Below are 105,118 nucleotides of genomic sequence, written 5' to 3'. Positions count from 1 at the left end.
CATAACTATCATTAACGTCGATGGTAACCATTACCCAGGATCACTTCTTCATCGAAATCACATCAGTAACATGGGCCCCACAGACAAACACCACCCCCAAAACCAAGGTGCCCAAAATGAAAAAGCAAATCCTCGCCAGCCTGTTCTTCGCCAGCCTGTCCGCGTCCGCTTTCGCCCTTTCGGTTGCTGAGGGTGGCGCTGATCGCACCAATGTCCATCGCGTCGCTGAAAGCGGTGCCGAGCGTTCGCAATCCCTGCGGGTTGCTGAAAGTGGTTCCGAGCGTTCCGAGTCCCTGCGGGTTGCCGAAGGTGGCTCCGACCGCACCAAGGCCTTCGATGTCGCTGAAAACGGCTCCGAGCGTTCCGAGTCCCTGCGTGTAGCCGAAGGTGGTGCCGACCGCACCAAGGCTTTCGATGTCGCTGAAAACGGTTCCGAGCGTTCCCAGGCCCTGCGTGTAGCCGAAGGTGGTGCCGACCGCACTGGCGCCAACCGCATCAGCTGATCCCCGGAGCAGTTCAGAGGCAGGCAATCACGATGTATGCACATCCTCGAAAGGCAGAAGGCGCCACTTATGGCGCCTTCAGTCTTTTTGGGGCTTGGAAAAACTTCGCAGGATGAAACGAACCCCAGGATGTCGCTCGGCAATGGGTGATGGGTTTTGCAAGCTCAACCCATCCTACGGGTGAGTCTCATCGCCTCCGACGCTTGTCCCCTTTACTTCACCAGGCTAAGTCGCTTGTCGGTGAACACGCAGATCACCCCCGCCTCGTTGTACATCACCTCGTAATTGAAGTCGCAATACGCCGCCGCCACGCTCAGCGGCAGGGACTGGCTGACGGCCTTGCCCGCCTTGAACCAGGACATCTGACCCGGTTTGCACAGCTTGGCCTCGGCATCGGTGCTGTAAGTGCACAGCACAGCCTGGTCGATGGGCTCTTCTTTCATGCAACCAGCCAGTGGCAGGGCCACGAGGCCGACGAGCGCGAGTTTCTTCAATGGGGACATGGAGAGCTCCGTGTTGGGTCGATCCGCCTCATGCGGACCCGGGACCTTTGATCCATGGCCCCGCGCCGGGTTCCGCAGCTGGATCAGGTATAGCCGGTATAGAGCAACATTCCCCAGGACATCAAGAAAGTCGCCGCCAGCCCGACCAGGTAATAGCCGCCCGCAAGCAACAGCTTGATGGACAGCCGACGGGGTGAATCGTGGATCAGCGGAAGGGCGGAAATGGCCGGCACCAGGAACATGCCGAAGGTGCTCAGGCTCGAGTTGAACAGCCAGTGGATCTGGAAGAACTCGTGGAGAAACTGGGCGAGGAAGATGAACAGGACAGGCGACCAGACAGGGGCGACCAACAGCATGGCCTCCGCTGGATCACGGAAGGGATGTTTCTGCTCGCTATGGACGCCCATTTCGCCCCCGGTTCAGGTGGCCCAAGGTTCTTTTGCAACATTTTGTGTGAGGCTAGCCAACCCTGCTACCAGTGCAAGCCCGCGCCGGCCGTAGCCGACATGCTGCTATCCGACGGCCACGGCCGGCACAGGGTCTATAGTCGATGGAAGTCTTTTTCCGTCGAACGCCGCCACCGGAGACCCGCACATGGACACCAGCCATCACTCCCTCACCGCCCTCTTCGATCAACTCGGCCTGCCCTCCGCAAAGCCCGAAATAGACCGCTTCGTCACCGGGCATCGCCTGGCAGTGGGCCAGGCCTTGCCTGACGCGCCATTCTGGAATACAGCCCAGTCGGCATTCCTGCGCGACGCCCTGCGGGACGACTCCGACTGGACCGAGGAAGCCGACGAACTGGCGGTGCTCCTGAGCAAATAGACGAGATGAAAAAAGGCGGCCACCTGGGCCGCCTCTTTTGCGGGTCGGAATCAGAAATCCTGGACCGCGGGGCGCAGTACCACTTCGTTGATGTCCACGTCGGCGGGCTGCTCAATGGCGTAGGCGATGGCCCGGGCCACGGAATCGGCAGGAATCGCCATCTTGTAGAACTCGCCAACGGCCTGGGTGCTTGCCTGGTGGGAGCTGCCGTGCTTCAGCTCTGAATCCACGGCACCGGGGGAGATCAGCGTCGTACGGATCGAACCATCGACTTCATGGCGCAGCCCTTCGCTGATGGCGCGTACCGCGAATTTGGTGGCGCTGTAGACGGTACCGCCCGGGCTGAACACCTTGATGCCGGCCACCGAGGCGACGTTGATGAAGTGTCCGCCGCCCTGCTTGCGGAACAGCGGGAGCGCCGCCGCAATGCCGTGGAGTACGCCCATGACATTGATATCGAACATGCGCGACCACTCGTCTACCTTGACCTCATCCATGGGGGCGATGGCCATCAACCCGGCGTTGTTCACCAGGACGTCGACGCGACCGAAACGCCGTACCGCGCCGTCGACCAGTCCCGCCACCTGCTCGGCGGATGTGACGTCGGTGGCGATTGCCACGGCCTCGCCGCCGTTGCCTTCGATCTCGGCAACCAGGCCTTGCAGGCGTTCGATCCGACGCGCACCGAGCACCACCTTGGCACCCAGGGACGCCAGGTGGCGGGCGGTGGCCTCACCCAGACCGCTGCTGGCGCCAGTGATGACCACGACCTTGGAGGAAATGTTGTTGCTCATTGAGGCACTCCAGAGAAGCCCGGAATCGGGATGAATCCGGTAACTGGGCGCCAGTATCGGAAAGCGTTCACCGCCAGTGAATGGAATAGTCAGGATTTTGAAATTCCACAGAACGGAACACTGATCATGTTCAACCGCATCGAACTGCTGCGCATTCTCTGCGTAGCTGCCGAATCGCCCAGCTTCCGCGAGGCCGCTACCCGTCTGGGTGCTTCGCCGCAGACGGTGACCCGCGCCATCAAGGACCTGGAAGATCAGTTCGGCGAGCCGCTGTTCCACCGCAGTACGCGCCATGTGCAGATCACGGCCTTTGGTGAGCGGTTCGTCAGCCAGGCCCGGGAAGCCCTCGCCGGACTGGACCAGTTGTTCCAGCAACATGCGGGCAAGCGTGAAGAAGAATTGGCCGGGCGCGTGGGCATCGCCGCGCCGCGCACGGTTGGACGGCGCTTCCTGCTCCCCGTGCTGGCGAAGATCGCCCGCGAGCATCCGCGCATCCACTTCGATATGCGCCTGTCCGACCAGCTCACCGATTCGGTCGAGCAGCAGATCGACCTCGGCGTGCGCATCGGCTTCATCCGCGACCGCCGCTACATCGCCCGTGCCGTGGCCCGGATTCCGCTGCTGGTGGTCGGGGCTCCGGAGTTGCTGCAACGCCAGGGCGTCCCCGAGAGCGTGGACGACCTGCACCAGATGCCCACCACCGCGCTGATCGACAACAACACCGGACGCGTCTGGCCGTGGATGTTCGCCGAGGGAAGGCAGATCCAGCCGGCCAGCCCCGCCTTCTGCACGGACGATCCGGAGAACGAGCTGGAAGCCGTGCTGGCCGGGATCGGCTTCGGCCAGTTACCCAGCTACCTGGTCGACACGCACATCCGCGCCGGTCGCTTGAAGGAAGTGCTCCGGGAAGATGCGCCGCCGCCCTGGGAAATGTTCATTTACCGCCCCCAGCAAGGCCCGGTTTCGCCGCGGGTGCGACTGGTCCACGACCTGCTGGTGGAGCACCTTTCCGATCCCACGTTCGTGCCGCAGGGCTGACGAAACAAGGTGAAGTTGAGCCTATGTAGGAGCGAGCTTGCTCGCGAAAGTCCGTGCGCAAACTGTTCGCGAGCAAGAGCCGTAGGATGGGTGGAGCGGAGCGATACGCATCCTACTTCGCTGCGTTGTGGGGGCGAATTCATTCGCAAGCCGGGCCGAAGGACCTGCACACGCCCCTGCCAGGAGCGCTGCGCGCTACTTCGCGAATGAATTCGCCCCCACAGGTAAAGCGGCTCCGGGCCATCGACAGAAATGATATTCACCATCACGTCCATTCAATTCCGCGCTGGACGGCACGGCGGCACTATCTCTCCATCGGCCTTGCGGCCAACCGGAACGAGATCCACATCATGTCCGCCGACCCGCGAATCAGCGACAACCTGTACCAGGTCACCCACGTGACCCTCGATGAACTCAGCCTGCACTTCGAAACTGAAGTGGTAGTAGGCCTAGACGACGGCACTCTGGCCGTGCGCAAGGCCCCCACTCCGGTGGCCGAGCGCAAGGCCCTGCGCGAGCTGATCTGCGCCGCCCAGGCAGCCTGAATCAGGCCTGCTGAACCTGCCGAGGCAGCGGCAGTTTGTAGATCCTCTGCCCCACCGCCGCGTACAGCGCATTGGCAACCGCTGGCGCGATCGGCGGTACGCCCGGCTCACCGACCCCGCTGGGCGCCTGTGCCGACGGCACGATGTGCACCTCCACCACCGGCATCTCGTTGATCCGCAGCACCTGGAAGTCGTGGAAATTGGACTGCTCCACCACGCCATCCTTCAAGGTGATGGCGCCGTGCAGTGCGGCAGCCAGGCCGTAGCCGATACCACCTTCCATCTGCGCCCGGATCACATCCGGATTCACCGCCTCGCCGCAATCCACTGCGCAGACCACTCTATCCACCTTGTAGCTGCCATCGGCCTTCACCGTCACTTCCGCGACCTGGGCGACGAAGGAGCCGAACGACTCGTGCACGGCGATTCCCCGCCCGCGCTTTTCGCCTTCCGCGCCCGGCTTCAGCGGCTGGTCCCATCCCGCCTTCTGCGCCGCCAGCTCCAGCGCGCCGAGATGACGTGGCTTCTTGCCGAGCAGCCCGTGGCGGTACGCATAAGGGTCCTTGCCAGCGGTCGTGGCCGCCTGATCGATCAGGGTTTCCACGGCATAGGCGGTATGGGTGTGCCCCACAGAGCGCCACCACTGCACTGGCACGCCAATGTCATCCGGCGTATGCAGCTCCACCTGGAGGTTGGGTACTTCGTAGGAGAGATTGGCAGCACCCTCGACCGAGGTATGGTCGATGCCCTCCTTCACCATCGCGCCTTCGAAGGCCGTGCCCTTGAGGATGGATTGCCCCACCACCCGCTGGTGCCAGCCCTGCAACTTGCCCTCCTCGTCCAATGCCAGGCGCGCACGGTGCAGGTAGGCCGGGCGGAAGAAGCCCGCATGCATGTCGTCCTCACGGGTCCAGACCAGCTTCACCGGGACGTCCTGGCCCTTGGCCCGAGCGGCCTTGGCAATGGCAACGGCTTCCAGCAGGTAGTCGGACTGCGGATTGGCCCGGCGCCCGAAACTGCCACCGGCGTAGAGCTGGGTGAGGCTGACATTCTCCACCGGGATGCCCAGGTACTTGGCGATGGCCAACTGATCCACCGTCTGGAACTGCTCGCCGTTCCAGACTTCGCACTGGCCAGCGGAAATCTTCACCAGGCAGTTCATCGGCTCCATGGCGGCATGGGCCAGGTAGGGGAACTCGTAGTCGGCCTCGATCAGCTTGGCCGGTTGCGCCAGGGCTGCGGTGATATCCCCCTGCTTGCCGGCAACATGACCTTCCTTGCCAGCCGCCTCACGGTAGCGGGCGAAGATTTCCTCGCTGCCCAGCTTGAATGCCTTGCTTTCATCCCACTCCACGATGAGCGCGTCTCGGCCCTGGCGTGCCGACCAGGTGTTCTTCGCCAGCACCGCCACGCCGGATCGGCCATGGGGCGTGTCCTTGAACTCCACCACTTCCACCACACCGGGTACGGCCTTGGCCTTGCTCGCGTCCAGCGACTTCAGCACCCCGCCAAAGCGCGGCGGATAGGCGACCACCGCAACCAGCATGCCGGGCAACCTGAAGTCCTGGGTGAAGGTGGCGCTGCCATCGGTCTTGTCGGCGCTGTCCTTGCGGGACAGACGCTCCTTGCCGATCAGGGTGAAGTCCTGCGGCGACTTGAGCGTCACCTCCGCCGGCACGCTCTGGCGCGCCGCCGCATCAGCCAGTTCGCCGAAACCAGCCTTCTTGCCGGAACTCGCATGGCTGACCACGCCCTTGCTCACGGTAATTTCCGCCGCCGGGACCTTCCATTGCTCAGCGGCAGCCGATACCAGCATGGCGCGTGCGCTGGCGCCGGCCTTGCGCATCTGTTCATAGGAATTGGCGATGGCCGAACTGCCGCCCGTTCCCTGCATCGGCCCGAAAGCCAGGTTGTTGTAGAGCGCGGCGTTAGCCGGCGCGCCTTCGACCCGCACCTGGCTCCAGTCAGCATCCAGCTCCTCGGCCAGCAAGGTGGCCAGCCCGGTGTAACTCCCCTGCCCCATCTCGACGTGCTTGGCGAGGATGGTCACAGTGCCGTCCCCGGCAATTCGCACGAAGGCATTGGGCATGAAGGGTTCGGCAGTTGCGGCCAGGGCTTCACCGCCTTTCAGCAAGGGCGCGAAGGCGATGCCCAGCGCAAGGCCGCCGCTGCCCTTTAGGAACGTCCGCCGGCTGACATTGAGGATGCCGCTGGCGGCTCGGGTTTCGGTTTCGAACGTGCCCATGTCGACTCTCCTCAGGCCAGGGTGCCGGCCGCTTCATGGATGGCGGCGCGAATGCGCACGTAGGTGGCACAGCGGCAGATGTTGCCGCTCATCGCTGCATCGATATCGGCGTCGCTGGGTTTGGGATTGCTGCGCAGCAGGGCGGTGGCAGACATGATTTGCCCCGACTGGCAGTAGCCGCACTGCACCACATCGAGGTTGCGCCAGGCGGTCTGCACGGCCTTGCCCACCGGGTCTTCGGCCACCGCTTCGACCGTGGTGACTTTCTTGCCCACCACCAGCGAGACCGGGGTGATGCAGGAACGTGTCGCCTGGCCGTCGATGTGCACGGTGCAGGCACCGCACAGGGCCATGCCGCAGCCGTACTTGGTGCCGGTGAGGTTGGCGACATCGCGCAGCGCCCACAACAGCGGCATATCCGCAGGTACGTCGAGCTCAACGTCCTTGCCGTTAAGGTTCAGGGTAATCATCAGGCGTACCACCTCTGGCTGGATGGTTCAGGGAACCGGCCGGCAAGGCCGAACCGGCATTCGGGAACAAGGCAATGATGGTTCAGACGCCCCGATCGGGGCGGATTCACGCCGACTGGCGCAAGCGTGCGATATCGCGCAGCGGCGGCGCACCGAACAGCCGGCTGTACTCACGACTGAACTGCGATGGGCTCTCGTACCCCACCCGGCCGCCAGCGCTGGCGGCGTCCAGGGCTTCCACCAGCATCAGCCGGCGGGCCTCCTGCAAGCGCAGCTGCTTCTGGAACTGCAGCGGGCTCATGGCCGTCATCGCCTTGAAGTGGTGATGCAGGGCCGAGGTACTCATGTTCACTTCATTGGCCAGCCGCTCGATCTGCAACGGCTGGTGGAAATTCTGCCGCAGCCAGTTCACTGCCCGACCAATGCGATGCCCCTGGGTGCCGCTGCTGGCGATCTGACGCAACTGGCCGCCCAGCTCGCCGCGCAACAGGCGGTAGAGGATTTCCCGACGAATTAGCGGCAACAGCACCGGAATGTCTTCAGGGGTGTCCAGCAGGCGCAACAGGCGCAACACCGCATCCTGCAGGGACGCCGTCAGACCGTTGACCGCCAGGCAGCGCGGACATGGGCGCGGCTCTGGGGCAGGAATATCCAGCTCCATCAGCAGCGCACTGATCTCCTTGGGGTCCAGGGAAAGGCGCAGGCTGAGGAAAGGCACTTCCGGGCTGGCTTCCAGCACCTGGCCAATCACCGGGACGTCGACCGATACGATGAGGAACTGCGACGGCCCGTAGAAATAGGTTTCTTCGCCCAGCAGCACCTTCTTGCGCCCTTGGACGACCAGGCCCAGGGCAGGCTCGTAGAGACAGTGCAGTGGTTCGCTGGGGAGGGAGGTGCGATACACCAGCAGGCCGGGAACGTCCGTTTCATAGGCGCCATCCTGGCTGGCGAATCGTTCAATGAACTGCACCAGCTCCTTCTGTTGGCGCGCAGCCGTATTCGATTCCTGCGCGGCAAGGAATGCATGTGCATTCATGGTTTCGACCCTCGAAGAAGATGGGTCAACTCTACCCATGACAGGCATGGGTAGTCTCGCACCTGGAAGCGGTTCAGGAGAATCAGGCAATAATCCAGCAGAAATCGGCTATCGACCCGGCCGCCTCGCGCGGCACACTGCCCAACATTCCACAACAAGACAGATTCGGGGCGGACCCAAGGGCCCGCCCCGCCTTCCTCAGTCGGCAACCTTCATCACCACACGCCCACCTGCCGGGCAGGTTTCCATGTGACGGTTGGCCTCGACGTAGTCCTCGAACGCGAATACGCGATCAATCGGCGGCTTCAGCAGATGATCACGGGTCATCTGATTGATATGGTCCAGCGCCCGCTTGACCGACGCCTCATTGGTCTCGATACCCAGCTCCGGTGAACCGGTGAAGTCGAGCACGCAATGACGATAGAACTGCAGATGCTTCTTGAACGCGGCGCAAGCCGGGAACGCGGTGTCGTTGCCGCCATTGCAGCCATATACGACCAGCTTGCCGCGCTGTGCGGCGACGTCGCCCAGGAGCTTCATCTGCTGGCCGGCGCACTGGTCCAGGACCACTTCGACGCCCTTGCCCTGGGTGAAACGCTCGACCTCAAGGACCAGGTCCTGCTCTTCGGTGACGATGATCTTGTCGGCACCCAGCGCTTTGATGAAGGCGCGGCTTTCCGGATAACTGGTGGACGCGATCACCTTGGCACCCAGGGCCTTGGCCAGTTGCACCGTCTGCGGAGCCAGGCAGTGGCCGGCTTCGGTGACCAGGACATGCTGGCCCGGCTTCAGGCCGCCCAAGTCGACGAGGGCGAAATAGGCCATCAGCAGCGGCGTGTAGTGGATGCTGGCTTCCTCCGGCGTCAACGCGTCGGGATAGGCCACCAGGCCGTTACGCGGCATCAGCACCAGATCGCCCCAAGCCGGATGATGGCTCGGCGTGCTGGCCGGGAAGCTGGCAACCGGCGTACCGGGGGTCAGGTCGTCAACGCCTTCGCCCACGGCTTCCACGATGCCGGCCATCTCCGAACCAAGGCCAGAAGGTAGCTGGGCAGCCTGCTCGGCAGCCAGGTTCTGCCGCCAGAGCACGTCCCTCCAGCCCACACCCAGAGCCTGGGTGCGTACCAGAACTTCGCCCGGACCCGGAACGGGAGTGGGCAGCTCGTCCAGTGTGAGGACCTCAGGGCCCCCGAACTGGTGAAAACGGATCATGCGGGACATCACATACCTCGCCTTTTGACTCTTCATAGCCACGGACTCTATCCGGGCTTTATCCACAAAACCACCCGCGGCCATTGATAGTTGTCATAAACGGCGATGATGTGAGCCTTGACGACCGGTCGTGGGAATTGCACCTTTCACACATTAATTACGGATGATTCCATGAACCGGAACGACCTGCGAAGAGTTGACCTCAACCTTCTTATCGTGTTCGAAACGCTCATGCATGAGCGGAGCGTGACGCGTGCGGCAGAAAAGCTGTTCCTTGGCCAGCCGGCCATCAGTGCAGCGCTGGCCCGCCTGCGGACGCTGTTCGACGACCCGCTGTTCGTCCGCACCGGCCGCAGCATGGAGCCGTCGGCACGGGCCATGGAGATCTTCGCCCTGCTCTCCCCCGCGCTGGACTCGATTTCCACCGCTGTCAGCCGCGCCGCCGACTTCGATCCGGCCACCAGTAATGCGGTATTCCGCATCGGCCTGTCGGACGACGTGGAGTTCGCCCTGCTCCCCGCCCTGCTCCGCCGCCTGCGCGCCGAAGCGCCCGGCGTGGTGCTGGTAGTGCGGCGCACCAACTATCTATTAATGCCCAACCTGCTGGCCTCCGGCGAAATCTCCGTGGGCGTCAGCTACACCGACGAACTGCCGGCCAACGCCAAGCGCAAGACCCTGCGCCGTTCCAAGCCCAAGCTGTTGCGCGCCGACACCGTGCCTGGCGCCCTGAGCGTCGACGACTATTGCGAACGGCCCCACGCCCTGGTGTCCTTCGCCGGCGATCTGGGTGGCTTCGTCGACGAAGAACTGGCCAAGGTCGGCAAAACCCGCAAGGTGGTCCTGGCCGTGCCCCAGTTCAATGGCCTGGGCACCCTGCTCGCCGGTACCGACCTGGTGGCGATGGTCCCGGACTACACCGCCGCGGCCCTGACCGCCGCCGGTGGTCTACGCGCCGAAGACCCGCCCCTGCCGGTCCAGTCCTTCGAGCTGTCCATGGCCTGGCGCGGCGCCCAGGACAACGACCCCGCCGAACGCTGGCTGCGCTCGCGCATCCAGATGTATTGCGGTGATCCGGATAGCCTGGAATAGCCCAACGACACCACGTACCTGCTTTTCCGTGGGGGCGAATTCATTCGCTAAGGGCTGCGCAGCAGCCCCTCTGGTCAGGCAGGGCAGTCCTGCGGACTGCATAGCGAATGAATTCGCCCCCACAATGTTCCCACCTCTACTTTCCCGCTGATCAACAAATCCATAACCCCGCCCTGATCAATCACTTCCAGTGATATTCATCTTCAGGGTGTTTGATTCGTCTGGTCGAAACCCAGCAAGCAGACTCCGCCCATTCATAAAACCAATTGGCGGAGCTGTCCCATGGAAGCAACTCACAAGAATCTCTGGCGTTACCCACTGACCCTCGCGGCAGCGGTAGTGCTGGTCGCCTGTGGCAAGGCACCGGACGCCGCGCTTTCACATGCTGCGCCCAAGGTCAGCGTCGCCGAGGTGATCGAACAGCCGCTCAACGAATGGGACGAGTTCACCGGCCGCCTGGAGGCCCCGGAATCCGTCGAGATCCGTCCGCGCGTTTCCGGCTACATCGACCGCGTGGCCTTCGATGAAGGCAGCCTGGTGAAGAAAGGCGACCTGCTGTTCCAGATCGACCCGCGCCCCTTCGAGGCCGAGGTCAAGCGCCTGGAAGCCCAACTGCAACAGGCCCGCGCCAACCAGAACCGTGCCGCCAACGAAGCCCGTCGCGGCGAGCGTCTGCGCCAGACCAACGCCATCTCCGCCGAACTGGCCGATGCCCGCACCACTGCCGCTGTCGAAGCCCAGGCCGCCGTTGCCGCCACCCAGGCCGAACTCGACAACGCCAAGCTCAACCTCAGCTTCACCCGCGTGACCGCGCCCATCGATGGCCGCGTCAGCCGTGCCGAAATCACCGAAGGCAACCTGGTCAACGCCAGCCAGTCGCTGCTGACTTCGGTGGTGTCCACCGACAAGGTCTACGCCTACTTCGACGCCGACGAGCGCGCCTTCCTCAAGTACGTGGAACTGGCCCGCAAGACCGGTACCGACACCCGTGCCGCCAGCCCCGTCTACATGGGTCTGTCCAGCGAAACCGGCAACCCGCACCTGGGCCAGCTGGACTTCCTCGACAACCAGGTCAACCCGCGCACCGGCACCATCCGTGGCCGCGCCGTGTTCGACAACAAGGACGGCCGCTTCACCCCCGGCCTCTATGCCCGCATCAAGCTGGTCGGCAGCGAGACCTACCCCGCCGCGCTGGTCAAGGACGAAGCCATCGGCACCGACCTGGGCAAGAAGTTCGTCTTGGTACTGGGTGACGATAACAAGGTGAGTTACCGCTCCATCGAACTGGGGCCGAAGCTGGAAGGCCTGCGCATCATCCGCACCGGCCTGGCCAAGGGCGAGAAGATCGTGGTCAACGGCCTGCAACGCGCCATGCCGGGAGCCCCGGTGGAGCCGCAGTCGGTGCCCATGGCCGACGAGGCCACCCTCGACCAGCTGGCACGCCTGCGCCAGTCCGTGGAAGAGCGCAACGCCCCGCGCGTTGCCGAGCAGAACGCCAAACCTTCCGTCGGTCCGCGGGGCTGAGGTAGCACGTCATGAATTTCTCCCAGTTCTTCATCCTGCGGCCGATTTTCGCCGCCGTGCTGTCCCTGCTGATCCTGATCGGCGGCGCCATCTCGTTGTTCCAGCTGCCCATCAGCGAATACCCCGAAGTGGTTCCGCCGACCGTGGTCGTACGCGCCAGCTTCCCCGGCGCCAACCCCAAGGTGATCGGTGAAACCGTCGCCTCGCCGCTGGAACAGGCCATCGTCGGCGTGGAAGGCATGCTCTACATGTCCTCCCAGGCCACGGCGGACGGCAAGCTGACCCTGACCATCACCTTCGCCCTGGGTACCGACCTGGACAACGCGCAGGTGCAGGTGCAGAACCGCGTGACCCGTACCGAGCCCAAGCTGCCGGAGGAAGTCACCCGGATCGGCATCACGGTGGACAAGGCCTCGCCCGACCTGACCATGGTCGTGCACCTGACCTCGCCGGATAACCGCTACGACATGCTCTACCTGTCCAACTACGCCGCGCTCAACGTCAAGGACGAGCTGGCGCGCCTGGACGGCGTGGGCGACGTGCAGCTGTTCGGCATGGGCGATTACTCCCTGCGTGTGTGGCTGGACCCGAACAAGGTGGCCTCGCGCAACCTCACCGCCACCGACGTGGTCAACGCCATCCGCGAGCAGAACCGCCAGGTCGCCGCCGGTGCCCTCGGGGCGCCGCCATCCAATGCCGGCAACAGCTTCCAGCTCTCGATCAATACCCAGGGCCGCCTGGTCACCGAGGAAGAGTTCGAGAACATCATCATCCGTGCCGGTGACGACGGCGAGATCACTCGCCTGAAGGACATCGCCCGTGTCGAGCTGGGTTCCAACCAGTACGCCCTGCGTTCGCTGCTGAACAACCAGCCGGCCGTGGCCATTCCGGTGTTCCAGCGCCCCGGCTCCAACGCCATCGAAATCTCCGATGCCGTCCGGGCGCGCATGGCCGAGCTGAAACAGAGCTTCCCCCAGGGCATGGACTACGAAATCGTCTATGACCCGACCATCTTCGTTCGCGGCTCCATCGAGGCGGTGGTCCACACCCTGCTCGAAGCCATCGTGCTCGTGGTCCTGGTGGTGATCCTGTTCCTGCAGACCTGGCGTGCCTCGATCATCCCGCTGGCCGCCGTGCCCGTGTCGCTGATCGGCACCTTCGCGGTGATGCACCTGTTCGGTTTCTCGCTCAACGCGCTGTCGCTGTTCGGCCTGGTGCTGGCCATCGGCATCGTGGTGGACGACGCCATCGTGGTGGTGGAAAACGTCGAACGGAACATCGGCCTCGGCAAATCGCCCATCGATGCGACCCGCCAGGCCATGAAGGAAGTGACCGGCCCGATCATCGCCACCGCCCTCGTGCTGTGCGCCGTGTTCGTACCCACCGCCTTCATTTCCGGCCTCACCGGGCAGTTCTACCAACAGTTCGCGCTGACCATCGCCATCTCCACGGTGATCTCCGCCTTCAACTCGCTGACCCTGTCTCCGGCCCTGGCCGCCGTGCTGCTGAAAGACCACCACGCACCGAAAGACCGCTTCTCCCGCGTGCTCGACAAACTGTTCGGCGGCTGGCTGTTCGGCCCGTTCAACCGCATGTTCGAGCGTGCCGGTGGTGGCTATGTCCGCACCGTGCGTCGCGTCCTGCGTGGCAGCAGCATCGCCATGCTGGTCTATGGCGGCCTGCTGGTGCTCGGCTACCTGGGCTTCTCCAGCACCCCGACCGGCTTCGTGCCGCAACAGGACAAGCAGTACCTGGTGGCCTTCGCGCAACTGCCGGACGCCGCCACCCTCGACCGCACCGAGGCCGTGATCAAGCGCATGTCCGAGATCGCCTCCAAGCACCCGGGCGTGGAGAACACCGTGGCCTTCCCCGGCCTGTCCATCAACGGTTTCACCAACAGCCCGAACAGCGGCATCGTGTTCACCCCGCTCAAGCCCTTCGATGAGCGCAAGGACCCGTCCATGTCCGCTGGCGCCATCGCGGCCGAGCTGAACAAGCAGTTCGCCGACATCCAGGATGCCTACATCGCCATATTCCCGCCGCCCCCGGTACAGGGTCTCGGCACCATCGGCGGCTTCCGCCTGCAGGTCGAAGACCGTGGCAACCTGGGCTACGAGGAGCTGTACAAGCAGACCCAGAACATCATCGCCAAGGCGCGCCAACTGCCGGAGCTGAACCCCATGTCGGTGTTCACCAGCTACCAGGTCAACGTGCCGCAGGTGGATGCCGCCATTGACCGCGAGAAGGCCAAGACCCACGGCGTGGCCATCAGCGACATCTTCGACACCATGCAGGTGTACCTGGGTTCGCTGTACGCCAACGACTTCAACCGCTTCGGCCGCACCTACCAGGTCAACGTCCAGTCCGACCAGCAATTCCGCCTGGAGCCCGAGCAGATCGGCCAACTGAAGGTGCGCAACAACCGTGGCGAGATGATCCCGCTGTCCACCTTCGTCAAGGTGGAGAACAGCGCAGGTCCCGACCGCGTAATGCACTACAACGGCTTCATCACCGCCGAGATCAACGGCGCTGCCGCCCCCGGCTACAGCTCCGGCCAGGCTGAAGCGGCAATCGGCAAGCTGCTTGACGAAGAGCTGCCCAACGGCATGACCTACGAGTGGACCGACCTGACCTTCCAGCAGATCCTCGCTGGCAATACCGCGGTGTTCATCTTCCCGCTCTGCGTGCTGCTGGCCTTCCTGGTGCTGGCCGCCCAGTACGAGAGCTGGAGCCTGCCGCTGGCGGTGATCCTGATCGTGCCGACGGTGCTGTTCTCCGCCATCACCGGAGTGATCCTGGCCGGTAGCGACAACAACATCTTCACCCAGATCGGCCTGATCGTACTGGTGGGCCTGGCGTGCAAGAACGCCATCCTCATCGTCGAGTTTGCCAAGGAGAAACAGGAAGAAGGCCTGGACCGCGTCGCCGCCGTCCTGGAAGCCTGCCGTCTGCGTCTGCGCCCGATCCTGATGACCTCCATCGCCTTCATCATGGGTGTGGTGCCCCTGGTGCTGTCCTCCGGTGCTGGCGCCGAAATGCGCCATGCCATGGGCGTAGCGGTGTTCAGCGGGATGATCGGCGTGACCTTCTTCGGCCTGCTGCTGACCCCGGTGTTCTATGTCCTGATCCGCGGCTTCGTCGAGAAAGGCGAAGCCCGCAAGGCCGCCCGCGCCGAGAAACTGAAGGAAGCCCACGCATGATGTACAAGGCTTTTGCCCCTGCCCTGCTGGCCCTGGCGCTCTCCGCCTGTGCCGTGGGCCCGGACTACAAGGCCCCGGAAAGCGATCCCGCGCGGCTCGCCTCCTCCGAGGGTGTGAAGGTCGATCGCACCCGCTTCGAGAGCGTCTGGTGGCAGCAATTCGACGACCCGGCGCTGAATCAGCTGGTGCAGCAGTCGCTCCAGGAAAACCGCGAGCTGCGCGTGGCCTTCGCCCGCCTCAAGGCCGCCCGCGCCATCCGCGATGACGTCGGCAACGACCAGTTCCCAGTGGTTACCGCCGGTGCCAGCGCCGAGATCGGCAAGGGCCAGCAACCGGGCGTGACCGAAGAGCGGGTCAACAACGAGCGTTACGACCTGGGTCTGAACATGGCCTGGGAACTGGACCTGTTCGGTCGCATCCAGCGCCAGATCGAAGCCAGCGAAGCGGAAACCGACGCCGCCCAGGCCGACCTGCAACAGCTGCAGGTGAGCCTGATCGCAGAACTGGTGGACGCCTACGGCAACCTGCGCGGCGCCCAACTGCGTGAACGCATCGCCCGCGAGAACCTGGAAAACCAGAAGGAATCCCGTGGCCTGACCGAGCAACTGCGTGATGCTGGCGTCGGCAGCGAACTGGACGTGCTGCGTGCCGATGGTCGCCTAGCGGCCACCGAAGCCAGCGTGCCGCAGCTGCAGGCCGAGGAAGCCCGCGCGCGCAACCGCATCGCCACCCTGCTCGGCCAGCGTCCGGAACAACTGACCGTAGACCTCTCGCCCAAGCCGCTGCCGGTGATCGCCAAGGCGTTGCCCATCGGCGACCCTGCCGAGTTGCTGCGCCGCCGTCCGGACGTGCGCTCGGCGGAACGCCAACTGGCCGCGGCTACCGCTGGCGTGGGCGTGGCCACCGCTGACCTGTTCCCGCGTGTGAGCCTGTCGGGCTTCCTCGGTTTCACCGCCGGACGCGGTTCGCAGATCGGCTCGTCCGCCGCCCGCGCCTGGGCCGTGGCACCAACCATTTCCTGGGCCGCCTTTGACCTCGGCAGCGTTCGGGCTCAGATCCGCGCCTCCGAAGCCGCCGCCGAGGGCGCGCTGGCCAGCTACGAGCAGCAAGTGCTGCTGGCCCTGGAAGAGTCGGAGAACGCCTTCAGCGATTACGGCAAGCGCCAGGAGCGGCTGGTGTCCCTGGTTCGCCAGTCGGAAGCCACCCGCGCCGCCGCTGAACAGGCCGCAACCCGCTATCGCGAAGGCACCGTGGACTTCCTCGTGCTGCTGGACGCCGAACGCGAGCGCCTGGCCGCCGAAGACGCCCAGGCCCTGGCCGAAGTCGAGGTCTATCGCGGCATCGTCGCCATCTACAAGGCCCTTGGCGGCGGCTGGCAACCCCAGGCGTGAACCTTTCCTCCCTTGTCCGGCCTCCCCCGGCCGGCAATTTCACCCCGCGGGTCTGAGCTCCTCGCCGCGGGCTTTTTTTCCTGCTCTGCGTGGCTGCCCACCGGAGCCTACTAATCGTGCCAAGGACGGCGGCAACGAATTCGGAGTCTGGCTCTGGATACTCAACCCCTAGATCTCGACAGGAGACTATCCATGAAAACCCTTATCACCACTGCCACCCTGCTTGCCGTAGCCCTTTCCGCCGGTTCCGCAATGGCCTCTGGCGGCGGCGACCGCGTTATCAAGCGCTACGAGAGCCGCCTGGCCCAGGTGGAGCAGCAGAAAAGCAAAGCCCAGGAAGAAGTCGCGCAGCAGAAGGAACTCGCCGAAAAAGCGAAACGTGGCTAAGCCACAGGGACGGGGCGGGATTACCTGCCCCATCCCACTGCCTCTGGCATCAAGCGTGATGGCTGCCATCGACACGCTTGCCTCTGCGACAATCGCCGGCTAGCGTCATGCCGACCGCCGACGAAGCCCACCCATGCCCACCGACGCCCAGATCCTCGCCGCCATAGACACCGCCTTCGGCGACTGCCGGCGCCCGGAGCACTTCACCAACTTCCAGCACTGCTGCGAATGCGCAGAACACGACGCGCTGCTGTGCAGTCGTGACCGCGAAACACTGCAACACGCGGATGTCGGCAATGCCGGTTGGGACCCCATCTGTTTCTGCTCGCCCGAAGGCATCGCCTACTACTTTCCTGCCCTGGCGCGCTTCGCGTTGGCCGAGCCTGTGCCGGAAATAGACTGGTACGGCTGGCAGATGGTTTTCCATCTCGACTACAGCGGCGCGGAAAACGCTTTCTTCCTGCATTGCTCACCGGTTCAGCACCGGGCCGTGGCCAGCTTGCTCGCGCATCTGCTCGATACCCGTACCACGCTGCTGGAGATGGACGCCGACGCCGCTCTTCGCGCCCACGGCGTCTGGTCGCGCTGAACGTCAGACCACTGGGGTACGACGGTTCTGCGACCTGACTGCCTGTTTGCGCCGCGCCACCAGCGTCTTGGCCGCCGTCATGTGGATGGGCCCACCCTGGTAGGTCGGCAAATCACGGGATACCCAATCGATCCCCCGGTCATGCCAGTGCACCTCACCCGCCTCCAGTTTCATGTCCCGCTGCAATTCCCGGATCACCTGGCGCACACGCGCATCGCTATAGAAGGCCTCGTTGTCGATGGCCTTGCTGAACGACTCGCCGTCTTCTCCGGTCAACGTGAGCAACAGTGAGCCGTCTGGTCGCGGCTTCACGTCGACCTGATGCTGCGGGAAGGCGTCATAGAAGGCAGTGAATGGCAGCTTCATGCGGAACACTCCTGTGGGGCCGTCGTTTTCGGACCCTGTTCCCTGCAGTCGCCATGCCTGTTCGCCGCCTTCGACAATTTCCTTGGGAATCAGGCATATGGAACGAAAGCGAAGCGCTGTTGGCGGGTGACTTGCACGATCCCCTTTCCAAGCTCCGTGCAAGTTGCACGCTCTCAACGCATCCAAACTCGCACGTTCGTCGCTTGACCGGCGCGTCTGATCCTGCGAAAAGGCTGCGCGCAAACGGCCGGACCCGGTCAACGAACCAAGGAGCACATCCCCATGAGTGACGAACTGCAGATAACCGATATCCAGCTGGGCGACGGCAAGGAAGTGGTCAAGGGCGCCCTGATCACCACCCAATACCGTGGCACCCTGGAAGACGGCACAGAGTTCGATTCCTCCTACAGCCGTGGCAAGCCCTTCCAGTGCGTGATTGGTACCGGCCGTGTGATCAAGGGCTGGGACATTGGCCTGATGGGCATGAAAGTCGGCGGCAAACGCCAGCTCTTCGTCCCGGCTCACCTCGCTTATGGCGAGCGCCAGGTTGGCGCGCATATCAAGCCGAACTCCAACCTCTGCTTCGAAATCGAGTTGCTGGAAGTCCTGACCCGCGACGATTGATCAACCAATCCGTGGGGATGGGCTGCCGTACGTAGGTTGCGGCTGAGCGAAGCGAAGCCCAACGAGCGATCCTGATCCGTCTATACCCATGCGGCACCGACGATGGGTATCGCGGGCTCGCGGAACGCCGCCCGACCCATCCTACCTGGCTGATTCAATCGCGCGCCGAGCCCCACCCGTAGGAGCGAGCTTGCTCGCGAATGCTGATCGAAGTCTGGCAAGGCGGCCAGCCACAGGCTTGTGGCCTGGGCCCGCCGCCGGAACCGCAGGTTATGGGAGATGAATCGCCCGGCAATCGTGTCACCGGAGGGCGGCAGGATACCGGGCGAATCTGTCACCAGGCTGTCAGCTGGCCTGGGGCATCTCGCCACGGGCCAGGCGCTTGTTGATGTCGTAGATCACCGCCGGCAGCTCGGCGATGGTGTCGATCAGGTAGTGCGGACGGGAGCCTTCGAACATCTGGCCGATGCGCGCGCGCTCCTGGTCCAGCTTGTCTTTCGGCACGGCCTTGAACTGTTCGTAGGTCAGGCCCAGGGCGTTGCCCGAGCAGGTCAGGGCCACGGTCCACATGCCGGCGCTGCGGCCTTCGAGGATGCCCGGCCAGGTGTCGTCCACCTTCACGCAGGCGGCCACGTCGTCAATGCCGAGGGCGATCACATTGGCCAGGGACTGCGCCGGGTGCGGACGGCCGTTGGGCACTTCGTCGGTGGCCACCACATGGTCCGGCGTGTAGCCATTCTCGCGGGCCAGCTCCACCACCTTGGCCATCACCACTGCCGGGTAGCCGGAGCAGGTCCCGATCTTCAGGCCCTTGTCGCGCAGGGTGGCGATGGCGTCGAGCGCACCGGGGATCAGCGCCGAGTGCAGGCCGATCTTCTCGATCTGCAGCGGCATGAAGCGCTCGTAGATGGCGGTGACGTCATCATCCGTAGGCAGGCGGCCGAAGGCGGCGCGGTAGCGTTCGGCGATGGCCGGGATGTCGCAGAGGGTGCGGATGTGGTCCCACTTGCCCATGCCCATCGGGCCGCGGGCTTCTTCCAGGGAGACGGCGACGCCGAACTCGCCAAAGGCCTCGACGAAGATCTGGGTCGGCGCGAAGGAGCCGAAGTCGACGACGGTACCGGCCCAGTCGAGGATGACGGCTTGCAGTTGGGTGGGTTGCTTATAGTCCATGGTGGATCTCCAGTTTCAGGGATGAGAGGGGCTGCTCCGCGCCGGTGGGCGGGAGTCATGACGTTGCTGATCGGAGCAGGTGGAATCAGGGAGGTGGTGCGTCAGGCTGCGCGTTGGAATCGAACAGCTCGTTGATCATCGGTCGGTTGCGACGGATGCCCAGGCAGCACAGGTAGTAGTCGATGTGGAACGGGTGGTCGACGAAGGTGATGGGCCGCGTCCCGGGTGTCTGCGCGTATTCCACCGCCGACACGAAGCCGATACCGATGCCTTGGGCGATGGCGTGGACGATGGCTTCGCGGCTGTTGAGCTGCATTGCGCAATCGAGTTCCACACCACGCCTGTGGCATTCTTCCTCCACCAGTTGGCGAGTCCGCGAGGCGCGTTCGCGCAGTACCAGTCGCTGGCCGCTGATTTCCTCGACGCGCACCTGCTCCTGGCTGGCCCAGGGGTGATCGTCGCGAACCACGGCGATGATCGGATAACTGCGATAGAGCTGTGTGTTGAGGCGCTGATCGAACTCCGACAGGGCCAGGATGGCGACGTCGATATCGAAGTTGTACAGCCGCTCCAGCGTCTCGCCTTCGGTGTTGAAGGAGGTCTCCAGCTCGATGTCCGGATAGCGCTGCATCAGTTGATAGGTCAGGCTCATGGCGATCGGCGGCGACACCGCACCGAGGCGCAGCATGCCCGCCTTGCGTTGCTTGAAGCTCTGCAGCAGTTGCACCGCTTCGCTCTCCTGGCCGAACAGGCCCTGGGTAATCGCATAAAGCTCGCGGCCCGCCGCACTCAGTTCGATGAAGCGGCCACGGCGATGGAAGAGTTCCACGGAGAATTGCTTCTCCAGCGAGCTGACCTGCTCGCTCACCGTGGGCTGGCCGACGCACAGGTACTCCGCCGCAAGCGTGAAGCTGCCTGTCCGGGCCACGGCGTGAAAGGAACGGAGCCACTTGTGGTACTGGTACATGAAGAGTTCCAGGCGTCGGCCAATGGGTGGAAGTAAGGGTCAGCGCCGCACGAACAGTGCGACCAGGGCACTGCTGAGGCAGGCGGCAGTGACCACGATGAAGATAAGCGAAGTATTCCCGCTGATGTCCAACAGACGCCCGATAAGCGGCTCGGCCAGGCCCGCGAACAGGTAGGACGAGAAGTTCATCACGCCGGTCGCGGTCCCCGCCCGCTTGGCGCCCACCAGGTCCGGGCACAGCGCCCAGAAGCTGGATGCCGGGCCGTAGACGAAGAAACCACAGAGGAACAGCGCCACCAGGCCGATGGTGCTATGGGCCGGCAGGCTCCACATCCACAGGCTGGTGGCGGCGCCCAGCACCATGTACAGCATGATCGCCAGGTAGCGTTTGGAGCCGAACAGCTTGTCCGAGACCCAGCCGTTGCTCAGCGCGCCCACCGCCATACCCACCGGCAGCGCCACGGTGATCCACTTCGGATCGATCCAGCCGTCGCCGCCGCTCTTCCAGTCGGCACCGAGGAAATGCACCGGCACCCAGACGATCAGGCCGTAGCGGGCGGCATTCTGGAAGCCCAGGGAAACGGCGGCGATGATCAGCTTGGCGTTCTTCAGCACCGCCTTGTAACGCTGTGCGGAGGTTTCCACCTCGCCCTGCGCCGCTTCCTGGCCCTTGTCGTCGGCGTTGGCCACACCGGTGTCGGCCAGCGGCTCGAAACCCAGGTCCTGCGGGCGCTCACGGGCGATCAGGAAGAACAGGACGCCGCCGGCCAGCATCAGCAGCACCGGTAGACGGAAGATCCAGCGCCACTCCAGATGCAGCACTTCGATCACGACGATGGACGTGACATAGGACAGGATCGAGGCGCAGCCGGCAGCGAACACATAAAAGCCATAGACCTTGCCGCGCTCCGACACGCCCCACCAGTTCGACAGCAGCCGGCTGCCCGGCGCCCAGCCAAGAGCCTGGAAGTAGCCGTTGATGCCCCAGGGCAGGATCAGACTCATGAACCCGCCAGCGAAACTGGTGACCCAGTTGGCGCCACAGGACAGTACCGCCCCCAGGCTCATGATGCGGCGACCACCGAACTTGTCGGCGAGGTTGCCGTTGATGGCCTGGCCGATGGCGTAGGTCCAGAGCATGGCGGTGGAGACCCAGCCAAGGGTTTCCTTGCTCAGGCCGAACTCGGCCTGCATGCCGGGAATGGCGAAACCGAAGGTCTGCCGGCCGGTGTAGAAGAACAGGTAGCAGAACATCGCCGCCAACAGCATGCGCCACTGGGCTACACGGAACGAAGGCGAATGGGGCATCGTCAAGCCAGACAGGGTATCTGCACGATTCATGGTGTTTTCCTTTTGTACGGTCCTCCGGTCAAGCCGGGGGCGGCACTCTTTTTCGGTGCAACAGGAAAGGTGCGGCCTAAGCCGCGCTCAGGTCGGGGAGACAGGTCCCTAGGCGGCTTGGGAACCGATGAAGTTCTTCCCGCGTGCGCCCTGCATGGCGAACTCGATGATCGCCTCGGCTTCCCTCGCAGTCACGCCGTAATCGCCGAATTCGGTTTTCACATCGAGGCTGTGGAGGAACTCCCGCAGGCGCGCCTGGGCCTTGCGCAGGTCAGGCCCGAAGACCCGTTGCAGGGTGCGGTCGCGGGCTTCGTCACGGCCCCAGGCCAGGCCCAGCACCAGCGGCAGGGTGAAGGAACAGGCGATGCCGTGGGGCAGCCCATAGCGCAGGGTCATCTCGTAGGAAATGGAATGGGCCAGCGCGGTCTTGGTATTGGAGAACGCCATGCCGGCCTTGAGTGCCGCCAGGGCCATGCGCGAACGCAATTCCCGGTTGGCAAGGTCACGGCGCAACTGCGGCAGGCAGTCGAGGATGTCCTCGATGGCGGAGACGGCGAAGGTGTCCGAAAGCGGGTTGGCGTTCACGTTCCAGATCGACTCCAGCGCGTGGGACAGCGCGTCCAGGCCGGTGGACACGGTGACCCCCGCCGGAACCGTCAGCATCAGCTCCGGGTCGACGATGGCGACCTTCGGCCAGGTGCACTCCAAGTGCAGGGAGTACTTCTTCTGGTTGCCCGCATCCCAGATGGTCGCCCAGGGCGTCACTTCACTCCCGGTGCCGGCGGTGGTGGGCGCGGCTATCAGCGACTTGGCGCGGGCCGGCACGAAGGCCTGGCCGGTGGACAGCAGCCCCAGCAGCTCGTCGAAGCTGCCGGACTCGGTGCCGACGATCAGCGCCTTGGCGGTGTCGATGGCACTACCGCCACCGACGGCGATGACCGTCTGGCAGTCAGCCGCTTCACGCCAGAAGCGTTCGTAGGTATGGCGCAGCTGCGCGACGTCCGGGTTGGGCTGGACGTCCTCCACCACGTGCACCAGGCGCTCGCCCAGCAGCAGTTGGAGGCGACCCAGCAAACCCAGGGGGCGTGCCTCGGGGAAGATCACCAGGGCGACCTTCTGGTTCTCGGTGAGGGACGCGAGATCACGGAGGCTGCCGCAGCCGAAACGCGTATCGACCGGATTATGGAAACGGGCAGTCATGGTGGCTCCTTTCTTGTTGTTGTCGGAAGGTGGGTGCATGGTCAGCCCTGCCCGACAACGGCTCAAATCGATTAATTGCAGGCGTGCATCGGCCAGGCCGATAGAGAAGCGCAGGCCTCGGCCGGCCGCGCCGGAGAGGTCCGGGCGGCGGCGAATAAGGTCAGATCAGTGGGAGGCGCCGCGCTGGATGGCGTTGCGCAGGCGGCTGGATGCCGTGTCGGCGAGGATCACCATGAGGGTGATCACGATGATGCAGGTCGCGGTTTCCTGGTACTTGAACAGCTTGAGGCTGCTGACCAGCTCGAAGCCGAGACCGCCGGCCCCGACCATGCCGAGCACCGTGGCCGAACGCAGGTTGACCTCGAAGCGATAGAGCACCACGGCGATCCACGCGGTGATCACCTGAGGCAACACACCGAAGACGATTACCTGCAACGGCCTTGCACCGGTGGCCTGGAGTGCTTCGATGGGGCCCTGGTCGATCTCTTCGATGCTCTCGGCGAAGAACTTGCCGAGCATCCCCAGCCCGTGCAGCGCCAGGGCCAGCACGCCGGGGAACGGCCCCAGGCCCACCGCCGAGACGAACACCAGGGCGAGAATCAGTTCGTTGATGCTGCGGGTCAGGTTGAGGAATTGCCGAGTGACGCCGTAGAGCAGGCGATTTCGCGTGAGGTTGCGCGCGGCCAGGAACGACAGCGGGATGGCCAGCAGCACACCGAGCAGCGTGCCCCAGATGGCGATCTGCACGGTTTCCAGCGCGGGAGCGATCAGCCTCGGGAGGATGCTGAAATCCGGCGGCATGGTACGCCCGAGGAAGTCGCCTATCTGCGGCAGGCCGGCAGCCAGCTCGCCGAGGCTGAGCTGCGCGCCGGTGGCGCTCCAGTGCAGCACCAGGATCACCGCCAGCACCAGGGCGCCGGTGCCGAGCCAGCCACGGCCGCCCTGCGGCAGGTCCACGGTCCAGGTGTAGTTGTTTCGTTGCATGGTCAACCCTCCAACCCGGCGGCATAGCGCAACTGCGCACGCCCGGAACCGTGCAGTTCCTCGGGTTCCGGCGCCTGGCCGGGATAGATGCGTTGCAGGTCGGCTTCGGTCAGGCTCGCGCCGTCGCCATCGAACATCAGCCGGCCATGGGCCAGGCCGACGATGCGGTCGCCGAACTCGCGGGCGTAATCCACCTGGTGCAGATTGCAGACCACGGTGATGCCCAGCTCGCGGCTGGCATCGCGCAGGTATTGCAGCACCAGGCGTGCGGTCTTCGGATCAAGGCTGGCAACCGGCTCGTCGGCGAGGATCACCCTGGGCCGCTGGGCCAATGCACGGGCGATGCCCACTCGCTGCTTCTGCCCGCCGGACAGCGCGTCGGTGCGCTCATGGGCCTTGTGCGCCAGCTCGACCCTTTTGAGGCAGTCCATCGCCAAAGCCAGGTCCTCGCGACGGAACAGTTGCAGCACGGACGCCAGCGTAGGCACCGATCCGAGCCGGCCGGTCAGCACGTTCTTCAGTACCGACAGCCTGGGCACCACGTTGTGGTGCTGGAAGATCATCGCGACCTGGCGGCGCAGGTCGCGGGTATCGCGACAACCGATGGCGTCGATCCCGGCCACTTCCAGGCTGCCGGAGTCCGCCTGCACCAGGCGATTCATACAGCGCAGCAAGGTCGACTTGCCGGCGCCGGACTGGCCCAGGATCACCACGAACTCCCCTGCCGCGATATCCAGGTCGATACCGCGCAGCACGGCATTGCGGCCGTACTGCTTGGTCAGTTGGCGAACCCGGATCATTTCATGCTCCGTAGGTCGAGATCGAGGACCTTGGCGGTTTCGCGGACCACGCCATAGGCCGCGTCGTTGGTGGGCTGGAAGCCGTCGAGCTGACCCTGGTCGCCCCACGGCAGGTCCTTGATCGAGGCCAGCGCAGCAGCCACCTTCTGCTTCAGCGCCGGGTCCATGTCCTTGCGCCAGACCATCGGGGACTCGGGGATCGGGCGGGAGGTCCAGACCACCTGGAAGTCGTCCTGCTTCACCAGGCCTTTGGCAACCGCGCCGGCGAGGATGCGATCGGCCACGGCGGCGGCGTCCACCTTGTTGTTCTCCACTGCGAGGATGCTGGCGTCGTGGGAGCCAGAGAAGATCACCCGCGAGAACAGCTTGTCCGGCTCGTAGCCCGCCTGCTCCAGGCCTGCCTTGGGGAACAGATGGCCCGATGCCGAACTGGGGTCGACGAAGGCGAAGGTGTGGCCCTGGAGGTCGGCAAGGTTGCGGATGCCGCTGTCCTTGCGCGCCAGGATCAGGCTCTTGTAGGCGCTCTGTCCGGTCTTCTTGGTGACCGCAACGGAGAAGGCTTCGACATCCGCCACTGTGGTGGCGAGCACGTAAGAGAACGGGCCGAGGTAGGCCACATCCAGCTTGCCGGCACGCAGGGCTTCGATAATGCCGTTGTAGTCGGTGGCGACGAAGGGTTCCACCGGCATGCCGAGCTGGCTTTCGAGGCGGTCGAGCACCTGTTTGCTGGACTCGATCATGGCCTGGGAGTCTTCCGAGGGGATCAGGCCGATGGTCAGCTTGTCGGCGGCCTGGGCGGAGGTGGCGGCGACCAGCGGGAGCAGGACGATACCGGCGACCCGGAGGAACTTGGCGAGGTTTTTCATGGCATTCCCAGCGGTTGTGGTTGGAATGGGCACAGGCTAGGAAGGTCACGTGACAGTCATACGATCAATTCAATATGGGTTTCGACAGGAAACTATTGAAGGAACCTATGGATGTCGTCCGCCAAATTGCGCGCTTTCCTCGCTGTCGCCAGGCACGGCAGCTTCAGCGCCGGGGCCCGCGCGCTGGGGCTCAGCCAGCCCACTCTGACGACCCAGGTGCAGAGCCTGGAGCGCCAGCACAACGTCGAGCTGTTCCACCGCCGGGGCCGGCGCATCGAGCTATCCGATGTCGGCCAGCAGCTGCTGCCTATCGCCCAGCGCATCGCCGCCCTGGAACTGGAAGCGCACAACCTGCTGCGGGATTCCGGGCGCCTGGACAGTGGCCAGCTCAAGCTGGGCGCGGTCGGCCCTTTCCATGTGATCGAGATGGTCGATCACTACCGCCAGCGCCATCCACGTATCGAAGTGTCGATCCGCGTCGGCAACTCGGCCGAGGTGCTGGCCGACCTGGAACAATACGTCACCGACATCGCCGTGCTCGCCGGCCTGCATGAGGACCCGGGCCTGTGCGCCGTGCGCTACGCTCGCCACGCCATCATCCTGTTCGCCCGGCACGACCATCCCCTCGCCCGCCGCGACAGCATTGCGCTGGCGGAACTCGAGGACCAGCCACTGTTGCAGCGGGAAGCCGGTTCCACCACCCGTGCGGCCCTGGAGCTAGCCCTTGCCCAAGCCGGCGTGACACCGCGCATCGCCATGGAAATCGGCAGCCGCGAGGCCCTGCGCGAAGCGGTGGTCCGCGGCATTGGCCTGGGCGCGGTGTCCGAGGCGGAATTCATTCCCGACCCGCGAATCAAGCCGATCCGTATCGAGGGCGACCCGGTGCACACCGAAACCTACCTTTATTGCCTGGCGGAACGGCGCAACAGCCTGCTGATCTCGTCGTTCTTCGAGGCGGCACAGGTGGGCGATATCCGCTAGCGTGTTGCTGAGCCGATGTCGATCTCGCCCTGCGCCAATCGACCAGTCAGCGAGTCCCTCGCATCCAGGAGTCACCCATGTCCCTGCAACTGTTTGCGCACCCTTTCTCGTCGTATTGCCAGAAGGTCCTGATCGCGCTCTACGAGAACAGCGTCCCGTTCCAGATGCGCCTGCTATCACCCGACGACCCGGCCACCGGCGAGGAGTTCCAGAGGCTCTGGCCCCTGCAGCGGTTTCCTCTGCTGCTGGACGGGGAGCGGGCGGTGATGGAGTCGAGCATCATCATCGAGTATCTGCAGCTTCATCATGCCGGGCCGGTGAAGCTGATCCCCGAGCAGCCAGAAGCGGCGTTGGAAGTGCGGATGCTGGATCGCTTCTTCGACCTGTACGTGATGACGCCCATGCAGAAGCCGGTGCTCGATAGCCTGCGCTCGGAGGGCCAGCGCGATCCCTGCGGCGTGGCGGACGCGAAGGGCCTGCTGGACCGCAGCTACGCCTGGCTCGAAGGGAAGCTCGCGGGGCGAACCTGGGCTGCCGGCGAAACCTTCAGCCTGGCGGACTGTGCGGCGGCGCCCTCGCTGTTCTACGCCGACTGGGTGCACCCGATCGACGCGGCCTTCGGCAATCTGCGCAGCTATCGACAACGGCTCCTGGCGCATCAGTCCATTGCACGGGCCGTGGATGAAGCGCGCCCCTATCGGTCGCTGTTCCCGCTGGGTGCGCCTGACCGCGATTGATCCTCAAGGCTGAGGCGCAGCAATGAATCAAGCGCTTCGCGAGCAGAGCTCGCTCCTACCCGGTTAACGGCCTTTCGCGACCTGGGCGCAGGCGAGTATGGTTGCCCATTCGCTCCGCAATCTCGTACAGGATGTCCCCATGAGTGATCTGTCGGCTTTCCCCATCCACCGTAAATGGCCCGCAACGCGGCCGGACGTTCTTCAGCTCTATTCCCTGCCGACGCCCAATGGCGTCAAGGTTTCCATCATGCTGGAGGAGACCGGCCTGCCCTACGAGCCGCACCTGGTGAGCTTCGAGCGCAACGACCAGATGTCGCCGGAATTCCTCTCCCTCAATCCAAACAACAAGATCCCCGCCATCATCGACCCCAATGGACCGGATGGCCGCCCGCTGCCGCTGTTCGAGTCCGGCGCCATCCTCATCTACCTGGCAGACAAGACCGGCCAGCTGATCCCGCAGGACGCCGCAGGCCGCTACGAATGCATCCAGTGGCTGATGTTCCAGATGGGTGGGATCGGCCCAATGTTCGGCCAGATCGGCTTCTTCAACAAATTCGCCGGCAAGGACTACGAAGACAAGCGTCCGCTCGACCGCTACGTGCAGGAGTCGGCGCGCCTTCTGGCTGTGCTCGACCAGCGCCTGGAAGGCCGGGACTGGATCATGGGCGAGCAATTCAGCATCGCCGACATTGCCACCTTCCCCTGGGTCCGCAACCTGGTCGGCTTCTACGAGGCGGGCGACCTGGTCGGGTTCGAGCGTTTCACCAATGTGAAGCGCGTGCTGGAAGCTTTCCTGGCGCGTCCGGCGGTCGAGCGTGGGTTGGGGATTCCGAAGCGGGATTGAAGGTGGGCGTGGCGCGGACTCTTGCGTCAACCTGATGTAACCCTCTCCCCCGGCCCCCGCTCTGCGCCCCTGCCTGATCGCTTCGCGCTCAGGCGTTCATCGGCACCGGAAGCGGTGCTTCCGAAAGCGTGCCTCTTCACCCCTGAAGTGGAGAGGGGTGACTCGCGCCGGCGAGGGACATGCGATCCTGAAACGCACATAGGGCCTGTGGCCAGGCAGTGAGTAGGGTGGATGTCACTTTTTACATCCACCATCGGCACCGCAGGCGGCACTGGTTTGCGCTCTTCTGTGGGGGCGATTTCAATCGCTCAGCAGACCGCAGGTCTGCCCTACGAACACTCAGTAGCACCTGACCTCCCTCTCCCCCGCCTCACTTCCCCCGCAGTTCCTTCGCCACCCTGAACTGCATCTCGTAAGCCGGCCCCTCCACGCTGTCGGCATCCTCGGCATAGCGGCTGGCGAACCCCTCCACGCCCCACTCCCGATATTGCTGCGCATGCACCAGCTCGTGGGCCCAAAGCGCCACATCCTCCAGCGCACCTTCGCCGTCGCGGAAGAGGATCACGTCCACCAGGGTGACGGCCTTGATATCCGGGTCATGCAGCATCGCGCTGGCCGCGCCCAATTCACTGCTGTCGCCGATCCGGTAACGCGCCACATCCAGCAGCGCGACATCGAAGTAAGGCACCAGCTTTTCCCGGATAGCCGGAGGGATCGGCTCGACCCCGCCGGCCAGGGCATCGGCCCGAGCCTGCACCAGCCATTGCTGCAAGGCACCGGAGGCCACCCGGCTCACCTCGCCGGGTAACGGGCCGAGCACGCCGCGTACATCCGGCAGGCAGACGCAATCCGTCACGCAGACTTCGTACTGCCCCGGCGGACAGGCAGACGCCGTCGCAGCGAGGCCGCAGGCGGCGAGCAATGCGAAGTTCAGGGCGATCCGGGTCATGCGTCCTCCACGACGGGTCCATTCGGCTTTGACCACGGCCAGCGGCCAAGCGCACCGCGTCCGACGACTGACCCTGAACGCCGATCACCGGCGACCGCTCACAACAGTCATGGCCACCCGATTCGGAGGACACCGCCATGCACAGCGATCCCAAGCGTCCGGGCGAAGCGCCCGACCGGACTCCGCCCTCAGACACTCCGCGCAACGTGCCGGACACCGATGTGGAGCCCGTGGAAGACACCGAACAGGAACCCAACCCCGAGGGGTTGCTGAAGGAATGGAACGACCCGGAGGACGACCCGCTGGTGTCCGGTTCCAAGGGGCGCAATCCACTCGGCGAAGGCGGCCCCTGAGTACCGTCTCACCCAATTTCGCGGCCAGTTGAAGAGGGGCTCACCGGCCGACGCGACGGTCTGCTAACGTGATGCAGGCTCATTCGCGGAACGGTATTCATGCTCCCCTTCATTCAAAGCCACCCCCTGGTGTTCGGCGCCCTGCTGATCCTGCTCGATGTCTTGGCCTGGCGCATCATTCCCGCCGAGCAACAGCCCTGGAGGGTGGCCTGCCGGCTGTTGCTGTTCGTGCTGTTCAGCGCGGTGATCATCGACGCCGGCATGAGCCCGCTGCAGCCGCCGCCGTGGTCCGATCCGACCCTCAATCTGGTGGCCACCGCCATGGAAATCGGCTGGTGGCTGTTCGGCGCGCGTACCGCCACCGTGGTACTCGGCCTGCTGATGCCGCGCATCGGCCATGCCGGGCGGCTGCTCCAGGATGTGCTGGGGGCGCTGATCTTCCTGGTGGCGGTGGTGGCCGCCGCGGCCTATGTGATGCAACTGCCGGTGAAAGGCCTGCTGGCCACCTCAGGGGTCATGGCGATCGTCATCGGCCTGGCCTTGCAGAGCACTTTGAGCGATGTGTTTTCCGGCATCGTCCTCAACACCACCAAGCCCTATCAGCTGGATGACTGGATTTCCATCGACGGTACCGAAGGCAAGGTGGTGGAAATCGACTGGCGCGCCACCCACCTGCTGACGAACAAGGGCAGCACCGTGGTGGTTCCCAACTCGGTGGCGGCCAAGACCAAGGTGCACAACTTCAGCCGCCCTTATGAGCTGACCAGCGTGTCCATCACGCTCAAGGTGTCGACCCAGGTGCGTCCGCGCCGCGTGCTGGAGGCCCTTGAAAGGGCGATCCAGAGCGTCAGCGCATTGCTGGTCAACCCCAAGCCGAAGGTCGCCATCAAGGGGTCTGACCTGGAGTCCATGGAGTACGAGATCAGTGGCTTCATCCGCACCGGCGAGAACAAGACCGAAGTGAGCAACCTGATGTACGACCTGGCGCACCGGCACCTGGAAGCGGCCGGCATCTCCTTCACGGGCGAAGACGCACCGCAACCCTCCTCGCGGCCGCGCCTGCTGCTGGAAGAGGTAAAGATCTTCCGCGCGCTCAGCCATGGTGAAAAGGACGAACTCAGCGAGGCCATGGCACCCCTCGCCTTCTCCGCCGGCCAGATGGTAATGGCGGTAGGAGAAGTGGCCGACGGCCTGCTGATCGTGGGCACGGGCGTGGTGTCCGCTGCGGTGCCGGACAGCACCGGGAAGATGGTGGAGGCCGGGCGCATGGGACCGGGGGAAATCATCGGCGAGGAAGGCATCGGCTGCGACGCGCCGTCCCAGGCGCAGTTCACCGCCCTCACCGCCTGCGTGCTCTACCGCATCGACCGGGAGGCAATGAGCAAATTCCTCGAGACACGCGTCGAAGTCCGCGCCGCGCTCATCCATCTGCGCACCTTCCGCGAGCAAGCCAGCCGCAATCTACTGCTGCAGAAACCCCAGGCCGTGAAGAAGACCGGCTTCCTCAGCTGGCTGCAGAAGAAACACTGAGGGTTCCGATCAGCGGACGTCGCAAAATCAATAATGGCATTTTTTTATGCTTTAATTGATTTTGTAGGACAATCCGCAACGTGAGGGCCCCGTCATGAAACTCAGGACACTGGCTTTACTGCTGCTTGTAGCGCTCGTTCAACCCACCTGGAGCCTGGCCGCGCAATCAACGGCGGCCGGCGCCGACACTCCCGCGCTGACCACCCGTATGGCGCTGCGCGACCTGTGGGTGGAGCACATCTTCTGGGTCAGGAACTACGTCGTCGCCAATCAGGACGGTCAGCGCAAGCAGGCCGATGCGGCCGCCACCCAGGTCGTGAACAACGCCAAGGCCATCGCCAACAGCATCGCCCCGCTCTACGGCCAGCCAGCGGCGGACCAGTTGCTGGAACTGCTGGCCGGACACTGGGGCGCCGTGAAGCACTACAGCGATGCCACCGTGGCCAAGGACGATGACGGCAAGAAAGCGGCGGTCAGCGACCTCACCCGCAATGCCAAGGGCATTGCCAAGTTCCTCTCCAGCGCCAACCCAAACCTGCCCGAGGACGCCCTGCTCAACATGCTCAGCGCCCACGGCGGACACCATGTGGCGCAGATCGACCAACTGAGCAAAGGCGACTTCGCAGGCGAGGCCGGGACCTGGGCAGCCATGCGCCAGCACATGCAGGTACTGGCCGATACCCTGGCCGCTGCACTGGTCAAGCAGTTCCCGGACAAGTTCTGACACTGGCCTGCTGAGGTAATCGATGCTTCAAGGATTGGGACGTACTCAACAGGACCTGCTCGGCGCCCTGCTCTATCAATCGGGCGGCATGAGCATCGACGAACTGGCCAATCATCTGGCGGTGACCCGCACGGCGATCCGCCAACACCTGGCCGCGCTGGAGCGCGACGGGTTGGTACTGCGGGGCGAAACGCGACCGACCGGCCGCCGCCCCGAACAGCTCTACCAGCTCAGCCCACGTGGCCGGGAGCTCTTCCCCCGCCAGTACCAGTTACTGGCCAATCTGCTGATCGGCGAAGTGGCCAGCCTCATCGGCCACGACGCCCTCGTCCAGCTCATGCGCGGTCTCGGCCGCCGCCTGGCTGGCGAAATCGCAGCGCAGGTCATAGACGAGACGCGCATCGCCCAGCACATGCACGAAACCGGCTACGAAGCCGAAGTCTTCTTCCGCTCCGGCGGCGAACCCGAGATCGTCGCTCACAATTGCGTGTTCCATCACCTGGCGGCGCTGCACCCGGAAGTCTGCGAGCTGGACCTGGCGCTGATCGGAACCCTCGGCGGCGGCCAGGTCGCACACCTCGAATGCATGGTGCGCCAGGGACAGGTCTGTCGCTTCCGGATCGACCGCGACTGAACCAGCAACTGCCCGGTGGATGGCGGGTATCCGCCATGCGCGCGGGTGGATTGCCGCCATTCCGGGCGGTTTTCCGCCACCGCTAACCGGAGCCCGAAGCCTTGATTGCCGCCCAGTGAATCGTTTCATGGGATTTTGCCGATTACGGCACGGCATTTGCCTACCCACCGCCCTTTTCGAGAAACAGTAAAGGGACGGCCCCATGAAAAAACTCCTCCTAGGCTTCCTGTGCCTCACGGTACTTGGCTGTGCCAAGCAACCGACGGCGGAGAAGTCTGTCGACGTGTTGCTGATCGGCGGCGGCATCATGAGCGCCAGCCTCGGCACCTACCTTCATGAGCTGGAGCCGGGCTGGAGCATCGATATCTACGAACGACTGGACCAGGTCGCCGCGGAAAGCTCCAACCCCTGGAACAACGCCGGCACCGGCCACTCCGCCTTCTGCGAGCTGAACTACACCCCGGAAACCGCGGACGGCGGTATCGATATCAGCAAAGCCGTGGCGATCAATGAATCCTTCGAGATTTCCAAGCAGTTCTGGGCCTACCAGGTCGAGCACAATGTGCTGAGCAATCCGAAGTCCTTCATCAACGGCGTGCCGCACATGAGCTTCGTCTGGGGCGATGACAACATCGAGTTCCTCAGGAAGCGCCACGCCGCCCTGCAGCACAGCTCGCTGTTCCGTGGCATGGAGTACTCCGAGGACCATGGGCAGATCAGCAAGTGGGCGCCGCTGGCGATGGAGGGCCGTCCGGCGGACCAGAAAGTCGCCGCCACCCGCATGGCCATCGGCACCGACGTCAACTTCGGCGAGATCACTCGCCAGTTGATCGCCTCGTTGACCGAAAGCGACAAGGTTTCGCTGAACCTCAAGCACGAAGTCCGCGACATCAAGCGTAACGAAGACGGCACCTGGACCGTGGTCGTCGCCGACCTCGGCAACGACGAGGCTGTCCGCAGCGTCAAGGCGAAGTTCGTCTTCATCGGCGCCGGTGGTGGTGCCCTCAAGCTGCTGCAGAAATCCGGCATTCCAGAGGCTGAGGGCTATGCCGGCTTCCCGGTGGGCGGCCAGTTCCTGGTCACCCGCAACCCCGAGGTGGTGGCGCAGCACCAGGCCAAGCTCTACGGCAAGGCGTCGGTCGGCTCGCCGCCCATGTCGGTGCCGCACCTGGACACCCGCGTGATCGATGGCCAGAAGGTGCTGCTGTTCGGACCCTTCGCCACCTTCTCCACCAAGTTCCTGAAGAACGGTTCGCTGCTGGACATGTTCAGCGCCCTGACCACCGACAATATCGGCCCGATGACCAACGCCGGCCTGGACAACATTCCGCTCAGCACCTACCTGATGGGCCAGCTGATGCTCAGCCAGGCCGACCGCATGCATGAACTGCGCGAGTATTTCCCGCAAGCCAAGGACGAGGACTGGGAACTGCTGACCGCCGGCCAGCGCGTACAGGTGATCAAGAAGGACGCCGAGAAAGGCGGCATCCTGCAGTTCGGCACCGAAGTCGTCAGCTCCGCCGACGGCAGCATCGCCGCGCTGCTGGGCGCGTCGCCGGGTGCTTCCACCGCTGCGCCGATCATGCTCACCGTGCTGGAGAAGACCTTCAAGGACAAGGTCCAGACCCCGGAATGGCAAGCCCGCCTGAAGGAAATCATTCCCTCCTACGGCCGCAAGCTGAACAACGACCTGGAGCTGACCAACCAGGTCCGCGCCTGGAGCAGTGAACGCCTGCAACTGGAGCACGTGCCGGTACTGCCGGAAGTCGCTGTGCAGTAAGGCCGCGCCCATAGCGAATGAATTCGCCCCCACAAGGGAAAAAACCGAGGCACAAGCCCTGTGGGAGCGATTTCAATCGCGATGCAGGTCGAAGACCTGCCCGGTAGCCCCAGGGGGCAGCTTCGCTGCCCTTTCGCGAATGAATTCGCTCCCACAAGGAGAGAAACGCTCTCCGGCAGAAATCCTGTGGGGGCGATTTCAATCGCTAAGCGGACCGCAGGTTCGCCCTGGCCTTGAAGCGGGCAGCTACGCCGCCCATAGCGAATGAATTCGCCCCCACAAGGAAAAAAGCCGAGGCACAAACCTGTGGGAGCGATTTCAATCGCGATGCAGGTCGAAGACCTGCCCGGTAGTCTCAGGGGCAGCTTCGCTGCCCTTTCGCGAATGAATTCGCTCCCACAACAATCCTGGCCCCAACATCCCCTTCACAACCCCGACATTTTCCCCAGATTTTCTTCACGAAGTTTTGATTCCGCCGCTCCTACCCTGCGCTCCGTATCCACGAGGGATACGTTGCCCCGAGCGAGCGGCCCATGTTCAAACGCATTTCCATCCGCCCCGAAGCCCTGGCCTTCCTGGCGAGCCTCCTGCTGCTGTCGGCCTACAACTTCCCGCTCTGGCGGCATGTCTTCGCCATTGTCCCGGCTGATTCCGACGGCCTTGGCATGCGCGTGGCCTTCGGCGTCATGGTGCTGGCCATCTTCAATTTCATCCTCGCCCTGCTCTCCTTCCGCAGGGTCCTCAAGCCGATCCTGATCTTCCTGTTCCTGGCCAGCTCCGGTGTCGCCTATTTCATGAGCCAGTACGGTGTGCTGATCGACGCCAACATGCTGCGCAATGTCGCGGAAACCGACGTCAATGAAGTTCGCGACCTGCTTTCCTTCAAGCTGCTGCTGTTCATCCTCATCCTCGGCGTGCTGCCAAGCTGGCTGCTGTGGAAACTGCCGGTCCGCCACCAGCCGCTGCGCCGCGAACTGCTGGGCAAGCTGGCCCTGGCGGCCGGCTCGCTGACCGTGCTCGGCGTAGTCGCCCTGGCCAACTACCAGGGGCTGGCGTCGCTGCTGCGCAACCATCACGAACTGCGCCTGCTGGTGGTTCCCAGCAATTATCTGAATGCCTCCTTCGGCTACATGCGTGAACAACTGGCGGTGGCCAAGGAGCCGTTGCGCCAGATCGGCACCGACGCACATAAAGCGCCGTCCTGGCAGGCCCACCAGCGCAAGTCGCTCACCGTCCTGGTGGTCGGCGAAAGCGCACGGGCGGAGAACTTCGGCATCCTCGGCTATGCGCGTGACACCACGCCCCTGCTCAGGGCCCAGCAAGGTGTCACCGCCTTCAGCAACGTGCGTTCCTGCGGCACCGAGACCGCCGTTTCCGTGCCCTGCATGTTCTCCAACATGGGCCGCAGCGACTACGACGCCGCCCAGGCCCGCAGCCAGGAAGGCCTGCTGGACGTGCTCAGGCACGCCGGCCTCGACGTGACGTGGCGCGACAACCAGTCGGGTTGCAAGGGCACCTGCGACCGCGTCACCCAGGAAAACCTCAGTCACCTGAAAGACCCCGTGCTGTGCAGTGGCGGCGAGTGCCACGATGAAATCCTGCTGAAAGACCTGCAGACCTACATCAACCAGCTCAAGGACGACTCGGTACTGGTCCTGCACCAGATGGGCAGCCACGGTCCGGACTACGCCAAGCGTTATCCCGAGCGCTTCGAGAAATTCATCCCGGTGTGCAACAGCAACGCCTTGAACGACTGCAGCCAGCAAAGCATCGTCAACGCCTACGACAACACCCTGGTCTACACCGACTACGTGCTGTCGAACCTGATCGACCTGCTGCGCAAGAACCAGGACAAGGTCGACACAGCCATGGTCTACCTTGCCGACCACGGCGAATCGCTCGGCGAGTACAACCTCTTCCTGCATGGCACTCCCTACCTGCTGGCCCCCGACCAGCAGAAGCACGTGGCCATGCTCACCTGGTTCTCTGACAGCTACCGCAGGGATTTCGCCCTGGACACCGGCTGCCTGGACAAGGAGCGCGACAAGCCGCTGAGCCAGGACAACCTCTTCCACTCCATGCTCGGCCTGTTGCAGGTCCAGACCGGGGAATACCACGAAGGCCTGGACCTGTTCGCCGCCTGCCGCACCACCGGCATCGCCGTGGCAAAGGACTAGGCCACGCCATGGGCGGCAAGCAGCCACTTGAGCGGCGGATCATCTTCGCCTTCGTGCTGATGACGCTGATCGTCGGCGGCACCTTTTCCCTGGGGATCGTCGCCATCGTGCACTTCATCGAAGAGCACCTGGTGTCAGAGGAGATGAGCCGGGAACTGGACTACGCGATAGACGAGGAACTCAAGCTGGACCCGGCAGCGCGCATCGATGCCAACACCCGCTTCTTCAGCTCCCACAGCGGACGCGATGCCTTGCCACCGCGCTTCACCGGGCTGCCGGAAGGGTTCTCCGAAGTGCTCGATGGCGACGCAGCCTATTACGTCTTCAAGCGCAGCCATGGCAGCCACGAGGACGTGCTGGTGGAAGAACAGCACGAGTTCGAGGCGCGCGAGCGGGCGCTGTTCGACGTGGTGCTGGCGGGTTTCCTGCTCAGCGTGTTCGGCGCCTGGGGGCTCGGACGCCTACTGGCACGCCGGGTGATGGCGCCCGTGCGACGCCTGGCACAGCAGGTTCGCCATCGCGACCAGTTACTGCCCATGGCTCCCCGACTGTCGCCCGACTACCCGGACGACGAGGTCGGTCGGCTGGCCGCCGCCTTCGACGAAACCCTTGGCCAGCTCCGCCATTCGCTGGAGCGCGAACGCCTGTTCACCAGCGATGTGAGCCATGAACTGCGCACCCCGCTGATGATTATCGCCACTTCCTGCGAGCTGTTGCTGGACGCCCCCGGGCTGACCGCCGGCGAACGGGCGCAGGTGACCCGTATCGCTCGCGCCAGCGCCGATATGCACGACCTGGTGCAGACCTTCCTGCGCCTGGCGCGGGCCGGACAGGAGGAAGTCGGCCTCGCCGAAAAGGTCGACCTGTCCGGACTCGCCGCCGAGCAGTACCGGCAGTGGATGCCCCAGTTCCAAGCCAAAGGCCTGGCCTTCACCCTGATCGACGAGGGCACGGGTGCGGACCGCTACGAGGCGCCGCAACTGCGGACGGTGATGTCCAACCTGCTGCGCAATTCCCTTCACTACACTGAACAAGGTGCGGTGCGGCTGATCCTCGCGGTGGACGGCTTCCGGGTCGAAGACAGCGGCCAGGGCATTCCGGAGGAAGAGCAGGAGCGCATTTTTCAGAGCTTCGTTCGCGGCCAGCAGGCGCGCGGCGAAGGCCTGGGCGTGGGGCTTTCCCTGGTCAGGCGTATCTGCCAGCAGCAGGGTTGGGAAGTCCAGGTGGAGTCCAGTCCGGACTCGGGCAGTTGCTTCTCCGTGCACCTTGGCCCCGCTCGTTGACATTTTTTTCACGGGCTTTTGACCTCGCTACTACAGCCCGTTATCTAAAGTGAACAGCTCTCCAAATGGATGCGGTGCACCGGGATTCGCCATGTGGCGGGTCTGCGTCCCACGTCCTGAGCGAAGGAGCTCCCCGTGTCCGCCAACACCACCTCACTGCCGCGTCGCCGCTCTCCCTTCCCCAAGCGCTCGCGGCCCGGCGGCCAATGGCTGATGTTGCTTCTCGACCAGCGCATCGCGCGCTGGCTGCTTGGGGCCTTCGCCCTGCTCCTGCTGGTGAGTGCGGGGATACCCGCCTGGCGTCACCTGTTCCCGGCCGTGGCCGCACAAGGCTGGCGCTACCAGGTGCACCTCGACGACATCGAACAGGTCAGTGCACTCCTGCCCGATGGTCGCGGCGGACTCTTCCTCAGCCAGGAACTGCAGGACGGCAAAGGACGAATCCTGCATGCCGGGCGAAGCGGACAGAACAGCGAGGTGGAGTCCGGCCTGTCGAAGCCCGATGGCATGACGCTCTACCGCGGGGGCATCGCCTTCAGCCAGGAACAAGGGGAACACCCGGTGCTCTGGGTGAACGACCTGGGTACCCGGCAACTGTTCAGCGCCGACAGCGTCGAGGGGCTGTCCACCGACGGCCATTACCTCTATGCGATCGAAGACCGCCACGGTAACGGCCGATTGCTGCGCTACGACCCGGAAACCGACAGCGTCACCACGCTGCGCAGCGGCCTGGACGAAGCCGAAGCGGTCGCGTTCTGCCCCGATGGCCGCCTGTTCTACAGCGAGAAAACCAGTGGCCAGGTCCGCCAGTTGAAGGAGGACGGACAAGACCCGGTGGCGATCGAGGGCTTGCACGAGCCGGGTTTCCTGCTCTGCAACCGGGATGGCCTGTGGGTCACCGAAGATGCCACGCACATGGCCCGCGTACTACTGCTGGATGCGACAGGAAAGCTCAACGTCGTGCTGTCCCATCTGCGTTCGCCGCAAACCATAGTCGAGACCGCTCCCGGCCGTTATCTGGTCGCCGAACAGGGGCGCAATCGGGTGCTGGAACTGCTGCGGAACCAGACGCCGCAATGATGATGACCGCCGTCTCACGGGCCTCCCGGGGACTCGGCAAAAAGATTTCGAAACGCAGAAATATCTACACACAATTTTCACAATTGTGTCGTTAGGTTAATCCCATGCCCGCGAACAGGGCCGGCTAAGCCGGCACCAGCAAACCAGACGGTCGCCAGACGGGTTCGGAATAACAACTAACAGGCGCGCAATGAAAATCACCATTTTCGGTACGGGCTATGTTGGCCTGACCCAGGCGGCCTGCCTGGCGGAAGTAGGCCACTCGGTATGTTGCGTCGACGTCGACGAGCGCCGCATCGCGGAGCTCGAGCAGGGCCTGTCACCCATCTACGAACCCGGCCTGGAGGCCTTGCTCCAGGGAAATCTCGGCGCCGGTCGCCTGCGTTTCACCACTGACGCCGCCGCAGGCGTCGAGTTTGCCAGGGTCATCTTCATCGCCGTGGGCACCCCGCCCGACGAGGACGGCAGCGCCGACCTCCGTTACGTCTTCGCTGTAGCCGACACCATTGCCGAGCACGCCCGCGAAGACAAAGTGGTGATCAACAAGTCCACTTCCCCGGTAGGCACTGCGCAACGCATCAAGGCGCGCTTGCAGGAAATGCTCGCCCACCGGCACTGCGACCTGCAGATGCAAGTGGTCTCCAATCCCGAGTTCCTCAAGGAAGGCTCTGCCGTGGACGACTGCATGCGCCCGGAGCGGATCATCCTCGGCATCGACGGCGAGCGCGACGTCGAACTCTTCCGCGAGCTCTACAAGCCCTTCAGTCGTAACCACGAAAAGCTCATCGTCATGGACAGCCGCAGCGCCGAGCTGACCAAATACGCGGCCAACAGCATGCTGGCCACCAAGATTTCCTTCATCAACGAAATGGCCAACCTCGCCGAACTCCTGGGCGCGGACATCGAGATGGTGCGCAAGGGCATCGGTTCGGATTCGCGCATCGGCTACGACTTCATCTACGCCGGCTGCGGCTATGGCGGTTCCTGCTTCCCGAAAGACATCCAGGCGCTGCAACGCACCGCCGCCGAGGTGGGCTACCACCCGCAATTGCTGGCAGCAGTGGAATCGGTCAACCACCGACAGAAGCACAAGGTGTTCGAGAACATCCACCGCCACTACAACGGCAACCTCCGTGGCAAGACCTTCGCGCTCTGGGGCCTGTCCTTCAAACCCAACACCGACGATATGCGCGAGGCACCCAGCCGGGTGCTGCTGGAATCGCTCTGGGCGGCAGGCGCGCGCGTCCGGGCCTTCGACCCGGAAGCCATGCAAGAGGCTCGACGCCTCTATGGCGAGCGACACGACCTGCACCTGGCCGACTCCAAGGAAGAGGCCCTGGACGACTCCCATGCCCTGGTGATTCTCACCGAGTGGTTGAACTTCCGAATCGCCGACTTCGGCCTGATCAGTCAACGCCTGTGCGACAAGGTGGTGTTCGATGGCCGCAACATCTTCGAGCCAACCCACCTGGTCCGCGAAGGGCTGGCCTACTACCCGATCGGCCGCGCCGCCGTTGGGCTGGGCCGGCCATGAAGTTCCTGGTCACCGGCGCTGCTGGCTTCATCGGCTTCCACACGAGCCTGCGCCTGTGCCAGGCCGGGCACCAGGTGGTGGGCCTCGACAACCTCAACGACTACTACAGCGTCGACCTCAAGCTCGCCCGCCTGGAGCGTCTGCACGGGACGCCCGGGTTCTCGTTCCGGAAGCTCGACATCGCCGACCGCGAGGCCCTGCGAGAGCTGTTCCACGAGGAGCGTTTCGAGCGCGTCATCCACCTCGCCGCGCAGGCCGGCGTGCGCTATTCGCTGGAAAACCCGAACGCCTACGCCGACTCCAACCTCACCGGCTTCGTCAATGTGCTGGAAGGCTGCCGCCAGAACAGCGTGGGCCATCTGGTCTACGCCTCCAGCAGCTCGGTCTATGGCATGAACACCAAGGTGCCCTTCGCCATCGAGGATGCCGTCGACAACCCGGTCTCGCTCTACGCCGCCACCAAGCGCGCCAATGAGCTGATGGCGCACACCTACGCCCATCTCTACCGGCTACCGGTCACCGGCTTGCGCTTCTTCACCGTGTATGGCCCCTGGGGCCGGCCGGACATGGCGCCCTTCAAGTTCACCAAGGCAATCCTCGAAGGCCAGCCCATCGACATCTACAACGCTGGCGACATGTCGCGGGACTTCACCTACATCGACGACATCGTCGAAGGCATCGTCCGTATCCAGGACTGTCCGCCGCCCTATGCAGACGAATCGGAACAGGTCCGCCAGGGCGCCACCGACAGGCTGTTCAACATCGGCCTGGGCTCGCCCGTGCAACTCCTCGACTTCGTGGGCTGCATCGAGCAGGCCACCGGCGTCGAAGCCATCAAGCACATGAAACCCATGCAGCCAGGCGACGTGCCGAGGACCTGGGCCGACGTCAGCGCGCTGGCCCAGCGAACCGGCTTCCGCCCCACGACCGCGTTGCACGAGGGCGTCGCCCATTTCGTCGATTGGTACCGGACCTTCTACGGAGCCTAATGAATGGGAAACGAATCGCACCCGTTGACGCAGATCCGCCAGGCCGCCCACGACAAGGCTCGGGTCGGCACGCGGCCGAGCGCGCCTGCGTTGACCACGCGGGCCATGCTCAAGGGGCTGGGCCTGATCCTCAGCCTGGCGCTGATCGGCTACCTGTTCGACCGGAGCGACCTGGGCAACGCCATCAACGAAGCCTGGATCGACGCCCACATCCGCGGCCATGGCGTCGAAGGCACCCTGCTGTTCCTGGCGATGGGCGCCGTGTTCACCGCAGTCGGCCTGCCCCGGCAGATCATCGCCTTCCTCGCCGGCTACGCCTTCGGCCTGATTCCCGGCACCCTCCTCGGCACCCTGGCGGCGCTGCTCGGCTGTCTGGTCGCTTTCATCTATGCCCGGCTGTTCGGCAGGAACTTCCTGCGTGAGCGGCTCGGCGAGCGTGCCGCGCGGTTTGATCGTTTCGTCCACGACCACCCCTTCTCGATGACCTTGCTGATCCGCATGTTGCCGGTCGGCAGCAATCTGCTGACCAACCTCGCCGCCGGAATTTCCAGTGCGCGCCTGCTGCCATTCCTTGCCGCCAGCTTCATCGGTTTCCTGCCGCAGACCCTGGTGTTCGCCCTGGTCGGCAGCGGAATCAACGTCGCCCCCACACTCCGCATCGGCTCCGCCGCCCTTCTCTTCCTGGCCTCCGGAATGCTCGGTGCCTGGCTGTACCGACGACATCGTCCTGGCCTGGGCCTCGATGACGGGATCGATGCCGCCCAGGCGGAGGCAGAACGATCATGACGCCGAAACCAACGCCAGGACGCTGCTCGACGCTTCACCGCGCCTCGGGCGGGCAGTGCCCAACCCTCAACCGGATCGAGCGACTCGAATGAATGCTCTCAATGGACTCAGCATGTCGACCAAGCCCTACGTTTCCGTCCTGATCCCGGCCAAGAACGAGGCCGAGAACCTGCCCTCGCTGCTCGAGGAGGTTCGCCAGGCCCTCGCCCACGAAGACTTCGAGGTCATCGTGGTCGATGACGGCAGCACGGATAACACCGTCCCTCACCTGCTCGCGCTCCAGCGCGCCGGCTATGCGGAGCTGCGCATCCTCAGCCACGACCGTTCGCTGGGCCAGAGCACCTCGATCTACCATGCCGCCCAGGCTGCGCGTGGAACCTGGCTGGCGACGCTGGATGGCGACGGGCAGAACGACCCGGCAGACATTCGCGGCATGCTGGCCATCGTCCGTGCCCCGGACGCCCCACTGAACCTCAAGCTGATCGCCGGGCACCGCGTGAACCGCCGCGACACGGCGAGCAAGCGTTGGGCTTCGCGCTTCGCCAATCGCCTGCGCAGTCGTCTGCTCAAGGACAACACCCCGGACACCGGCTGCGGGATCAAGCTGATCGACCGGGAAGCCTTCCTCCGCCTGCCCTACTTCGACCACATGCACCGTTTCATTCCGGCGCTGATCCAGCGCCACCAGGGCGGCATGCTGGTCCACCCGGTCAACCACCGCCCACGCCGTGCCGGGGTCTCCAAGTACGGCAACCTGGACCGCGCCCTGGTGGGCATCCTCGACCTGTTCGGCGTCTGGTGGCTGATCCGCCGCACGCGCTTCAACACCACCGCACGCGAGCTGGAGCGCTGAGCATGGGTCGCACCTCGCCTGCCCTGGACGCAAGCGCCCAGCCCATGCGATTGGTCGGTAGCCAGCGCATTTCGCTGCTGCTCCTGCTGTTGCTCGCTGCGGCTATGATCAGTGCCGGACTGGGCATGCGCCACCCATCCAACGTAGATGAAGAACGCTTCCTCGGTGTGGCGCTGGAGATGATCCAGAGCGGCGACTGGCTGATTCCCCATCGAGCCGCCGAGATCTACCCGGACAAGCCGCCGCTGTTCATGTGGGCCATCGCCGGCCTGAGCAAGCTCGACATCCCTCCCACCATTGCCCTGTTCCTTCCGGCGCTGCTCGCCGGCGTAGTGGCCACCGCCTGCCTGCACGACCTCGGTTCGCGCCTGTGGAATCGGCGCATCGGCCTGATCGCCGGCCTGCTGTTCCTCGCCACCTATCAGACCTACAGCATCCAGCGCGCCGGGCAGATCGACGGCTTCCTCCTGCTCTGGATCGCCATAGGCCTCTACGGCATGGTTCGCCACCTGCTGCTCGGGCCGGCCTGGGGCTGGTTCTACGTGGCCTGTGCGGCCATGGGCTTCGGCATCATCAGCAAGGGCGTAGGCTTCCTGCCGGCGCTGATGCTGATTCCCTACGCCTATGCCGCCCGCCGTGGCTGGAGTGGCGTGGCGCGCATGCCCGGTGCAGGCAGTGCCTGGGCGCTTGGCCTGCTGGTCACGCTCGCGGCCATTTGCACCTGGCTGCTGCCGCTGGTCATCAAGGTGACGCTGTATGGCGACGAGGCCAGCCGCGCCTACCTCAGCGAGATCCTCCTGAAGCAGACGGCCAAGCGCTATGCCGACGCCTGGCACCACCGCGAACCCTTCTGGTTCTTCTTCACCCAGGTAATTCCCAAGAACTGGCTGCCCCTCGTACTGGCCCTGCCCTGGCTGGTGCCGGCCTGGCGCCGCCAGCTGGCCAAACAGGATGGGCGCTATCTGGTTCTGCTGGGCTGGGTCGTCCTGGTGCTGATCTTCTTCAGCCTCAGCAGCGGCAAGCGCAAGCTCTACATCTACCCGGCCGTGCCCGGTTTGGTGTTGGCCATGGCGCCAATGGTGCCCTGGCTACTGCGTCGCTGGTTCGCCCAGCGCCCGCGCGGCAGAAAGATTTTCATCGGCCTGGCCGTCTTCTGGTTCATCGCCTGGTTCGTACGGGGCTACGTCGAGCCGCTCAGGGAAGGTATCAACCCGCGCCAGGCGCTGATGGCCGAAGTGGCCGAGGCCACCGGCGCTGGCGAGCTGATGCTGACCTACTGGCGCGAGGGCCATTGGCTGTACGCACGCCAGCCGCTGGTGCATTTCGGTGTGGGTGCCGCGAACCAGACGGAGAAGGCCGCCGAGTGGTTACGCACCCATCCCGCCGGCCATGCCCTGATCCGCCCGTCCGACCTGTCGCTCTGCTTCAAGCCCGACAAGGCCAGGCGCCTCGGCGACGGGGACGACGAAGACTGGTACCTGGTACAGGCCGACGCCGACAACGGCCAATGCCACGACCCGAGCGCCACCGCACAACCCTACCGCTTCGCCTGGAAGCAACCGCTCGACTGAAGGACCGCGAACGGATTGCGGCCCCTCCCGTGAGTGGCCTGCGGCCGGCGCTCGCCCGTAGTACAGGAAATAGCCATGAACAGTGCAGTTGAACTCGACAAGTACAGGCTCAAGCCAAAGCACCGATTGCGCGCCTTCAGCCTGTGCGGCCTGGGCCTGGCCGTGGTGCTGCTGGCCGCTGTCGCCTCCAGCAAGTTCCTTTGGCACGAGCGCGCCTGGTTCTATGTCAGCAGCCGCCTCGATGCCAGCACATGGGCGGGGCACAGCATCTGGCTGCCCGATTACCGCGTCGACATCGAGGCACGTCCGGTGGCCGGTATCGATGACGACCTGTCGGCCATCGATTTCGCGGCAGACCGCAAGCGTCTGCTGGCGGTGACCAATGCACCGCCCATCAAGCTGGTGGAGATGGATCGCGAGGGCAAGATCGTCGCGCAGTATCCGCTGCAAGGTTTCGAGGACGTGGAAGGCCTCGCCTACATGGGCAACGGTCTGGTGGTGGTCACGGATGAAGTCCAGCAGCAACTGGTGTTCTTCCACCTGCCCGAACGGCCTGACCAGGTCATCGACAAGCGGGACGCCCAGACCCTGGCCCTGCCGCTGTCGTCCAGCGCCCACAACAAGGGCTTCGAGGGCGTGGCGTACGACGCCGCGCATGACCGCATCTTCGTCGCCAAGGAACGCGACCCGCGCCGGCTCTTTGCCGTCTCCGGCGTCAAGGCGAGCCTGGGCGGCAAGCTCCAGCTCAAGGTGGAAGACCTCAGCGACTGGATCGATCGGAGCGTCTTCGCCAAGGACATTTCCGACCTGCACTTCGATACCCGGACAGGGCACCTGCTGGTGCTCAGCCATGAATCGAAGCTGGTCATCGAACTCGGCGAGAACGGCGAGATGGTTAGCTTCCGTACCCTGCTCGGGCACGTCGGCGACCTGAAGGAAAGCGCAGGCCAGGCCGAAGGCCTGACCCTGGATGATGACGGCACACTGTACGTGGTCAGCGAACCGAACCTTTTCTACCGCTTCAGGAAGAACTGACGTCCAGCGTCCCATCCGCCATGACGACCGCCTCCAGCGGCGCCCGGCGATAGAGCACGAGCCGGTAGCAGACCAGGCTGATCATCCAGTCGAACAACAGGGTCCAGACGTTATGGGAGAGGAAATGCGCGCCCTGCATCATCCGTCCGAGGGAGAACAGGCTACCGAGGGCCAGCGCGCCCACCAGCGTGGCCCGCGCCAGCCGTGGACGGCGGTCGCGCAGCACGAAGAACAGGGCGAGCAGGCAGAAACCCGCCGAGGCATGGCCACCCGGCCAGCAGCGCCCAGGCTTGTCGACGTAGGGATGCTGACCGAGCAGTGGCGCGTAGGGTTCGACCCCGCCGAACTCCGTCAGGCTCCAGGGGCATTGCACGGCGGTCACCGCCTTGAGCGGCGTGACGATGGCCGTCGACAGCCCGAGGGCCAGCACCAGGTAGCCCAGCTGACGGCGCCACTGGCGCAGACGGGTGGGCAGCAGACTGACGAGGAACCCGATGACGGCCAGCACGCCGAGAATGATCACGGCCTGCTTGGCGCGGTCGTGCAGCACATCTTCGAGGAAGGCACTGTGCCGGCCGATGAAGCCGGCCTGCGGGTCGTAGAACAAGTGTGCGAGGGCGAAATCGACGCTGGGTACGTCGACCAGCAGCAGAAGTGCCATGGCGGCCAACGGCAGCCCGCTCCAGAGCATGAAGTTGAAGGGACGCGAGTGGGGCATCGGAAGGTCCTTGGACAAGTGGGGACCGCCGCAGTCTGCGCCGACAGGCGTGAGCAACTGGTAATGGGCTTGTGAAAAAAACATCAACGGCGCCACGGCGCAGGATCGAGGGCAACACGTGCGCGTACTGATCATCGAGGACAACCGCGACATCCTCGCCAATGTGCTGGACTACCTCCAGCTCAAGGGCTACGGCGTCGACTGCGCCCAGGACGGACTGTCGGGACTGCACCTGGCCACCACCCAGCACTATGACCTGATCGTGCTGGACATCATGCTGCCAGGCCTCGACGGACTGCAGTTGTGCAACCGCCTGCGCCAGGAGGCCCGGCGCGACACGCCGATCATCATGCTCACCGCCCGCGACACCCTGGAAGATCGCCTGGCCGGGCTCAAGTCAGGCGCCGACGACTACCTGGTCAAGCCCTTCGCCCTCTCCGAGCTGGTGGCCCGCATCGAGGCGGTGGTGCGCCGCAGCCACGGCGGGCGCAAGAGCCGGTTGCAGGTGTCCGACCTCACCTATGACCTCGAGACCCTCCAGGCCACCCGCGCAGGCCAGCGCCTGAAGCTCAACCCCATCGGCCACAAACTGCTCACCACGCTGATGCGCAGGAGCCCGGCCGTAGTGCGCCGAGAAGTGCTGGAGGAAGCCCTCTGGGGCGACGACTGCCCGGACAGCGACAGCCTGCGCAGCCATATCCACCAACTGCGCCAGGTGCTCGACAAACCCTTCGAGCGGCCGCTGCTGCACACCATCCACGGCGTGGGTTATCGGCTGGCCGAGTTGGATGACAGGGATTGATTCCCAGGGGTTCGACGGCCGGACCTGCGGCCCGGTTGGCGAATGAATTCGCCCCTACAGCGAGCGATCGTTCGCGCAGCACCGAATTCGCACCTGACCAACACCGTAGGATGGGTAGAGCTTGCGAAACCCATGCTGTTCGTTCGAGCCGATGGGTATCGCTTGTGGAATTCGCCCCCGCAGCGAACAACCCTGGCACGATCGTTCGCGAGCAAGCTCGCTCCTACAGAATCTCCGATTCCCGCCCTCAACCTTCTTCTCGCCTAACCTGAACCAGGCAGCGCCGACAGGACAGGGACATGCCCGCTTCCACCATCCTTCCCCGCATTCCACGCACAGTCTGGGTATTGGGCTTCGTCAGCCTGTTCATGGACCTGTCCTCCGAACTGGTGCACAGCCTGCTGCCGCTGTTCCTGGTGGGCAGCCTGGGCGCGAGCATGTTGGCAGTGGGGTTGATCGAGGGCGCTGCCGAAGCCACCGCGCTGATCGTCAAGGTCTTCTCCGGGGCCATCAGCGACTTCCTCGGCAAACGCAAGGCGCTGGTGCTGCTCGGCTATGGCCTGGCAGCCTTGACCAAGCCACTGTTTCCATTGGCGGGAAGCACCGACCAGGTGCTCGTCGCACGTTTGCTGGACCGGGTCGGCAAGGGTATTCGTGGCGCGCCGCGGGATGCGTTGATGGCCGACATCGCTCCCGCGCAGATTCGTGGCGCCTGCTTCGGTCTGCGCCAGGCCATGGACACGGTCGGCGCGTTTCTGGGGCCGCTGCTGGCCATCTTGCTGATGATCCTGTTGGCCGGTGATATCGCGCTGGTGCTGTGGTTCGCCGTGCTTCCGGCCATCGTTTCGGTGGCCCTGATCCTGTTCGGCGTAGAGGAACCCGGCATCGTTCAACCATCCCGGCGCCTGCGCGCACCCATCCACTTTCGTGCCTGGCGGAGTTTTTCCCCGGCGTATTGGTGGGTGGTTGGCCTGGGGGCGCTGTTCAGCCTGGCCCGATTCAGCGAGGCGTTCCTGGTGCTGCGGGCGCAGGACGCGGGCTTCTCCACCACCTGGGTGCCGCTGGTCATGGTGGTGATGGCGGGCTTCTATATGCTCTCGGCCTACCCTGCCGGCACGCTGTCCGACCGCATGCCGCCTGTCGGGCTGCTGGCTTTTTCCCTGGCGTTGCTGATCGCCGCCGACCTGCTACTTGCGTGGGCCGACAACCCCACCCTGCTGCTGGCCGGCGTTGCCTTCTGGGGCCTGCACATGGGCTTCAGCCAGGGCATTCTCGCGGCACGGGTCGCCGCGACCACGCCGGCTGACCTCAAGGGCACCGCCTACGGCCTGTTCAACCTGGCCAGCGGCGCCGCCCTGTTGCTGGCCAGCACGCTGGCGGGCTGGCTCTGGCAGAGCCAGGGAGCCGCCAGCACCTTCCTTGCAGGCGCGGCGTTCTGCGTGGCGGCCCTGGTATTGCTGGCGCTGCGTCGCTAATCGAAAGTCGGGCTGCCCCCATCCTTCGTCCGCGCCAACCTTGCCCGGATGGCCCGGGGCGGGTGTCGTACTCCGGGTCGCATGGGACGACAACAAGGAGAAGAAAATGCCCTGGTACCTCGAAGCGCTGATCAGCATCCCCGCCGGCCTGCTGCTCGGCAATTTCACCGAATGGTGGTTCCACCGCGTCGTGCTGCACGGTCTGGGCCGCAAGCGCGGCACCTTCTGGAGCTTCCATTTCCACGAACACCACCGCAACGCCCGCCAGAACGACTTCTACGACCCCTGCTATCGCCGGGCCCCGCTGGGCTGGCATGCCCAGGGCAAGGAAGCCTGGGCGCTGATCGTTGCCAGCCTGCTGGTAGCACCAATGATCGTCTGGGCGCCGTGGCTGTGCCTGACGCTCTGGTACTGCGCCGGCAACTACTACTTCACCCACAAGAAAGCCCACGACCATCCGGACTGGGCCCGCCAGCACCTGCCCTGGCACTACGACCACCACATGGGTCCCAACCCCCAGGCCAACTGGTGCGTGACCAAGCCCTGGTTCGACTGGGTGTTCGGCACGCGGGAGTATTTCGTGGGGAAGCAGCAGGACGCCAGAGTGACCTCCTGATTCCCGCTCCGACACTCCAGATGGCTCAAACCTGTAGGAGCGAGTTTATTCGCGAAAAGTCCTGGACTCCGAGCTGCCGGTACCCCCCTCATCTGAACGCAGCCCGCCCCGGCCCCTCTCCCACAGGTGGGAGAGGGGTGACTCTCCGATCGACTCTGGCGCAGACCTGTGGGGGCGAATTCATTCGCGAAATGTCCCGGGCACCGAGTTGCCGGCTACTTCCCTCATCTGAACGCAGCCCGCCTGTAGAGCCCCGGCCCCTCTTCCGGAGGGAGAGGGGTGACTCACGGACCACCTCTGGCGCAGGCCTGTAGGGGCGAATTCATTCGCCAAGCGGGCCGCAGGTCTGCCCCCGCTTCACTTTGCGCATTCCTGATATCGCCGCTGCTTCCCTCCCCTTAACGTCGCCCCCAACAGGCACGGCCATCCCGTGCCTGCTCACGGCACAACAACAAGAAGGAAGCATCGCCATGCTCAAGAAAGCTGTACTCGGGTGGCCCCAGATCGCGGGGCTCGGCATATCGCTGGTCGTCGCCGGCCAGTTCTCCGGCTGGAACTTCGGCCTCGCCGACAACGGCTGGTCCAACATGCTCCTGGCCTCCCTGCTGATGGCGGCGCTGAGCTGCGGCTTGGCGCTGTGCATCAGCGAGCTGTCCACCGCCATGCCCCATGCCGGCGGCGTGTTCGCCTATGCCCAGAGCGCCTTCGGCCCCTTCGTCGGCTACCTGGTGGGCTCCGCCTGCGCGCTGGCACTCACCATCGGCACCGGCGCCGCGGCCACCTTCGTCGCCTCCTATATGGAATCGGTGTTCGGCTTTGGCGGATGGCCGGTGAAAGTGGGGCTGTTCGCCTTGATCATCGGCATCCACATCCGTGGCGTCGGTGAAGCCCTCGGCGTCACCCTGCTGGCCGGGGCCATCGCCGCCGTGACCCTGCTGGTGTTCGGCGCCGCGATGGTGCCGCAGCTGGATAGCGCCAACCTGCTTGGCACCACGGGAAGCTTTGGCGACTCCCTCAGCCTGCAGGGCGTCTTCGCCTGCGTGCCGTTCGCGATCTGGATGTTCATCTGCATCGAGCAGGTCAGTTCCGCCGCCGAAGAAGCCGCCGATCCGGGCCGCGCCATGTCCCGTGGCATTGCCGCCGCGGTCGGCACCCTGCTGTTGACCGCGCTCACCGTGCTGGTCTGCGCACCGGGTGCCGCCGGGGTTCAGGTGGTCGGTACGGCCGCCGACCCGCTGTACGCCGCGATGACCCACAGCGGCCGCTACGACGCCTCGAGCTGGCTGGCGCAGCTGGTTGGCATTGGCGCCATCTGCGGCCTGCTCGCCACCTTCTTCTCGGTGGTCTATTCCGCCTCCCGCCAGCTTTTCGCCCTGTCCCGCGACGGCTACTTCCCCGCCGCGCTGGCGCGGACCAACCGTCGCGGATCGCCCTATGTGGCGCTCCTGGTGCTGGCCGCCATCGGCCTGCCGCTGACCCTGGTCAGCCCGGAGAAACTGCTGCTGTGCGTGGTACTCCTGCTGTGCACCTGCCATCTGTTCCTGTTCGCCGCCTACATCCGCATGCGCCGCACCCATGCCCACCTGGCGCGTCCGTTCCGCCTCCGGGGCGGTCCGGTGATCGCCGGCCTTGGCATGCTGCTGACGCTGACCGTGATCGCCGCCTGCTTCCAGCTCGAAGTGGAAATGCTCAGCGCCCTCGCCGTGCTCGCCATCGTGCTGGTCATCAACTACCTGGTGCGCGTTGCGCGCGTTACCAAGCCCCTCGCTTCCGAGAATCCCGACAATGTCTGAACTTGATCTTCTGCAACGCCGCTACCGGGCCATGGGCGACCAGTCGCCACTGTTCTACGACCAGCCCCTGAACCTGGTGAAAGGCCAGGGCGTGTGGCTCTACGACGAGAGCGGCAAGCGCTACCTGGATGTCTACAACAACGTGCCCTGCGTGGGTCACTGCCACCCACGGGTGGTGGAAGCCATGGCCAGCCAGGCGAGCACCCTGAACATCCACACCCGCTACCTGAACGAGCGGATCGTCGCCTACGCCGAACGCCTGACCCGCACCTTTGATCCGTCGCTGGATTGCGTGATGTTCACCTGCACCGGCAGCGAGGCGAACGAACTGGCCCTGCGCATGGCCCGTTCGAGCACCGGCGGCAAGGGGGTGATCGTCAGCAGCTACAACTATCACGGCAATACCACCAGCCTGGCCGAAGTGACCACCGCGCTGCCGAGCTCGGAACCCTTCTCGCCATTCGCCCGCGCGGTGCCGATTCCCTGCCTGTACCGGGCGCCGGCCGGCACCACTGCGGCGGACCTGGCCGACCAGTACGTGGCCCGGGTGGCCGAAGCCATCGCCTCGCTCCAGGCCCAGGGCGTGCAACTGGCGGCGATGCTGATCGACACCCTGTTCGCCAACGAGGGCCTGCCGCGCATTCCTGCCGGGTATGTCGAGCGCATCGCGGCGCTGGTCCACGAGGCTGGCGGCCTGTTGATCGTCGATGAAGTGCAGGCCGGCTTCGGTCGCACCGGCGATCACATGTGGGGCCACCAGGCCCACGGCGCGGTACCGGACATCGTCACCATGGGCAAACCCATGGGCAACGGCTTCCCCCTCGCCGGGCTGGTGGCCAGCCGCGAGCGGGTGGAGGCCTTCGGTGGGCGCAACCTCTACTTCAACACTTTCGGCGGCTCGCCGGTGGCCGCCGCCGTGGGCAGCGCGGTCCTCGATGTGATCGAAGACGAACAACTGTTGCGCAACGCCCGCGAAGTCGGCGCGCACCTGGCCAACGGCCTGGAAGGACTGGCAGGGCGGCATTCGATCATCGGTGATGTGCGCGGCAAGGGCCTGTTCTTCGCCGTCGAGTTGGTGCGCGACCGCCAGCAGAAGACCCCGGCGGGTGCCGAGGCGCGCCGCGTGGTCAACCAGATGCGCGAGCGCGGTGTGCTGATCAGCAAGATCGGCCCCGACGACAACCTGCTGAAGATCCGCCCGCCGCTGGTGTTCAACCGCGCCGACGCGGACCTGTTCATCGACACCCTCGACAGCGTCCTTCGCGAACTCTGAGAATCGTGCCATGAGCCAATTCCACACCTTCGACCACGACCAGCAGGTCGCCAGCCTGAAGCGCCTGGCGCTCACTGCCCTGGGCCAATGGGACGGCGACTTCGTCCGCCTGGACCTGATCAAGTACCGCGAAAACGCTGTGTTCTGCGCCACCCGCAGCGACGGGCAGCGCAGCGCTCTGCGCGTCCACCGCGACGGTTACCACTCAGAGGAAGCCTTGCGCTCCGAGCTGCAATGGATGGAAGCCCTGGCCGCCGACGGCATCCATGTACCGCAGATCATCCGCACCCGCGACGGCGAACACCTGGCTCGGGTGCACAGCGACGAGCTGGGCGAATCACGCTACATCGACATGCTCGGCTGGCTGGACGGCTCCAGCATCGGCTCGGCCGAACATGGCCTGGCGGTGCAGAGCGATGTTGCCAGCCTGTTCTTCGACACCGGCGCCGTGGCCGCACGCATCCACCAGAGCTCGGCACGCTGGGAGCAACCCAACGCCTTCAGCCGCCATGCCTGGGATGAAGAAGGCCTGATCGGCCAGCGCCCGTTCTGGGGCCCCTACTGGGAGCTGGACCTGCTGGAACCGGCACAACGCGAGTTGCTGCAGGCCACTCGTCAGGCGGCACGCGCGGACTTGCGGCGCTACGGTCGCAGCCTGGATAACTTCGGCATGATCCACGCCGACCTGGTGCCGGAAAACCTGCTGCTGGATCAGGCCCGGTTGCACCTGATCGATTTCGACGACGCCGGCTTCGGCTGGCATATGTTCGAGCTCGCCACGGCGCTGTACTTCTGCCTGGACGACCCACGCTACACCGAGATCGAAGCGGCACTGCTGAGTGGCTACCACTCGGTCAAACCGCTGACCGCGGCCGACCGCGCCACCCTGCCGCTGTTCCTGGCGCTACGCGGAGTAACCTACCTGGGCTGGATCCATACCCGCCGGGAGAGCCGCACCGCCGAGGAGCTGGCGCCCATGCTGATCGAGCGGGCCTGCCATCTGGCACGGAGTTATCTCGATCAGCGATGATCCACCGAGCCGGCGCCTGGCAGAGATGCACAAGCGCCTGGCGCGCATGGAAATGCCGGTTGCGCGGCACTCAGCCATGATGGCCCCGAGCGTCCGCCAACCGCGCTCGACAGGTGACCCGACATGACAGGCATTGCCCGACACCAGGCATCCGACTCCGACGAGCTCGCCGGCGCGCTGGCCGGCTGGAGCCAGGACTACACCCAACTGGGTCGTGGCCGGCTGCATGCCGAATTGCTGCACGTCCAGCTCGCCGGGGCGTCACTGATCTACGAGCACTCCAACCTGCACCTGCACGAAAACATGACGCCGCCGCAGGGCCAGGTCGTGTTCGGCATTCCGTTGAAGGTTTCCTCCGACTCACTGTTCAACGGCGGCACCCTCGCCGGGGACACCCTGCTGGTACTGGAAGGCGGCGAGGAAATGGAAATCTGCGCCCCCGGCGAGATCGGCATGCTCGGCTTGACGGTGGATCACCGGCTGCTCGCGCAGATCCTCGGAGCCGAGGAGCAGGAACGCCTGGAGCAGGCGCTGAGCCGGCGCCGGCTGGATATCTCGCCGTTGGCCGCGCAGCGTCTGCGCGAGGACCTGTGCGCATCGATCGGCGCCTTCGAACGCGCGGAATATGACCCGCGTTCCGCTGAGCACGGGGTACGCGCCGTGATGTCCAGCCTCGATTGCGTGCTGCAGGGACTGGACGAAGTGCTGCGCGGTCCGAACCAGCGTGGTACTGCCCTGCCCCGCACCCTGGAACAACGCCGCCGCCTGGTGCTGTCGGCGGTGGAGATGATGCAGGCGAACCTCGACCTGCCGCTGTCCATGCTCGAACTCTGCCAGGCCCTGAATACCAGCCACCGGACCTTGCAGTACTGCTTCCGGCAGATCAGCCAGGCCACGCCGCAGCAGTTCTTCCTTTCCCTGCGCCTGGCCGAGGCACGCCGCCGGCTCAAACAGGACCCGCAGCAGAGCATCACCACCCTGGCGCTGGACCTGGGCTTTGCCAGCTCCAGCCATTTCTCCTCGCTCTACAAGCGGCTGTATGGCGAACAGCCGTCCCTGACCGGACGCCGCGGTTAGCGCTTCTTGCGCAGCGGTTCGAGAAGCGGTTTCAGGCCGTTGTGGTCGATCTCCTGCATCAACATCAGCAGCCGGCCGATCTCGCCCTTGGGGAAGCCTTCGCGGGCAAACCAGTTCAGGTAATGACCGGGCAGGTCGGCGAGCAGGCGTCCCTTGTATTTGCCGTAGGGCATTTCGCGGGTGACCAGGAGCAGCAGGTCTTCGGGGTTCATCGAGGGGCCTTGCAGGTGGAAAGAGCGGCGATTGTCGCAGAGCTGCGCCTCAGGCATCCACCGGCACGCCCAGCAGGCCGAACTCTGCCGGCACCTTCACGTAGAACAGGCTCACGCCCTCTTCTTCCAGGCGTTTCAGCAAGGCGTCGCACTCAGCCTCGGTGAGGGCCAGGATGATCAGCATCGGTTGGTCGGCCATCTCGAAGAAATGGTGGGAATGGAATTGCCGGGTGTGCCCGAAGCCCTCGATACCCGAAACCAGGGTGGCACCGCGCAGGCCCATGTCCATGGCCTGGGCAACGATCCAGTCAGCCAGCATCTTGCCCTGATGGCGGCGGTTCTGCTGGGTGTAGAGGGTGAGCTGGTAACCCTTCATACGACCTCCACAATAGAGCCTGCTCACGATCGCGTGTGCTTAGACAATGCCGCCGTTGGCCCGCAGGGTCTGTCCATTGACCCAGGCACCTTCCGGCCCGACCAGAAAGGCCACCAGGTTGGCGATGTCCTCAGGATTGCCCAGACGCTCCAGCGGCGCCTGCTTGGTCAGGCGTTCCACCAGCTCCGGGGGCTTGCCATCGAGGAACAGGTTGGTTGCGGTGGGGCCCGGCGCGACGCAGTTCACCGAGATGTTCCGCCCTCGCAGTTCGCGGGCGAAGATCGCGCTCATGGTCTCCACGGCAGCCTTGGAAGCGGCATAGATGGCGTAGCCCGGCAGGCTCAGCCCAACCACGCTGCTGGACAGGTTGACGATACGACCGCCGTTACGCAGGCGAGTGGCGGCCATCTTCAGGGTGTTGAAGGTGCCTCGGGTGTTGATGGCGAACAGGCGGTCATAGAGGGCTATTTCGGTGTCGGCCAACGGGACCAGCCCCGGCTGGATGACGCCGGCGTTGTTCACCAGGATATCGATGGCGCCGTACTCCATTTCCGTCTGGTCGAACAGCACGGCGACCGCCACCGGGTCACTGACATCAGCCAGCACGGGGTAGGCCTTTCCTCCTGCCCGTCTGATCTCATCCACCACGCGTTCGGCGGATTCCGGCCGCGAGGCGTAATTGACCACCACCTGGATTCCTTCGGCGGCCAGGCGTCGCGCGATGGCGGCGCCGATACCCCGGGACGCCCCGGTGACGATGGCTGTTCTGGCAGTTTCTGACATGCGGCTCTCCCGGACAGGCCCTCGAAGCCACGGCTGCTGCCGCGTGTGGGGCCTTTTCAGTGGTATAGCCGCAGATGGCGCGCCGTGCGGGACCGGTTATCCGGCGCCTGTCCCTTCCGCAAGGACGTTGAAGTCGCAGGAGGAGTTCAAGCTTTCTGTAGGAGCGAGCTTGCTCGCGAAAGATCGTGCGCGGACTGTTCGCGAGCAAGCTCGCTCCTACAAAGTGCCCGGTACCGGCGCTGTGGTCGCCACGGGCCGATAGCTGGCCGGGCTGAACAATCGGGTCAGCCCGAGCATCAGCACTGCGCCGACCACCAGCACCAGCCAGGCGGCGGCGAAGCTGCCGGTGAGTTCCCGCAGAAAACCGCTGAGCCAGGGCGAGACGGCGTTGATCAGGAAGCCTACGCCCTGCACGAAGGCCGCCAGTTGGCCCGCCTCGCGGGGATCGCGGCGGTGGTCAAGGGTGAGGATCAGGCTGAGGGCGAAGCAGGCGCCCAGGCCAAAGCCGATCAGGGCGATCCACAGGGCGAACAGTTCCAACGGTGCCCAGATCAGGCCGCCGAAACCCACCGCCTGGGCGGCCAGGCTGATCGAAAGCAAGGGGCGACGGTCGATGCTGCGCTGCGCCAGGGCGGGCATGCCCAGCGCCGCAATCACCTGGAAGATGGTCATGAAGGCGAGCAGCGAACCGCTGCGGGTCGGGCTCCAGCCGAGCTGCTGATAGTAGGCCGGCAGCCAGGCCACCATGCTCATATAACCGCAGTTGACCAGGCCGAAGTACAGCGCCAGCAGCCAGGCCCGGCGATTACCGGTAAAGCGCGTGGCGCGACCGGCGGCGGCTGGAGCGGAACCCGGCATAGGACGTGCCAGCCATAGCACCAGCGCCAGCAGCGCCGGCACCACCCAGAGGCCAAGGCCCGCTTGCCAGTGCTCGAAATGGTGGGCGAGCAGCGGACTGAACAACGCCGCCAGACCGCCGCCGGCCATCAGGGATGCCGAATAGACGCCCATGGCCAGCGCCACCCGCCCTTCGAAGCGACGCTTGATCACCGCAGGCAGCAATGCCTGGATCAGTGCCACCCCGGCGCCGCCGAGCAAGGCGGTTGCCAGCAGCGGCCCGGCCTGACCGAGGAGCAGCCGCGCGAGGCAGGCGCCGGCGATCAATGCCAACCCCAGGCCAATGCCACGCCGCTCGCCCAGCCCACCCAGCCGGTTGCTCAGCAATGCCACCAGGCCCATGCAGACGACCGGCAACGTGGTCAGCAGCGCGGTGGTCTGGAAACCCATGCCGGTGGCGCTACGGATATCCGCCAGCAGCGGACTGATCGAGGCAAGGATGGGCCGCAGGTTCAGCCCAAGGACGATGAGCAACGCCCAGCCGGCGAGGCTTTCAATACGATCAGCGCACCGCATGCAGGGCCTGCCAGCGGGCGTAGATTTCGCGCATGGCCGCTTGCGGCAGGTGCTGGATGTCCAGCTTCTGGGCCTCCAGCGGCAGGGCCATCTGTTGGTAGACGGCTGCGGTGGACAAGCCAAACGGCTCGCCCACGGCATTGGCCGCAGCGAACACCACGCGGCTCACGCCGCACATATGCATGGCTGCCAGGCACATCGGGCACGGCTGGCCGCTGGCGTAGATCACGCAACCGTCCAGGCGCGGTCCCAAACGCTGGCTGGCGGCACGGATGGCCTGGAGTTCGGCATGGCAGGTCGGGTCCTGGGTCAGGTGGATTTCGTTGACCGCGCGGGCCAGCACCTCACCGTCGCGTACCAGCAAGGCGCCGAACGGACGCCCGCCCTGCTCCACGTTCTGCCGTGCCAGTTCCACGGCCTGTTCCAGGTATTTGTGATCATCAGACATGGGAGAACTCCATCAATCAGCGGGCGCCGGCGGCGCGCAATCTGGCGGCGATGGCCGACTGGCCACGCTGCTCGGCGTGTTGCAAGGGGGTGACGCCGTCCTTGTCGGGCAGGTCGAGGTCGGCATCGGCGGCGATCAGCAGGTCGACGATGCGCTGATGGGCCAGTCCGCCGTCGCCCAGCAGCACGGCTTCCAGCAGGCAGGTCCAGCCCAGCTTGTTGACGTGGTCGAGGTCGACGCCAGCGGTGATCAGGGTGCGCACGGTGTCCACATGACCACGCTCGCAGGCGGGAATCAGCGCGGTGCCGCCGAAGCGATTGGTGCTGCGCAGGTCGGCGCCATGGGCGAGGGTCATCTCGAGGATCTGCTGGTGGCCGCTGGCACCGGCCAGAAGGTAGGCGCTGTCCTGCATGCGATTCTGCAGATTGACGTCAGCACCGGCGTCGATGAGCCGGCGCGCCACTTCGACCTGGTTCCTGGCCGTGGCGAGCAGCAAGGGCGTATTGCCCTCAGCGTCACGCACATCCACCGAGACGCCCTGCTCGAGCAGCTTGTCGACTTTGGCGAGGTCGCCCGTCCCGGCCGCCTGCAGCAGGCTCCGTGCGACGTCATCGGCGTTCACCTGGCCCGCCAGCAGCAAGCCGGTGGCAAGGAGCAGGCAGTGGGTGAGTCGGGCTTTCATGGTTCGCCTCCGCGCTTCGTCGAATGGGCGAAATTATGTCCATCTGGTCAGGTATTCTGAAATTAAATATAACCATGCCTATCAGTGTCAGTAGGAATACCTGAATGTTCGATCCCCTCCTCCTGCGCAGCTTCGTGGCCGTCGCCGACTGCGGCAACTTCACCCGCGCCGCTGAGCGCCTACACCTCACCCAGTCCACCGTCAGCCAGCAATTGCGCCGGCTGGAGGAAAGCCTTGGCTGCCGTCTGCTCGACCGCAGCCAGCGTCAGGTGGTGGCGACCGCCGAGGGGGAACAACTGCTCGGCTACGCCCGGCGCATCCTCGCTTTGCAGGACGAAGCCGCGGAAGTGCTGCGCCACCAACCCGGCAGCGGCGTACTACGCCTGGGCGTGCCCGAGGACTTCGCCGCCGAACGCCTGATGCCACTGCTCGCAGAATTCTCCGCCGCCTGGCCGGGTGTGCGCCTCGAGGTGACCAGCGGCCTCAGCCCGGAACTGCTGCGCCTGTACCAGGGCGGCGAGTTCGACTTGCTGCTGGTCAAGCGCATGGGAGATGGCGGCGATAGCCTGGCCTCGTGGCCGGAGCCACTGGGCTGGGTGGACAGTGCCAGCCAGCCGGTATACGGCCGCGAGCCGTTGCCCCTGGTGGTGTTTCCGGCCGGAGGGCTCTACCGCAATGAGATGCTCCATGGCCTGGATGTACAGGGCCAGCGCTGGCGCATCGCGTACTCCAGCGCCAGCCTGGCGAGCGTGCGCGCAGCTGTCGCCGCCGGCCTGGGGGTGAGCCTGCTGCCGTTGCGGGTGCTGGGGCCGGAGCATCGTTTGCTGGGTGAAGACCAGGGGTTGCCGGAGATCCAGGGATTGCGACTGGCGCTTTATGGGCGGACGGGGTTGGGGCGTGCGGGGGATGAGTTGGTGGGAAGGTTGAAGGCGTTGTGTGAGATGACAGTGGTGACCAGGTACCCTGAAACTCCCTGCTAATCCTCACTCCCCTCACCCCAACCCTCTCCCAGAGGGAGAGGGGGCAGTCCGTGCAGAGATGTCACCAGCGCGTGTCACCCCTCTCCCTTCGGGAGAGGGGCCGGGGGTGAGGGAGGTCAGGCCCTGCTGGATGTCAGGGCGTCGCTTCAGAATCCGAATCCACCTGCTCCAACTGTCCCTGGTCCCATCCACCACCCAACGCGGCGATAAGCTGGACGCTGGTGGTCAGGCGGGTGCCCATCAGGGTCAGGACGGTGCGTTCGTTGCTCAGCGCAGTGGCTTGGTTGGTGACCACGCTGTTGTAGTCCACGGTGCCGGCCCGGTACTGGTTGGTGATCAGGCGCAACGCCTCGCGGGCGGCGTCGAGGGCTTCCTGTTGCACGCCGCTCTCCTCTTCCAGGACGTCGAGCTGGACCATGTAGTCCTCGGCTTCGCGGAAGCTGTCCAGCACGGTCTGGCGGTAGGTCGCGACGGTCTGGTCGTAGCTGGCTTCGGCCTGCGCCACCTGGGAGCGGATCAGCCCGCCGTCGAACAGGGTCATGGCGAATTCCGGGCCGATGGACCAGAAGCGGTTCGGCGTGGTGATCCAGTCGTGCAGGCTGCCGCTGCGGTAACCACCCGCGGCGGTCAGGCTGAGGCTGGGGAAGTAGGCTGACTTGGCCACGCCAATCTGGGCGTTGGCGGCCATCATGTTGCGCTCGGCGGAGGCGACGTCAGGGCGACGCTCCAGCAGTTGCGAGGGCAGCAGCGTGGGCACGTTCGGCAGGGCCGGTACGCTGTCCACCTCGGCCAGGCTGAATTCCGCTGGCGGCACGCCGATCAGCACGGCGATGGCGTTTTCCAGTTGCGCGCGCTGGTATTTGAGGTCGATGGCCTGGGCCTCGGTGCTCTTCAGCTGGGTAGTGGCCTGGGCCACGTCGGCACGGGTGACGATGCCGGCCCTGTACTGGTTCTGGGTCAGCGTCAGGGCGCGCTGGTAGCCGGCGATGGTGGCTTCCAGCAGGCGCTTCTGCGCATCCAGCACGCGCAGTTGCAGGTAGTTCTGCGCCAGTTCCGATTGCAGGCTGAGGCGCGCGGCCGCGAGGTCGGCGGCGCTGGCCTGCATGCTGGCGGTGTCGGATTCCAGCTGGCGGCGCAGCTTGCCCCAAAGGTCGATCTCCCAGTTCACCCCAAGGCTGGCGTCGTAGCTCGTGGAGACGCCGCTGCCACCGGAGCTGGTAACGGTAGAACCGTCGGACAGGCGCACGGTGCTGTCGCCGCCACCCTGGCCGGAGCGGGTCTTGCCCGCGTTACCGGTTACCGAGGGGAAGAACGACGCGCGGGCGCCACGGGCCAGCGCTTGCGCCTGGCGGTACTGGGCGATGGACTGGGCCAGGGTCTGGTTGGAGGTTTCCAGACGCTGCTGCAGGTCATTGAGGGTGGCGTCGTCGTAGAGCTCCCACCAGCGGCCACGGTGTTCCAGGTCGGCCGGGCTGGCCAGGGACCAGCCCTCGGCATGCTTGAACTGCACGGGCACGCTCTGTTCCGGACGCTTGTAGTCCGGGCCGATGGCGCAGCCACCGAGCAACAGGCCGGCAAGCGCCAGGACCATCGCGCGGCGCAGGGGTTTCAGGGAATGAGCGGCGGTGTTCATAGCGGTGTTTCCAGAGCGGCGTCAGTGCGCACGCCACGCCAGCGATTGAAGCGATGGCGCAGACGGTCGAGGTAGAGGTAGACCACGGGGGTCGTGTAGAGGGTCAGCAACTGGCTCAGCACCAGGCCGCCAATGATGGCCACGCCCAGAGGCTGGCGCATTTCCGCGCCCTCGGTGCCGCCGATCAGCAGCGGCACGGCGCCAAGGATGGCGGCGATGGTGGTCATCAGGATCGGCCGCAGACGCAGCAGGCAGGCCTGGCGAATGGACTCGTCCGGGCTCATGCCTTCCTGGCGTTCGAGCTGCAGGGCGAGGTCGATCATCATGATGGCGTTCTTCTTCACCACGCCGATGAGCAGGAACAGTCCCAACAGCGAGATCAGGCTGAACTCCCCGCCGGTGAGCAGGATCGCCAGCAGCGCGCCCACGCCCGCCGACGGTAGCGTCGAGAGGATGGTCAGCGGATGGACATAGCTCTCGTAGAGGATGCCGAGCACCAGGTACACCAGCACCAGGGCGGCGAGGATCATCCACGGCTGGTTCTGCTGGGTGCTCTGGAAGGCATCGGCGCTGCCGCCCATGCGCGCGATCACCGAGCTGGGCAGACCGATGGCGGCCACCGCCTTCTCGATGGCGACGGTGGCCTTGTCGAGGCTGACGCCGGGCGCCAGGTCGAAGGCAATGCTCTCCGAGGCGAACTGGCCTTCGTGGTTGACGCGGTCTTCCTCCAGGCTGCGCTCGTAGCGGGCGAAGCTGGACAACGGCACACGCTGGCCATCGGCGGTTACCAGTTGGACCTGCTTGAGGGTTTCCGGGTCCTGGGCGTACTTCGGGTTGACCTCCATCACCACCTGGTACTGGTTCAGGGTGTCGTAGATGGTGGAAATCTGCCGCTGGCTGTAGGCGTTGTTCAGCGCGGTGGTGACCATGGACATGTCGATGCCCAGACGCTTGGCCGTGTCGCGGTCCACCTGCAGGGTGACCTGCTGGGCACCCTCCCCTTCGTTGGCGTCGATGGCGGTGAGTTCCGGCAACCCCTTGAGTGCGGCGGTGACTTTCGGCGCCCAGGTGCGCAGCTCGGACAGCTCGCCGCTCTGCAGCACGTACTCATACTGCGAGCTGCGCTGCTCGCGGCCACCACCGAACTGCAGGTCCTGGTCGGCCATCAGCATCAAGCGTCCGCCGGGCACCTTGGGCAGGTCGGCGCGCAGGCGTTCGATCACCTTCTGCGCCGATGCCTTGCGCTCGGCGATGGGCTTCAGGCGGACGATCATGAAGGCGTTGTTGATGCCGCCACTGCCGCCGATGAAACCGGCCACGCTCTCCACGGCCGGGTCCTTGAGGACGGCACGGCGGAAGATTTCCATCTTCGGCTGCATCACGGTGAAAGACAGGCCGTCGTCGCCACGGATGAAGCCGATCAGTTGGCCGGTGTCCTGCTGCGGCAGGAAGGTCTTGGGCACCAGCACGTAGAGGGCGATGTTGCAGCCAATGGTCAGCAGCAGGCTGGCCAGGGTCAGGCGCGGGTGGCGCAGGGCCACGCCAAGGGTCCGGTCATAGATACCGACCATGCGCGTATGCAGCGATTCGCTCCAGCGTTGCAGGCGGCTGTCCTTGTCCGGCACGTGGGGTTTCAGCCAGCGCGCACAGAGCATCGGCGTCAGGGTCAGGGACACCAGCAGCGATACCAGGATGGCCACCGCCAGCGTCAGGGAGAACTCGCGGAACAAGCGGTCAATGATGCCGCCCATGAACAGGATGGAAACGAACACCGCCACCAGCGAGAGGTTCATCGACAGCAGGGTGAAGCCGACTTCGCGGGTGCCTTGCAAGGCCGCCTTGAACGGCGCCATGCCGTCGTTGATGTGCCGTGAGATGTTCTCCAGCACCACGATGGCGTCGTCCACCACCAGGCCGGCGGCGAGGATCAGCGCCATCAGCGAGAGCACGTTGAGCGAGAACCCCATCAGGTACATCACGGCGAAGGTGCCCACCAGCGACACAGGCACTGCCAGCGCCGGAATCAGCGAAGCGCGCAGGTTACCGAGGAACAGATAGACCACCAGGATCACCAAGGCAACGGCGATCAGCAGGGTGCGTTCGGCTTCGTGCAGGGTGGCGCGGATCACCGGCGAGCGGTCCATGGCCAGGTCCAGCTTGACGCTGGCCGGAAGCACCGCCTGCAACGCGGGCAATTGCTGCTTGATGCTTTCGATGGTCTCGATGATGTTGGCGCCAGCCTGACGGTTGATCACCAGCAGCACCGCCGAGTCGTCATTGAAGAAGCCGCTGTTGTAACGGTCTTCCACCGCGTCGCGGACCTTGGCCACATCGCCCAGGCGCAGGGCGGCGCCGTCCTGGTAGCGGAGGATCAGCGGCGCGTAGTCGGCAGCCTTCTCCAGCTGGTCGTTGGCACCTACCTGCCAGTGACGGCCGGCGTCTTCCACGGAGCCCTTGGGCCTGCGCTGGTTGGCGGCGGCAATGGTGCTGCGCACATCGTCCAGGGCGATGCCGTACTGAGTCAGCAGTTGCGGCTCCAGCTCCACCCTCACGGCCGGCAGCGAGCTGCCGCCGATCTGCACCTCGCCCACGCCCTTAACCTGGGACAGGCTCTGGGCCAGGATGGTGGACGCCATGTCGTAGAGCTCACCCTTCTCCTTCACGTCGGAGGTCAGCGACAGCACCATGATCGGCGCCTGGGACGGGTTGACCTTCTTGTAGGTGGGCATGCTGCGCATACCGCTGGGCAGCAGGTTGCGCGAGGCGTTGATGGCCGCCTGCACATCGCGGGCGGCGCCGTTGATGTCCCGGTCCAGGTCGAACTGCACGATGATCCGCGTCGAGCCCTGGCTGGTGCGGCTGGTCATCTGGTTGATGCCGGCGATGGTGCCCAGCGAGCGCTCCAGCGGCGTAGTGACACTGGACGCCATGATCTCCGGGCTGGCACCGGGCAGGCTGGCCTGCACGGTGATCACCGGAAAATCCATCTGCGGCAGTGGCGACACCGGCAGCAGGCCGAAACTGACGCTGCCCAGCAGCAGGATCGCCAGGCTCAGCAGCATGGTGGCGACCGGGCGATGGATGAAGGGGGCGGAGAGGTTCATCGACCAAACTCCGCGCAGGACATGACTACCCTCACCCCGGCCCTCTCCCAGAGGGAGAGGGAGTAAAGGCCGCTCATACCGCCACCCCCGCCGCGCTGCGGCCGGTGAAGCGGCGGGCCAGGCGGTCGAAGGCCAGGTAGATCACCGGGGTGGTGAACAGGGTCAGCACCTGGGACAGCAGCAGGCCGCCCACCATCACCAGGCCCAGGGGCTGGCGCAGTTCGGCGCCGGAGCCGGTGGCGAGCATCAGCGGGATGGCGCCGAACAGGGCCGCCAGCGTCGTCATCAGGATCGGCCGGAAACGCAGTAGCGCCGCCTGGTAGATCGCATCCTCGGGGGTCATGCCCTGATGCCGCTCCGCGTCCAGGGCGAAGTCGATCATCATGATGGCGTTCTTCTTCACGATGCCGATCAGCAGGATGATGCCGATGATCGCGATCAGGCCCAGGTCATTGCCCGTCAGCAGCAACGCCAGCAAGGCACCGACGCCCGCCGAGGGCAGCGTGGAGAGGATGGTCACCGGGTGGATGTAGCTCTCGTAGAGCACGCCCAGCACGATGTACATGGTCACCACCGCCGCCAGGATCAGCAGCAGCGTGCTCGACAGCGAGGCCTGGAAGGCCGCGGCTGCGCCCTGGAAACGGGTCTGGATGCCTTCGGGCATGCCGATGTCCTGCTGCACCCGTTCGATCACCGCCACCGCCTCGCCCAGGGCGACGCCCGGTGTCAGGTTGAAGGACAGGGTCACGGCCGGGAACTGGCCGATATGGTTGACCGCCAGTTGCGTCTGGCGCTCTTCCACCTTGGCCAGGGCAGAAAGCGGGACCTGGGTGCCGCCGCTGGTGACCACATGTATCTGCTGCAGCGCCTGCGGGCCGATCATTTCGCCGGCGGCGGACTCCAGCACCACGCGGTACTGGCTGGACTGGGTGAAGATGGTGGAAATCTGCCGCTGGCCGAAGGCGTCGTAGAGCGCGTCGGTGATGGCGGAGATTTCCACGCCCAGGCGCCCGGCCATGTCGCGGTCGATATTCACGTAAACCTGCAGGCCCTTGTCCTGGAGGTCGCTGGCCACGTCCGACAATTCCGGCTGCTGGCGCAGGGCGTCCACCAGCTTGCCGGTCCACTCGTTGAGCAGGTCGGCGTCCGGGGATTCCATGCTGAACTGGAACTGGGTGCGGCTGACCCGGTCCTCGATGGTCAGGTCCTGCACCGGCTGCAGGTAAAGGCGGATGTCGCTCTGCTTGTCCAGCTCGGGCTGCAGGCGCTGGATCACCTCGCTGGCGGTCACGTCGCGATCGCCGTGGGGTTTGAGGTTGATCAGCATGCGGCCGCTGTTGAGGGTGACGTTGTCGCCGTCGACACCGATATACGAGGTTAGGCTGGCCACCGCCGGATCCTTGAGGATCAGCGCGGCGAGCTTCTGCTGGCGTTCGCTCATGGAGCGGAAGGACACCGACTGCGGTGCCTCGGTGATGCCCTGGATGACGCCGGTGTCCTGCACCGGGAAGAAGCCCTTGGGCACGGCGAGGTAGAGCACCACGGTCAGCACCAGCGTGCCGACGGCCACCAACAGGGTCAGGCCCTGGTGCCGGAGCACCCAGGTCAAGCCACGGCCGTAGCGCTCGATCATGCCGTCGATGAAGTCGCCACTGGCCTTGTAGAAGCCGCCCTCCTCCTCTTTCTTCTCCCGCTTGAGCAGGCGCGCGCACATCATCGGCGTGAGCGTCAGGGAGACCACCAGCGAGATCAGGATCGCCACCGCCAGGGTGATGGCGAACTCGCGGAACAGCCGGCCCACCACATCCGCCATGAATAGCAGCGGGATGAGTACGGCGATCAGCGAGAAGGTCAGGGAAATCAGGGTGAAGCCGATCTGCTTCGCGCCCTTCAGCGCGGCGTTGAGCGGCGTCTCGCCCTCCTCCAGGTGCCGGGCGATGTTCTCCAGCATGACGATGGCGTCGTCCACCACGAAGCCGGTGGCGATGGTCAGCGCCATCAGCGTCAGGTTGTTGATGGAGAAGCCAGCCAGGTACATCACCGCGAAGGTGCCGACCAGGGACAGCGGCACGGCGATGGACGGAATGATGGTGGCACTCATCCGGCGCAGGAACAGGAAGGTCACCATCACCACCAGGGCGATGGCGAGGAACAGCTCGTGCCGCACGTCGGTGATGGCCGCGCGGATGGTCTGGGTGCGGTCGGTGAGCACGACCACATCGATGCCTGCCGGCAGGTTGGCGGTGATCGACGGCAGCAGCGCCTGGATGCGATCCACCACTTCGATCACGTTGGCGCCCGGCTGGCGCTGGATATTCAGCAGCACCGCCTCGTTCTGGTTGGCCCAGGCTGCGAGGCGCTCGTTCTCGGCGCCGTCGACGATGCTGGCGACATCCTTCAGGCGCAGGGCGGCGCCGTTGTTGTAGGCAAGGATGAGGTTGGCGTATTCGTCGGCGGACTTCAGCTGGTCGTTGGCATCCAGCATGGAAACGCGGGTCGGGCCGTCGAAGTTGCCCTTGGGCTGGTTGACGTTGGAGGCGCTCACCAGGCTGCGCACATCGGACAGGTTCAGGCCGTTGGCCGCCAGGGCCTCGGGATTGACGCGAATGCGCACCGCCTGGCGCTGGCCGCCGGCGATGCTGACCATGCCCACGCCGCTGATCTGCGCCAGTTTCTGCGCCATGCGGGTGTCCACCAGGGTATGCAGCCTGGGCAGCGGCATGGTCTTGGAGCTGATGGCCAGGGTCAGGACCGGGGTATCAGCCGGGTTGACCTTGTTGTAGACCGGCGGCGCCGGCAGGTCGTTGGGCAACAGGTTGGTGGCCGCATTGATGGCCGCCTGCACCTCCTGCTCGGCCACGTCCAGGTTGATCTCCAGGCTGAAGCGCAGGGTGATGACCGAGGCTCCACCGGAGCTGGTGGACGACATCTGGGTCAGCCCCGGCATTTGCCCGAACTGGCGCTCCAATGGCGCGGTGACGGCGCTGGTCATCACATCCGGGCTGGCGCCCGGATAGAGGGTCAGGACGCGGATGGTCGGGTAATCCACCTCGGGCAGCGCGGAAACCGGCAGCAGGCGGTACGCGATCAGGCCGGCGAGGAGAATCGCCAGCATGCTCAGGGTGGTGGCGACCGGCCGCAGGATGAACAGGCGAGAGAGGTTCATACGCCGCCTTTCGCGTCCTGGCCTTGAGGCTTGGCGCCTTGCAGCTGTTCGGTGGGTTGCGCCGGAACCTCATCGGCGTCGTGCACCACTTCCACGTCGCTGCCATCGCGCAGGCGGTCGGTGCCTTCCAGCACCACGCGCTCACCCGGTTTCAGGCCGCTCTTGACCACAGTGCGCTCGCCATCGTCCGGACCGGTCTCCAGCTTGCGAACCTTGACCTTCTTCTCACCGTCCATCACGTAGGCGAAGGTGCCCTGGCTGCCGAACTGCACGGCGGCCGAGGGGATCAACACTGCTTGCGGCAGCAGCTCGGCGCGCAGGCGGACATTGACGAACTGGTTGGGGAAGAGGGTCTCGTCGTCGTTGGCAAAACGCGCCTTGAGCTTCAAGGTGCCGGTGGTGGTATCGATCTGGTTGTCCAGACTCTGCAGCACGCCTTCCGCCTGCTTGACCTTGTCGCCACGGTCCCAGGCCTCGACTACCAAGGGCTGGCCGGCGCGGAAACGACTGACCACTTCCGGCAGCTGCCCTTCGGGCAGGGTGAAGGCGACGCTGATGGGCTTGGTCTGGGTAATGACCACCAGCGGTGTTGTGTCACCGCTGCTGACCAGGTTGCCGAGGTCCACCTGGCGCAGGCCGAGGCGGCCGGAAATGGGCGCGCGGACCTGGGTGAAACCGAGGTTCAGCCTCGCCGAGGCGACGGCGGCCTCATCGGTCTTGATGGTCCCGCGGTACTGCGCCACCAGCGCTTCCTGGGTGTCCAGGGTCTGCTTGGCGATACTGTCCTCGGCATACAGGCCCTGGTAGCGGGCCAGGTCGATCTCGGCGTTCTTCAATTGCGCACGATTCTGCGCCAGGGTCCCTTCAGCCTGTTGCAGGGCGACCTGGTAGGGACGCGGGTCGATCACCGCAAGCAGGTCGCCGGCCTTGACCTGCTGGCCTTCCTCGAACTGCAGCTTGACCAGCTCACCATCGACGCGACCGCGCACGTTCACCGTGTTCAACGCCGTAACGGTGCCAAGGGCCTTGAGGTACACCGGGAAGTCGCCCTGGGTAATCGTGGCGACGCGTACCGGTACCGGTCCCGAGAAGGCACCGAAACCGGGGCGCCCCGCTCCCCCTCGGCCATTCTGGTGGCCGGGCTTGGAGGCGGCTTCCGGCCAGAGCCACCAGATCAGGACCAGCAGCGCCAACAGCGCGACGGCGATGACGAGCCAGTTACGGAGGGAACGGGAATTCGGGGATTTCTCAGTAATCGGGGACATGATTCGAGTCGAGGTATGCGAGAGCGTGAACGATAAGCAGTTGAAAGCAGAAGGCAAAGTGGATTTACCGGCTATTTACCTAGGCCTGACGCAGCGAACTATCCTTAATGACCTGCAATTGCTCTGCTTTTGCGGTCACAACTGATATCACCGGGCCAGGGAGAGTTCCGTGTTCGAATGTTTCAGGCAGCGTTTTGCTGCCCTCAAGACCCGCGCCGACGTTCATTCCTTGCGCATTGTCCGCCAGCGCTCCGAACAGGCGATGGTGCGTCGTGGCGTCGCCGAACCCCCGTCCCTCGGGCTGGACATGGGGGCGATGCTCAGCGTGCGCGTCGCCGGCGTGGAGGCCTATGCGGCCACCGCCGACCTCAGCCCCGCCGGGCTGCAACGTGCCCTGGACAAGGCCGAGGAGCTGGCCCGGCAGATCGCCCTCTACGCCCTGGTGGACCAGAGCCGGCTCGCGGCGCCGCCAAGCAGCGCGGACTACCGGTCCCCAGGACTGGAGCAGCCCTTCCCCAGCCTCGCCGAACGCCTGGAACTGCTGACCGAAGAATCGGCACGGATTCCCGCTGACCCACGCCTGGTCAACTGGAACCTCTACCTCGACAGCCAGCGCCACGAGCAGCTCTACCTCAACAGCGCCGGCGCCGAGCAATGGCAGGACCTGCGCTTCACCTACCCCGGCATCAGCGTCACCGCCTTCGACGGCAGCGACAGCCAGACCCGCAGCTTCGGCGGCTACGGCAGCGGCCAGCAGGGCGGCACCGAGGTGCTGCAGCGGTTGGGCTTCGGCGGCGCCGCCGCGCGCGTGGCGGACGAGGCCCTGCAACTGCTGATGGCGCCCAACACTCCCAGCGGAACCACCGACCTCCTGCTGATGCCGGACCAGATGATGCTGCAGATCCACGAATCCATCGGCCACCCGCTGGAGCTGGACCGCATCCTCGGCGACGAACGCAACTACGCCGGCACCAGCTTCATCGAACTCTCGGACTTCGGCCGTTATCAGTACGGGTCGCCGCTGCTGAACATCAGCTTCGATCCGGGCATCCCGGAAGAACTGGCCAGTTACAGCCATGACGACGACGGCCAGCCGGCACGCAAGGAAATGCTCATCAAGAATGGCAAGCTGCTGCGCCCGCTCGGCGGCGCTCTGTCCCAGCAACGCAGCGGCCTGCCGGGCGTGGCGAACAGTCGGGCGAGCAGCTGGAACCGTGCCCCGATCGACCGCATGGCCAATCTCAACCTGGAACCGGGCGACCAGAGCCTGGCCCAGCTCATCGGCGGCATCGAGCGCGGTGTGCTGATGAGCACCAATCGCTCCTGGTCCATCGACGACGCCCGCAATAAGTTCCAGTTCGGCTGCGAATGGGGCCGGCTGATCGAGGATGGCGAACTCCGCGGCGTGGTGAAAAACCCAAACTATCGCGGGATTTCCGCGCAGTTCTGGCGCAATCTCGCCGCAGTGGGCGATGCCACTACCTTCGAGATCCATGGCACGCCCTACTGCGGCAAAGGCGAGCCCAACCAGGTGGTGCGCGTGGGCCACGCCTCGCCCGCATGCGTCTTCAGACAAGTGGAAGTCTTTGGAGGAGTCCAGTGATGGCCGACGCAGAATCCCGCTTCACCGCCCTGGCCGAAAGCCTGAAGGCCAGCTTGCAGGCCGGCGAGGATTTCAGCCTCTGGTACAGCGCCGAGGAGTCCGAGTTCATCCGCTTCAACCGTGCCCAGGTGCGCCAGGCCGGACATGTGGCCCAGGGCACCGGACGCCTGCGGTTGATCCGCGACGACCGCAGCGCGGAGATTGCCATCGCCCTTTCCGGCGACCTGGACAGCGACCGCCAGCACCTGGCCGAGGGTCTCGTGCAGTTGCGCCTGGTGATCTGCCAATTGCAGCCTGACCCTTACCTGCAACTGGAGCGTTCCGCCTGGCATCGTCGTTCGGTGGACGAGGCAGCGCTGCCCGACTGCGCCAGCGTGCTGGCCGGGATCGACGAAGCGGCCAACGGTCTCGATCTGGTGGGCATTTACGCTGCCGGGCCGTTGTACCGGGGATTCGCCAACAGCTTCGGCGCCTTCGGCTGGCACACCGCACACTGCTTCAACTTCGACTGGAGCCTGTTCCACGCCAATCACCAGGCGGTGAAGGCCGATTACGCCGGCGCACGCTGGGATGCCGATGAATTCGCCAACCGCTTCGACAATGCCCGCCGGCAACTGGAGTACCTGGGTAGGCCAGTACGTCACCTGCACCCCGGCGACTACCGCGCCTACCTGGCCCCGGCAGCCCTGGACGAAGTGCTGGGTATGCTTTCCTGGACCGGTTTTTCCGCCCGCGCCCTGGCCAACAAGGAAAGCCCCCTGCAGCGCCTGCAGGATGGCAGCTCCCACTTGAGCCCCCTGCTCAACCTGGACGAACAGGTAGCCGGCGCCCTCGCCCCAGCCTTCGGCCCGGAGGGCGCTCCGCGCAGCGATGTGCCCCTGGTGCGCGATGGCAAGCTGACCGGGCAACTGGTCTATCCCCGCAGCGCGCGGGAATATGGTCTGCAAGCGAACTGCGCCGACGCCAACGAAGCGACCCAGTCACTGGTGATGGGCGCCGGCACGCTTCCGCTGGACAACGTGCTGGAACGCCTCGGCAACGGTCTCTACATCGGCAACCTCTGGTACCTGAACTGGTCCGACCTGCCTGCCGCACGCATGACCGGCATGACCCGCTTCGCTACCTTCTGGGTGGAAGACGGCCAGATCCAGGCGCCGGTGGACACCATGCGTTTCGACGACAGCCTGTTCAACCTGCTTGGCGACCAGTTGGAAGAGCTGACCCAGGAGCGCCAGTTGCGGCTTTCCAGCAGCACGTACGGCGAGCGTCAGACCTGGTCGGCGCTGCTGCCGGGGGCGTTGGTTAGAAACCTGAAGCTGACCCTGTAGGAGCGAGCTTGCTCGCGAATAGCCCGGGCAAGATCTTTTCGCGAGCAAGCTCGCTCCTACAAATCAGCCTCACCCCTGGTGCGAACGGTCCGTAGGATGGGTAGAGGAACGAAACGCATCAATCAGCAGCATGGGTCAGTCGAGTTGATGTAGGTGCACCTTCCAGCTGTGGGAGCGATTTCAATCGCGAATGAATTCGCTCCCACAGATCAGAGGAACAAAAAAGGGAGGCCATTGGCCTCCCTTCTGCATTCCAGCGTGCCTTACAGGGCAGCGATGGCAGCCGCGTAGTTCGGCTCGTCAGCGATTTCGCCAACCAGCTCGCTGTGCAGCACGTTGTCGTTCTCGTCCAGCACCACCACGGCGCGGGCGGCAATGCCGGCCAGCGGGCCGCTGGCGATAGCAACACCGTAGTCCTTGAGGAAGCTGGCGCCGCGCATGGTGGACAGGTTCACCACGTTCTCCAGGCCTTCGGCGCCGCAGAAGCGCTTCTGGGCGAACGGCAGGTCGGCGGAGATGCACAGCACAACGGTGTTCGGCAGCTTGCTGGCCTCGACGTTGAACTTGCGCACGGAAGTGGCGCAGGTCGGGGTGTCGATGCTCGGGAAAATGTTCAGCACCTTGCGCTTGCCGCTCAGGCTGGCCAGGGTCACGTCGGCCAGGTCGCCGCCGACCAGGCTGAATGCCGGAGCCTGCTGGCCTTTCTGCGGCAGCTGGCCATCGACGTTGATCGGGTTGCCCTTCAGGGTTACTTGAGCCATAGCAAAAATCCTTGTTTGAGGTGGTGTTGTAGGAAAACGCTGAGTTAACCACGAGCCGGGAAGATTGTCCTGACTTTCGAGTCAGCCAGCGTCGGAAAATCCGTCTGGATGCGATCGACATCCCCGGTAATCGTGAGCGTCCAGCCACGTCACCTTCCGCACTCCAGCATTTAGGGCGATGGTATCCGCGTATTTCCAAGCGGACGCGATCGCCCTTGACGTCACGCCCTTCCCTGCTGGCGGTAAAACGAATACCGGAGATCGCTCGGCTAAGCTCAGGTGAACTGGATCTGCTTCGAAGGCATCGCGCAGATCAGTTGTAGGTTGCCTGTGATGCCCCTGTAACGAGCCGCGTGGCAACCTCCCAACCATTCCAGATGCTTGTCGGATGGTGGTCGTCTTGCGCAGCCTGCAATCGCTCGAAGCATTCTTCCGGAAGGTCGCGGCCTGGCCCGTTTCCTTTCCGCGAACGCTCTGGCGAGTGCTATGCAACCCCATCGCCATTTCGCTCTATACCCGGCAACAACTCGCGCAGCAGCCTGATCAGCGCTTCAGCGACATGCTCAGCCCACCGCTGATGCTGATCCTTTCCATCGTCCTCGCCCATCTCCTCGGCTTTGCCATGGCAGATCGACCTTCGCCGTGGATCTCCGGCGAGTGGCTGACGCTGCTGGTGCACAGCCTCAGCTACGGCCTGTACGCGCTGATGCCCGCCATGGCCATGCTGCGGGTGCGGCGCGTCCGCGTGAGCCGCGCGACCCTGCGCGAACCCTTCTACATCCAGTGCTACCTGGCCTCCCCTCTATCCATCGTGCTGATCGCGGCCAACCTGCTGGCAGGTATCCAGGTCGTGCTGGCGATGGTCCTGACGATCCTCGCTTGCATCTGGTACGTGTTCTCGCAGATCGCCCTGCTGCGACGGTTGCTCGACTTGCCCCTGCTACCGGCCACCTTCATCGCCATTTCCAGGTTCATAGTCGCCACCCTGATCATCCTGGCCCTGATGGATTTGCTGCAGTCCACCTCCCTTACGCATATCGGTTAACCAACAGAAGTCCATATCTCGGTGCACAAGCGACTTCCTGATGATGGCTTGCCGGGGATATGGGCGACTTGCGCCGTCCCCATCGAATCAGCCAGTAGCCAATGCGCTGGCCTTATAAGCCCCCCTTGTTGGCCGCCAATACCCTCAGGCGCGGACAGCGCCTGCCTTAGTGTTTCCCTCTGCCTGTCACAACAAGAACCCGTGCCCCACTGGCTGGCACGGCACACGAGAGGAACGCCATGCAGAACCCCAGATCGAGGCCACTCCGCATCGCTGCCTTGCTGGCCCTGGCCGGATGGCTCGTCGGCTGCGGTGAAGCCCCCGAATCCGCCACGCCACACACCGCTACCACGCTGACGCCCGCCGACAAGGCGCTGGCGCAGGTCTACGACAACAGCTGCAGGATGTGCCACGCCAACCCGGCCTCCGGGGCACCGCAGACCGGTGATGTGGCGGCCTGGAGCCCACGCGTCGCCCAGGGGGTGGACAGCCTGCTGGATCACAGCATCAACGGCTACAACGGCATGCCGCCAATGGGCATGTGCATGCAGTGCTCGGAAGAAGAGTTCCTGGCGCTGATTTCCTTCATGTCCGGCCAGCCCGTCCAATAAGCACAAGGTCCCCCCATGGCTATACACCTCACCAGACGTCAGCTGCTGCAGCGGGCCGGCGTCGCCGGCGCATTCACCGCACTTTCCAGTACCCCGGTGATGGCGCAGCTGGTTCGCGCGCCACGCCTGATTCCCTGGCGCAACTGGTCCGGCGGGCAGAGCTGCCTGCCGCAGGCGCGAGTGGCACCGAAGAGCCTGGATGAATTGGTCCAGATCATCCGCCAGGCCGAGGGCAAGGTCCGCCCGGTGGGCTCGGCGCACTCCTTCAGCGCCCTGGTGCCCACCGACGGGACCCTGCTCTCGCTCAGCTACTTCAATGGCCTGCTCGCGCACGACGCGGCTACCCTGCAGGCCGAGTTCGCCGCCGGTACGCCGATGTCGGTGATGGGCCCGGCGCTGAAGGAGGTCGGCCAGGCACTGCGCAACATGGCCGACATCGATTACCAGACCCTGGCCGGGGCGATCTCCACGTCAACTCACGGCACCGGCGTCGGCTTCGGCTCCTACTCATCCCTTGTCACGGGCATGCAACTGGTGACCGCCAGCGGCGACGTGCTGGACTGCGACGCTCAGCGCAATCCCGAGGTCTTCAACGCCGCACGTGTATCCCTCGGCGCCCTTGGCGTGGCGACCCGGATACGCATGCAGAATCGCGAGGCCTATCGCATGCGCGAGCGGCAATGGATCGCCAGCACCGAGGAATTGCTTGAAGACGTGGAGAAGAACACCCGCGAGAACCAGCACTGGGAAATGCTGGTGATCACCCATTCCGACTACGCGCTGTCCATTGCCCTGAACGAGACCACCGACCCGGCGACGCCGCCGCTGGACCCGGCCGAGGAGGGCGGCAACGAGTTCGTCAGCATCATCGAGGGCCTCGACAAGTACGGCAGCGACTTTCCCGCCGCCCGCCGGGCGCTGCTCAATAGCCTGCGCCATCTCGCCAGCTTCGAGGACCGGGTCGGCGAGTCCTACGAGATCTACGCCAACGTGCGCAACGTGCGCTTCAACGAGATGGAGTACTCGGTCCCTGCCGAGCACGGCCCGGCCTGCCTGCGCGAGATTCTCAAGCTGATCCGCGACAAGGACCTGCGCACCTGGTTCCCCATCGAGTACCGCTACGTGAAGGCTGACGACATCCCCCTGAGCATGTTCGAAGGACGCGACAGCTGCTCGATCTCCGTGCACCAGCACTACAGCATGGACTACCACAACTTCTTCGCCGCCATCGAGCCGATCTTCTGGAAGTACGCCGGCCGACCGCACTGGGGCAAGTTGCACACGCTGAACGCACGCAGCCTGCAACCGCTCTATCCGCGCTGGAAAGAGTTCACCGAAGTGCGCCGGGAGCTGGACCCCCACGGCAAGTTCCTCAATGCCCATCTGTCATCGATCCTGGGCGTGGCCTGACAACAAGGAGACCTCATGAATCGCCGCAACTTCATCGCCGCTACGGCCGGTGCGGGCGTACTGCTCGCTGGGGTTGGCGCCTGGCTGCGACCGGCCGACAAGGGCGCCCCGTACAGCGAGTACTTCGCCAGGCTGAACCGCGAACTCAAGGCCTTCGGGCCTATGAGGCCGGTGATGCTGATCGACCTCGACCGGCTGGATCACAACATCGACGTGGTGATGCAGTCGGTCCGTCGCGCCGGCAAGGCACTGCGCCTGGTGGAGAAGTCCCTGCCGTCGCCGCAGCTGCTCGACTACATCGCCAAACGCGCCGGCACCCGCCGGCTGATGTCGTTCCACCAGCCGTTCCTCAATCACGATGCCGAGCGATTTCCCGACGCCGACCTGCTGCTCGGCAAGCCGCTGCCCGTGCGTTCGGCGCAGGAGTTCTACCAGAACCATCGCGGCCCGTTCGATCCGACGACCCAGCTGCAATGGTTACTCGACACGCCCGAGCGTCTGCAGCAGTACCTCGCGCTGGCGCAAGGCTTGAACACGCGGCTGCGGATCAACATCGAGCTGGATGTCGGGCTGCATCGCGGCGGGGTACAGGACAAGTCAACCCTGGGGCAAATGCTCACCTTGATCGGCGCCAACCCGCAGCACCTGGAGTTCGCCGGTTTCATGGGCTACGACCCCTTCGTCGGCATGGGCGTGCCCGGCATCCTCGGTTCGCCGGAAGAACTCTTCTCCAAGGTCATGACGCTCTACGACGGCTTCGTCGATTACGCCCGCACGCAACACGCTGCGCTATGGAAGAAGGGCCTGACGCTCAACACCGCCGGCAGCCCGAGCTACCGCATGCATGAGAACGAGCGCACCAGCAGCGAGGTGTCGGTAGGTTCGGCGCTGCTCAAGCCAACCCATTACGACCTGCCATCGCTGGTGGATCACCAGCCAGCGGCCTTCATCGCCACTCCGGTGCTCAAGAGCACCGGGGCCGTGAAGATTCCGGCACTGGACGGCAAGTCGGCGCTGTTCTCCTGGTGGGACCCCAACCAGCGCGAAACCTACTTCATCTACGGCGGCAACTGGATGGCTGAACTCGAGTCGCCCAGCGGCCTGCGGTTCAACGGCGTCTACGGCCGCAGCTCCAACCAGGAGATGGTCAACGGCTCCAGCGCCATTGGCCTGGGTGTGGAGGATCAGGTATTCCTGCGACCGACCCAGTCCGAATCGGTGCTGCTGCAGTTCGGCGACCTATTGGCGGTGCGCGATGGCCGTATCGTCGAGACCTGGCCGGTGTACAGCTGAGGCCAGAGCCGTCGCCCAATGGCGGGTTTCGCTTCGCTCTACCCACCCTACGAAGAGCCGAAGCCTGGTGATGCCAGGCTTCCGGCACTCAACCAGAAACCTCAGGTCACCGACCTGAGGTTTTTTATATCCGGGGGATGATCAGAGGGTGAAAGGGAGGTTCAGCTTGGCCCAGAACATTTCGCCCTCGGGGCGATTCTCCACTGCGTATTCCTTGGCCCAGCGCATCTCGAAACTGGCGTATTTGAAGAACGTCAGGTACGCGGCCGGGCCGATGGCGAACACCTGGCCACGCACGCCGTCGTCGACGTCCTCGCCCATGAAGGTCACGGTCCGGCCGAACTGCTCGTCGTCGGTGGTCTGCTTCAGGTAGTAGCCGTTCAGGCCCAGCCTGAGGTTGTCGGTCACCCGGTAGCTGGCGGAATAGTCGAAGTGGAACAACTGCCCGGAGCGGTAGTCGGTGTCGTGGTTTTCCTCGTTGAAGCTGTAGGTGGCCTTGACTGACAGTTCGGTGCGTTCGGTGGGCAGCCAGGTCGCGGAAACCAGCGGCTTGTAGGTGTAGAAGTTGTTGCTGGTGTTGGCCAGGCGCGTGGCGTCGTAGTCGCCGGTGGGCAGTGTGATTTCCAGCGCGGCACCCAGGGTCAGGTCCTTGCCCATGTCCCAGAGGATGATCGGTGCGACCGTGGTGTCGCCCTGGCTCTCACGGCGGTCATCCAGGCTGAACAGCGAGACTTGCTGGCGCATGTAGGGTTGCGCGACATAGCCACCCAGGCGGCCGCCGAAGACCCGCAGCGGGCTCAGGTAATCGAGGCGCGGGATGATCGCGTCGGACGTGATCTTCACGTCCGGCACCTTGCCGCCGAGGGAGCTGATGTCCAGCTTCTTCGCCTCGTAGTGGTTGTAGTAGAGGTTGAAGGCGAACATGTGGTCCGGCAGGTTGTTCACGTCCAGCGGCAGGACGAAGAAGCCGTCGGTGCCGGGGCCGATGTTGTCGACACCGTTTTCGGTGGCGTGGGCCGGTAGCGCGAGGGACGACGCAATGGCGAGGGAAGCTGCCAGCAACGACAGCTGGGGAACACGGATCGGGTTCATGATTGGGCTCATTCTTATTGTTGGCGGACAACACCCCGGGCATGGCCCCGGGCACAGCATAGAAATAAGCGCTCAACGCCAGACGATGCAGGGCATTGCCGGCCAATCAGGGGGGCTTTCGGGGACAAGCCGCAATCTTTTGTTACATCCACCCATGATCCGCCCACGAACGCGATAAGATGGCTCCGCCGCCGCGCCCAGGCTGCACACTGCAATCCAGAACAAGAACCGAAGGCGCCCCAGCTCGGGAGCAGCTCTCCATGCCCATGAAAACCATCGACTCCCAATTCGAACTGGCCCTGGTTTCGCCCTTCCTGCTGCAAACCCTGGCGGAAGTCGCGAGCGACAAAGGTGTCAGCAGCGAGCGCCTGTGTCGGGGCCTGGGGTTCACCCCGGACGACCTGCAGGACCCTGCCCAACGCATCTCCTACCGGCAGGCGACAACGATGATCCAGCGCGCGCTCACGGCGCTCCCCGACCGGGGGCTCGGGCTCTGGGTCGGGCACCAGAACGTGCTCGGAACCCTTGGCCTGCTCGGCCATGTGCTGTCCCTGTGCAGGACCCTGCGCGATGCCTTCGAGATCGGTGTGCGCTTCCAGCACACGTCCGGCGGCATGGCGGTGTCCAGCCTGCAGGAAGGCGCCGAGGAGAGTTTCCTCGAGGTGGAATGCCGGCTGCCTTACGCCGGCGTCCAGGTATTCGCAGTGGAGGAGTTCTTCGCCAGCGTAATGGTCTACAACCGCGCGCTGATCAGTGCAGACTTCCAGCCCCTGCGCTTCGAGTTCACCCACGCCGCCCCGACCTACGAAGCCGAGTACCGCCGCCTGCTGGGGCCGAACGTGCATTTCGGCTGCCTGCACAACCGCATGGTGATCGCCAGCCATTGGCTTGACACGCAGCTGCCCACTCACCAGCCGGTCGCCCTGCGCCAGGCGCTCAACCTGCTGGAACTGGAAAGCGCCCAGGTGCAGCAGAAGATAGACCTGCTGCAGACCGTGGAACGCGCCATCACCCGCGACCTGCCCCATGGCAGCCAGATCGAGAAAGTCGCCGGCGACCTCAACATGAGCAGCCGCACCCTGCGCCGACGACTGGCCGAGCACGCCGTGACCTTCGACGCCTTGCTGGAGCAGGTACGCAGGGCACGCGCCCTGAGCCTGCTGAACAACCCGGAAATGCCCATCGAGCGAATTGCCGAAGAGCTCGGCTACAGCGACGTGCGAGGCTTCCGCCGGGCCTTCAAGCGCTGGACCGGGCTAAGTCCTTCGGCCTGCCGCGATGAGGGAGTGACCTCGGCCAACTGAGCCGCGTTCAAGGCTTCGGCCAAAGCACCATCTAGGTACAACGGAATAAGGCAAGCTTCTGACCGGAGGCTTCGTCCGTCACCACCGCATCCCAGACCTGAGTGGTTCTCCCGAGGTGCTGCGCGCGCGCCTCACAACGCAGAGCGCCCTGCCTCGCAGTGCCCAGATGATTGCTCTTCAGCTCGATGGTGGTGAAAGAAAGCGCGCCGTCCGGTAGATGAGCCATGGTGGCGTAGCCGCAGGTCGTGTCGGCGAGGGCGACGATGGTTGCGGCGTGCAGATAGCCATTCGGTGCGAGATGCGCGGGCTGGATCGTCATTCGACTGTTCATCGCGCCCTCGGCCAGCTCAGTCATTTCCACGCCGAACAAACCGGGAAGACAGTCGTGGCCAAGGCGATTGAGTTGCTCGATGGATGCATCACTGCGGAGTCTGGTCATTTTCTTCGCTTCTCTGGAATTCAAAACAACTGGAGCACGCAGATAGCACAGGTTGTCGGCACTCCGCACCTCGCGAAACAGAGTGCCAACCGCTTCCTCGGGGACTAGCCCACTAGCTCCTTCCCGAAGATCTGCCGTGCAATGACCATGCGCTGGATCTCGTTGGTGCCTTCGTAGATCTCGCTGATCTTGTTGTCCCGGTAGATCTCTTCCACCTTGTAGTGGCTGCCGTCTTCGGAAAGCTCCCGCAAGAAGCCATAGCCGCCGAAGATCTGCACGCCATCGCGCGCCATGTCCCCGGCCGCCTCGGTGGCGTAGAACTTGGCCATTCCCGCTTCCGGCTCAGGAAACTCGGCGCCCTGGTCCATCCGCAAGGCGGCCTTGATGTAGAGGTTGCGCGCGTTCTCGATCTGCGTTGCGCGCTCGGCCATGCGGAACTGCCAATGCTGGAACGCACCGAGCTTCTTGCCGAACGCCTCCCGGCTAACGAGATGCGCCGTCGAATGGTCGAACGCCGATTGCGCCATGCCGACACCGGTCGCGGCAATGCCAATCCGCCCGAAGGTCAGGGTCGCCAGGGCCAGTCGCAACCCTTGATTGGGCTCACCGATCCGCCGCTCGACCGGAACCTCCACGTCGTTGAAATGCACATCGGCGGTCAGTTGCCCACGGTTTCCCATTTTCCGGTCGGGCTTGCCGATCCGCACGCCGGGCTTTCTTTCGTGGCAGGCAGGACTGCCCGTGGAGCACACAGGGCCTGGGATTGGTGGGAAGAGCAAAGCTTGAAGAGCAGGTGATGGACGGGTTCGGCTTCGACACCACGTCAAACCGCCGGTGTGCACGGCGCACCCTACGCGAATGCTCGCGGCCCGTTCGCGAATGAATTCGCTACATGGCAGCAATGTAGGATGGGTTGAGCGAAGCGATACCCATGCTGTTCGTTGGAACCGATGGGTATCGCTTCGCTCCACCACATCCTACGAACTGATTGAAATGGCATCTCCCACAAGGCGCCCTTAGAAATCCCGCTTGTAGAAGAGGTCCAGGGAGCTGGCCAGGCCGCTCGCGGCTTCGAGGTAGAGACGCTTGGTCAGTTCGTAGCGCAGCGCCACCACGCTGGTGGAATCCACCACCCCGAGCCCGTAGCGGACACTCAGGCGATCGGTGATCTGCCCTACGGCGCCGTCATCATCGAGTTGCAGATCCTTGAGGCCAAGGCGCTGGGCCAGTTCGCTGGTCAGCGGCGCACTACCGGAAAGTCCCATGGCCAACGCCGCGCGGCCCACGGCATTGCCATCGCCTTCGCTGGTGTTCATCGGCCGGCCGAGAATCAGGTAGGACAGCGCCTGCTCCTGGCTCATGGCTGGATTGGAAAACACTTCGGTGGCGGGTTCGTCGGCACGGCCATTCAGGCGCACACCTGCGGTGACGTCGCCCACGACGCGGACGGCTTCCACATCCAGATAGGGCTGATCCAGCGGGCCGGCGAACAGCAGACGCGCCCGGCGCAGGTCGAGGCGCTGACCGTAAGCCCGATAACGACCGTTCTTCAGCACCAGCTCGCCATTGCCGGTGAGGTTGTCGCCGACCTTGAGATGGCCCTGGAGGTCCGCAGTCAGGCCGAAGCCGGTGAACTGCAGGCGTTCCCGGCCGACTTCCACGTCCACGTTCATGGCCATCTTCAACGGCTGTTGCTCAGCGTCCTGCTCACCGACCACGCGGGCATCCGGGGATACCTTGACCGCTTGTGGCGGCAGCTCGCGGACCTTGATCTTACCGCGCGGTACCAGCACCTTGCCGCCCACGGACAGACGATCGCCGGCCAGTCCGATGTTCAGGTCCGGCTCCACTTCCAGATTCGCATAGGGCTCCACCACCAGGGGCAGGCGGGTACCGCGCAACGCAAGGTCGAGATCCAGGCCTTGAGTCCAGGCCACGCTGCCAGACAGGCTGCCCTGTCCCTGTTCGCCGCTTCGCCATTGCCCGCTCAGCTCCATGCGCTCGCCGGCGATACGGGCATCCAGGCCCAGCGCGTCGAAGCTCATGGGCAAGTCGCCGCCACCAATCCGGCCATCAGTCAGGCGCAGATTGCCCAAGACATAAGGGGCCTGCAGGGTGCCGCTCAGACTGCCGGCGCCTTGCAGGCGCCCTTCAAGGGTTTCCACCTTGGGCACGAAGGGCCGCAGCACGGCAAGGTCCAATCCGTTCAGGCGGAACTGTCCGGACAGCGGTTTGTTCGCCGGGCGCGGATCGATTCGTGCGTCCAGTTGCAGTTCACCGAGGCCCTGGCCCTGGAAGCTCAACTGGCTGTCGATGCGCTGCGGACGCAAAGTGCTATCCAGCAGCAGGCGCTGATAGGGGAAATCCACCCAGCGATCATCTTCCTTCAGACGCAGCACGCCGCTGCCCGCATCCAGGGTGATCTGGCCGTTGGGACCGCTGGCGGGCAAGTCGAGCTTGAGGTCGGCGTTGAGCTGGCCCTGCCAGGCGAAGTCGTCCGGCAACCAGCGCGCAAGGCTGGCCAGGGGGAAGTCGCGCAGGCGGTAGTCCAGTTTCGGCTCAGGCATCAGGCGCTGCTCTCCGCCGCAGAGACTCGCCGGGCCCGAGCGCCAGCAATGCGCGCCGAAGTTCAGCTTGCCATCGGCCAGCCGCTCCAACCGCGCGGGCGCCTCCAGGCGCCAATCCTGGCCACCGGCCTGGACCTCACCCCGCGCCAGTTGGCCGCGCCAGTTGCCGCCATCCAGCTTGCCATCCAGGGCCAGCAGCAGATCGAGCATCGGCCCCTTGAGGTTCATTTCCAGCTGCTGGCGCACCCGGTCGCCGGAACCTTCGGCGGTCAGGGTGCCGAACTCGTTGTCGCCGGAAGCGAGGCCATCCACCCGTAACTGCACGCGGCCACGCTGGGCGGCGTCCAGTTGGGCATCCAGCTTGAGCGTGTCGAGGCGATTGTCACCCTGCCCCATCCGTTCCCCGGTCAGCGCAAGCTTGCCCTGCGGGGCCTGCAGCGTGCCGGCGAGATCGAGCCGCCCCTGGACCTTGCCGAAGAGTTTCGGCCAGAGCTGCCCGAGGCGATTCAGGGCGAGGTCGAGGTGGCCGCTGAGCTTCTGGTCCAACTGACCCTGCCCTTCGATCCGGTTTTCTCCCAGGCGAACCTGAAGGGCATTGAGCAACCAGCGCTCGCCGGCACCTTCGGCCTTGGCCTGGAGTACGGCCGGCTGGCCACGCAGCTGACCACTGAGATCCAGATCGGCATTCAGCTCCAGGCGCTGGTCGCGCCATGCGCCCCTGGACTGCAACTTGCCAGCCAGCTTACCGGGCAGTTCCGCCAGCCAGTAGGACGGATCCAGCTCGCTCAGGGAAAGTTGGCTGTCCCAGCCCACGCCATTGGCGAAATCGACTTTCACCTGGCCTTGCGCCCTGCCCTGTCCGGCCTTGAGCAGCAGGTCCGACAGGGTGACGCTGGCGAGGTCACCGGCCACCGGGCTGCCGAGGCTGAAGTCGCCCGCCGGACCCTTGAAGCGCGCATCGAACCTGCCTTCGTAGCGCGACGCGGCGTAACGCATCTCGGCGTCGAGCTGCTGCATGTCCACGGGAGGTGGTTGCTCCTGGGGGAACAGCCGCTGCCAGGGGAACTCGCGCCATTGCAGGCGACTGTCGACGGCCAGTTCCTGCTGCCAGTCGACACGCCCCTGCAGTGCCAAGGTCTGCTGGGGATCGCCGGTGAGCAGGAGCTGTTGGATATCCGCGCCCTTGGCATCGACCCGCCCTGCCAGGTCCAGCGCTACGGCTCCGCCTTCGCCCGGCAGTCTGGCCTTGCCCTGCACGGCATAGCCGGCCTTGAGGTCACCTTTTGCGTTGAGGACTACCTGATTGAGAGTCAGGGTGTCCGGCAGGTCCGCGCTGGCCTTGAAACCATCGGCCCGCAAGGTCGCGCTGGCCGGCAGGTTCTCCGCCAGGGGACGCAATTCGCCGTCGAGGCGGCCGTTGAGATAGCCACTGCTCTCGGCCTGGAGCTTGAGCGTTCCCTGCAGGTCGCCGTCTGCCTTCAACGCCAGTTTCCAGGGGGTCTCTCCCGGTGCGGGTAATTGCAGGCTGCCCTGCAGGGCCAGCGGCCAGTTCCCCTCGGGGTGAAGCGTGCCCTGGAGTTCCAGGGCCAGGTCATCGCGGCGCAGCTTGAGACGTTCGAGGTGCAGGCCATCCACCTGCCACCGCGCCACCAGCTCCAGCTGCTGGAGCTGGTCATTGCCGTCGAGCAGGAAGCGGCCGATGCGCACCTGGCCGATCTCCAGCGCCAACGGGAATCGCAGCTCCGGCAGGCTGATGGCGCTGCTGCTTTCATCCTGGGAGGGCGGCAGATCGAGGCGGATGCTGTCGCTGGCCAGTTCATTGATGCAGAGAGTACGACGCAGCAGGCAGGCGGGAGACCAGTCCAGCAGTGGCGCTTGCAGTTCCAGGGCGGTACCGTCCTGCTGCCAGGACAGCCGGGTAGCGCTCCAGCGCCCACCCAGGGTCCCGCTGAAGTCGTCCACTTCCAGTCCCGGCACATGACCAAGCACCCAGCGCCCACCGGCCTCGGTGAACAGCAGGGCTGCCGGGATCGCCACCACCGCTGCCAGGACGAGCGCCAGTCCCGCGAAGCCGTACTTCACCCCGCGCCTCACAATTCAGGCCCCATGGAGAAGTGGATACGGTAGCCGCCCGGATCATCCAGGGCCTTGGCCAGGTCGAGGCGGATCGGTCCCACCGGAGAAACCCAACGCACGCCGATGCCAGCGCCGGTCTTCATCGCCGCGCTCAGGGAGTCCATTGCGTTACCACGGTCGACGAACGCCGCCACACGCCACTTCTCGGCGACCGGGTACTGGTACTCGGCACTGCCCACCAGCAGGTAGCGGCCGCCAACCTTGTTGCCGTTGCTGTCTTCCGGCGAAAGGGTCTGGTAGTCGTAGCCGCGCACACTCTGGTCGCCACCGGCGAAGAAACGCAGGGACGGCGGGATGGCGTCGAAATCAGTGGTGGCGATGCCACCGGCCTGTACCCGGCCCAGCACCCGGTGGCCGCCGGGCAAGGTGTAGAGTCCCTTGGCCATGGCGCTGGCATAGGTGAAGTCGGTGTCGGAGAGGATGCCCTCCTTGGCGCCGCGTACGTCAAATTGCAGCGAATAGCCACGATTGGGGTCGAGCTTGTTGTCACCGCGGGTCACGCCGTAGCTGATACCGGGGATGAGGAAGCTGCTGCGCCCATCATCGCTGCCATCGCCGAAGTCGAAGGCTTCCTGCTCCCAGCGCAGGGAAACCACCCGTTGCCAGTCACTGGGCAATTTGGACTGCCACTGCCCGCCGATGGTGAAGCGACGGCTATCCACGTCCACCAGGTTCTCCCGCTGCAGGCCGGTCGAGAAACGCAGTGTGTCGGTCAGTGGCGGGTCGAGGGGAATCTCGTACCAGGCGCCGACGTTCTGCCGCACCGGCGACACTTCCGTCTCTGCCCCGAGGCGATGACCCTGCCGGTTGATCCAGTGGCGAGTCCAATTGGCACGGGCGCGAGGGCCAACGTCGGTGGAGAAACCGACACCCAGGCCAACGGTGCGCGGCTTCACCGCTGTCAGTTTCACCTTGACCGGTATCACCTGGCCGGCGCCTTTCACCGGGCTGGCATCCACCCGCACTTCGTCGAAGTAGCCGCTGGCCTGCAGGTTCTGGCTGAGTTTGGCGACCTGGTCGGAGTCGTAGGGCGTGTTGGCCCGGAATGGCACCAGGCGTGCGAGCAGGTCGGCGTCGAAGGGGGTATCGCCGTCAAAGCTGACAGCGCCCAGGCTATAGCGCGGACCACTGTCATAGACCAGTTCGATATCGGCGACTCCGGCGCGCGGGTCGATATCCAGTCGCTGGCTCTTGAAACGTCCATCGAAGAAGCCGTAGCGCAAACCCTGGTTCTGGATCAGCTTCTTGGCGTCCTCGTAGGCGCCATGGTTGAGTTGTGCACCCGCCTTCAGCGCCTTGCTCTCGGGAGCGCGAAACACCTTCAGCGCGCTGGCCTCGCCTTCGATCCGCACCACGACGTTGCGCAGGCGCACCGGCTCACCGGGCACCACCAGCAGATGCAGGGCGGGGTCCTTGCCACCTTCGACACGGCTGTCGATCTCGGCCTGGTAATAACCGAGCGCCTGGGCGGCCTGGCGCGCCTGCTCCTCGGCCGAACGCCGGAACCGTCGCAGGTCTTCTTCCTTGCGGTCGCCAAGGGCGCCGATGTAGGCCTCGATATTGGCCTTCAACGGCGCATTGGCAGGTTCGACTTTCACGTCCAGCCTGGCCTTGGCCAGCGCCAGAGTGCTTGTGCAGAGCAGGACCAACAGCAGCGGCCCGCGCAATCCTTGGCAGAAATTCATGGGGCGAAATCCTACCACGGCCTTTCGCCCTTTCTGTCGGAAATGCAAGTCAGCCGCTGGCTCGCATCACCGGCCGTGGATTGGGATGGAAGAACACGTGTTCGACCACCGGGCCCAGCGCGACCTCCCCCACCTCCTCGTAACCCTGGCGTTTGTAGAAGTCGAGGTAGCGCACGTTGCCGGTATCCAGCACTACCCCCTGGGAGCCATCGTCCTCGGCGCACCAGTTGTGCAGCGCCTCCAGCAGCTGTTCACCGAGATGCCGCCCCTGGAACTCCGGGTGGATGCCGAGCAACGGCAGTACGTGGTAGGGCCCCGGCGGCAGGCAGGCGAGCACGGCATCGTGGTAATCGAGATAACGGCGGGTGCAACGGAAACCGGTGGAAAGCAGCATGCGCAGCCGCCAGCCCCAGCTTTCGGTGATGTCCAGGCGGCGCTGCGGGGGCGCTATGAGCGCGATGCCCACCAGGCGCTCCTCGATCAGCAGGCCAATGGCTGGCAGCTCTTCCAGGAAATGCTGCTGCACCAGCTCCCGCACCGTGGCACGGACGCGCTGGTCGTAGCCGGGGCGCTCGGCCTCGAACAGATAGGCGAAGGTAGGTTCGTGGCGGTAGGCGTGGTACAGCAGGGAACGTGCTTCGCGGGCGTAACCGCCGTCGAGCAGGCGCACCTCGACCGGCGCGGTGGGGATGTAACCGGGCATTCACGGCACCTCTTTTGTTATGGGTTCTATCGGGCCAAGAAGGAAATTAGCACCAGATTCCGGGCGCAGCCACGCCGGCTGGCCGGGCGGCCAACCATCGGCTAGCATCGCGTTTTTGCCAGGATGCCTTCGCGATGAAGATCGTTTCTTTCAATATCAACGGCCTGCGGGCACGCCCCCACCAGCTCGAAGCGCTGATCGCCAAGCACCAGCCGGACGTAATCGGCCTGCAGGAAACCAAGGTCGCCGACGAGCAGTTCCCGGAAGCGGAAATCCGCCAGCTCGGCTACCACGTGCACTACCACGGCCAGAAAGGCCACTACGGTGTCGCCCTGCTCTCCCGCCAGGAGCCGATTTCGCTGTTCAAGGGTTTCCCGAACGATAGCGAGGAAGCCCAGCGCCGCTTCATCTACGGCACCTTCGCCGATGCCCAGGGCAACCCGGTCACCGTGATGAACGGCTACTTCCCCCAGGGCGAAAGCCGCGAGCACCCGGTCAAGTTTCCCGCCAAGGAGCGCTTCTATGCCGACCTGCAAGTGCTGCTGGAGCAACAGTTCCAGCCGAGCCAACCGTTGGTGGTGATGGGCGACATCAACATCTCGCCGGAAGACTGCGACATCGGCATCGGTGAAGAGAACCGCAAACGTTGGCTGAAGACCGGCAAGTGCAGCTTCCTGCCGGAAGAGCGCGAGTGGCTCGCACGCCTGAAGAGCTGGGGCCTGGTGGACAGCTTCCGCCATCTCAACCCCGAGGTGAATGACCGCTTCAGCTGGTTCGATTACCGCAGCCGCGGCTTCGAGGATGAACCCAAGCGTGGCCTGCGCATCGACGTAATCCTCGCCACCAGCCCGCTGCAGGCACGAATCAAGGACGCCGGCATCGACTACGACCTGCGCGGCATGGAAAAACCTTCGGACCATGCGCCGATCTGGCTGGAACTGGCCTGATATTGCTTCCGGGTGGATGTAGGAGCCAGCTTGCTGGCGAACTTGCTGAGCTCGGTCCTTCGCGAGCAAGAACTGGGCGTCCCCCTCGCTCCTACACAAGCGCCGAACCAGCGCCGAACCAGCGCCGAACCAGCGCAGCGTGATTCACTCTACGCTCAACGAAAAAGGCCCATCACTGATGGGCCTTTCTTCTTTCATCGCCTGTTCGCTCAGGCCTCTTTCACCATCCGCGTCGTACCGACCCGCATGATGGTTTCGATGGCCCGCTCCAGAGCATGTTCGGAATCATAGAGGTGGCTCCGGACGATCACCTCCTTGTTGGCCGCGCGCAGCTTGAAGTAGTTCTTGCCGCTGGAATCAATGCGCCGTACGAAGCGCTCCTCATGCACGCAATTCTCGCGGAACCGGGCTATGGCCTCCTCTGCGGTGCCACGGTCCTCATGGTTGCCGGTATCCAGAAGGGTTTGCGCGTCGGCCGCCTTCAAACGCAGGCGCCAGGTGCCACCAGTGTTCTTGCGCAGCTCGAACCAACCACTCATCACAACACTCCTCGAACAAGATAGGGATGCGCTTTTGCGCCCACTCGAAGCACCTTTCATGGGGTGTTTCGGGCAGCGGGATACCCTATCCCTTTGCCGATTTCCGGGTTGCAGGACTCTCCTTACAGGGCTGTAGGAAGCGCCAGGAAATGCGAGGCGAAATTTCTTCATCCGCGGAAAAGGCCCAACGCAGAGCGTTTGTCATATCTCCGTCACCCAGCTGACTTAATCTCGCGGCTCCTTCCACCCCCTTGATACAAGGTGTTTGCCCATGCCGCGCGCCATGACCGCCAGCGACAAGGACATGTGGGGCCGTGGCCTCAGCATGTTGCTGCTCGGTTTCATCTGCTATGCCTTCCCCTGGTCGGTGTTCGCCGCCCAGCCCGAGACCGTCCTGCGCATCCAGGGCTCCAACACCATCGGTGCCAAGCTCGGCCCGGCACTGGTCAAGGGCATGCTGGAAGAGGAAGGCCTGCGCGCCGTTCACCAGACACCGGGCGACCGTGAGAACGAGGTGCACATCGTTGCCCACGATGCCCAGGGCAAGGAGATTCAGGTAGAACTGGCCGCCCATGGCTCGTCCACCGGTTTCGTCGCACTGAAGGAAAGCAGCGCCGACCTCGCCGCCTCGTCACGTCCGATCAAGGATGCCGAGGCCCAGGACCTGTCCTCGTTCGGCGACCTGCGCAGCCAGCACGCCGAACAGGTGATCGCCATCGACGGGCTGGCCATCATCCTGCATCCGGGCAATCCGCTGCGCGCCCTGACCACCGCCCAATTGGCCGCAGTGTTTGCCGGCGAGGTGAAGACCTGGGAAGAACTCGGCGGCAAGGGCGGCGCCATCCATCTCTACGCCCGTGATGACCAGTCCGGTACCTACGACACCTTCAAGGAGCTGGTACTGGTGCGCCAGGGTAAGGCCCTGGCCGCCACGGCCCAGCGCTTCGAATCCAACGACAAGCTTTCCGCCGCTGTCAGCGCCGATCCGCAAGGCATCGGTTTTGTCGGCCTCGCCTCCATCAACCAGGCCCGCGCCCTGGCCATTGCCGACGGTGACTCCCTGGCCATGCCCCCCAGCGCCGAGCTGATCGCCACCGAGGACTATCCGCTGTCGCGTCGCCTGTTCCTGTATATGAAGCCGGGTGAACAGAATCGCTGGGCCAAGGCGCTGGTGCAGTTCGCCCAGAGCGCTCGCGGCCAGGCCATCGTCGGCCAGAGCGGCTTCGTCGCCCAGCAGGTGCTGGCGATCAAGGTCCAGACCAAGCAGGACATGCCAGAGAACTACCGCGAGCTGGCCAGCAATGCCCAGCGGCTGTCGGTGAACTTCCGTTTCCAGGAAGGCAGTGCCACCCTCGACAACAAGGCCCAGCGCGATGTGCAGCGCGTGCTGGATTACCTGAAGCAGACCAACAAGCTGGAGCAGAAAGTCGTGTTGGTGGGCTTCGGCGATCCCAAGGCCGACCCGCAGCGGGCCGAACTGCTGTCCAAGTTGCGCGCCATGGCGGTGCGCCGGGAACTGACCAAGGGCGGCGTGACCTTGCGGGACGTGACCGGGCTCGGCGACGAACTACCGGTGGCGGCCAACACGGCCGAGGAAGGACGGATTCGCAACCGTCGGGTTGAGGTGTGGGTGTACTGAGAATGTAGGAGCGGGCTTGCTCGCGAACAGTCCGAGCACGGTCCTTCGCGAGCAAGCTCGCTCCTACAGGAAATCCTGCAAAGGTGGACCACCTACCGGGCCGCAAGCATGTAGGAGCGGGCGTGCCCGCGAACAACCCGAGCGCAGTCCTTCGCGAGCAAGCTCGCTCCTACAAGTCGCATCAGAAGTCGAAGCGGGTGGTCAGCATGAAGTTACGCGGATCGCCGTAGAAACCACCGTCGTAGAAGCCCAGGTTGCTGAAGTACTTCTTGTCGGTGAGGTTATTGCCGTTGAGGGTGACCGACAGCTGCTCGGTGACCTGGTACTTGGCCATGGCATCCAGCACCCAGTAGCTTTCCTGGGTGTATTCGTAGTCGCTGGCGTTGGTCGCCGGGTTCCAGATGTCCTTCCAGATCTTGCTCTGCCAGCTGGCCGAACCACCGATGGTCAGCTTGTTGAACTGGCCCGGCAGGCGGTAGCTGGTGGACAGGCGGAACATGTCTTCCGGCTCGGTGGTGGAGATCTTGTCGTCATCCCCATCGCGCGTGATGCGGTGGGTGTAGCCACCCTGCACATTCCAGTCCGGCAGCACCTCGCCGGCGACTTCGAGCTCGAAGCCCTTGGTCTTGGCGCCCTGCACCGCACGGTAGACGGACTTGTTGGTGACCGGATCGAAGCCGACTTCTTCAGCCAGGTTGTCCTGCTTGACTTCGAAAACCGCGGCGCTGGCATTCAGGCGGCCGTCGAAGAATTCCGCCTTCAGGCCCAGTTCGTAGGCATCGCCCTCTTCCGGTTCGATGGCCTTGCCGTTGGCATCCTGCTCGCTTTCGTGGGGCTTGAAGATGCTGGTGTAGCTGGCATAGACCGAGTAGGTGTCGTTGAGGTCGTAGACCACGCCGGCATAGGGCACCACCACGCCGGTTTCACGCAGGCTCTGCAGCTTGGCGCTCTGGCCCGACGTCAGGTCGGTGCCGGTGCTGTCCAGCTTCCAATTGGAAACACGGGAGCCGAGGATGATCGACAGGTCGTCGGTGGGCTTGAAGCGGCTGGTCAGGTAGGCCGCGGTCTCTTTCAGCTCGGTCTTGACCTTGGACTGCGGGCTGCCCCAGTCGGGCTCGGGGAAGTCGCCGTTCCAGTCGAAGATGCCCGGGGCGGGATCGAAGAAGAACGGCCAGTTGGTTTCGTCGGACTCGATGTCGCGATGCGACAGGCCGACCACCAGCTCATGCTCGCGACCCAGCAGCTGGAACGGGCCACTGGCGTACAGGTCGTAGGCGTTCTGGCTGGTCTCGTACTGGTACTTGCCGCGCCAGACGAACATGCCGGTGCCGTCCACCGGATTCGGGTTGCCGCTGGCGGCCGACCCCAGGGTGATGGGCGAGTCGGTCTCGGTGCGGCTGATCGAGGCCTTCACCATCCAGTCGTTGGCCAGGCGCTGCTCCAAGGTCACGAAGGCGTTGTCGGTGGTGTTGTCCCACTCACTCCACTTGGTACCCGGGTTGTGCGAACGGGACATGTTGAGCTCGTTGCCATTGCTGTCGAGCAGCGGCACCGAAGAGCCCCAGGAGGAACCGTCCGGGCGGTTGGTCTGGCGGCTGAGGCCCGCGCTCAGGAGGGTGTCTTCAGTGATGTCGGTTTCGAGGATGCCGTAGAACACCTGCTTCTTCTCGGACAGGTGATCCATGAAGGACTGGCCGTCCTCGTAGGCGGTGACGAAGCGGCCGCGCACGTTGCCTTGGGGGGTCAGCCAACCGCCGATGTCGAACTCGGTGCGGTAGGTGTCCCAGCTGCCGGCACCGGCGGAGATGTAGCCGGAGAGTTCCTTGGTCGGACGCTTGCGCACCAGGTTGACGGTGGCCGAGGGGCTGCCGAAGCCGCTGAGCAGGCCGGTGGAGCCCTTGAGGACTTCCACGCGGTCGTAGATCACCATGTCGGCCTGGTCGATACCGTTGCCGAAGCGGAAGGCGGCCGGAATGCCATCGATCTGGAAGTTGTCGATCTCGAATCCACGGGACTTGAAGCTGGCGCGGCTGCTGTCGAGCTTGTTGATGGTGATGCCGGGCGTCTTCGACAGCACATCGCCAATGCTGGTCAGGTTCTGGTCATCCATTTGCTGACGGGTGATGACGCTGACCGATTGCGGAGTCTCGCGAGGCGACAGTGACAGCTTGGTGGCGGTGCGTGTCGAGCCGGTGGTGTAGGAGCCGGTGCCCTCGGTGGTTTCCCCGAGACGGTTGTCGGTGATGGACGTAGCCACCAGTTCCAGCGATCCATTGCCTCCCTGCTCCTCGGCCAGCACCACGCCTGCCTGCAACGCCAGGGTCACGCCCAGGATCGCCACGGACAACGGATGACGCTTGAGCCGCGCGACACCGGCATCCCCAGCCGATTCCGTCGCATTGAACGCATTTTGCTGTTGCACTCTCAAACCCCTTGGATGGTCTGTCTTGTTGGCTGGCTAACCAACGGTCTTCTTCTTTTTCGTTTTCGCGCGGCGCGCGTCATTGGCACCCGCAACTCGACCATGCAGGCGCGATCGCATCTGACGGCGGATGCAGAAATTACCATTTAATGAGAATTATTTACAAACGTAAATTACGTAGATTCGAAAGCGTTTTAGGAACTTTCTTACAAGAGGCAAAGAATTGTTACAGCGGCTCCGTTCCTCCCATACCCGGCCACCGGTAGGCTTTTCCATGTGACGCCGGGCCCCTCTGACGGCTTGCCAGCCGCCATGTCGGAGTCACGTTTTATCAACGACATAAGGAGGGGCTCATGGCAGCTCTGCACGCGTTTCTTACCGCCGACTTCCTCGGCACCGCCACTTGGCTGTGGCTCGTCTTCCTCGGAATAGTCCTCGCCCTGCTGGTCTTCGACCTCGGGGTGCTGCACCGTGACCAGCACGAAATCGAGGTGCGCGAAAGCCTGCTGCTCTACGGCGGCTATTTCGGCGTGGGTGTGCTGTTCGGCATCTGGGTGTGGTTCGAACTGGGCGCGCAAAGCGCTATCGAGTTCTACACCGGTTTCCTGGTCGAGCAGTCGTTGTCCATGGACAACGTCTTCGTCATGGCGATGATCTTCGGCTTCTTCGCCATCCCCCGCCGTTATCAGCACCGCGTGCTGTTCTGGGGCATCCTCGGCGTGGTGGTGCTGCGCGCCATCATGATCGGCCTGGGTAGCGCCCTGGTGAAGGAATTCGACTGGATCCTCTACGTGTTCGGCGCCTTCCTGCTGTTCACCGGCGTGAAGATGCTCTTCTCCCGGGAAGAGGCTCATCCTGACCTCGCCAACAACCCGGTGTTGAAGTTCGTCCGCCGCCACATCCGCGTGACCGACGACCTGCATGGCTCGCACTTCTTCGTACGCCTGAAGCAGGCTGGCGACAGCAAGGCCCTGCTCTACGCCACGCCGCTGTTCCTGGCCCTGGTGCTGATCGAGCTGGCTGACCTCGTGTTCGCGGTGGACAGTGTCCCGGCGATCTTCGCCATCACCCAGGACCCGTTCATCGTCTACACCTCGAACATCTTCGCCATCCTCGGCCTACGTGCCCTGTACTTCGCCCTGGCGGCCCTGATGCACCGCTTCGTGTACCTGAAGTACGCCCTGGCCCTGGTCCTGATCATCATCGGCGGCAAGATTTTCCTGCACGGCTTCATCGGCAAGATTCCCCCGCTGCTGTCCCTTGGCGTAACCTTCGGGCTACTTGCCGGCGGCGTGCTCCTGTCCCTGTTGAAGACTCGCGATCGCCCGGCCCAGAACTCGGGAGACCTGGGGAAAGATGGATGAAGTGCGGATTGAGCCCTTCGAAAAAAGCGGTCGTATTTACTGGCGCGTACGCCTCGGGCATCGCAGCCTGACGTTCCAGGAGGAAATCGCCGCTCGTGCCTTCGCCGCGCAACTGCACCTGCGGATGGGCTGGTTGAAGGCCAGGAACCCGGCGCCGGAAAAGGACTAGGCGGCCATCGCGCTGGTGGGAGCGAATTCATTCGCGATTGAAATCGCTCCCAAAGCAAAACGCCGAACTCCGCAAAAACGAAAAAGGCCCGCAGAATGCGGGCCTTTTTTTGTCGGATCAGCAGTCTTGTGCCGCTAACACTTGAGCGAATTCCCCGACTCGCGCCGTCTGGACAGTTGCGATAGATACTGCGGCGTGACTCCCAGATAAGACGCGATGCACTTTTGCGTCACCCTGTTTTCCAGGCCCGGATACTCTTCCCGGAATGCCGCCAGTCGTTCACGCGCGGATACGGACCCCACCACGTAGGTACGCCTGGCCTGTTTCTTGAGGTTGTATTCGAGGAAACGCGCCGACACCTCGAACGACAACCGTCCCTCCGCCATCAGGCGGCCCAGCTCAGGACAATTGAACTCGTAGGCTTCGACGGGCTGTTCGGCAACGACGAAGGATCTTGCCGGCAATCCGACCTTTGCGGCGAGTACATCTTCATGAGCGCCGGCCATCTCGCCTTCCGCGGCAAATCTCAGGGTGACCTCCGCGCCGCCTTCGGTGATGAAAGCCGTCCTCGCCACACCGCTCATGATCCAGTAGCACGACTGTGCGGGCACACCCTGATGCTGGAGAAGCTCGCCCCTGCGGAAAGTGACCGGCCGCGCCAACGCCGACAGGATGTCGAGCATGTGGTTGTAGATCGCTTCGCTGAACAGGTAGCGCGTCATCATCGCGTCGCGAAAACGCCCTACGTCACCCAGGAATGCTTCGTTCTTGTTCTTCATCTAGTTGAATGCCCGGTCCGTTTGGCTCGCGGTAGCTTGCCTCCGTCCTGAGCGTCAGGACAACAGGCAATGCATCTGCGAAAGCCCCATGGAGACAAGATTATGCCAACAGCTTCCCGTCACACCGCAATCAGGCTAGGCCTGCTCGCTGCGGTGCTGGCCAATGCAGGCTCGAGCTTCGCCGAGCAAACAGTGAGCCCGATCACCGCGCAACAGCTGGATCAGGGAATCGCCCGAGTGGAATCCAAGGTCGTGGCGTGGCGACGTGACATACACCAGAACCCGGAGCTCTCCGGCCAGGAAGTTCGCACCTCCAGGCTGGTGGCGGATCATCTGCGCAAGTTGGGCATGAACGTCACCACGGGTGTCGGTGGCCATGGCGTGGTGGGGCTTCTCGAGGGTGGTTTGCCCGGCAAGGTCGTCGCGCTGCGCGCCGACATGGACGCGCTTCCGGTGCAGGAAGCGACCGGCCTGCCCTTCGCGTCCAAGGTGGTCGCCAAACACATGGGCAAGGACAGTCCGGTGATGCATGCCTGCGGTCACGATGCCCATACCGCGATCCTGATGGGTGTAGCCGAAGTGCTGGCAGGCATGAAGGCGCAGATTCCGGGGACCATCAAGTTCATCTTCCAGCCCGCCGAGGAAGGTTTTTCCGAGATGCCCTCCAGCGCCGATGCCCAGCGTGGGGCCCAGGCGATGGTCACTGACGGCGTCATGGAGAATCCAAAGGTGGATGCCGTTTTCGGCCTGCACGTTGCCCCGGTCATTCCCAGTGGTGTGATCGGCTGGCGCAGCGGGCCGATCCTGGCCAGCGCCGATACCGTGCGCATTACCGTCGAAGGCAAGCAGACCCATGGCGCCGCGCCTTGGCTCGGCGTCGACCCCATCGTGACCTCGGCACAGATCGTCAGTGCGCTCCAGACTGTCGTCAGTCGTTCGCTCGACATCACCAAGGAGCCTGCCGTTTTCAGCATCGGGTCGATCAACGGCGGCAGCCGCGAAAACATCGTGCCGGACTCCGTCGAAATGCTGGGTACGCTGCGCACCTTCAATGAAGAAATGCGCACCGGCGCCAAGGAACGCATCACCCGTATTGCACAATCGACAGCCACCGCCAATGGCGCCAAGGCGGAGGTCAGTTTCGGCCCCTCCTCCTATGGCGTGACGAGCAATGACGAGACACTGACCGAAGCCATGCTTCCCGCACTCAAGGAGGCGGCGAACGGGAAGATCATGCAGGTGCCCAAGGCAGCGGGCGCGGAGGACTTCTCGGAATACCAGCAGGTAGCGCCAGGGGTATTTTTCATTCTTGGGGTAAAACCCGAGGACAGGCCAGTGGGACCGCCCCACTCACCTACCTTCGACCTCGACGAGTCGAGCTTCCCGGTGGGAATGAGAAGCCTGGCGATGGTGGCGCTGGCTTATCTCGAGAAAAACTAGGCACCGGGTTCGCGCCTTTCACGGCGACGTCACCAGCGATAGACGAATGCTCGGGGGTTGGCGCAAGCCAACCCCTTTTGCGTTTGCGGGGGCGATCACTGACCGCTGCGCAGCATTTCCTTCGGTACGTACTTGCCGATCTCGAACTTGCCGATGGCGGCACGGTGCACTTCGTCCGGACCATCGGCCAGGCGCAGGGTGCGCTGCATGGCATACATGTAGGCCAACGGGAAGTCGTTGGATACGCCGGCGCCGCCGTGGATCTGGATGGCGCGGTCGATCACTCGCAGGGCAACGTTGGGCGCGACGACCTTGATCTGGGCGATCTCGCTCTTGGCGACCTTGTTGCCGACGGTGTCCATCATGTACGCCGCCTTCAGGGTCAGCAGGCGGGCCATGTCGATTTCCATCCGCGAGTCGGCGATCTTGTCGACGTTGCCACCCAGGCGAGCCAGCGGACGACCAAAGGCGGTACGGCTGACGGCGCGCTTGCACATCAGTTCCAGGGCGCGTTCGGCCATGCCGATGGAGCGCATGCAGTGGTGGATACGACCCGGGCCGAGGCGACCCTGGGCGATCTCGAAGCCACGGCCCTCACCCAGCAGCACGTTCTCGTACGGCACGCGCACGTTTTCGAAGACCACTTCGGCGTGCCCGTGGGGCGCGTCGTCGTAGCCGAACACCGGCAACGGGCGCACGATCTTCACCCCGGGGGTGTCGGTGGGAACCAGGATCATCGAGTGCTGCTGGTGACGCGGCGCGTCCGGGTTGGACAGGCCCATGAAGATGAGGATCTTGCAGCGCGGGTCGCAAGCGCCCGAGGTCCACCACTTGCTGCCGTTGATCACCCATTCGTCACCCTGGCGCACGGCGCGGGCTTCCATGTTGGTGGCGTCGGACGAGGCCACGCCCGGCTCGGTCATGGCGAAGGCGGAGCGGATCTCGCCGCGCAGCAGCGGCTCCAGCCAGCGGCGCTTCTGCTCTTCGTTGCCGTAGCGCACCAGCACTTCCATGTTGCCGGTGTCCGGCGCGGAGCAGTTGAAGGGCTCCGGGCCCAGCAGCGAGCGGCCCATGATCTCGGCCAGCGGCGCGTATTCCATGTTGGTCAGGCCCGCGCCGAGTTCGGACTCCGGCAGGAACAGGTTCCACAGCCCTTCCGCCTTCGCCTTGGCTTTCAGCTCTTCCATGATCGCGGTGGGCTGCCAGCGGTCGCCTTCGGCAACCTGTTGCTCGAATACCGGCTCGGCCGGATAGACGTAGGTGTCCATGAATGCGGTGACGCGTTCACGCAGTTCCTGGACCTTCGGGGAATAGGCGAAATCCATGCGGGGCTACCTTTTTGCGGGGCTGTTAGTGAGGTCTGGTAAGGATGCTAGAACAGGGCGTAAGATTTCCCTAGTCTATTTTCGGCATCTATGAACATTCATCACCGATATATGATCCGCTGATAAAAACAACTTTCAGGAGCACGTCCGGCATGAATTTAAACAAGGTAGACCTCAACCTCTTCATCGTCTTCGACGCCATCTATACCGAGGCCAACCTGACCCGCGCCGGCCAGATCGTCGGCATTACCCAGCCCGCCGTCTCCAACGCCCTCGCCCGCCTGCGCGAGACCTTCAACGACCCGCTGTTCGTGCGTACCGCCCAGGGCATGGTGCCCACGCCCATGGCGCAGAACATCATCGGTCCGGTGCGCAACGCCCTGCAGTTGTTGCGCGTTTCGGTGCAGGAAAGCCGCACCTTCAACCCGGCGCAGGCGAACAAGACCTACCGCATCAGCATGACCGACCTCACTGAAACGGTGATCCTGCCGCCGCTGTTCCAGCGCCTGCGCCGCCTGGCGCCGACTGTGCAGATCGAAAGCTTCCTGGCCAAGCGTCGCGAAACCACCAAGGAACTGGCCGCCGGCCGCCTGGACTTCGCCGTGGACGCACCGCTTAACACCGACCCGCAGGTGCGCCACGTCAAACTGATGGAAGACCGCTACGTCTGCGCCATGCGTCGCGGCCACCCGCTGGCCAAGGAAAAGATCACGCTGGACGAGTACCTTTCGCTCTCGCACATCCACATTTCCAGCCGTCGCAGCGGCCTGGGCTACGTGGACCTGTCATTGGGCAAGATGGGCATCCAGCGCAAGGTGACCCTGCGCTCGCAGCACTACCTGATGGCCTCCACCGTATTGCACGGCACTGACCTCGCCATCACTGTCCCGGAACGCTTCGCCCGCCGTCAGGATCTGCACTACGTGGACCTGCCGGTGCACGACGTGCCCTCCCTGGAAACCCACCTCTACTGGCACGAAAGCACCGACCAGGACCCGGCCAACCGCTGGATGCGCGAGCAGATCATCGAAATCTGCCAGCAGGTGACGGCGCAGGAGCAGAAGGAACGGGCGTGATAGCTGCCACCGAGGCATATGGAAACCTGTGGGGGCGAATTCATTCGCTATGGGCAGCGCAGCTGCCCCTTCTCAGGGCAGGACTGCGTCCTGCCTAGCGATTGAAATCGCGCCCCCAAGAAAAAAAGGCCGCCAACCGTTCAGCCCTTGCCGAACTCCGGCTTCCGCTTCTCGATGAACGCCCCCATACCCTCCTTCTGATCCGGCGTGGCGAAGACCGCCTGGAACATCCGCCGCTCGAAGCGCAGGCCTTCCCCCAGCGAGCCTTCGTCCACCCGGTTCACGCACTCCTTGAGCATCATTACCGCCGTGCGCGACTGCGCGGCGATGCGGCTGGCGCTGTCCAGGGCTTCCTCCAGCAGCTCGGCGGCGGGCACCACCCGCGCCACCACGCCGCAGCGCTCGGCTTCGATGGCATCCATGCTGCGTCCGCTCAGCAACATCTCCATGGCCTTGGCGCGGCCAACGAGACGGGTCAGGCGCTGGACACCGCCGGCCCCGGGAATCACCCCGAGCTTCACCTCAGGCAGGCCGAAACGCGCCGTGTCGGCGGCGATGATGAAGTCGCACATCAATGCCAGCTCGAAACCGCCGCCCAGGGCGTGGCCGGCCACGGCGGCGATGATCGGCTTGCGCCGCTGTGCCACGCGGTCCCAGCGACCGAGGAAGTCGTCGAGATAAGTGCCCGGGAAGCACAGGCTGGCCATTTCCTTCACATCGGCACCGGCCGCGAAGGCCTTGGCGGAACCGGTGATCAGCACGCAGCCGATAGCAGTGTCCCGCTCGAAGCCGTCGAGCACCTGGTTAAGCTCGTCGATGAGCTGGGTGTTGATGGCGTTCAGCGCCTCGGGGCGATTGAGGGTGACCAGGCCGACAGCGCCGGCCTGCTCCACCAGCAGGGTCTGGTAGGTCATATCGAATTCCTTTAAATGGGATGGGCAGGTCTGCGACCTGCATAGCGATTGAAATCGCCCCCACAGCAGGTCGGTGCGGACCGTTGTAGGGGCGAATTCATTCGCCAAGGGCAGCGCAGCTGCCCCAGAGGGTCAGAGGCTGCGCGCAATCACCATGCGCTGCACATCCGAGGTGCCTTCATATATCTGGCACACCCGCACGTCACGGTAGATGCGCTCCACCGGGAAGTCCTTCAGGTAGCCGTAACCGCCCAGCGTCTGGATAGCCGCCGAGCAGACCTTCTCGGCCATCTCCGAGGCGAACAGCTTGGCCATGGACGCTTCGGTCAGGCAGGGCATGCCGGCTTCCCGCAGGCTCGCGGCGTGATGAACCATCTGCCGCGCCACAGCGATCTGCGTCGCCATGTCGGCCAGCCGGAAGGCCACGGCCTGGTGCTCGATGATCGCCTTGCCGAAGGTCTTGCGCTCGTGGGCATAGTCGCGCGCCGCCTCGAAGGCCGCGCGCGCCATGCCGACGGATTGCGCGGCGATGCCAATGCGTCCGCCTTCCAGGTTGGACAGGGCAATGCGATAGCCATCGCCCTCCTCGCCCAGGCGCAGGGACGCCGGGATGCGCACCTCGTCCAGCTGGATCTGGCAGGTGTCGGAGGCGTGCTGGCCGAGCTTCTCCTCCACCCGCACCACCTGGTAGCCGGGGGTATCGGTGGGGACGATGAAGGCGCTGATGCCCTTCTTGCCGGCCTGCGGGTCGGTGACTGCGAAGACGATCACCATCCCCGCATGACTGCCAGAGGTGATGAACTGCTTGGCGCCGTTCAACACGTAATGATCGCCGTCGCGGCGGGCGCGGGTGCGCAGGTCGCTGGCATCCGATCCGGCCTGGGGCTCGGTGAGCGCGAAGGCGCCGATCATCTCGCCAGTGGCCAACGGACGCAGGAAGCGCTCCTTCTGCTCCTGGCTGCCGTACTTGAGGATGGGCATGCAGCCCACCGAGTTGTGCACGCTCATAATGGTGGAGCAGGCGCCGTCGCCAGCGGCGATTTCCTCCAGCGCCATGGCATAGGCCAGGTGGCCGGTGGCGGCACCACCCCACTCTTCCGGCACCAGCATGCCGAGGAAGCCCAGCTGGGCCATTTCGCGAATCGCCTCGGCGGGGAAACGGTGTTCGCGGTCCCAGGACTCGGCAAAGGGTTTCAGCCGCTCCTGGGCGAATTGCCGGGCCATATCGCGAATCTGGATTTCGTCTTCGTTCGGGATCATCGCCCTGCCCTCACTTGATGAGTTCGATTGCGACAGCAGTGGCCTCGCCGCCACCGATGCACACCGACGCCACGCCACGCTTGAGGTCGTACTGGGTCAACGCATTGAGCAGGGTCACCAGCACCCGCGCGCCGGAGGCGCCGATAGGGTGGCCCAGGGCGCAAGCGCCGCCATGGACGTTGATCTTGTCGTGGGAGATGTCCAGGTCACGCATGGCGACCATCGGCACCACGGCGAAGGCTTCGTTGACTTCGAACAGATCAACCTCGCCCAGGCTCCAGCCGGTACGGGTCAGCAGGCGCTGGATGGAACCCACCGGTGCAGTGGTGAAGAGGTTCGGCGCCTGGGCGAAGGACGCATGGCCGGCAACATGGGCCAGCGGCTTCAGGCCGCGCTTTTCCGCTTCCTCCAGACGCATCAGCAGCAACGATGCCGCGCCGTCGGAAATGGAGCTGGAGTTGGCCGCAGTGACGGTGCCGCCCTCGCGGAACGCCGGTTTGAGGGTTGGAATCTTGTCCAGGCGCGCTTTCGGCGGTTGCTCGTCCTGGCTGATGGTCACCAGGTCGCGGCCGGATTTCGCTTCCACCGGGACGATCTCGGCGGCGAAGCGGCCGTCAGCCATGGCCTTCTGGGCGCGGGTCAGGGAGGCGATGGCGAAGGCGTCCTGCTGCTCGCGGGTGAAGCCGTACGCCTGGGCGCAGTCCTCGGCGAAGGTCCCCATCAGACGGCCCTTGTCGTAGGCGTCTTCCAGGCCGTCGAGGAACATGTGGTCGAGCACCTTGCCGTGGCCCATGCGGTAGCCGGAGCGGGCGCGCTCCAGCAGGTAGGGTGCGTTGGACATGCTCTCCATGCCCCCGGCCAGCACCACGTCGGCACTGCCGGCACGCAACAAGTCGTGGGCGAGCATCACGGTCTTCATGCCCGAACCGCACATCTTGTTCACCGTGGAGCAGACCACGCCCTGGGGCAGGCCCGCGCCGAGTGCGGACTGACGCGCCGGCGCCTGGCCCTGGCCGGCCTGCAGCACGCAGCCCATGATGACCTCGTCCACGGCGTCGCCCTGCAGGCCGGCGCGTTCCAGCACGGCGCGGTTGGCGGCGGCGCCCAGTTGCGCGGCGGTCATGTCCTTGAAGTCACCGAGGAAGCCGCCCATGGCGGTACGGGCAGCACTGACGATAACGATGGAATCCTTGTTCATGGCGTCCTCCTTATTTCGCGGCCATACGGATAGCGCCATCGAGGCGAATCACTTCGCCATTGAGCATGGCGTTCTCGACGATGTGGCGGACCAGAGCGGCGTACTCGGCCGGACGGCCAAGACGCGGCGGGAATGGCACAGCGGCGCCGAGAGAGTCACGGACCTCCTGCGGCATGCCGGCCATCATTGGGGTTTCGAAGATACCGGGAGCGATGCACATCACGCGGATACCGTGGCGGGCAAGCTCGCGGGCGACCGGCAGGGTCATACCGACCACGCCGCTCTTGGAAGCGGAATAAGCAGCCTGGCCAATCTGGCCGTCGAAGGCTGCAACCGAGGCGGTATTGATGATCACGCCGCGCTCGCCCTCTTCATTGGGCTGCCCCTGGGACATGGCCTCGGCGGCCAGGCGCAGCATGTTGAAGCTACCCACCAGGTTGATGCTGATGGTCCGCGCGAAGCTGTCCAGACCGTGGGCGCCGTTGCGACCGATGACCTTCTCGGCAGGAGCAACACCCGCACAGTTGACCAGCCCGTGCAGGCCACCAAAGGCCTCCACTGCGGCTGCCACGGCGGCGCGGGCGTCCTCTTCACGGGTGATGTCGGCTTTCACGAAGCGGGCATTGGCGCCCAGTTCTTCGGCACGGGCATTGCCGGCGTCGGCATTGATGTCCACCAGCACCACCTTGCCGCCCTGCCCCACCAGTTCACGGGCGGTGGCCAGGCCGAGGCCGGAACTGCCTCCGGTGATCAGGAAAACGGAATTCTCGATACGCACGATTGCTACTCCTCGGGGTTCAGTTGGCGGCGGCCGCCTGGGCCTTGGCGATTTCCTGGTTACGCAGGAGGAAACGCTGGATCTTGCCGCTCGGGGTCTTGGGCAATTCCGCGACGAACTCGATCTCGCGCGGATAGGAATGGGCGGACAGGCGCTTGCGCACGTATTGCTGCAGTGCTTCGGCCAGTTCGGGGTCGGCGCTGTGGCCGGCGTGCAGCACGACGAAGGCCTTGACCAGTTCGGTGCGCTCCGGGTCGGGCTTGCCGATCACCGCGGCCTCGATCACCGCCGGGTGCTCGATCAGCGCGCTCTCCACATCGAAGGGGCCGACGCGGTAGCCGGAGGTGGTGATCACGTCATCAGCGCGGCCGACGAAACTGATGCTGCCATCGTCGTTCAGCTCCACGGTGTCACCACTCAGATAGTAGTCACCGACGAAGGCCTTGGTGGGCATCCCCTGATAGCCGGGGAACCAGAACAGCGGCGAGCGCGGCATGTCCAGGGCGAGGATGCCGGGCTGGCCGACGGGCAGCTCGCGGTGCTGTTCGTCCAGCACCACCACGCGGTGGCCGGGCATGGCGAAGCCGGCGGCGCCCAGGCGCACCGGGTGCTCCAGGGCGTGATGGTTGCACAGCACCATGCCCAGCTCGGTCTGGCCGTAGTGGTCGTGAATGGTGCAGCCGAGGCCCTCGCCGAACCAGCGGATGACCTCCGGGGTCAGCGGCTCGCCGGCACTGCTGACGGCACGCAGATTGCCCTTGATCGCAGCCTCGACCTCGTCACGGGCAGCCAGCAGCAAGCGGTATGCCGTGGGCGAGCCGGCCAGGTTGGTGATGCCATGCTCGCGGATGATTCGGCAGGTACTTTCGACGGTGAAACCGCCCTCGTAGAAGGTCGTGGCGTGGCCCATGGCGAGCGGACCGGTCACGGCGTAGTACAGCCCGTAGGCCCAGCCCGGATCGGCCAGGTTCCAGAACTTGTCGTCCGGGCGCAGATCGACCGCGTCACGCATGTAGCTGACGAAGGCGACGATGGCCTTCAGCGGTACGGCCAGCGGTTTCGCCAGGCCGGTGGTGCCGGAGGTGAACATCAGCAGGAAGGGATCGGAGGCCTTGCGCAGCACCGGCTCGAAGCTGTCCGGCTGGCGCTCCAGTTCAGCCCAGAAGTCATCGCCCACCGTCAGCACTGGCGGCACGCCTTCCACTTCGTCCAGCTTGGGGCGGTTGGTGAGGTCGGTGACCACCAGCTTCGAACCCGCGCCCTGCACCCGGTGCTCGATGGCCTTGGGCCCGAACGCGGTGAACAGCGGCTGGTAGACGGCACCGGCACGCCAGGTGCCGAGGATGGTGATCAGCAGTTCCGGGGTACGCGGCAGCATGCCGGAAACGCAGTCGCCCGGGCGCACGCCACGGGCTTGCAGCAGGTTGGCGAAACGCGCCGAGGCTTCCTTGAGCTGGGCGAAGGTCCAGGTGGCCTGCTCACCGTTGCGCCCCTCCCAAACCAGCGCGACGCGGCCCGACTCGGCGTGGCGGTCGCAGCATTCGACACAGGCATTGAGGGCATCGAGATCGCCCGCCAGGGTGGTGGACGCGGCGCTGGCGTAGTCGAACTCGTGGGCAGCGGTGAAGTAATCGCGCATCGGATGGACTCCCAGGTTGTTTTTGTTGGAGTACCGGGATGGTCGCGCCGGGGGCCGATTGCGGCAATGTCGAAAGGCATCAACCTGGGTGAGCGGAATTGACAGGGGGATTGGGAGGGCAGAACTGCGTCCTGCTCAGCGATTGAAATCGCCCCCACATGGGACTGAGACCGCCGGCTGACTCGGAGCTGCCGGCACGCGTCACCCCTCTACCTCTGGGAGAGGGGCTGGGGGTGAGGGTTGGTGAGGTTGGCAGGGACTCCCGAGGGCAGACCTACAGTCTGCTTGGCGAATGAATTCGCCCCTACAAGAGCTGCGCCCACCGGCTGACTCGGAGCTGCCGGCGCGGGTCACCCCTCTCCACTTCAGGGAGAGGGGCCGGGGGTGAGGGTGGTTCGGCCGGGTGCGGATTTCCCAGGGCAGACCTACTGCCTGCTTAGCGAATGAATTCGCCCCCACAAAAAAGCAGCCCCTCGCCCGTTTGCGGGAGAGGGGCCGGGGGAGAGGGTTATCAGGCGCGGAACTGCGCCATCAGCCCCTGCTGGTGGTTGGCCAGGCGGTTCAGCGCCTGGCTGACCTGGGCGGATTCCTCGGCCTGGCCGGAGAGCGATTCGGTGACGTCGCGGATCGCCGCCACGTTGCGGTTGATCTCCTCGGCCACCGCGCTTTGCTCTTCGGCGGCGCTGGCAATCTGCAGGTTCATGTCGGTGATCACCGTTACCGCTTCGCCGATGCGTTGCAGCGCGGTCACCGCCTGTTCCACCTGCTCGACGCTGCCCTGCGCCTGGCGGTGGCTGCTGTGCATCGAGCCGACCACTTCGCGGGTGCCGTGCTGCAGGCCTTCGATCACCTGGCGGATTTCCTCCACCGAATCCTGGGTGCGCCTGGCCAGGTTGCGCACTTCATCGGCCACCACCGCGAAACCACGTCCGGCCTCGCCGGCCCGCGCCGCCTCGATGGCGGCGTTGAGGGCCAGCAGGTTGGTCTGCTCGGCGATCGCGCGGATCACTTCCAGCACCGAGCCGATCTGCTCGCTGCTGTTGGCCAGTGCCTGCACCTCTTCCATCGCCGCACTCATCTCGCTGGCCAGTTGCTCGATGGCACTGGTGGTCTTGCCGATCACGCCGAGGCCTTCCTGGGTGGCATGGTCGGCGCCGCGGGCGGCTTCGGCGGCCTGGGCGGCGCTGCGGGCGACGTCCTGGGCGGTGGCACTCATCTCGTTGGAGGCGGTGGCCACCTGGTCCACTTCGCGGTACTGCTGCTGCATGCCGGCGCTGGTCTGGCTGGCGATGGC

At 64.7% G+C, this 105,118-nt stretch carries 93 protein-coding genes; 49 read left to right on the top strand and 44 right to left on the bottom strand.

Annotation, left to right across the window (positions count from 1 at the left end; translation table 11 throughout):
* Positions 1-116: 116 nt before the first annotated feature.
* Positions 117-503 (top strand): hypothetical protein, encoded by a 387-nt coding sequence (locus E8E95_RS12570; protein WP_280347458.1) that lies wholly within the window; start codon positions 117-119, stop codon positions 501-503.
* Between the two features lie 212 nt (positions 504-715).
* Here E8E95_RS12570 and E8E95_RS12565 read toward each other — a convergent pair whose 3' ends face one another.
* Together E8E95_RS12565 and E8E95_RS12560 are read right to left on the bottom strand one after the other, a co-directional pair.
* The gene (locus tag E8E95_RS12565; RefSeq protein WP_280350547.1) at positions 716-1,006 is read right to left on the bottom strand and encodes a hypothetical protein; all 291 of its coding nucleotides are present in this window, start codon (positions 1,004-1,006) and stop codon (positions 716-718) included.
* Between the two features lie 83 nt (positions 1,007-1,089).
* Positions 1,090-1,413, bottom strand: coding sequence for a hypothetical protein (locus E8E95_RS12560; protein ID WP_077524376.1), 324 nt, complete (start codon positions 1,411-1,413; stop codon positions 1,090-1,092).
* A gap of 187 nt (positions 1,414-1,600) precedes the next feature.
* Between E8E95_RS12560 and E8E95_RS12555 the strand changes: the two genes are divergently transcribed.
* The gene (locus E8E95_RS12555; protein ID WP_280350544.1) at positions 1,601-1,831 is read left to right on the top strand and encodes a DUF2789 domain-containing protein; all 231 of its coding nucleotides are present in this window, start codon (positions 1,601-1,603) and stop codon (positions 1,829-1,831) included.
* Between the two features lie 50 nt (positions 1,832-1,881).
* Here the strand turns inward: E8E95_RS12555 and E8E95_RS12550 are convergent, their stop codons facing one another.
* Complete coding sequence (locus E8E95_RS12550; protein ID WP_280350542.1) at positions 1,882-2,625, bottom strand: SDR family oxidoreductase; 744 nt, start codon at positions 2,623-2,625, stop codon at positions 1,882-1,884.
* 126 nt (positions 2,626-2,751) lie between these two features.
* On the opposite strand from E8E95_RS12550, the gene E8E95_RS12545 reads away from it, so the two are divergent.
* Both E8E95_RS12545 and ptrC read left to right on the top strand, forming a co-directional pair.
* Positions 2,752-3,663 carry a LysR family transcriptional regulator gene (locus E8E95_RS12545; protein ID WP_280350540.1) on the top strand — a complete coding sequence of 304 codons (912 nt, stop codon included), beginning with the start codon at positions 2,752-2,754 and terminating at the stop codon, positions 3,661-3,663.
* Between the two features lie 350 nt (positions 3,664-4,013).
* Positions 4,014-4,208, top strand: coding sequence for a type III secretion system co-regulatory protein PtrC (gene ptrC, locus E8E95_RS12540; protein WP_280350538.1), 195 nt, complete (start codon positions 4,014-4,016; stop codon positions 4,206-4,208).
* 1 nt (position 4,209) lies between these two features.
* Here the strand turns inward: ptrC and E8E95_RS12535 are convergent, their stop codons facing one another.
* The 4 genes from E8E95_RS12535 to E8E95_RS12520 form a co-directional block, all read right to left on the bottom strand.
* A complete protein-coding gene (locus tag E8E95_RS12535) occupies positions 4,210-6,453 on the bottom strand; it encodes a xanthine dehydrogenase family protein molybdopterin-binding subunit (RefSeq protein WP_280350536.1) in 2,244 nt (747 codons plus the stop codon).
* A gap of 11 nt (positions 6,454-6,464) precedes the next feature.
* On the bottom strand, positions 6,465-6,923 hold the full coding sequence (locus E8E95_RS12530) for a (2Fe-2S)-binding protein (RefSeq protein ID WP_179059053.1): 459 nt from the start codon (positions 6,921-6,923) through the stop codon (positions 6,465-6,467).
* A gap of 106 nt (positions 6,924-7,029) precedes the next feature.
* A complete protein-coding gene (locus tag E8E95_RS12525) occupies positions 7,030-7,959 on the bottom strand; it encodes an AraC family transcriptional regulator (RefSeq protein WP_280350533.1) in 930 nt (309 codons plus the stop codon).
* A 198-nt stretch (positions 7,960-8,157) separates the two neighbouring features.
* Entirely contained in the window at positions 8,158-9,180 is a 1,023-nt protein-coding gene (locus tag E8E95_RS12520) for a zinc-dependent alcohol dehydrogenase family protein (RefSeq protein WP_280350531.1), read from the bottom strand.
* Positions 9,181-9,342: 162 nt separating this feature from the next.
* On the opposite strand from E8E95_RS12520, the gene E8E95_RS12515 reads away from it, so the two are divergent.
* From E8E95_RS12515 to E8E95_RS12490, 6 genes are all read left to right on the top strand, one after another.
* On the top strand, positions 9,343-10,260 hold the full coding sequence (locus E8E95_RS12515) for a LysR family transcriptional regulator (RefSeq protein ID WP_280350528.1): 918 nt from the start codon (positions 9,343-9,345) through the stop codon (positions 10,258-10,260).
* A 282-nt stretch (positions 10,261-10,542) separates the two neighbouring features.
* Positions 10,543-11,784, top strand: a complete 1,242-nt coding sequence (gene mexE, locus E8E95_RS12510) for a multidrug efflux RND transporter periplasmic adaptor subunit MexE (protein WP_280350526.1) — start codon at positions 10,543-10,545, stop codon at positions 11,782-11,784.
* Positions 11,785-11,795: 11 nt separating this feature from the next.
* On the top strand, positions 11,796-14,984 hold the full coding sequence (locus E8E95_RS12505) for an efflux RND transporter permease subunit (RefSeq protein WP_280350523.1): 3,189 nt from the start codon (positions 11,796-11,798) through the stop codon (positions 14,982-14,984).
* On the top strand, positions 14,981-16,375 hold the full coding sequence (locus tag E8E95_RS12500) for a TolC family protein (protein WP_280350521.1): 1,395 nt from the start codon (positions 14,981-14,983) through the stop codon (positions 16,373-16,375). Before E8E95_RS12505 ends, E8E95_RS12500 begins: the two co-directional genes overlap by 4 nt.
* A gap of 192 nt (positions 16,376-16,567) precedes the next feature.
* Positions 16,568-16,762 carry a hypothetical protein gene (locus E8E95_RS12495; protein ID WP_280350519.1) on the top strand — a complete coding sequence of 65 codons (195 nt, stop codon included), beginning with the start codon at positions 16,568-16,570 and terminating at the stop codon, positions 16,760-16,762.
* 133 nt (positions 16,763-16,895) lie between these two features.
* Positions 16,896-17,351: a hypothetical protein gene (locus E8E95_RS12490; protein ID WP_280350516.1), complete on the top strand. Its 456-nt coding sequence runs from the start codon at positions 16,896-16,898 to the stop codon at positions 17,349-17,351.
* Positions 17,352-17,354: 3 nt separating this feature from the next.
* Here the strand turns inward: E8E95_RS12490 and E8E95_RS12485 are convergent, their stop codons facing one another.
* On the bottom strand, positions 17,355-17,717 hold the full coding sequence (locus E8E95_RS12485) for a DUF3509 domain-containing protein (RefSeq protein ID WP_280350514.1): 363 nt from the start codon (positions 17,715-17,717) through the stop codon (positions 17,355-17,357).
* 282 nt (positions 17,718-17,999) lie between these two features.
* On the opposite strand from E8E95_RS12485, the gene E8E95_RS12480 reads away from it, so the two are divergent.
* Entirely contained in the window at positions 18,000-18,341 is a 342-nt protein-coding gene (locus E8E95_RS12480) for an FKBP-type peptidyl-prolyl cis-trans isomerase (RefSeq protein WP_280350513.1), read from the top strand.
* A 345-nt stretch (positions 18,342-18,686) separates the two neighbouring features.
* On the opposite strand, the gene phnX is transcribed toward E8E95_RS12480, so the two are convergent.
* From phnX to phnD, 7 genes are all read right to left on the bottom strand, one after another.
* Positions 18,687-19,514: a phosphonoacetaldehyde hydrolase gene (phnX, locus tag E8E95_RS12475; protein ID WP_280350512.1), complete on the bottom strand. Its 828-nt coding sequence runs from the start codon at positions 19,512-19,514 to the stop codon at positions 18,687-18,689.
* An 85-nt stretch (positions 19,515-19,599) separates the two neighbouring features.
* Positions 19,600-20,481: a LysR substrate-binding domain-containing protein gene (locus E8E95_RS12470; protein ID WP_280350509.1), complete on the bottom strand. Its 882-nt coding sequence runs from the start codon at positions 20,479-20,481 to the stop codon at positions 19,600-19,602.
* A 39-nt stretch (positions 20,482-20,520) separates the two neighbouring features.
* Positions 20,521-21,822 carry an MFS transporter gene (locus tag E8E95_RS12465; protein ID WP_280350507.1) on the bottom strand — a complete coding sequence of 434 codons (1,302 nt, stop codon included), beginning with the start codon at positions 21,820-21,822 and terminating at the stop codon, positions 20,521-20,523.
* A gap of 108 nt (positions 21,823-21,930) precedes the next feature.
* Positions 21,931-23,022: an iron-containing alcohol dehydrogenase PsrA gene (gene psrA / locus E8E95_RS12460; RefSeq protein WP_280350505.1), complete on the bottom strand. Its 1,092-nt coding sequence runs from the start codon at positions 23,020-23,022 to the stop codon at positions 21,931-21,933.
* Positions 23,023-23,187: 165 nt separating this feature from the next.
* On the bottom strand, positions 23,188-24,006 hold the full coding sequence (phnE, locus tag E8E95_RS12455) for a phosphonate ABC transporter, permease protein PhnE (RefSeq protein ID WP_280350503.1): 819 nt from the start codon (positions 24,004-24,006) through the stop codon (positions 23,188-23,190).
* A gap of 2 nt (positions 24,007-24,008) precedes the next feature.
* The gene (gene phnC / locus E8E95_RS12450) at positions 24,009-24,806 is read right to left on the bottom strand and encodes a phosphonate ABC transporter ATP-binding protein (protein WP_280350501.1); all 798 of its coding nucleotides are present in this window, start codon (positions 24,804-24,806) and stop codon (positions 24,009-24,011) included.
* Entirely contained in the window at positions 24,803-25,672 is an 870-nt protein-coding gene (phnD, locus tag E8E95_RS12445) for a phosphonate ABC transporter substrate-binding protein (protein ID WP_280350499.1), read from the bottom strand. Before phnD ends, phnC begins: the two co-directional genes overlap by 4 nt.
* Positions 25,673-25,783: 111 nt before the next feature.
* On the opposite strand from phnD, the gene E8E95_RS12440 reads away from it, so the two are divergent.
* The 3 genes from E8E95_RS12440 to E8E95_RS12430 all read left to right on the top strand — a co-directional run bounded on the left by E8E95_RS12440 (position 25,784) and on the right by E8E95_RS12430 (position 28,234).
* Positions 25,784-26,653, top strand: a complete 870-nt coding sequence (locus E8E95_RS12440) for a LysR substrate-binding domain-containing protein (RefSeq protein ID WP_280350497.1) — start codon at positions 25,784-25,786, stop codon at positions 26,651-26,653.
* A gap of 77 nt (positions 26,654-26,730) precedes the next feature.
* Entirely contained in the window at positions 26,731-27,390 is a 660-nt protein-coding gene (locus E8E95_RS12435; RefSeq protein ID WP_280350495.1) for a glutathione S-transferase family protein, read from the top strand.
* A gap of 139 nt (positions 27,391-27,529) precedes the next feature.
* Positions 27,530-28,234: a glutathione S-transferase N-terminal domain-containing protein gene (locus E8E95_RS12430; RefSeq protein ID WP_280350493.1), complete on the top strand. Its 705-nt coding sequence runs from the start codon at positions 27,530-27,532 to the stop codon at positions 28,232-28,234.
* A gap of 370 nt (positions 28,235-28,604) precedes the next feature.
* Here the strand turns inward: E8E95_RS12430 and E8E95_RS12425 are convergent, their stop codons facing one another.
* A complete protein-coding gene (locus E8E95_RS12425; protein ID WP_280350490.1) occupies positions 28,605-29,183 on the bottom strand; it encodes a DUF4157 domain-containing protein in 579 nt (192 codons plus the stop codon).
* Between the two features lie 137 nt (positions 29,184-29,320).
* Between E8E95_RS12425 and E8E95_RS12420 the strand changes: the two genes are divergently transcribed.
* The 14 genes from E8E95_RS12420 (at position 29,321) to E8E95_RS12355 (ending at position 45,512) form a co-directional block, all read left to right on the top strand.
* Positions 29,321-29,536, top strand: coding sequence for a hypothetical protein (locus tag E8E95_RS12420; RefSeq protein ID WP_280350488.1), 216 nt, complete (start codon positions 29,321-29,323; stop codon positions 29,534-29,536).
* Positions 29,537-29,635: 99 nt separating this feature from the next.
* Positions 29,636-31,066, top strand: a complete 1,431-nt coding sequence (locus tag E8E95_RS12415; protein WP_280350486.1) for a mechanosensitive ion channel family protein — start codon at positions 29,636-29,638, stop codon at positions 31,064-31,066.
* Positions 31,067-31,160: 94 nt separating this feature from the next.
* The gene (locus tag E8E95_RS12410) at positions 31,161-31,790 is read left to right on the top strand and encodes a hypothetical protein (RefSeq protein WP_077521663.1); all 630 of its coding nucleotides are present in this window, start codon (positions 31,161-31,163) and stop codon (positions 31,788-31,790) included.
* A 22-nt stretch (positions 31,791-31,812) separates the two neighbouring features.
* Positions 31,813-32,424 carry an HTH domain-containing protein gene (locus tag E8E95_RS12405; protein ID WP_280350480.1) on the top strand — a complete coding sequence of 204 codons (612 nt, stop codon included), beginning with the start codon at positions 31,813-31,815 and terminating at the stop codon, positions 32,422-32,424.
* Between the two features lie 202 nt (positions 32,425-32,626).
* A complete protein-coding gene (locus E8E95_RS12400) occupies positions 32,627-34,204 on the top strand; it encodes a malate:quinone oxidoreductase (protein WP_280350478.1) in 1,578 nt (525 codons plus the stop codon).
* Positions 34,205-34,737: 533 nt separating this feature from the next.
* Positions 34,738-36,381 carry a phosphoethanolamine--lipid A transferase gene (locus tag E8E95_RS12395; RefSeq protein ID WP_280350476.1) on the top strand — a complete coding sequence of 548 codons (1,644 nt, stop codon included), beginning with the start codon at positions 34,738-34,740 and terminating at the stop codon, positions 36,379-36,381.
* A gap of 8 nt (positions 36,382-36,389) precedes the next feature.
* Entirely contained in the window at positions 36,390-37,664 is a 1,275-nt protein-coding gene (locus E8E95_RS12390) for a HAMP domain-containing sensor histidine kinase (protein WP_280350473.1), read from the top strand.
* A gap of 135 nt (positions 37,665-37,799) precedes the next feature.
* Positions 37,800-38,744: a hypothetical protein gene (locus E8E95_RS12385; RefSeq protein WP_280350471.1), complete on the top strand. Its 945-nt coding sequence runs from the start codon at positions 37,800-37,802 to the stop codon at positions 38,742-38,744.
* A gap of 190 nt (positions 38,745-38,934) precedes the next feature.
* Positions 38,935-40,278, top strand: coding sequence for a UDP-glucose/GDP-mannose dehydrogenase family protein (locus E8E95_RS12380; RefSeq protein ID WP_280350468.1), 1,344 nt, complete (start codon positions 38,935-38,937; stop codon positions 40,276-40,278).
* Complete coding sequence (locus E8E95_RS12375; protein ID WP_280350466.1) at positions 40,275-41,267, top strand: NAD-dependent epimerase; 993 nt, start codon at positions 40,275-40,277, stop codon at positions 41,265-41,267. Before E8E95_RS12380 ends, E8E95_RS12375 begins: the two co-directional genes overlap by 4 nt.
* A gap of 3 nt (positions 41,268-41,270) precedes the next feature.
* Positions 41,271-42,053 carry a VTT domain-containing protein gene (locus E8E95_RS12370; RefSeq protein WP_280350464.1) on the top strand — a complete coding sequence of 261 codons (783 nt, stop codon included), beginning with the start codon at positions 41,271-41,273 and terminating at the stop codon, positions 42,051-42,053.
* 112 nt (positions 42,054-42,165) lie between these two features.
* Positions 42,166-42,906, top strand: coding sequence for a glycosyltransferase family 2 protein (locus tag E8E95_RS12365; RefSeq protein WP_280350462.1), 741 nt, complete (start codon positions 42,166-42,168; stop codon positions 42,904-42,906).
* 44 nt (positions 42,907-42,950) lie between these two features.
* A complete protein-coding gene (locus tag E8E95_RS12360) occupies positions 42,951-44,477 on the top strand; it encodes a glycosyltransferase family 39 protein (RefSeq protein ID WP_280350555.1) in 1,527 nt (508 codons plus the stop codon).
* A 75-nt stretch (positions 44,478-44,552) separates the two neighbouring features.
* The gene (locus E8E95_RS12355) at positions 44,553-45,512 is read left to right on the top strand and encodes an SdiA-regulated domain-containing protein (protein WP_280350460.1); all 960 of its coding nucleotides are present in this window, start codon (positions 44,553-44,555) and stop codon (positions 45,510-45,512) included.
* Here E8E95_RS12355 and E8E95_RS12350 read toward each other — a convergent pair.
* On the bottom strand, positions 45,499-46,230 hold the full coding sequence (locus tag E8E95_RS12350; protein ID WP_280350458.1) for a phosphatase PAP2 family protein: 732 nt from the start codon (positions 46,228-46,230) through the stop codon (positions 45,499-45,501). The two genes, E8E95_RS12355 and E8E95_RS12350, sit on opposite strands and share 14 nt — an antisense overlap.
* Positions 46,231-46,348: 118 nt before the next feature.
* Here E8E95_RS12350 and E8E95_RS12345 point away from each other — a divergent pair, with 118 nt between their 5' ends.
* From E8E95_RS12345 to E8E95_RS12315, 7 genes are all read left to right on the top strand, one after another.
* The gene (locus E8E95_RS12345) at positions 46,349-47,032 is read left to right on the top strand and encodes a response regulator transcription factor (protein WP_179059022.1); all 684 of its coding nucleotides are present in this window, start codon (positions 46,349-46,351) and stop codon (positions 47,030-47,032) included.
* 299 nt (positions 47,033-47,331) lie between these two features.
* On the top strand, positions 47,332-48,507 hold the full coding sequence (locus tag E8E95_RS12340; RefSeq protein ID WP_280350455.1) for an MFS transporter: 1,176 nt from the start codon (positions 47,332-47,334) through the stop codon (positions 48,505-48,507).
* Between the two features lie 106 nt (positions 48,508-48,613).
* Complete coding sequence (locus tag E8E95_RS12335; protein ID WP_280350453.1) at positions 48,614-49,123, top strand: sterol desaturase family protein; 510 nt, start codon at positions 48,614-48,616, stop codon at positions 49,121-49,123.
* 470 nt (positions 49,124-49,593) lie between these two features.
* Positions 49,594-50,916 carry an amino acid permease gene (locus tag E8E95_RS12330; RefSeq protein WP_280350451.1) on the top strand — a complete coding sequence of 441 codons (1,323 nt, stop codon included), beginning with the start codon at positions 49,594-49,596 and terminating at the stop codon, positions 50,914-50,916.
* Positions 50,909-52,189 (top strand): aminotransferase class III-fold pyridoxal phosphate-dependent enzyme, encoded by a 1,281-nt coding sequence (locus tag E8E95_RS12325; protein WP_280350449.1) that lies wholly within the window; start codon positions 50,909-50,911, stop codon positions 52,187-52,189. Before E8E95_RS12330 ends, E8E95_RS12325 begins: the two co-directional genes overlap by 8 nt.
* A 10-nt stretch (positions 52,190-52,199) precedes the next feature.
* Positions 52,200-53,219 (top strand): phosphotransferase, encoded by a 1,020-nt coding sequence (locus tag E8E95_RS12320; RefSeq protein WP_280350447.1) that lies wholly within the window; start codon positions 52,200-52,202, stop codon positions 53,217-53,219.
* A gap of 123 nt (positions 53,220-53,342) precedes the next feature.
* On the top strand, positions 53,343-54,296 hold the full coding sequence (locus tag E8E95_RS12315; protein WP_280350445.1) for a helix-turn-helix domain-containing protein: 954 nt from the start codon (positions 53,343-53,345) through the stop codon (positions 54,294-54,296).
* On the opposite strand, the gene E8E95_RS12310 is transcribed toward E8E95_RS12315, so the two are convergent.
* From E8E95_RS12310 to E8E95_RS12285, 6 genes are all read right to left on the bottom strand, one after another.
* The gene (locus tag E8E95_RS12310) at positions 54,293-54,508 is read right to left on the bottom strand and encodes a DUF3820 family protein (protein ID WP_016493095.1); all 216 of its coding nucleotides are present in this window, start codon (positions 54,506-54,508) and stop codon (positions 54,293-54,295) included. The genes E8E95_RS12315 and E8E95_RS12310 overlap by 4 nt on opposite strands.
* A 49-nt stretch (positions 54,509-54,557) precedes the next feature.
* A complete protein-coding gene (locus tag E8E95_RS12305) occupies positions 54,558-54,884 on the bottom strand; it encodes a DUF190 domain-containing protein (protein WP_280350441.1) in 327 nt (108 codons plus the stop codon).
* A gap of 39 nt (positions 54,885-54,923) precedes the next feature.
* The gene (locus tag E8E95_RS12300; RefSeq protein ID WP_280350439.1) at positions 54,924-55,667 is read right to left on the bottom strand and encodes an SDR family oxidoreductase; all 744 of its coding nucleotides are present in this window, start codon (positions 55,665-55,667) and stop codon (positions 54,924-54,926) included.
* Between the two features lie 216 nt (positions 55,668-55,883).
* A complete protein-coding gene (locus E8E95_RS12295) occupies positions 55,884-57,080 on the bottom strand; it encodes a CynX/NimT family MFS transporter (protein WP_280350437.1) in 1,197 nt (398 codons plus the stop codon).
* Entirely contained in the window at positions 57,067-57,528 is a 462-nt protein-coding gene (locus tag E8E95_RS12290; protein ID WP_280350435.1) for a nucleoside deaminase, read from the bottom strand. The genes E8E95_RS12295 and E8E95_RS12290 overlap by 14 nt, the downstream gene beginning before the upstream one ends.
* 16 nt (positions 57,529-57,544) lie before the next feature.
* A complete protein-coding gene (locus E8E95_RS12285; protein ID WP_280350432.1) occupies positions 57,545-58,210 on the bottom strand; it encodes an ankyrin repeat domain-containing protein in 666 nt (221 codons plus the stop codon).
* A gap of 104 nt (positions 58,211-58,314) precedes the next feature.
* Between E8E95_RS12285 and E8E95_RS12280 the strand changes: the two genes are divergently transcribed.
* Positions 58,315-59,190 (top strand): LysR substrate-binding domain-containing protein, encoded by an 876-nt coding sequence (locus E8E95_RS12280; protein ID WP_280350430.1) that lies wholly within the window; start codon positions 58,315-58,317, stop codon positions 59,188-59,190.
* A 133-nt stretch (positions 59,191-59,323) separates the two neighbouring features.
* On the opposite strand, the gene E8E95_RS12275 is transcribed toward E8E95_RS12280, so the two are convergent.
* From E8E95_RS12275 to E8E95_RS12260, 4 genes are all read right to left on the bottom strand, one after another.
* The gene (locus E8E95_RS12275) at positions 59,324-60,781 is read right to left on the bottom strand and encodes an efflux transporter outer membrane subunit (protein WP_280350553.1); all 1,458 of its coding nucleotides are present in this window, start codon (positions 60,779-60,781) and stop codon (positions 59,324-59,326) included.
* A gap of 38 nt (positions 60,782-60,819) precedes the next feature.
* Entirely contained in the window at positions 60,820-63,927 is a 3,108-nt protein-coding gene (locus tag E8E95_RS12270; RefSeq protein WP_280350428.1) for a multidrug efflux RND transporter permease subunit, read from the bottom strand.
* 73 nt (positions 63,928-64,000) lie between these two features.
* Entirely contained in the window at positions 64,001-67,093 is a 3,093-nt protein-coding gene (locus E8E95_RS12265) for an MdtB/MuxB family multidrug efflux RND transporter permease subunit (protein ID WP_280350426.1), read from the bottom strand.
* On the bottom strand, positions 67,090-68,358 hold the full coding sequence (locus tag E8E95_RS12260) for an MdtA/MuxA family multidrug efflux RND transporter periplasmic adaptor subunit (RefSeq protein ID WP_280350423.1): 1,269 nt from the start codon (positions 68,356-68,358) through the stop codon (positions 67,090-67,092). The genes E8E95_RS12265 and E8E95_RS12260 overlap by 4 nt, the downstream gene beginning before the upstream one ends.
* A 169-nt stretch (positions 68,359-68,527) precedes the next feature.
* Here E8E95_RS12260 and E8E95_RS12255 point away from each other — a divergent pair, with 169 nt between their 5' ends.
* Positions 68,528-69,961 carry a TldD/PmbA family protein gene (locus E8E95_RS12255; RefSeq protein ID WP_280350421.1) on the top strand — a complete coding sequence of 478 codons (1,434 nt, stop codon included), beginning with the start codon at positions 68,528-68,530 and terminating at the stop codon, positions 69,959-69,961.
* Positions 69,961-71,289, top strand: a complete 1,329-nt coding sequence (locus tag E8E95_RS12250; RefSeq protein WP_280350419.1) for a TldD/PmbA family protein — start codon at positions 69,961-69,963, stop codon at positions 71,287-71,289. Before E8E95_RS12255 ends, E8E95_RS12250 begins: the two co-directional genes overlap by 1 nt.
* 263 nt (positions 71,290-71,552) lie before the next feature.
* On the opposite strand, the gene tpx is transcribed toward E8E95_RS12250, so the two are convergent.
* Positions 71,553-72,050: a thiol peroxidase gene (gene tpx, locus E8E95_RS12245; protein ID WP_179059005.1), complete on the bottom strand. Its 498-nt coding sequence runs from the start codon at positions 72,048-72,050 to the stop codon at positions 71,553-71,555.
* A gap of 400 nt (positions 72,051-72,450) precedes the next feature.
* Between tpx and E8E95_RS12240 the strand changes: the two genes are divergently transcribed.
* The 4 genes from E8E95_RS12240 to E8E95_RS12225 all read left to right on the top strand — a co-directional run bounded on the left by E8E95_RS12240 (position 72,451) and on the right by E8E95_RS12225 (position 76,409).
* Positions 72,451-73,095, top strand: a complete 645-nt coding sequence (locus E8E95_RS12240) for a hypothetical protein (RefSeq protein WP_280350415.1) — start codon at positions 72,451-72,453, stop codon at positions 73,093-73,095.
* A gap of 239 nt (positions 73,096-73,334) precedes the next feature.
* Positions 73,335-73,706 (top strand): cytochrome c5 family protein, encoded by a 372-nt coding sequence (locus tag E8E95_RS12235; RefSeq protein WP_280350413.1) that lies wholly within the window; start codon positions 73,335-73,337, stop codon positions 73,704-73,706.
* A gap of 99 nt (positions 73,707-73,805) precedes the next feature.
* Positions 73,806-75,116 (top strand): D-arabinono-1,4-lactone oxidase, encoded by a 1,311-nt coding sequence (locus E8E95_RS12230; protein ID WP_280350551.1) that lies wholly within the window; start codon positions 73,806-73,808, stop codon positions 75,114-75,116.
* Positions 75,117-75,200: 84 nt separating this feature from the next.
* Complete coding sequence (locus tag E8E95_RS12225) at positions 75,201-76,409, top strand: DSD1 family PLP-dependent enzyme (protein ID WP_280350549.1); 1,209 nt, start codon at positions 75,201-75,203, stop codon at positions 76,407-76,409.
* Between the two features lie 141 nt (positions 76,410-76,550).
* Here E8E95_RS12225 and E8E95_RS12220 read toward each other — a convergent pair whose 3' ends face one another.
* Entirely contained in the window at positions 76,551-77,501 is a 951-nt protein-coding gene (locus tag E8E95_RS12220; protein ID WP_280350412.1) for a transporter, read from the bottom strand.
* 260 nt (positions 77,502-77,761) lie between these two features.
* Between E8E95_RS12220 and E8E95_RS12215 the strand changes: the two genes are divergently transcribed.
* Positions 77,762-78,805 carry an AraC family transcriptional regulator gene (locus E8E95_RS12215; RefSeq protein ID WP_280350410.1) on the top strand — a complete coding sequence of 348 codons (1,044 nt, stop codon included), beginning with the start codon at positions 77,762-77,764 and terminating at the stop codon, positions 78,803-78,805.
* A 31-nt stretch (positions 78,806-78,836) separates the two neighbouring features.
* On the opposite strand, the gene E8E95_RS12210 is transcribed toward E8E95_RS12215, so the two are convergent.
* The 5 genes from E8E95_RS12210 to E8E95_RS12190 form a co-directional block, all read right to left on the bottom strand.
* On the bottom strand, positions 78,837-79,244 hold the full coding sequence (locus E8E95_RS12210) for a PaaI family thioesterase (protein WP_280350407.1): 408 nt from the start codon (positions 79,242-79,244) through the stop codon (positions 78,837-78,839).
* A 104-nt stretch (positions 79,245-79,348) separates the two neighbouring features.
* Complete coding sequence (locus tag E8E95_RS12205) at positions 79,349-79,951, bottom strand: acyl-CoA dehydrogenase family protein (RefSeq protein ID WP_280350405.1); 603 nt, start codon at positions 79,949-79,951, stop codon at positions 79,349-79,351.
* A gap of 309 nt (positions 79,952-80,260) precedes the next feature.
* Complete coding sequence (locus E8E95_RS12200) at positions 80,261-83,905, bottom strand: translocation/assembly module TamB domain-containing protein (protein ID WP_280350402.1); 3,645 nt, start codon at positions 83,903-83,905, stop codon at positions 80,261-80,263.
* Positions 83,902-85,632 (bottom strand): autotransporter assembly complex family protein, encoded by a 1,731-nt coding sequence (locus E8E95_RS12195; RefSeq protein WP_280350400.1) that lies wholly within the window; start codon positions 85,630-85,632, stop codon positions 83,902-83,904. Before E8E95_RS12195 ends, E8E95_RS12200 begins: the two co-directional genes overlap by 4 nt.
* Positions 85,633-85,681: 49 nt before the next feature.
* Entirely contained in the window at positions 85,682-86,335 is a 654-nt protein-coding gene (locus E8E95_RS12190) for a GNAT family N-acetyltransferase (RefSeq protein WP_077521712.1), read from the bottom strand.
* A 134-nt stretch (positions 86,336-86,469) separates the two neighbouring features.
* On the opposite strand from E8E95_RS12190, the gene xthA reads away from it, so the two are divergent.
* Positions 86,470-87,282, top strand: a complete 813-nt coding sequence (xthA, locus tag E8E95_RS12185) for an exodeoxyribonuclease III (protein ID WP_280350398.1) — start codon at positions 86,470-86,472, stop codon at positions 87,280-87,282.
* Positions 87,283-87,491: 209 nt separating this feature from the next.
* On the opposite strand, the gene E8E95_RS12180 is transcribed toward xthA, so the two are convergent.
* Positions 87,492-87,821 carry a YegP family protein gene (locus E8E95_RS12180; RefSeq protein WP_280350395.1) on the bottom strand — a complete coding sequence of 110 codons (330 nt, stop codon included), beginning with the start codon at positions 87,819-87,821 and terminating at the stop codon, positions 87,492-87,494.
* 271 nt (positions 87,822-88,092) lie between these two features.
* Between E8E95_RS12180 and E8E95_RS12175 the strand changes: the two genes are divergently transcribed.
* The gene (locus tag E8E95_RS12175) at positions 88,093-89,460 is read left to right on the top strand and encodes a phosphate ABC transporter substrate-binding/OmpA family protein (RefSeq protein WP_280350393.1); all 1,368 of its coding nucleotides are present in this window, start codon (positions 88,093-88,095) and stop codon (positions 89,458-89,460) included.
* Positions 89,461-89,641: 181 nt separating this feature from the next.
* Here the strand turns inward: E8E95_RS12175 and E8E95_RS12170 are convergent, their stop codons facing one another.
* Positions 89,642-91,882 (bottom strand): TonB-dependent siderophore receptor, encoded by a 2,241-nt coding sequence (locus E8E95_RS12170; RefSeq protein ID WP_280350391.1) that lies wholly within the window; start codon positions 91,880-91,882, stop codon positions 89,642-89,644.
* A 353-nt stretch (positions 91,883-92,235) separates the two neighbouring features.
* Here E8E95_RS12170 and E8E95_RS12165 point away from each other — a divergent pair, with 353 nt between their 5' ends.
* Positions 92,236-93,246 (top strand): TerC family protein, encoded by a 1,011-nt coding sequence (locus E8E95_RS12165; RefSeq protein WP_280350389.1) that lies wholly within the window; start codon positions 92,236-92,238, stop codon positions 93,244-93,246.
* Position 93,247: 1 nt separating this feature from the next.
* Positions 93,248-93,415 carry a hypothetical protein gene (locus tag E8E95_RS12160; protein ID WP_280350556.1) on the top strand — a complete coding sequence of 56 codons (168 nt, stop codon included), beginning with the start codon at positions 93,248-93,250 and terminating at the stop codon, positions 93,413-93,415.
* Between the two features lie 134 nt (positions 93,416-93,549).
* Here E8E95_RS12160 and E8E95_RS12155 read toward each other — a convergent pair whose 3' ends face one another.
* Positions 93,550-94,194, bottom strand: coding sequence for a Crp/Fnr family transcriptional regulator (locus E8E95_RS12155; RefSeq protein WP_280350387.1), 645 nt, complete (start codon positions 94,192-94,194; stop codon positions 93,550-93,552).
* A gap of 69 nt (positions 94,195-94,263) precedes the next feature.
* Here E8E95_RS12155 and E8E95_RS12150 point away from each other — a divergent pair, with 69 nt between their 5' ends.
* Entirely contained in the window at positions 94,264-95,634 is a 1,371-nt protein-coding gene (locus E8E95_RS12150; protein ID WP_280350385.1) for an amidohydrolase, read from the top strand.
* 95 nt (positions 95,635-95,729) lie between these two features.
* Here E8E95_RS12150 and E8E95_RS12145 read toward each other — a convergent pair whose 3' ends face one another.
* On the bottom strand, positions 95,730-96,959 hold the full coding sequence (locus E8E95_RS12145; RefSeq protein ID WP_179058997.1) for an acyl-CoA dehydrogenase: 1,230 nt from the start codon (positions 96,957-96,959) through the stop codon (positions 95,730-95,732).
* Positions 96,960-97,111: 152 nt separating this feature from the next.
* Between E8E95_RS12145 and E8E95_RS12140 the strand changes: the two genes are divergently transcribed.
* Positions 97,112-98,035 (top strand): LysR family transcriptional regulator, encoded by a 924-nt coding sequence (locus E8E95_RS12140; protein ID WP_280283144.1) that lies wholly within the window; start codon positions 97,112-97,114, stop codon positions 98,033-98,035.
* Positions 98,036-98,175: 140 nt separating this feature from the next.
* Here E8E95_RS12140 and E8E95_RS12135 read toward each other — a convergent pair whose 3' ends face one another.
* The 6 genes from E8E95_RS12135 to E8E95_RS12110 form a co-directional block, all read right to left on the bottom strand.
* Positions 98,176-98,949 (bottom strand): enoyl-CoA hydratase, encoded by a 774-nt coding sequence (locus tag E8E95_RS12135; RefSeq protein ID WP_280350382.1) that lies wholly within the window; start codon positions 98,947-98,949, stop codon positions 98,176-98,178.
* A 132-nt stretch (positions 98,950-99,081) separates the two neighbouring features.
* Positions 99,082-100,209 carry an acyl-CoA dehydrogenase family protein gene (locus tag E8E95_RS12130; RefSeq protein WP_280350379.1) on the bottom strand — a complete coding sequence of 376 codons (1,128 nt, stop codon included), beginning with the start codon at positions 100,207-100,209 and terminating at the stop codon, positions 99,082-99,084.
* A gap of 10 nt (positions 100,210-100,219) precedes the next feature.
* The gene (locus E8E95_RS12125) at positions 100,220-101,407 is read right to left on the bottom strand and encodes an acetyl-CoA C-acyltransferase (RefSeq protein ID WP_280350377.1); all 1,188 of its coding nucleotides are present in this window, start codon (positions 101,405-101,407) and stop codon (positions 100,220-100,222) included.
* A gap of 10 nt (positions 101,408-101,417) precedes the next feature.
* Positions 101,418-102,185, bottom strand: coding sequence for a 3-hydroxyacyl-CoA dehydrogenase (locus E8E95_RS12120; RefSeq protein WP_280350375.1), 768 nt, complete (start codon positions 102,183-102,185; stop codon positions 101,418-101,420).
* A 19-nt stretch (positions 102,186-102,204) separates the two neighbouring features.
* Entirely contained in the window at positions 102,205-103,824 is a 1,620-nt protein-coding gene (locus E8E95_RS12115; RefSeq protein WP_280350373.1) for an acyl-CoA synthetase, read from the bottom strand.
* A gap of 511 nt (positions 103,825-104,335) precedes the next feature.
* On the bottom strand, positions 104,336-105,118 hold a 783-nt coding region (locus E8E95_RS12110), incomplete at its 5' end, for a methyl-accepting chemotaxis protein (protein WP_280349022.1).

It is taken from the genome of Pseudomonas sp. BN414 (assembly GCF_029871275.1).
Taxonomy (GTDB): Bacteria; Pseudomonadota; Gammaproteobacteria; order Pseudomonadales; family Pseudomonadaceae; genus Metapseudomonas; species Metapseudomonas resinovorans_C.
Note: the sequence above shows the minus strand (reverse complement) of the source record. Positions and strands in the feature narration are given on the sequence as shown.

Bases quoted from the DNA above. Each gene is read 5' to 3' on its own strand.
- E8E95_RS12220 (WP_280350412.1), bottom strand. From the start codon at position 77,501: ATGAACCCGATCCGTGTTCCCCAGCTGTCGTTGCTGGCAGCTTCCCTC.
- phnD (WP_280350499.1), bottom strand. From the start codon at position 25,672: ATGAAAAACCTCGCCAAGTTCCTCCGGGTCGCCGGTATCGTCCTGCTC.
- E8E95_RS12375 (WP_280350466.1), top strand. From the start codon at position 40,275: ATGAAGTTCCTGGTCACCGGCGCTGCTGGCTTCATCGGCTTCCACACG.
- E8E95_RS12115 (WP_280350373.1), bottom strand. From the start codon at position 103,824: ATGCGCGATTACTTCACCGCTGCCCACGAGTTCGACTACGCCAGCGCC.
- E8E95_RS12370 (WP_280350464.1), top strand. From the start codon at position 41,271: ATGGGAAACGAATCGCACCCGTTGACGCAGATCCGCCAGGCCGCCCAC.
- E8E95_RS12400 (WP_280350478.1), top strand. From the start codon at position 32,627: ATGAAAAAACTCCTCCTAGGCTTCCTGTGCCTCACGGTACTTGGCTGT.
- E8E95_RS12430 (WP_280350493.1), top strand. From the start codon at position 27,530: ATGAGTGATCTGTCGGCTTTCCCCATCCACCGTAAATGGCCCGCAACG.
- E8E95_RS12500 (WP_280350521.1), top strand. From the start codon at position 14,981: ATGATGTACAAGGCTTTTGCCCCTGCCCTGCTGGCCCTGGCGCTCTCC.
- E8E95_RS12215 (WP_280350410.1), top strand. From the start codon at position 77,762: ATGCCCATGAAAACCATCGACTCCCAATTCGAACTGGCCCTGGTTTCG.
- E8E95_RS12140 (WP_280283144.1), top strand. From the start codon at position 97,112: ATGAATTTAAACAAGGTAGACCTCAACCTCTTCATCGTCTTCGACGCC.
- E8E95_RS12365 (WP_280350462.1), top strand. From the start codon at position 42,166: ATGTCGACCAAGCCCTACGTTTCCGTCCTGATCCCGGCCAAGAACGAG.
- E8E95_RS12415 (WP_280350486.1), top strand. From the start codon at position 29,636: ATGCTCCCCTTCATTCAAAGCCACCCCCTGGTGTTCGGCGCCCTGCTG.
- E8E95_RS12495 (WP_280350519.1), top strand. From the start codon at position 16,568: ATGAAAACCCTTATCACCACTGCCACCCTGCTTGCCGTAGCCCTTTCC.
- E8E95_RS12565 (WP_280350547.1), bottom strand. From the start codon at position 1,006: ATGTCCCCATTGAAGAAACTCGCGCTCGTCGGCCTCGTGGCCCTGCCA.
- ptrC (WP_280350538.1), top strand. From the start codon at position 4,014: ATGTCCGCCGACCCGCGAATCAGCGACAACCTGTACCAGGTCACCCAC.
- E8E95_RS12390 (WP_280350473.1), top strand. From the start codon at position 36,390: ATGGGCGGCAAGCAGCCACTTGAGCGGCGGATCATCTTCGCCTTCGTG.
- xthA (WP_280350398.1), top strand. From the start codon at position 86,470: ATGAAGATCGTTTCTTTCAATATCAACGGCCTGCGGGCACGCCCCCAC.
- phnE (WP_280350503.1), bottom strand. From the start codon at position 24,006: ATGCAACGAAACAACTACACCTGGACCGTGGACCTGCCGCAGGGCGGC.
- E8E95_RS12485 (WP_280350514.1), bottom strand. From the start codon at position 17,717: ATGAAGCTGCCATTCACTGCCTTCTATGACGCCTTCCCGCAGCATCAG.
- E8E95_RS12155 (WP_280350387.1), bottom strand. From the start codon at position 94,194: ATGAAGAACAAGAACGAAGCATTCCTGGGTGACGTAGGGCGTTTTCGC.
- E8E95_RS12410 (WP_077521663.1), top strand. From the start codon at position 31,161: ATGAAACTCAGGACACTGGCTTTACTGCTGCTTGTAGCGCTCGTTCAA.
- E8E95_RS12535 (WP_280350536.1), bottom strand. From the start codon at position 6,453: ATGGGCACGTTCGAAACCGAAACCCGAGCCGCCAGCGGCATCCTCAAT.
- E8E95_RS12230 (WP_280350551.1), top strand. From the start codon at position 73,806: ATGGCGCAGCTGGTTCGCGCGCCACGCCTGATTCCCTGGCGCAACTGG.
- E8E95_RS12340 (WP_280350455.1), top strand. From the start codon at position 47,332: ATGCCCGCTTCCACCATCCTTCCCCGCATTCCACGCACAGTCTGGGTA.
- E8E95_RS12530 (WP_179059053.1), bottom strand. From the start codon at position 6,923: ATGATTACCCTGAACCTTAACGGCAAGGACGTTGAGCTCGACGTACCT.
- E8E95_RS12545 (WP_280350540.1), top strand. From the start codon at position 2,752: ATGTTCAACCGCATCGAACTGCTGCGCATTCTCTGCGTAGCTGCCGAA.
- E8E95_RS12175 (WP_280350393.1), top strand. From the start codon at position 88,093: ATGCCGCGCGCCATGACCGCCAGCGACAAGGACATGTGGGGCCGTGGC.
- E8E95_RS12570 (WP_280347458.1), top strand. From the start codon at position 117: ATGAAAAAGCAAATCCTCGCCAGCCTGTTCTTCGCCAGCCTGTCCGCG.
- E8E95_RS12350 (WP_280350458.1), bottom strand. From the start codon at position 46,230: ATGCCCCACTCGCGTCCCTTCAACTTCATGCTCTGGAGCGGGCTGCCG.
- E8E95_RS12305 (WP_280350441.1), bottom strand. From the start codon at position 54,884: ATGAAGGGTTACCAGCTCACCCTCTACACCCAGCAGAACCGCCGCCAT.
- E8E95_RS12395 (WP_280350476.1), top strand. From the start codon at position 34,738: ATGTTCAAACGCATTTCCATCCGCCCCGAAGCCCTGGCCTTCCTGGCG.
- E8E95_RS12145 (WP_179058997.1), bottom strand. From the start codon at position 96,959: ATGGATTTCGCCTATTCCCCGAAGGTCCAGGAACTGCGTGAACGCGTC.
- E8E95_RS12465 (WP_280350507.1), bottom strand. From the start codon at position 21,822: ATGAATCGTGCAGATACCCTGTCTGGCTTGACGATGCCCCATTCGCCT.
- E8E95_RS12505 (WP_280350523.1), top strand. From the start codon at position 11,796: ATGAATTTCTCCCAGTTCTTCATCCTGCGGCCGATTTTCGCCGCCGTG.
- E8E95_RS12550 (WP_280350542.1), bottom strand. From the start codon at position 2,625: ATGAGCAACAACATTTCCTCCAAGGTCGTGGTCATCACTGGCGCCAGC.
- tpx (WP_179059005.1), bottom strand. From the start codon at position 72,050: ATGGCTCAAGTAACCCTGAAGGGCAACCCGATCAACGTCGATGGCCAG.
- E8E95_RS12470 (WP_280350509.1), bottom strand. From the start codon at position 20,481: ATGTACCAGTACCACAAGTGGCTCCGTTCCTTTCACGCCGTGGCCCGG.
- E8E95_RS12420 (WP_280350488.1), top strand. From the start codon at position 29,321: ATGCACAGCGATCCCAAGCGTCCGGGCGAAGCGCCCGACCGGACTCCG.
- E8E95_RS12440 (WP_280350497.1), top strand. From the start codon at position 25,784: ATGTCGTCCGCCAAATTGCGCGCTTTCCTCGCTGTCGCCAGGCACGGC.
- E8E95_RS12360 (WP_280350555.1), top strand. From the start codon at position 42,951: ATGCGATTGGTCGGTAGCCAGCGCATTTCGCTGCTGCTCCTGCTGTTG.
- E8E95_RS12515 (WP_280350528.1), top strand. From the start codon at position 9,343: ATGAACCGGAACGACCTGCGAAGAGTTGACCTCAACCTTCTTATCGTG.
- E8E95_RS12250 (WP_280350419.1), top strand. From the start codon at position 69,961: ATGGCCGACGCAGAATCCCGCTTCACCGCCCTGGCCGAAAGCCTGAAG.
- E8E95_RS12180 (WP_280350395.1), bottom strand. From the start codon at position 87,821: ATGAGTGGTTGGTTCGAGCTGCGCAAGAACACTGGTGGCACCTGGCGC.
- E8E95_RS12325 (WP_280350449.1), top strand. From the start codon at position 50,909: ATGTCTGAACTTGATCTTCTGCAACGCCGCTACCGGGCCATGGGCGAC.
- E8E95_RS12280 (WP_280350430.1), top strand. From the start codon at position 58,315: ATGTTCGATCCCCTCCTCCTGCGCAGCTTCGTGGCCGTCGCCGACTGC.
- mexE (WP_280350526.1), top strand. From the start codon at position 10,543: ATGGAAGCAACTCACAAGAATCTCTGGCGTTACCCACTGACCCTCGCG.
- E8E95_RS12435 (WP_280350495.1), top strand. From the start codon at position 26,731: ATGTCCCTGCAACTGTTTGCGCACCCTTTCTCGTCGTATTGCCAGAAG.
- E8E95_RS12555 (WP_280350544.1), top strand. From the start codon at position 1,601: ATGGACACCAGCCATCACTCCCTCACCGCCCTCTTCGATCAACTCGGC.
- E8E95_RS12165 (WP_280350389.1), top strand. From the start codon at position 92,236: ATGGCAGCTCTGCACGCGTTTCTTACCGCCGACTTCCTCGGCACCGCC.
- E8E95_RS12380 (WP_280350468.1), top strand. From the start codon at position 38,935: ATGAAAATCACCATTTTCGGTACGGGCTATGTTGGCCTGACCCAGGCG.
- E8E95_RS12520 (WP_280350531.1), bottom strand. From the start codon at position 9,180: ATGTCCCGCATGATCCGTTTTCACCAGTTCGGGGGCCCTGAGGTCCTC.
- E8E95_RS12125 (WP_280350377.1), bottom strand. From the start codon at position 101,407: ATGAACAAGGATTCCATCGTTATCGTCAGTGCTGCCCGTACCGCCATG.
- E8E95_RS12260 (WP_280350423.1), bottom strand. From the start codon at position 68,358: ATGTCCCCGATTACTGAGAAATCCCCGAATTCCCGTTCCCTCCGTAAC.
- E8E95_RS12560 (WP_077524376.1), bottom strand. From the start codon at position 1,413: ATGGGCGTCCATAGCGAGCAGAAACATCCCTTCCGTGATCCAGCGGAG.
- E8E95_RS12290 (WP_280350435.1), bottom strand. From the start codon at position 57,528: ATGTCTGATGATCACAAATACCTGGAACAGGCCGTGGAACTGGCACGG.
- E8E95_RS12315 (WP_280350445.1), top strand. From the start codon at position 53,343: ATGACAGGCATTGCCCGACACCAGGCATCCGACTCCGACGAGCTCGCC.
- E8E95_RS12190 (WP_077521712.1), bottom strand. From the start codon at position 86,335: ATGCCCGGTTACATCCCCACCGCGCCGGTCGAGGTGCGCCTGCTCGAC.
- E8E95_RS12480 (WP_280350513.1), top strand. From the start codon at position 18,000: ATGAGTGACGAACTGCAGATAACCGATATCCAGCTGGGCGACGGCAAG.
- E8E95_RS12425 (WP_280350490.1), bottom strand. From the start codon at position 29,183: ATGACCCGGATCGCCCTGAACTTCGCATTGCTCGCCGCCTGCGGCCTC.
- E8E95_RS12310 (WP_016493095.1), bottom strand. From the start codon at position 54,508: ATGAACCCCGAAGACCTGCTGCTCCTGGTCACCCGCGAAATGCCCTAC.
- E8E95_RS12300 (WP_280350439.1), bottom strand. From the start codon at position 55,667: ATGTCAGAAACTGCCAGAACAGCCATCGTCACCGGGGCGTCCCGGGGT.
- E8E95_RS12490 (WP_280350516.1), top strand. From the start codon at position 16,896: ATGCCCACCGACGCCCAGATCCTCGCCGCCATAGACACCGCCTTCGGC.
- E8E95_RS12295 (WP_280350437.1), bottom strand. From the start codon at position 57,080: ATGCGGTGCGCTGATCGTATTGAAAGCCTCGCCGGCTGGGCGTTGCTC.
- E8E95_RS12210 (WP_280350407.1), bottom strand. From the start codon at position 79,244: ATGACCAGACTCCGCAGTGATGCATCCATCGAGCAACTCAATCGCCTT.
- psrA (WP_280350505.1), bottom strand. From the start codon at position 23,022: ATGACTGCCCGTTTCCATAATCCGGTCGATACGCGTTTCGGCTGCGGC.
- E8E95_RS12270 (WP_280350428.1), bottom strand. From the start codon at position 63,927: ATGAACCTCTCCGCCCCCTTCATCCATCGCCCGGTCGCCACCATGCTG.
- E8E95_RS12320 (WP_280350447.1), top strand. From the start codon at position 52,200: ATGAGCCAATTCCACACCTTCGACCACGACCAGCAGGTCGCCAGCCTG.
- E8E95_RS12265 (WP_280350426.1), bottom strand. From the start codon at position 67,093: ATGAACCTCTCTCGCCTGTTCATCCTGCGGCCGGTCGCCACCACCCTG.
- E8E95_RS12355 (WP_280350460.1), top strand. From the start codon at position 44,553: ATGAACAGTGCAGTTGAACTCGACAAGTACAGGCTCAAGCCAAAGCAC.
- E8E95_RS12150 (WP_280350385.1), top strand. From the start codon at position 94,264: ATGCATCTGCGAAAGCCCCATGGAGACAAGATTATGCCAACAGCTTCC.
- E8E95_RS12330 (WP_280350451.1), top strand. From the start codon at position 49,594: ATGCTCAAGAAAGCTGTACTCGGGTGGCCCCAGATCGCGGGGCTCGGC.
- phnX (WP_280350512.1), bottom strand. From the start codon at position 19,514: ATGGACTATAAGCAACCCACCCAACTGCAAGCCGTCATCCTCGACTGG.
- E8E95_RS12135 (WP_280350382.1), bottom strand. From the start codon at position 98,949: ATGACCTACCAGACCCTGCTGGTGGAGCAGGCCGGCGCTGTCGGCCTG.
- E8E95_RS12405 (WP_280350480.1), top strand. From the start codon at position 31,813: ATGCTTCAAGGATTGGGACGTACTCAACAGGACCTGCTCGGCGCCCTG.
- E8E95_RS12285 (WP_280350432.1), bottom strand. From the start codon at position 58,210: ATGAAAGCCCGACTCACCCACTGCCTGCTCCTTGCCACCGGCTTGCTG.
- E8E95_RS12525 (WP_280350533.1), bottom strand. From the start codon at position 7,959: ATGAATGCACATGCATTCCTTGCCGCGCAGGAATCGAATACGGCTGCG.
- E8E95_RS12195 (WP_280350400.1), bottom strand. From the start codon at position 85,632: ATGAATTTCTGCCAAGGATTGCGCGGGCCGCTGCTGTTGGTCCTGCTC.
- E8E95_RS12235 (WP_280350413.1), top strand. From the start codon at position 73,335: ATGCAGAACCCCAGATCGAGGCCACTCCGCATCGCTGCCTTGCTGGCC.
- E8E95_RS12275 (WP_280350553.1), bottom strand. From the start codon at position 60,781: ATGGTCCTGGCGCTTGCCGGCCTGTTGCTCGGTGGCTGCGCCATCGGC.
- phnC (WP_280350501.1), bottom strand. From the start codon at position 24,806: ATGATCCGGGTTCGCCAACTGACCAAGCAGTACGGCCGCAATGCCGTG.
- E8E95_RS12130 (WP_280350379.1), bottom strand. From the start codon at position 100,209: ATGATCCCGAACGAAGACGAAATCCAGATTCGCGATATGGCCCGGCAA.
- E8E95_RS12335 (WP_280350453.1), top strand. From the start codon at position 48,614: ATGCCCTGGTACCTCGAAGCGCTGATCAGCATCCCCGCCGGCCTGCTG.